The organism is Microbacterium sp. P5_E9 (assembly GCF_054049175.1).
Genome location: NZ_JBFUMV010000003.1, coordinates 226,928 through 341,762, shown reverse-complemented (window position 1 = coordinate 341,762; position 114,835 = coordinate 226,928). Strand labels below are relative to the sequence as shown.

The following is a 114,835-nucleotide window of genomic DNA, read 5'->3' as shown; positions in this document are numbered from 1 at the left end:
ATCGGGATGGTCGGCGGGATCTCGCTCTGGCGCACGGTCCCGGTGTTCTTCGCGTCGGTGATCGTCTGGGCGCTGCTCACCGGTGTCATCGAACTCGTCGCAGGGATCCGGGCGCGCCGTGCGCTGCGCTCGCAGGACGACCCCGAGCGCCGGTCCGAGGCGCGCGACGCGATCGCGGTCGGAGCCATCACGCTCGTCCTCGGCGTGGCGATGCTGTTCGTGCCGACCGGATACGCCCTGAACTACTACATCGAGGACGCCGGACAGGCGTTCACCCTCACCGGAATCACCATCGGCGTCGGTCTCTTCGGGGCCTACGCCGCCATCGTGGCCGTCTACCTGGCGATTGCGGCGTTCTCGCCGCGTACGCCGGCACTCGCCCCCGGGGCCTCCGTCGAGGGCGACACCGCATCAGATCGAGGAAGCGCCGCGTGACCGACGACAAACCCACCCGCCGCGACCTCATGAAGCCGATTCAGCTGCTGGGGCTGGCCTTCGGCGCCGCCCTGTTCACGGGCATCGTCACGCTGGTCTCGATGGGCTTCTTCCAGCAGCACACTGCGGCCCAGACCGGCAAGGCCGCGGTGGTCGCCGCCGTCGCCGCCGGCATCGCGTTCATCGCGGTGCTGCTGATCGTCTCGCTGCTCCTGCTGGCGGTCGACCCCGCCCAGGTGCGCAAGCAGATCGACCGCCCCGTTCTGCTCGACCCCGAGGAAGACGACGACAAGCCGAAACCGGATGCCGCGGCATCCGGTGACCCGAAAGCCTGACTCGGCCGCTTTCGCGGATCGCGGTTCAGTCCAGGCCGTCGACCAGGTCGGACGCGACCCCGATGTAGGTGGCCGGGGTGAGGGCCAGCAGCCGCGCCTTGGCGGCATCGCCGATCTCGAGCCCGCGGACGAACTCGGCCAGCTCCGCTGCCCCGACGCGCCGGCCCCGGGTGAGCTCCTTGAGCAGCGCGTATGGGTCGGCGATCGTGGACCGCCCGGCCGCGACCTCGGCGCGGACGACGGTCTGGATCGCCTCGCCGAGCACCTCCCAGTTGCCGTCGAGGTCGGCCAGGAGCACGTCCTCGGCCAGCGAGATCTCACGCAGGCCCCGCTGCAGGTTGTCCAGGGCGAGCAGCGAGTGCCCGAACGCCACGCCGATGTTGCGCTGCGTGGTGGAGTCGGTGAGGTCGCGCTGCAGCCGCGAGGTGACGAGGGTCTGCGAGAGCGTCGCGAGCAGTCCGCCCGCGATCTCGAGGTTCGCCTCGGCGTTCTCGAAGCGGATCGGGTTGATCTTGTGCGGCATCGTGGAGGAGCCGGTCGCACCGGCGACCGGGATCTGGGCGAAGTACCCCATCGAGATGTAGGTCCAGATGTCGGTGGCGAGGTTGTGCAGGATGCCGCCGGCATGCCGCACGCGGTCGTAGAGCTCCACCTGCCAGTCGTGCGATTCGATCTGGGTCGTGAGCGGGTTGAAGCCCAGTCCGAGCGACTCGATGAACTCGCGCGAGATCGTCGGCCACGCGGCATCCGGATCAGCGGCGAGATGCGCCGACCAGGTGCCGGTCGCACCCGAGAACTTCGCGAGGAAATCGGATGCCGCGATCTGCGACGCGACCCGCTCCAGGCGCCACGCGAAGACCGCGATCTCCTTGCCCATGGTGGTGGGGGTGGCCGGCTGTCCGTGCGTGCGCGAGAGCATCGCGGCGTGACGGTGGTCGACGGCGAGGGCGCTCAGGGCGTCGATCACCGCGTGCAGCTTGGGCAGCCACACGCCCACCACGGCACGCTGGACCGTCAGGGCGTAGGCCGTGGAGTTGATGTCCTCGCTCGTGCACGCGAAGTGGGTGAGTTCGGCGATGGAATCCAGGCCCAGCTCGGTGAGACGGTCGCGCACCAGGTACTCGACGGCCTTCACGTCGTGACGCGTGACCGCTTCCTTGGCGGCGAGCCAGTCGATCTCGTCCTGTCCGAAATCGCGGTACAGCGCGCGCAGTCGCGACTTCACGGTGTCGCGCAGGGGGGTCGTGCCGAACAGCGAGCGGTCGGTGAGCGCGAGCAGCCACTCGACCTCGACCTCGACCCTGGCGCGGTTCAGCCCGGCCTCGGAGAGGAATTCCGCGAGCGGTGCGACGGCCGCGCGATAGCGCCCGTCCAGCGGGCTGAGTGCCTGGCGATCGAAGAACTGCGGGGAGGAGGAGGTCACAGAAGGTCCGATCGGTGCGCGGCAGGCGGCGACGGGGTCGCCGGGCGGATCGCGGGTTCGAGCTGCCGGAAGAGCGCCCGGCTCGCGCTTTCGATCATAGCGAGGACCTCATCGAACATTCCCGGCCCGGCATAGTACGGGTCGGGCACATCGAGGCTGCGCGCGGTCTGGTCGAACGACATGAGCAGGGCGATCTTGTCGGTGTCGGCCTCGGTGCGCGCCCACCCCTTGAGGATGCGCTCGTGGCTGCGATCGAGCGCGACGACCAGGTCGCTGTGCGCGAAGTCGGCCGACGTGAACTGTCGCGCGCGATGCCGCGCACCGTCGTACCCTCGGCGCTCCAGCGCGTCGAGGGTGCGCTGATCGGCGCGTTCGCCTACATGCCAGTCCCCGGTGCCGGCGCTTGTCGAGCCGACGTGATCGCGCAGCCCGGCGAGATCCGCGAACTGTCGGAAGACGACATCCGCCATGGGCGAGCGGCAGATGTTGCCGGTGCAGACGAACACGACGCGGAAGGGATCCACGGTGGTCGCGGTCATTGGACCATTCTGGCCTCCCCCGGCCACCCTGACCAGGCGAGGAACCGTTCCTCCCCAGCCCGCGGCGCGTGAGACGGCATCCCGAGTCGACGGCGATCGCGGAATCCCGGGGCCCACCAGGGCGATGCTCGGCCGATGAACGGATGGATGACACGCAATTCGGCCGGCGTCCTCGCGGCCGCGGACGACCGGCTCGCGGCGGTGGTGGCGCGTGCCGAGCGCCTGGCGGACGAGACCGCCTGGGAGTGCGCAGCCGCGCGCGCCTACCGCGCCGAACTGGCCGACTGGGTGGCGCAGCTGCGTCACCTGCGCGCTGACGTCGAGGGTCTCGAGCGCGCCGCACGCGCAGCACTCGCGCTGGCGGCGGGAGCAGGGCGATGAGCACCGCAAGGATCGGATCGGATGCCTCGGCTCAGACCGACGGCGCCCAGGCGCCATCGCCAGGAGCCCTCGAGATACGCAGCGGTGGGCTCGTCGCGGTCGACACGGCCTCGCTCGAGGCGGCCGCAACGGCGCTGGACCAACTCCACACCGACATCGTCGCTGTCGTCGAGCTGCTGCGCACTGCCGCAGCGGAGCTGGCCGGCGTCATCCACCTTGTCGACGGGTTCGTCGTCTTTCGGGCGTGGATCCTGGCGGACCTCGCCTCCCGGCGGGCGCACACGCCGTCGGAGCTCGCCGGCGGGCTGCGCGCGTCGGCGGCGCTCTTCGACGTCGTAGAGCTGCAGGCTCAGCGCGCTGCCGCGGAGGCGGGCGGCGACACCGCGGCGGTGGCCCGCATCGACGGGCGGCTCGCGGCGATCGAGGCCGCGCGCCCTGGCACCCTCCTGGTCGCGGCCGGACGAGGGACGTGGCGCGACCTCACCTGGCCCGCCGGGGTCATCGCGCAGGTCGCCGGCCCCGCCGCGTGGCTCGGCCCGATCGCGGGAGCGACCGTGGCGGGCATGCTGTGGAGCTTCGCCCAGGGGGTGCGGACGACCGGAGTCACGAGAATCGCGCCGGATGCCCGGCTGAGCGGCACCGCCGAGCCGGTTCGCATCCGCGAAGTGCCGCTCGCGCCACCCCAGCCCGGGGGTGTGGTGCCGGGTGCGCGGCCGACTGCGGCTGTCGCGGCGCCGACCACCCTCGCGGGAGCCGCGGCCCGGATCCCCACCGGCGCCGCCGCCATCCGGGTCGAGCGGTACACCCTGCCGGATGGCACCCGGCAGTTCGCGGTCTACATCGCAGGCACGCGGTCAGGCGACTTCGGCGGCGAGCAGCCGTTCGATGCACTGTCCGACGTCCAGCTCGCCGCCGGCCAGCGGTCCTCGTCGTATGACGCGGTCCTCGAGGCGCTCGCCGACGCGGGCGCGCAGCCGGGCGACGTCGTCCACGCGATCGGCCACTCGCAGGGCGCGATGATCGGCGCGCACCTCGCGGTGGAGGGCGGCTACGACGTCCGGACGCTCGTGAGCCTCGGCTCCCCGGTCGATCCGGAGGTCGCAGGCGACACGCTCAGCGTCACGATCCGCCACTCCGACGACCCGATCGCCGCTCTGGCCGGCGGTGGCAGGTCGGAGACCGTGGGCGCCCCTGGCAGCTTCGTCGCCGAGCGCACCGCCGACCCTGCCCTCGGGGTGGACCTGCTGGCGCCCCACCACCTCACCGAGTACACCGAGACCGCGGCCATGCTCGACGCATCCGCCGACCCGCGCATGGACGCGGTGCGTGGTGTCTTCGCTGAGCTCGGCGACGCGGCATCCGTCGAGGTGACGGAGTACCGCGCCGAGCGGGTCAGTCCTTCCGCTGGGGGCGAAGGATGATGCCGAAGATGAAGTTGATGATCGCGATGACCATCGCGGCGACCACGCCCCACCAGAAGTCATCGACGCGCAGTCCCCAGCTCCACCAGTGGGTGATCCACGCGGTCAGCCACAGCAGGAAGCCGTTGATGAGGAGCGAGATGAGCCCCAGCGTCAGGATGTAGAGCGGCAGCGCGAGCAGCTTGATCACCGTGCCGATGAACGTGTTCACCAGAGCGAAGATCGCCGCCACGAGCAGCAGCGTCAGGACGTACTGCAGCGTGCCGCCGGGTGGGAATGCGACGACCGTCACGCCGAGCGCGGGAATGAGGGTCACGACCCAGATCGAGAACGCGTTGATGACCACGCGGATGAGGAAGCCCATAGTGCGGTCAGTCTGCCACGACCGGCGCGCGCGGCACAGGCTCCTGCCCGAGCCGATTCGGCGGGGCGATGACCTGCCGCCGCGGGAATATGACGTCCGTAGACTCTCAAGGTGACCGACGCTCCTGTTCGCATCCGCCCCGAGATCGCCGCGCTGCCGCCGTACAAGCAGGGCACGCAGGCCGGCCCCGGCGCTTTCAAGCTGTCGAGCAACGAGAACCCGTTCGACCCGCTCCCCGGAGTGCTCGACGCGGTTCACGATGCGGCATCCTTCAATCGATACCCGGATGCCGCGGCCACGCGCCTGCGCGAGCGCCTCGCCGCCCGGTTCGACGTCACGACGGAGTCCGTCCATGTCGGCGCCGGCAGCGTCTCGATCCTCGCGCAGCTGATCCTCGCCGCGGCCGGTCCCGGCGACGAGGTGCTGTACGCCTGGCGGTCCTTCGAGGCCTACCCCGGGCTCGTCCTGATCGCGGGCGCGACGCCCGTGCAGGTGCCGCTGCTCCCCGATGCGACCCACGACCTCGCCGCCATGGCGTCAGCGGTCACCGAGCGCACCCGGGTCGTGATCGTGTGCACCCCGAACAACCCGACCGGCACGATCGTCACCCAGGCGGCGTTCGATGCGTTCGTCGCGGCGGTTCCGAGCGACGTGCTGGTGATCCTCGACGAGGCGTACGTGGAGTTCGTGACCGACCCCGACGCGGTGGACGGCCGGCGTGTGCTGGCCGAAGGGGCGCACCCGAACGTCGTCGTGCTGCGCACGTTTTCGAAGGCGTTCGGGCTCGCAGGTCTCCGCGTCGGGTACGCGATCGGTCATCCGCGGATCCTCGACGCCGCCCGCACCACCGCGATCCCGCTCGCAGTCACGGCCCAGGCCGAGACCGCGGCGATCGCGAGTCTCGCCGAGGAGGCCGCGCTCCTCGAGCGCGTCGGCGTCATCGCGGCGCGGCGGGACGAGCTCGTCGCCGGGTTGCGCGCGCTCGGCTGGGCGGTGCCGCAGGCCCAGGGCAACTTCGTCTGGCTGCCCACCGGGGCCGAGACGCTCGCGATCGCCGAGCAGTTCACCGCCGCCGGCCTCGTGGTCCGCCCCTTCGCGGGAGACGGCATCCGAATCTCCGTCGGCGAGCCCGAGTCTGTGGAGAAGATCCTAGGGATCGCGGCATCCGTTGTCCGGACCCTCCCAGAAAGCCATCCAGCGCGAGGGATAGCGTAGAGCGGTGACCTCGATCGACGCATCGGTTCCACAACCCCACGCCCCTCTCGTCCGCGTTCTCGCGGCCGACGGCACGTTCGCGCCCACGGCCGCGGCGGAGCCCTATCTCGCGCTCATCGACGCGCTCCCCGACGCGGAGCTCGAGACGCTGTATCGCGACATGGTCGTGATCCGGGCCTTCGACCGTCAGGCGACGAACCTGCAGCGACAGGGGCAGCTCGCCCTTTGGCCGCCGAGCCTCGGCCAGGAGGCCGCGCAGGTCGGCTCGGCGCGCGCCGCCCGCCCGCAGGATCACTTCTTCCCGTCGTACCGCGAGCACGTCGTGGCCCGCATCCGCGGGGTCGACCCGGTCGACATCATCCGGCTCATGCGCGGCCTGACGCACGGCGGCTGGGACCCGTTCGACCCGAAGAACGGCAACGTGCACCTGTACACGCTGGTGCTCGGCGCGCAGACCCTCCACGCGACCGGCCTCGCCATGGGCCTCGTCTTCGACGGACGCTCCGGCACCGGCGATCCAGAACGCGACGAAGCGGTGATCGTCTACTACGGCGACGGCGCGACCAGCCAGGGCGACATCCATGAGGCCATGGTGTTCGCCGCGAGCTATCAGACCCCTGAGGTCTTCTTCCTGCAGAACAACGGGTGGGCGATCTCCGTGCCCGTCACGACCCAGTCGCGCTCCCCGCTGTATCTGCGTGGGCAGGGCTACGGGATGCCGAGCATCCAGGTCGACGGCAACGACGTGCTCGCCAGCTACGCCGTCACCAAGGTGGCACTGGACGAGGCCCGCGGCGGCGCCGGCCCGCGCGCGATCGAGGCGCTCACCTACCGGGTCGGCGCGCACACGACAAGCGATGACCCCACGAAGTACCGCACCTCCGCCGAGGAGGAGTCCTGGATCCGGCGCGATCCGATCCAGCGCATGCGCGCCTACCTCGAGGGTCGGGGAGCCGGCGCGACGTTCTTCGCCGACGTCGAGGACGAAGCGGCCGCGGTCGCAGATGACGCCCGCATACGGACCACCCAGCTCGGCGGCCTCGAGGCCGACTCGATGTTCGCCCACGTGTACTCCGAGCCGCACCCGCTGATCGCCGAGGAGCGGCGCTGGCTGGCCGACTACGAGTCATCCTTCGAGGAGGGCGCATCGTGACCGACACTTCGACAGGCTCAGTGACCGATGCCGCGCCAGTGACCGACACTTCGACAGGCTCAGTGACTGATGCCGCGCCAGTGACMGACGCCGGTTCGACCGGCATCGAGACCATGCCGCTCAGCCGCGCCCTCAACGCCGGCCTGCGCCGTGCGCTCGCAGACAGCGATCGTGTGCTCCTCATGGGTGAGGACATCGGCCCGCTCGGCGGCGTGTTCCGCATCACCGAGGGCCTCTCCGCCGAGTTCGGCCCGCGGCGCGTGCTCGACACCCCGCTGGCCGAATCGGGCATCGTCGGCACCGCCATCGGACTGGCCATGGCGGGGTTCCGTCCGGTGTGCGAGATCCAGTTCGACGGCTTCGTGTTCCCGGCGTTCGACCAGATCACGTCGCAGCTGGCGAAGCTCACCAACCGGCACGAGGGGTCGCTGCAGCTCCCGGTCGTCATCCGCATCCCGTACGGCGGGCACATCGGCGCGATCGAGCACCACCAGGAGAGCCCCGAGGCGTACTTCACCCACACTCCGGGCCTGCGGGTCGTGAGCCCTTCGACGCCGAATGACGCGTACTGGATGATCCAGGACGCGATCACCTCGAACGACCCGGTGATCTTCCTCGAGCCGAAGAGCCGCTACTGGCAGAAGGGCGAGGTCGACACGACCGCCCGCGCCCTGCCGCTGCACGCCTCACGGCTCGTGCGCCGCGGCACCGACGTCACGCTGGTCGGGCACGGCGCCATGGTCGGCACCCTGCTGCAGGCCGCCGCGCTCGCCGAGTCCGAGGGGACGAGCTGCGAGGTCATCGACCTGCGCTCGCTCTCGCCGATCGACTACGGCCCGATCCTCGACTCGGTGCGGCGCACCGGCCGCATGGTCTACGCGCAGGAGGCGCCCGGCTTCACGAGCCTCGGCTCGGAAGTCGCCGCGACCGTCATGGAGAAGGCCTTCTACGCACTCGAGGCGCCGGTCATGCGCGTGTCGGGCTTCGACGCGCCCTTCCCCCCGGCCAAGCTCGAAGGCACGTTCCTGCCGGATGCCGACCGGATCCTCGAGGCAGTCGATCGAGCCCTCGCGTACTGAGGCCTTCGTGGCCTTCGGAAAGGATGCCGAATGAGCACCCAGACCTTCCTCCTCCCCGACGTCGGTGAGGGATTGACCGAAGCCGAGATCGTCTCGTGGCGCGTGGCCCCCGGCGACGAGGTCTCCGTCAACGACGTGCTGGTCGAGATCGAGACGGCCAAGTCGCTCGTCGAGCTGCCGTCGCCGTTCGGCGGCAGAGTCGAGTCGCTGCTGGCCGCCGAAGGCGACACGGTCAACGTCGGCACGGCGATCATCACGATCGCCGCTGCACCGGGCGGATCGGCGGACGGGACGGATGCCTCTCCCCTCGTCATCGGACAGTCCGAGCACGGCCAGCCCGCCGCCGACGCCGAGCCTGGCGGCGCCGTTCTCGTCGGCTACGGCACTGCCGGACACGTCGAGTCGCGGCGTCGGCGTCCAGCGCAGCGGCCGGTCGCGGCATCCGTCGGCGTTGTCGCGAAGCCGCCCATCCGCAAACTCGCCCGTGATCTCGGCGTCGAGCTTGTCGACGTGGTGCCCAGCGGCACCGCGGGCGAAGTCACGCGCGAGGATGTCGTGCGGCACGCGTCGCAGGCGAGCGTGTTCCGCAACATCGAGACGCCGGAGTGGCCGGACGTCCGCGAAGAGACGATCGCGGTGTCGGAGCCGGCGGCGACCGTCGTCGCCCGGCCCGCCGCGCCGGCCACCGCGCCGTCGACCGATGTGCGCGAGGAGTCGATCCCGGTGCGCGGTGTGCGCAAGGCCGTCGCATCGGGCATGGTGCGCTCGGCGTACACCGCCCCGCACGTGTCGGTGTGGACCGACGTCGACGCGAGCCGCACGATGGAGCTCGTCCGCCGGCTCAAGGGCTCGACCGACTTCGCCGACGTCAAGGTGTCGCCGCTGCTGATCATGGCGCGCGCGGTCATCTGGGCCGTGCGCCGTACGCCGATGGTCAACGCCGCGTGGGTCGACACCGACGCTGGTGCCGAGATCCGCGTGCGCCACTACGTCAACCTCGGCATCGCCGCGGCGACTCCGCGCGGCCTCCTCGTCCCGAACATCAAGGACGCGCAGGATCTCAGCCTGCGCGACCTCGCGCGGGCGCTCGAGAAGCTCACGCTCACGGCGCGCGAAGGCAAGACGGCGCCCGCCGACCAGCACGGCGGCACCATCACGATCACCAACATCGGGGTGTTCGGAATGGATGCCGGCACCCCGATCATCAACCCCGGCGAGGCCGGGATCGTCGCCCTCGGGACGATCCGCCAGAAGCCGTGGGTCGTCGACGGCGAGGTGCGCCCTCGGTGGGTGACGACCGTGGCCGGGTCGTTCGATCACCGGGTGGTCGACGGCGACGGGATGTCGCGCTTCATCGCCGACGTCGCGTCGATCCTCGAAGAGCCCGCGCTGCTCCTCGACTGACCGGCGGGCAGCGGTCCCTGAGCTTGTCGAAGGGCCGCCGGACGCTTCGACAGGCTCAGCGACCGGCTGAGGCCTCAGCGTGGGGCGAGAAGCGACGCCGGCGCGAGTGAGCGCGGACGTCGCGTGAGCAGCAGCAGGATGATCGCGAAGACGCCGCCGAGCGTGCCCGCGACGATGTCGCTCATGGTGTCGCTCAGCCCGTGCTGGGATGTCGTGCCGATGATGATGTCGCTCGCGAACTCGCAGATCTCCCAGGCGGCGGCGAAGGCCATCGGCGTCAGCAGCGTCACGGTGAGCGAGAACCAGCGGGGCAGCGGCCACCCCGTCTGCTCCTCCGCCCGGCGGGCGATGAACAGTCCGAGCCATGCCAGCATGACGCCTGAGTAGAAGTGCACGATCACGTCCCACAGCGGGAAGTACCAGTAGACGTGCAGCGCGCTGCCGGCGAACGAGCCCGCCGCGATGAACGCCAGGTAGCTGACCTGGAGCGGCCACGGCATCGCGGTGCGGAAGACCAGCTCCACGAGCAGCGGCGCCCAGTACGCCAGGATCAGCAGGAACGTCAGCGGCAGCTCGACCTCGGCCCCGAGAGCCGCCAGTACCAGCGCCAGGGCGACCGACCCGACCTGAAACGGCAGGGCGAGCAGCGCCGAAGCGCGCAGGCGCGCGACGATCGGGGGAACCGCTGCCGTGGTCTTCGTGCTGCTCGTCATTCGTGCGCTCCCCCGCGGCCCGGGTGGCTCGCATCGTGCAGAGAATAGCGGCCATGGTCCCCGCAGATCGCATCGGTCCCGCGAAGTTGAGAACGATTATCACTAACGGTAGAGTTGCGGCATGCCTTCGCCCCGCCTGTCTGCCGCCGCGCTGGCCGCGGCATCCGCTCTCCTGCTCACCGGGTGCGCCAGCGGAGAGGCGGAGGGCACCGGAGACGACGGGCACATCGACGTGGTGGCATCGACGAATGTCTACGGGCAGCTGGTCGAGGAGATCGCGGGCGACCTGGTCGATGTGACGTCGATCATCACGTCGAACGCGCAGGACCCGCACTCGTTCGAGGCGAGCGCGCAGGACCAGCTCGCCGTCGCCGATGCCGACCTCGTCATCGAGAACGGCGGTGGCTACGACCCGTTCATCGATGGACTCATCGAGTCGTCGGGCACCGGCGCCACCGTCCTCACCGCGGTCGAGTTCTCCTCCGAGTGGACCGGCGGAAGCGCCCACGACGACAGTGCGGATGCCGACGAGCACGAGCACGTCGACGGCTTCAACGAGCACGTCTGGTACGACCCGACCGCGATGAGCGATCTCGTCGAGGCCATCGCCGCCGAGCTGAGCATCCTGAGCCCGGATGACGCGGCTGCCTTCACCTCCGCCGCTGACGCGCTCGCGGCCGAGATCGCCACGCTCGAGGCATCGCTCGACGACATCGAGGCCGCCCACGCAGGCGAAGACGTCTTCGTCAGCGAGCCGATCCCGTACTACCTGATCAAGGGCGCGGGCCTCACCGATGTCACCCCGCCGGCCTTCAGCGAGGCGGTCGAAGAGGGTCTGGATGTCGCGCCCGCCATCCTGCTCGAGTCGATCAAGCTCCTCGAAGGCGGCGACGTGCGCATCGTCTTCGTCAACGCGCAGACCGGCGGCGCCGAGACGACCCAGGTGATCGACGAGGCCTCAGCGAACGGCATCCCGGTCGTCGAGTTCACTGAGACGCTCCCAGAGGGCCAGACTTACCTCTCGTGGATGCAGGACAACATCGCGGCGATCCAGGAGGCTCTGGAGGAGTGACGAACGCCCTGCTGCGGATCGAAGACGCCTCCCTGCGCCGGGGCGAGCGCGAGCTCTGGTCGGGGCTCGACCTCACTGTCGAGCCCGGCGAGTTCATCGCGGTCCTCGGCCCGAGCGGCTCGGGAAAGACGACGCTCCTGCGCGCCATCCTCGGCCTCGAGCCGCTGTCATCCGGAACGATCACCGCGCTCGGCGCTCCCGTCCGCACCAGGGGAAACCGGCGGATCGGCTACGTTCCGCAGTCTCGGCCGCTGCCGCGCGATACGTCGCTGCGCGGGCGCGACCTCGTCTCGCTCGGCGTGGACGGACACAAGTGGGGCATCCCCTTCCCGCGGCGGGCTGATCGCGAGCGCGTGGAGGCCCTCGTCCGCTCGGTCGGCGCGGAGCGGTTCGCCGACCGCCCCGTCGGACTGCTCTCGGGGGGCGAGCAGCAGCGCCTGCGCATCGGCCAGGCGCTCGCCGATGACCCGCGCATCCTGCTGTGCGACGAGCCCCTCACGAGCCTCGACCTCGCCAACCAGCAGGCGGTGGTGGCGCTCATCGACAGTCACAGGCGCCAGACGGATGCCGCGGTCCTGTTCGTGACGCACGACATCAACCCGGTGCTGCGCAGCGTCGACCGCATCCTCTATCTCGCGGGCGGGCGCTTCATGCTCGGAAGGCCCGATGAGGTGCTCGACTCGCGCGTGCTGAGCGATCTCTACGGCGCCCCGGTCTACGTGCTCCGTGCCGGGGGACGCCTCGTGGTGGTGGGCGCGCCCGACGTCGAAGAGCCGCACCACCATCACGATGAGGACGACGACGACGCCGACGCGGGAGCGCACGCATGACCTGGGACGACATGTGGGAGGCCATGTTCGGAGGCCTTCCGGTCTATGGCGAGATCCTCGCCCTGGTATCGAACTCGGTGTGGGCGGGCGCCGTGCTGGGCCTCGTCGGCGGTCTGATCGGCGTGTTCATCATGCAGCGCGACATGGCATTCGCGGTGCACGGCATCAGCGAGCTCTCGTTCGCCGGCGCGGCGGCGGCACTGCTCTTCGGGTTCGACGTGGTGACGGGCTCACTCGTCGGCTCGGTCGTCGCCGCCCTGCTGATCGGATGGCTCGGCGCCCGTGCCCGTGACCGCAACTCGATCATCGGGGTGCTCATGCCGTTCGGCCTCGGCCTCGGCATCCTCTGCCTGTCCCTCTATGAGGGCCGTTCCTCGAGTCAGTTCAGTCTGTTGACGGGGCAGATCGTCTCCGTCCAGAACGATCAGCTCGGCCTCCTCATCGCGATGAGCGCCATCGCCCTCATCGCGCTCGTGCTCATGTGGCGCCCGCTGCGGTTCGACTCGCTCGATCCGGTCTCCGCCGCGGCCCGGGGCGTTCCGACGACCGCGGTGTCGATCGGGTTCCTGCTCGTCCTCGGGCTCATCGTCGCCGTCAGCGTGCACATCATCGGCGCACTCCTGGTGATGGCACTGCTCGTGACACCGGCGGCCGCCGCGATGCGCGTCGCCTCCGGCCCTGTGTCGGTGCCGGTGCTGTCGGCCCTGTTCGGCTTCACCGCGGCCGTCGGCGGCATCCTCCTCGCGATCGCCGGCACGCTGCCGGTGAGCCCCTACATCACCACGTTCTCTTTCCTCATCTACGTCGTCTGCCGTCTCATCGGCGCGCGCCGCGGACGGGTCGAGAAGGCGCGGCGGGAAGCATCCGCCCTCTCGCTCGATGCCGGGTCCGCTCATGCCGCTCCCGCGGGCCGCGCGTAGAATCGCGGCCATGGTCGAGCGCAACACGTGGCAGCGCGAGCGGGTGCGCGAAGCGCTCGCCGATGCGCCTGGGTTCGTCAGCGCGCAGAGCCTGCACGCCACCCTCCGCGATGAGAACACCGGTATCGGCCTGGCCACCGTGTACCGGGCGCTCGCCGGATTCGCAGCCAAGGGCGACGCCGACTCGCTGCAGAGTCCGGACGGCGAGAGTCTCTATCGCGCCTGCACGACGCGAGGTCACCACCACCACCTGATCTGCCGGTCCTGCGGGATCGCGGTCGAGATCGCGGCATCCGATGTCGAGCAGTGGGCGCGGCAGACCGCGGCCTCGCACGGCTTCACCGAGGCGGAGCACATCGTGGACATCTTCGGGCTCTGCGCCGCGTGCACGGCCGCGCGGGCGAGCGAGCGTGACGCGCGCTGAGTGCGCGCCCGGTGCGCCGCGGTGACCGGATCCCGCGACGCGGCCTCGGCGCCGCTGCGCCCCGCCACGCGGGACGACTTCGCGGGCCTGCCCGCCGAGGTCGCGCCGCGGCTCCTCGGCGCGCAGCTGCACACGACCGTCGACGACGCCGAAGTGGTCGTGCGGCTGACCGAGGTCGAGGCCTATCACGGGCTCGGCACCGGGGCGGTCGCCGACCCCGGCTCGCACGCGCGGATGGGTCCCACGGCGCGCAACGCGACGATGTGGGGGCAGCCAGGCCATCTCTACGTCTACCTCAGCCACGGCATCCACTCCTGCGTCAACGTCGTCTGCGGGCCCGAGGGCGTCGCGGGCGGAATCCTCCTGCGCGCCGGCGAGATCGTGGCGGGGACGGATGCCGCGCACCGGCGCCGCCCGGCGGCCCGGACCGATCGCGACCTGGCCAGGGGGCCCGGTCGTCTCGGCGACGCGATCGGGCTGCGGTATCCCGTGCACGACGGCATCGACGCGATCACCGGAGCGCCGTGGGCGGGCGCGGTCGCCCGCCTGTGGCTGCGCCGTGAGCCGATCGCCGAGGTCGCTGCGGGACCGCGGGTCGGTGTCGCGGGCGTGGCGGGGACCGCGGCGTTTCCGTGGCGGTTCTGGATCGCCGGCGACCCGACCGTCTCGCCCTTCCGGTGGGGACGAGACGCCGGCCCGCTCAGCGCAGGCTCGTCACCGCCGTGAAGGCGGCGCGGAACTGCTGCATCCGCCGCTCGTAGCGCGCGGCGATGAAGATGAGCAGGGCACCGCCGATCCCGAGCCATAGCCACCACGGAATGACCGTGTACTGGCTGGAGATCCAGGGCCAGAGCTGGGCGACCGCGTGCACGATCAGCACCGCCGAGCCGAGGAGCAGCGGCGCCTGCAGCCGCCAGATCGCACCGATCACGACGAGTGCGATGGCCACGATGCCGAGTGCGACGACCCGCCACAGACTCGTCACGGCCAGCCCGGACAGCAGGCTCGGTGATCCGAAGTCGTAGATCAGCGAGGGGAGGGTCAGCAGGGCGAGTCCGGGGCCGAGCGTCGGCCAGGTGCGGGTCTCCGGCCGGGTGCGCAGCGCATGGGCGCCGAGAACGATCATGCCGAGCGCCGGGGGGACGGTGACGAGTTCGACCGGACGCACGGCGTACAGGGTCAGCGCGAGGAGCCCGAAGGTGGCGGCGAGGACCGCTGCGGTCGGCGCCAGTGAGGGGCCCAGTCGTTCGCGCGAGAGCCAGCCGATGACTCCTACGACGGTGAGGGCGCTCATGGTCAGCACGGCCCGCAGCTCAGTCCCGCTCTCCCCGCCGAGGAGGATCACCTCAGCGCCCGCGAACAGGACGAGGGCCAGCGAGAAGGACCCGCTGACGACGTTCGCGACGGACCGGGAGGCCGTGGACCGCAGCGCCATGATGCCGATCGCGACGAGGATGCCGACGCCGGCGACCGCCCACAGATCCGCCTCGATGCCGGCGCGCGGCTCGGCTGCGACCAGCGCGAAGCGCCAGCCGATGGCGATCAGCGCGGCGATGAGCCCGCCGACCGCCAGCACGCCGCCGATCCCCGCCCACCGGTCCGAGCGCAGCAGGGCCGCACCCAGGACGCCGATCACGCCGCCGATGATGGCGGTCAGCGTGGCCTGGACGAGTCCGCCTTCGGACTGCACGAGCACGACACCGAGGACGAGCGCCGCCCCTGCCGCTGCAAGGGCGGTCGACGCGGAGGCGACGGGCGGGGTCTGGCTGCTCATCCACACGATCGCCGCGGCGACGAGAAGGGCGCCTGCGCCGGCGGCGAGCGCGGCGAATTCGCCCGACTCCACCTCGGGCGTGAGGAGCGCCCGCACACCCATCGCGAGCGCGCCGACGGACAGGAGCAGGGCGGAGGGCACCTTGAGTCCGGTGGCGTCGTCGATCGGTGCGACGACGCACCCGATCGCCGCGAGCAGGGCGCCGACGATGACGAGCCAGGTGCGCGGATCGTTCGGCACCGCGATGATGCTCGGTGCGATCGCCGTCGCGAGGCCGAGGAGCCACACGATCCGCTCCTCACCGGGCCATGCCTGACCGGCGCGCGCGCGCCGCCTCATGGCGAGGGTCGCGCCACCGAGCAGCGCTGCGGCCACCGGCAGGCTGACCAGTTCCACCGTGTCGGCGACGCCCGACGTCAGTGACCCGGCCGCCGCGACGACCGCGCCGGCGAGCGCGGTCCACCGCGTGGCCGCACCGAGCGGCACACGGTGCCACGCCGCGGCCGCGATGTGCAGGGCGCCGGTGATGGCGAGCGCGATGGCGACGACGAGCGGCTCGTCGAGCGAGGGGATGATCGCCAACGCGGCGAGCCCCAGCGCGATGGCCGGCACGCCGATGGCGAACCCGCCTTCGGCGGAGATCGAAGGAGTGACAGGTTCCGTCGCTGCCGTCCCGCTCGGCGCGGCCAGCACGGCCGCCACACCGGGCGGGTTCGCGGCCGGTGCGGCGATGCGCACGGGGGCGCCGCGCAGAAAGCCGAAGGCGGAGACGTAGGCGACCCCGACGAGAAGGAGCAGCCACGCCGTGCCCGCCGGTTCGGTGACTGCTCGCCCCACCGCGACCAGCGCGATCGAGACCAGCGCGACGATCGCCCCCATGAGCGCAGGGAACCGCACCCGGCGGGCGGGAGTCCAGGCGAGGGCGAGGGTGATGGCGGCGGCCACGACCGCGACGACGGTGCCGCGCACGGGCGACGGGACGGGGACGTCGGTCCAGGGGCGGAACACCGAGTCCTCGAGGGACACAAGGGCGGGAACCACGAGCCCGAGAACAAACGACAGGATGACCGCGATCGTCGCCTCGACCTGTCGCCGCAGCCACACCAGGGCGACCGCGAACAGGAGCAGTCCGACGGCCGGAGGCAGGACGTACGCTTCGATCTCGAACGTCGACGACGAGCCGTCGAGCCACAGCCAGAGCGCCAGGGTCGCCGCCGCGAACGCCGGCCAGGCGAACAGCCGACGAGGAGCCGCGGCCAGTGCGACACCGGTCGCGCGCCTCTCCGGAACGCGGCCGGATGCCTCGGTGACGGGACCTGCCCAGCCGCGGGTGATGGATGCCGCGGCGAATCCGAGCGCGGCCACCGCCAGGATGGCCCAGCGGAAGTCTGCCGGCACCAGCACGAGCGCGAAGGTCGCAGTGACGAGAGCGCCGAGGTCGGACGCACGCCGGACGAGCACTTCGTAAGCGGGCGGCACAGCGGGCGCGGAGGACACCACGGCCGCGGCATCCGTCGCAGTGTTCTCGACCACCGGGGTCTGCACCGCCGCGTCGTCGGCCGCCGGTTCGGTCGCATCGATCGCCGGAGCGGCACGATACGCGCGGGCCGGAGTGAGAGCGCCCAGCCAGACCACGACGGCCGCGGCACCTGCCGCGGCGAGTCCGCTCCAGCGCGGGTCGGACACGCTGAAGCTCTCCAGGACCGCGATCGCGGCGGATGCCGTGACGGGGGCGAGCAGCGCGGCAGCGCCGAGACCGGCGGCGCCGATTTCTGGTCCGACGTCGACGCGGGTCCGCCGCAGCGCGACCGCGCCGAGCAGGACCAGCAGCAGGGTCGAACGGGCGATGCCGGCGTAGGGCTCGCCGATCACCGTGGAGACGGACACGGCGGTGCTCGGCACGGTGAGGAGGGCGAAGAGCCCGATGATCTCGAGCAGGTAGGACGACACCGCCAGGGCGCGCCCGCTCGCCGCGTCGAGGCGGAGGAACGCCGCGCCGGCGAGCGTCGCGAGCGCGACCCACTGCAGCAGAACGAGCCCAGCGCGCGCGTCGACCACGACGCCGAACACCGGCGCGAGTGCCGACGGTGCGATCAGCGCCGACACGGCGGCGACCACGACGGGCGCCAGCGCGAGCAGCACAGCACCGATCGCCTGCGGTTTGAGGATGGCCCGGGCGATGATGGGCACCGCAATGGCCACCAGCACGCCGATCGCCCACAGCCACGGCATCGCGAACCCGCCGAGGTAGGCGGTGAGAGCCCCGATGGCGGCGGCGGCGCCCCAGCCGCCGGGGCGGCGTGCCCCGCGTGCGAGGGCAACGATCGCGACCGCGGCGACCACCACTCCCGTTCCTACGATCAGGATCGGGATGCCGGTGCCGACGACGCCGACGATCGCGATGACCGCGGCCCCGACCGGCAGGGCATCGCGCAGACCCGACCGACGCAGAGTGGGTGCGAAGAACAGCAGCACCGCGGTGACGACCGCGGCGATGGCCGCGTAGAGGTCCGCCAGCGGGTCGAACGCGATGGCGGGCGCCGTGAAGACCTCGGTATGCCATAGCGTCCATCCGGCGCCGATGGTGTGCTGCGCACGGAGGGCGGCGATCAGCACGATCGCAGCCACGCTGATTCCGGCGACGACTGCGGCGGCGATGCGGGCGGGGAGGATCCGCTGATCGCGCGGCTGCCAGCGGTCGAGCGCCACGGCGACGGGGACGGCGACGACGGTGCCGATCAGCAGGTTGTACGACGGGGTCATGCTCCACAGCGCGAACTGCCACCCGAGCGATGCGCCGATCGCGCCGGCGATCGCCTGAGCGATGCCCGCCAGTACGCGAGCGGCTGGCAGGGATTCGACCCCTTCGCGGGTGCGCAGCGTCACCGCATAGGCGACCCCGAGCACGATCACGACGCCCGCGATCGTGTACTGCAGCGCCAGCGACTCGAGGCCGGGGAAGAGCATGACGGCGCTGGCCAGGAGCGCTGCCATGCCGATCACGGCCAGAGCCGTGCGCTCCAGAACGGAGTCCGCACCGGATCGGGCGGCGGACAGCGGCGCCGGGAGTGCGTGTGCGAGCCCGGCGACCGCGGTGCCGAGGAACCCGACCGCGATGGCGCCGGTCGGCTCGAGCGGGACGAGCCCGGCCGCCAGCAGGCCGACGCCGGTCGGCAGGGCGAGCGTTGCCGCGAGGTCTGGACCCCGGAGCTTCGAGATCACAGCCCACAGGCGGCAGATGACGCCGATGGTGAGCGCTGCGGCGCCGGCGTAGACGGCCGGCTCCATCGCGCCGGCGCCGAAGAGGTCGTTCGCGCGCACCGCCCAGCCGTCGAGCCCGAGCAGGATGATGGCGATCGCGGCGATCGCCTCGGCCGTCGCCCGCAGCGAGAAGCGCCGCAGCACCGACGCCCCGATCATCGTGGCGAGCGTCACCCCGCCGATGATCAGCGACTTGACCCCGATGTCCGCGAGGTACCACGCGTACACGAGGAAGAAGATCGCCGCGACGCCGACGAGCGAGACGCCGACGATGAGCAGCAGCACCGGCACCGTGAGGCGCCGTCGGCGGTCGGGAGCGACTGACGCGGCAGGAGCGGAGAAAGCGGGTGGCGGCGGCTCGGTCGGCGCCGCCGGCGTGCCCGACACGGCCTCGGGGGAGGACGAAACCGACGTGTCCACCGCGACCGGGACCGAAGCGACGGCCACGGGCTCCGGGATGTCGATCACCGCGGCGGCACCGGCCGAAGCCACAGCCGGTGCGGAGGGATGCAGCTGTGCTTGCGGGGCATCCAACCGCTCACGCCACCACGCGGCCACGGGAACCGCGCCCGCCTCCGCCACCAGAGCGGCCCGCGCCACCTCTGCGGCCCGCGCGGCCTCGGCGGCGTGCGCCACCCGGATCTTGTCGATCAGCTGCTGTCGCTCGAGCTCAAGCAGGCGCATCTTCCGCCCGAGCTCGAGAACCTCGCTCGCCCGCGGATCCGCGAGCTCGAGGCCGCAGTGCGGGCACGTCGTCCTGACGAGCTGACTGAAGCACGAGGGACACAGCCTCGTGTCGGCGAGCACGTAAGGAAATCCCGGCCAGATCGCCGGCTCATCTGGATCTGCCACGATGCAACTCCCCAAAGTCGCGGTGACTCATGATGCCACCCCGCGATGCCGCCGTCGAGGATATCCACAGGCCGACTTTCGCCGCCCGACCGCTCGTCGCCGTCAGGGACGAGGCATCCGTCCGTGCTAAACTGACTGTTTGTCTGCGCGCACTCCTGCACGCAGTACGTGTTTCGTCTCACTTCGTGTGTCCAACGACCGGTGTTCCGGGCGTCGGCGACGTGTGTCTCGAGACGCAGACAAGGGATCTTGGGTGGGGCCGTCCGGCCTCACGGTATTAAGGAGACATCACTATGGCAGCAGTGTGCCAGGTGACTGGAGCAATTCCCGGCTTCGGTCACAGCATCTCGCACTCGCACCGCCGGACGAAGCGCCGCTTCGACCCGAACGTGCAGAAGAAGACCTACTACGTCGCCTCGCTCGGTCGTAAGGTCACCCTGAACGTGTCCGCAAAGGGCATCAAGGTGATCGACGTGCGCGGTATCGAGTCGGTTGTGAAGGACCTGATCGCGAAGGGTGTGAAGCTCTGATGGCCAAGAAGGCTCAGGACGTCCGTCCGATCATCAAGCTGCGTTCGACCGCCGGCACGGGGTACACCTACGTGACGCGCAAGAACCGCCGCAACAACCCCGACCGCATCGTGCTCAAGAAGTACGACCCGGTGATCCGCAAGCACGTCGAATTCCGAGAGGAGCGCTGATCCAATGGCTAAGAAGAGCAAGATCGCGCGCAACGAGCAGCGCAAGGTCGTCGTCGAGCGCTACGCCGCGAAGCGCGCCGAGCTGAAGAAGGCGCTCGTGTCGCCGGACTCCACCGACGAGCAGCGTGAAGCGGCCCGCATCGGCCTGCAGAAGCTGCCCAAGAACGCTTCGCCGGTTCGCCTGCGCAGCCGCGACGTCATCGACGGCCGCCCCCGCGGTGTCCTCACGAAGTTCGGCATCTCGCGTGTCCGCTTCCGTGACATGGCACACCGTGGCGAGCTGCCCGGCGTGACCAAGTCGAGCTGGTAAGCATCACGCTCGGTCCCTGAGCCTGTCGAAGGGCCGTGACCGCACAGCATCAGGAAGGCCCGGAGTCCGCATGGACTCCGGGCCTTCCGCTGTTGTGGCGCCTGTCAAGGGCCTGCCTCGCCGTCCCGTCCCCGGCCTACACTCGACCTGAGCCGAGGCAGGGGGGTTTCGGATGCCGTTGGATCCGTTCTTCGACGAGCGCCTGCGCGTGCACCGCAGGCACCTGATCGACAAGGCCGTCGGCGCGATGCGTGCGCGAGTGGCGACACTCGGGCGGTTCTGGCATGCGCCCGCCCTCCCGGCGCCGGCCGCGGCGACCAATGACACCGCACAGGCCGCGTCCCCAGCGGGCCTCAGCCCGAATGCTCGCGCCAGGGCGAAGTATCGCCGTGATGCCCTCGCGTGGGACCGCAGCGAATTCCGCACCGTCGGAGCCCCCGGCCCCGACGTCAGAACGGCGGAATACCACGTCGAGGTTCCGGGGCATCCCACCGTGCGGGTGCGCATCTACTATCCCGGCGAAGCTGGCGGTGCGCCCGTGCCGGCGGTGCTGGCCTTCTTCGGCGGCGCGTTCCGCATCGGGGGGATCGACTATCCGACGACGGATGCCGCCTACCGCCGCCGCACGGTCGACGCCCAGGTCGCGGTCGTCGCGGTGGACTATTCGCTCGCTCCGGAATATCGGTACCCGGTTCCCGTGGAGCAGGGATACGCGGCGCTCCTCTGGCTCTTCGAGAAGGCCGACGAGCTCGGCGTCGACCCTGAGCGCATCGGGGTCGCGGGCACCTCGGCGGGGGCCAACATCGCCGCTGCGGTGACCCTCGTCAATCAGGACCGCGCGCAGCTCCCGCTGCGGCTCCAGGTGCTCGAGGTGCCCGTCGTCGACCTCACCGGCGCTCACATCGACTACGCCGCGACGCGAGAACTCGGCATCCCTCGTCCCATCGCCCTGCGCGAACTCCGCTCGGTGGCGCGGACCTACCTCGGGAGCCTCGACCGCGGGCTCGAGCCGTACGCCTCGCCGGTGCGGGCCGCGTCGCATGCGGGGCTGCCACCCGCGGTCATCCTCACGGCCGAGTACGATCCGCTCCGCGGCGATGGCGATGCCTACGGCCATGCACTGCGCAGCGCCGGCGTCGACGCCAGCGTGGTGCGCTATCAGGGCGTGATCCACGACACCGCGATGTTCACCGGCGTTCTCCCCGCCGCCCGCCGCTGGCACACCGACGTCGTCGCGGCACTGCGCCGGCTGCACGGGGACTGACCGGCGCTGGTGTCGCAGGCTGACGGGAGAAGGCCCGGGGTCAGCTGACCCCGGGCCTCCCGGATCCCACCGCTGGAACCCCGGCCGAGACACCACTCGACCGTCGAGACACCACGCGGGGCCTGGAGTCTCGACGGCGAAGTGGTTTCTCGCCTGTTCGCGGAGGATGCGCCTACTTCTCGACCTTCTCCGTGGCGGGAGCCGCCACGTGGGTGGTCGCCCACTCGAGGGCGTAGTCCGCGATCTCCTCCCAGCCGTCCTGGCTGACCAGGCGGTGGGTGCGACCCGGGTACGTCTTGTAGTCGACGACCGCGGGGCTGCCCGTCTTCTGATACTTCTTCACGATCGCCTCGCCGATTGCCGGCGGCACGACGTGGTCGATCCCGCCGGTGATGATGAGGAGCGGTGCACGGTCGGCGCGGCTGTAGTCGACGTGGGTCACGCCGCCCTTCTCGTTGAGCACCGAAAGCACGCCTTCGAAGAAGACCCGGTTGTAGGAGTTGACGGCGAACTCCTCCCAGAGCTTGTCGGACTCGCTGCGGGGCAGGTCGTTGCCGAACGTGAAGTGGAAGTGGCGCTTCGACAGCGGCTTGGCGCCGTTCTTGCCGAAGGGGTTCGAGAGGATCGGTGTGCCGGTCCAGAGGGTCGACAGCGGGAGGGCGGTGACGCCGGCGGTCTGTCCGGGGGCGACGCCGACGTACGCGACGCCGAGGCCGCGGTCGGCGAGCATCTGCGTGATGACTCCGCCGAAGGAGTGCCCGATGATGATCGGCTTCTCGGGCAGGTCGTTGATGATGCGCTCGTAGTTGTCGGCGATCTGCTTGAGGCCGATCCCCTTCAGCGCCTCCGGGTTGTTCCGGATGTCTTCGACGGTGCGGTCGTCGATGCCAGGCCAGCCCGGGACGATGACCCGGTGGCCGGCGGCGCGGAAGCGGTCGGCCCAGGTGTCCCAGCTCTTGGGGGTCATCCAGAGGCCGTGGATGAGGACGATGGGGGTCTTGGTCGTGGTGGTCATTTCAATCTCCTGTGGGTGTGGCGTTGCGGTGGGTTCGGTGTTGCCGGTGAATCTCTCAGCCGGTCCTGCTKGGCTGATGTCTGCTACCATAGACCGAACGTTCTATCTACACAAGAGATTTCCCAAACATTCCCGAAAGATCTCGGAAATCCCTGATGGCACCGGTCCCACCCGCAGACGCGGCGGGTTCGAGTGGCACGATGGTCAGGGCAGGAGGCCCCCACATGAGCACCACCACGGACGCCAAGGTGTCCCGAATCTCCCCCGCGCGGCAGCGCCTGCTCGACGCCGCGACGGACCTCTTCTACCGCGAGGGCATCCACTCGGTGGGCGTCGACCGCATCATCGAGGCGGCCGGGGTCACGCGCGCGACGATGTACAAGCAGTTCGGCGGCAAGGAGGACCTCGTCGTGGAGTATCTCCGCGGTGAGGACGCACAGCTGCGGGCGCTCTTCGCTGCGGCCTCCGCAATGTCGGACGATCCGGCCGTGCTCCTCGACCTGACCATCGACGGGATCGCCGCCGATATCCGCGACCGGCACACGCGCGGGTGCCCCTTCATCAACGCCGCCGCGGAGTACGCCGACGACGGGGCTGTGCGCGATGTCATCGGCGGCCACCGCGCGTGGTTCCGCGGCACCCTCGAGCAGCTGGCCGAGGCGGCCGGGCTGTCGGAGCCCGACGAGGTCGCGGCATCCCTCGTCCTCCTCCGCGACGCGGCCCTCGTCGGCGGCTATCTCGACGGCGAGGACCGGGTCGCTCCGGCGTTCGCACGTACCGCCCGCGGCGTCATCGCATCCCACCGGTCCTGACCGGTTCGGGCGTCTAGGCCGGCCGGCCTTGGGCGGGCCTCAGGTAGACACCGCGAGAAACCACGAACCTGCCGAGACATCACGCGGGGCGTGGCTTCTCGGCCGGAATGTGGTTTCTCGGCCGGAATGTGGTGCCCCACCGGCACCCCACCCGGGCCCGCGGCCCCCGGCGTCGAACCCACGGATCGGCGCTGGAACCCACGGAAATCGGCGCCCTCGGCATGTGGGTTGGGTGTCCGACGTGTGGCCTCAACCCGCGTCACAGCCGTCACATAAGCCACATCTGCCCCCGACACGCCGGGAAGAACGTCGAAAAACCGCAGAAATCCGCGGTTTGCCCGGCGTTTTCGGTTACATTCGAGGCGGTCGATCCGACCAGCCGGGCGGCGCTCGTCACCCGGTCCGAGCAATGTAAGGCGGCCGTCGCGCCGCCTTGGAGGACACCACATGGCCGACAAGTCCATCACCAAGACCGAACTCGTCGCGAGCATCGCGAGCGCGACCGGACAGAGCCAGTCCGCCGTCTCGGGCGTGCTCGACTCCCTCTTCGCCACGGTCTCCGAGGCCGTCGCCAAGGGCAGCAAGGTCTCGATCCCGGGCTGGATCGCGTTCGAGCGCGTCGAGACCTCGGCCCGCACCGGCCGCAACCCGCAGACCGGCGAAGAGATCAAGATCCCCGCGGGCCAGCGCGTCAAGGTCACGGCCGGCTCGAAGCTGAAGGCCGCCGTCAAGTAGCCGACTGATCTGAGGAGGGGGATGCCGCGACTCGCGGCATCCCCCTCCTGCATGTGCGGCGGCCGCCGCGATCCCTCGCGCTGTCCAAACCGCCATCCGCGGCCGTTGCGTTCGGGCGCGTGAGGCGGTTTCGACAGCGCGAGCCGGAACTTCGAGCCCGGCGGGGCGTTTCGTCTCGCCTCGCTCGCTCAACGAGCGGGGGTGGCGCGGACCGGATCAGCCACAGGGCCCGCGCGCTTAGGGTTGATGGGTGATCCCGACGCCCGCACCGCACCGCGCTGCCGCGCCGCGGGGAGCCTCGGGCGGCGCGGGCAATCCCCGGGCCCTGCGCCTCGCCGGCCCCCTGATCCTCGTCGCCGCAGCGCTCGCCGCGCTGGTGTGGGGTCTCGCGTTCGGTGGGGGAGCGGCTCCGCTGGTCATCGGCGATCCCGGTCCGTTCGTGCGGTGGGGCCTTCCGGTCGCCCGGCTCGGCGTCAATCTCGCCGCCGCCGGAATGGTGGGGGCGCTCGTGACCGCCCTGTTCTCCCTGAAGGCGGGGGAGCGCGAGTTCGACACCGCGCTGGATGCGGCATCCGTCTCGGCCGCCGTGTTCACCCTCGCGGCCGCCGCGACCGGATTCCTGACGTTCCTCGACGCCTTCAACCCCGTGCTGGACGCCGGTCCGGAGTTCGGCGCCCAGCTCGGCCGGTTCCTGGTCGAGACCGAGCCCGGCCGCACCTGGCTGATTACGACCATCGCCGGCGCCGCCCTCACGATCCTGGCCTTCGCGGTGCGGTCCTGGACGGCGACCTTCTTCACCGCCCTGCTCGCGGTGGCGGCCCTCGTGCCGATGGGCACCCAGGGGCACTCGGGCACCGAGGCGAACCACACCGCGGCGATCATGGCCCTCGTGCTGCACATCATCGCGGCGGCCGTGTGGCTCGGCGGGCTGCTGCTCATGGTCATCATCCGGCCGATCGTCGATCGCCGCACGATGGCCGCGGCCATGGCACGCTACTCGAGCATCGCGCTCGCGGCATTCGTCGTCGTCGCGATCGCGGGCACGGCCCGTGCCGCCATCGGCGTCGGGACGTGGGCGGGGCTCGCCAGCCCGTACGGCGTCATCGTGCTGGTCAAGGTCGTGGCGCTGCTGTCCATCGGCGTCCTCGCGGCCTACTACCGTCGCCGCCAGATCCCGCGGATGAAGACGGATGATCTCGATACAGGCGCTGCGCGCCCACTCGATCCGGCGGCCTCATCCCGGCGCTTCTGGTCGCTGATCGCGCTCGAGCTGGCGTTCATGGGGCTCGCCAGCGGCGCCGCCGCGGCGCTCGGCCGCACACCGCCGCCGACGAACTCGGCGCTGCCCGAGATCCGCACCCCGTCGGAGATCCTCACCGGCGCCGCGCTGCCGCCCGAGCTGACGATCGACCGATGGTTCACCTCATGGAACTTCGATCTGCTCTGGGCCTTCGCCGCCGGATTCGGGATCTTCTTCTACCTCGCCGGCGTGTGGCGGCTGCGCCGCCGCGGTGACCGCTGGCCGCTGTACCGCACGGTGCTGTGGACGAGCGGGCTGCTCCTGCTGTTCTGGGTGACCTCGGGCTCGGTGAACGCGTACCAGGAGTACTTGTTCAGCATGCACATGGTCGGGCACATGCTGCTCTCGATGGCGATCCCGGTGCTGCTCGTCGCGGGGGCGCCAGTCACGCTGGCCGCCCGCGCGGTGCGCAAGCGCAAGGACGGCACCCGAGGCGGGCGGGAGTGGATCCTCTGGGCCGTGCACTCGCCGGTCGCGCGGGTGCTGACGCACCCGTTCGTGGCGGCCGGGCTCTTCATGGGCTCGCTCTGGATCTTCTACTACACCGACATCTTCCGCTGGACGCTGTACGACCACCTCGGGCACGAGTGGATGGTCGCGCACTTCCTGCTGACCGGGTACCTGTTCGCGCTCAGCCTGATCGGGATCGACCCGGTCGCCTACCGCCTGCCCTACCCCGGGCGGCTGCTCCTGCTGATCGGCATCATGGCGATGCACGCCTTCTTCGGCATCGCGATCATGATGCAGACCGGGCTCATGGTGTCGGAGTGGTTCGGCGCGATGGGCCGCACCTGGGGCGCCACCCCCCTGGAGGATCAGTACGTGGGCGGCGGCGTCGCCTGGTCGATCGGCGAGATCCCCACGCTCATCCTGGCGATCACGGTGGCGATCCAGTGGAGTCGCAGCGACGCGCGCGCAGAGCGCCGCAGCGACCGGCAGGCCGACCGGTCGGGCGACGCCGAGCTCGAGGCGTACAACGCGCACCTCGCCGAACTCGCCGAGCGCGAGGCCGGCCGGCACTGAGCGCGCGGGCGGAAGCCCGTCAGGGGTGAGTCGGCGTCAGATCACGCGGCGTCACGACCGGGGCGCGGCATCCGGATCCTCGTCCTGCGGCGCCTTCAGATCGGTGCGCAGGGTGCCGGTGATCTCGTCGACCGCGGCGCCCACCGTCGAGGCGAAGCGGTCAGGGGTGAACCGGTCGGTCAGCCCGTAGCTGCGCATGACGTCGAGCACCGGCGATTTCATCTCGGCGATGATCAGCCGGATGTCGTGGGCGATCAGGTAGTCGTCGAGCTCGATCAGCTCGTCGGCAGCCGTCGTGTCGATGTCGGTGATCGGCTCCGCCGCCAGGATGACGGTGTGGATGTCGGGGCCGGCGGCCTTGACGCTCGCGCGCACGAAGTCGTCGAAGACGGCGCCGTTGGCGAAGAACAGCGGGGCGTCGAACCGCACGATGACCACCCCCGGGATGCGCTCGCCCTCCGGCTCTCGCGACAGATCGTGGTAGCCGCGCAGGCCCGGCACGCGTCCGAGTTCGGCCTTGTAAGGCCGCCAGGACTGATTGATGAAGGCGAGCAGCGACAGGATGATCGTCACAATGATGCCCTCGAGCACGCCGAACACGATCACGCCGAGGAACGCGGCCAGCGAGAGGCCGGCATCCACCTTGTCCATGCGCCACAGCGCCCGGAGGCCGCGCAGGTCGATCAGGCCGACCGCCGCGCCCATGACGACCGCCGCCAGCACGGCCGAAGGGAGGAACTCGGTGAGCCCAGGGGCCAGCAGGATGAACCCCAGGATGAGTGCGGCGCCGACGACGCCGGTGAGCTGCGTGCGCGAGCCCGCCTGTTCGGCGACCGGGGTGCGCGACGACGACGCCGAGACCGGGAACCCGCCGAGGAGTCCGCCGGCGATGTTGGCGAGGCCGATGCCGGACATCTCCTGACTCCCGTCGACGCTCTCGCCGCGGCGGGCGGCGAAGGTGCGGGACAGCACGGCGCTGTCGGCGAAGGCGACGAGCGCGATCCCGGCCGCCGGGAGGGCCAGCGCACCGACGTCGGACCACTGCAGCCCCTCGAGTGCGGGCGCGGGAAGGCCCTGCGGCAGCGCGCCGACGACCGGAAGCGCGTCGGACAGCCCGAGGACCCCGGTGAGGACCATCGACAGGACGACGACGACCAGCACGCCCGGTATGGGGGACTTCACGCGCTTGAGCACGAAGATGACGATGAGCGAGCCCACGCCGAACGCGACAGCGAGCGGCTGGACCTCACCGCCGGCGATCGCGCGCGTGATCTCGACCACCTCCTGCCACATCCCCTCGGCGTCGATCGAGAAGCCGAGCAGCTTCGGGATCTGCGAGATGATCACGATCAGCGCGATGGCGTTGAGGTAGCCGACGCGGATCGGCTTGGACAGCAGGTCGGTGACGAACCCGAGGCGGAGGATGCCGCCGATCAGCAGCATCCCGCCCACCATGATCGCGAGGAGACCGGCGAGCGCCACCGCGCGCTCGCCGTCGCCGAGGGCCAGCGGGAGGATCGACGCGGCGATGATCGGGGCGAGCGACGAGTCCGGGCCGAGCACCAGGATGCGGGACGGCCCGAAGATCGCGTAGGCGACGAGCGGCACGATCGTGGCGTAGAGGCCGGTCTCCGGCGGCAGTCCGGCGACCTCGGCGTAGCCCATGCCCGCCGGGATGAGCAGCGCCGTCACGACGATGCCCGCTCGGACGTCAGGCCACAGCCACGCCCGGCGGTACTGCTGGGCCGTGCTCAGGCCGGGCAGCCACCGGCTGATCCCCTTCGACGTCATCTCAACCTCCGCTCCACATCATGGCGGATGCGCGGGGGAGGCAGCGTGCGCCGGACCCGGTGCGAAACGGTCCAGGCGGTGAAGCGGTGCGGAACAGTCAGCGCGGGTCGGTGCTGTCGACCACGATCGAGGCGCTGCCGTTGGGAAGAACCGTGATCGTGCCGGTCATGAGGAACGGCACGTCTTCGCTGACGTGGCGGATGGAGCCATCGAACAGCGATCGGATGTCGACCTCGATGTGCGCGGTCGCCTCGGTCTCGGGGATCTTCCAGCCCGCCCCATCCGGCGTGAGGGTCACCGTGGGCTGCTGCGCGATCGCCCAGACGGGTGGCGAGACGATGCGATCTTCGACCTGGTAGCCGAACGGGCACGCGGTGGGCAGCAGCACGTCCTGGGTGGCGCAGTCGGTGAGGAACTCCTCCACCCTGGACTGCACCACGGCGACGAACTTGTCGGTCGCGGCGGCCTGCACCTCGATCGGGGTCGCCTTCATCGGGCTGTCGGAGAGCACCGCGACCCCCGGCGAGGATGAGATGGCCGAATCGACCGACACCGAGTAGATCCCCGGTGAGAACGCGAGCAGGGCGAGCGAGGCGAGCGGGTCGGCGTCCACGCCGTCCGGCGAGACCTGCCGCTTGTCGACCTCGAACCCGTTCACCTGGAACGACATCGAGCCGCGCACGGTGAGGTCGATGACCGCGAGCGGGCTCGTCGCGAACCGCCAGGTCGGGGCGACCCCGATCATGCCATCGCGTTCCACCCGGAAGGTCGTCGTCCCCGGGTAGGGGCCGGCGGAGTAGGCAGCCGTGACCGAGGTGATCCCGTCCTCTCCGGTCGTCGCGGAGACGATATGGATGTCAGTCAGCGTCGCGAGGGCGGCGCGACGCAGCAGGGCATCGGATGCCTCTGCCGGCAGTCCGGCAGCCTCCAGCTCGGCGGAATCCAGCGCGACCCCTGGCATGGCGAGCGCATCGGCGGCGCCCCCCTCGGCGAGCGTGTCGAGGTACCGCTCCACGAAGGCGCTCGGGCTGTAGAACTGCTCGTACAGCACGGCCACCGCCGCGGTGACGGCGCCGACCAGCAGCACGCCGACGAGCGCGAGGAGCGTCAGATCGAGCGCGAGCCGAGGTCGCCGGCTTCGCGGGGCCGCGGCATCCGTCGGTCCTGCTGCCATGGCATCAGCCGACGCGGGACCCGCGTCAGGGCTCGCCGCGGGATCCGGGGGCGCGTCTCGCTCCCCCGGAGGATTGCCGATGACCCCCCGGTCCACAGGCACAGTCTAGAAACCCGCTCCTGAGTGTTCCCGCTATGTGACCGTTCGTGCCGGGCGGACGTGCACATGCTGGTTAGCATGAATCGGTGACCGCCCCGCCTCTCTCCGCCGAGCAGGAGGCGCTGTTCCGGCTCATCGAGGACACCCGCGAGCACGTCTTCGTCACCGGGCGCGCGGGGACGGGCAAGTCGACGCTGCTGCAGCACCTGGCCTGGAACACCTCCAAGCAGATCGCGGTGTGCGCTCCGACCGGCGTGGCCGCGCTGAACGTCGAGGGCCAGACGATCCACTCGCTCTTCCGTCTGCCGATCGGGCTGATCGCGAACGGCCAGATCGATCAGTCCGAGCCGGCGCGCAAGATCCTCAACGCCATCGACACTCTGGTCATCGATGAGATCTCGATGGTCAACGCCGACCTCATGGACGCGATCGACCGGTCGCTGCGCCAGGCGCGCGGGCGCCGCGCCGAGCCGTTCGGCGGCGTGCAGATCGTGATGTTCGGCGATCCGTACCAGCTGGCGCCCGTGCCGCCCCGCGGGGACGAGCTGCGCTACATCCGCGACCACTACCGGTCGTTCTGGTTCTTCGACGCGAAGGTCTGGACCGGACCGGATGCCGCGATCTCGGGTTCGCCGGCCCTCGACGGCTTCGCCGAGCTCGGACCCTTCGGCGCGCACCTCAACATCCGCGAGCTCGTCGACATCCACCGGCAGGCCGATCCCGCGTTCAAGGCGATGCTGAACGCCGTCCGGCACGGGCGGGTCACCGCCGAGATCGCCGGGATGCTCAACACGACGGGAGCCCGAACGCCGCCCGACCCGGTCGACGGCGAAGCGCCGATCATCACCCTCGCGACCCGCAACGACATCGTCAACTCGATCAACCGGCGGCACCTCGATGCGCTCACCGGCCGTTCGCAGACGGCCGTCGCCGAGATCTCCGGCGACTTCGGGCGGGGGGATGCCTCGTACCCGGCGGACGCCGAACTCCAGCTGAAGGTCGGCGCGCAGGTGATGTTCCTGCGCAACGACACCGCGTCGTACGGCGAACCGCCGCGCTGGGTGAACGGCACGATCGGCACGGTGACCCGGATCAGCGGCGGCACCGTGCGGGTCGACGTCGACGGGGAGGAGCACGAGGTGGAGCCGGCCGTGTGGGAGAGATTCCGCTACGCCTACGATCCTGGGTCGAAGTCGCTGAGCCGCGACATCGTCGCGGAGTTCACCCAGTTCCCGCTGCGGCTGGCCTGGGCCGTGACGATCCACAAGTCGCAGGGCAAGACCTACGAGCGGGCGATCGTCGATCTCGGCTCGGGCGCCTTCGCGCCCGGTCAGACGTATGTCGCGCTGTCGCGCCTGACCTCGCTCGACGGCCTGTATCTCTCCCGCCCGCTGCGCCCCTCCGACATCCGGGTGGATCCCGACGTGGAGCGCTTCATGGCCCGCCGGTAGCTTGCCCGGCTGGGTCAGGCGACCTGGGACTGCTTCGCGGCGGCGAGGTCTTCGAAGAGCTCTGTGTTGAAGCGGTAGGCGAGCAGCACCTCGTCGATCACGCGCGCCTGCTCCGCGGCATCCCACGGCGCGGCGTCGAGCTGCTCGCGGTAGTGCTCCTTGAACGCCTTGGGGTCGGCGATGTCGGCGAACAGGTAGAAGCCGATGCCGTTCGTCTCGAAGCCGAAGCGGCGGGCCATCAGGCGGCCGATGAACAGCCCGCCGGACAGGTCGCCGAGGTAGCGCGTGTAGTGGTGGGCGACGAAGCCGCCGGGCCAGGTCGCGCCGACCTGGGCGATGCGCTCGATGTAGCGCCGCGTGGTCGGCAGCGGCTGGATGCGGTCCCGCCAGTCCGGGCCGACGAGGAACTCGAGGTCGGCCGCCAGTGCGGGCAGGCGCGTGAGCCGGTCGGTGATGAACACCGACGCCACCGGGTCCCGCCGCATCCGCTCGGCCGTGGCTTCGAGCGCCTCGTAGATGAACCAGTGCTGAGCGACGAGGGCGATGTAGTCCTCGCGGGTGCCGTCCCCCTGGATGAGGTCGGCCATGAAGCCGGAGTGCTCACTCGAGGAATGCGCAGCGCCCGACCGCTCGCGGAGGGCGGTCGAGAAGGGGATGAGATCGCTCATACCTTCACCATAGCTCAAGGTAAGGGCAACCTAAATGAGAGAAGCCTATGAGTGTGGTCTCGGCTCGACGCCCAGCATCCGACACGCCTCGTCGTAGAGCGCCACGATCTCGCGACGGACCTGCGGCCGTTCGCTGATCGGTCCGCCCGGCCACGGCACGCGAACCTGCAGGAGGCTGCCATCGGGCAGTTCGGCGACCCATTCCCCTGCCTCGCCGTCGAACCCGGCCATCGTCGCGCCGACCGCATCCGCGCGCGGCCCGAAGGCGCGCACGATGAGCAGATTGTCACCCGTGTGATCGCCGTTCATATGTCCCAGCACCCCGGCGACGACGGCGTCATCGAATCGATACGTCACACGCCCACCCTAGGTGTCAAGGGCGGCGGGAGATCCGGGCGCGATGTGTTTGAATCTATGGACGATCATCGGGGGGTGATGGGTGAGGCACCGACGCCAGTTCACTCGCACAGTGCGAGCGATGGCGGGCGTGCTCGCTCTGACGCTCGCGCTCTCCGCGTGCGCCGCCGCCTCCCCGGCGGTCATCGACCTTCCCCCGCAGGTCGACGGCGGGCTCCCTGAGGACACGACGACTCAGCTGCAGGATGCCGTCACCTTCGCGATGAACGCCTCCGGGGCATCCGGTGCGATCGTCGGCGTCTGGGCACCGTGGAGCGGCTCCTGGGTGACCGGGCTCGGCACGCAGAACGTCGGCGGCGGCGACGTGAGCACGAAGATGCAGTTCCGCGCCGCGCGGGAGACTCGCCCGATGACGTGCGACGTGCTCTACGCCCTCGAAGCGAAGGGCACCGTCTCGGGCAGTGACAGCGTCACGGAGTACGTGGCCGGGGTTTCGGATCTCGACGAGATCACGCTCGACCAGCTCTGCGATGGAACGTCGGGCATCGGATCCTACACACCCGTGCTGCTGTCGCAGTGGCTCACGAACCCCAACCGGGAGTGGGACGCGCGCGAGCTCGCCAGCTATGGGCTCGGCCAGGAGCGTTCCGAGCCTGGCACCGCCTACACCGGCTCCGACGCCGGCTACCTGCTGCTCGGGCTCGCGCTCGAGCGCGCATCGGGGCAGACGGCGAGCCAGCTGCTCGACGAGTACGTGTTCCGGCCGCTCGCGCTGGACGCGACGATGCTGCCGACGGATGCCGCGGCGAAGCCGTCCGGCGAAGCTTCCGCACTCGCCGGGCACCACTCCCTGAGGGATGCCGCGGGAGTCATGAACTGCACCGAGCCGCTCGACATCACCAAGATCTCGTCGAGCATCGGATTCACCGACTCCGGAGTCGTCACCGACATCCACGACCTCGGCCGCTACGCGCAGGCGCTCGCCGCGGGTGCGCTCACTCCTCCCGCTGCGGACAGGTTCGCCGACCCGCTGCCCGCGTACAGTGGTGCGCCCTCCTGGTTCACTGCGGCAGGGGGCGCGTTGCAGGCGGGCACGCTGATCGGGCAGTCCGGCGCGGTGCCGGGGTACTCGACGGCCGCGTTCGCAGACCCGGAGACCGGGCTGACGGTCGCGGTCGTGCTGAACAATTCAGCCGGCGGCGAGGGGCCGGCGACGAATCTCGCGTGGGAGCTCGCGGCGATCGCCTCCAAGGCGGCCGCGGCCACCGGCGAGACCGCGCCGGAGGCTGGTCTGCCGTGGACTGCGCAGCAGTATCACGACGCGACCGCCGCCGCAGCGATCTGCCCCCAGCCTGCTCCGTGAACGGACGCACCGCCCAGACCCCCGCCATCCTCCTCGTCGTCGCGGGACTCGCGTGCCAGGAGGTCGGCGCCTCGATCGCTGTGCTCCTGTTCCCCGAGATGGGGCCGCTCGGCATCGTCATGCTGCGACTCGGGTTCTCGGCGATCCTGCTGCTGCTGATCGCGCGCCCGTCCCTGCGGGGCCATTCGCGGGACGGATGGATCGCGGTCCTCGCGTTCGGGGTCGTCCTCGCGGCGATGAACGGCCTCTTCTACCTCGCCCTGGAGCGCCTTCCGCTCGGCGTCACGGTCACGATCGAGGTGCTCGGGCCGCTGGTGCTCTCGATCGTCGCCGCGCGCCGGCGCTCTGCGTGGCTGTGGGCCGCCCTCGCCTTCGGCGGCGTGCTCGCCCTCGGCGGGGGCGGTTGGGAGCAGCTCGATCCGGTCGGAGTGCTCTTCGCCCTCGGCGCGGCCGCGAGCTGGGCGTTCTACATCCTCGCGTCGGCGCGGGTGGGCCGGGAGTTCCCCAAGCTCGACGGGCTCGCATTGGCGATGAGCGTCGGGGCGCTCATCGTACTGCCGTTCGGCATCGCCTCCGCCGGCGCCGCCCTGCTGCGCCCCGAGCTGCTCCTCTTCGGCGCGGCCGTCGCCGTGCTGTCGTCGACCATCCCCTACGCGTTCGAGCTCATCGCCCTGCGCCGTCTGCCTGCGTCGTCGTTCGCGATCCTGATGAGCCTGGCGCCGGCCACTGCCGCCATCGCGGGGTGGGTGCTGCTGGGCCAGACCCTGTCGTGGCTCGAGATCGTGGGCATCTCGCTCGTGATCGCGGCCAGCATCGGTGCGGTGCGCTCGTCGCAGCGCGCGGCGCGCTCCAGTGCAGAGCCGGTCGGATGACGGATGCCGCGGCATCCGGGTCCGAAACTCCTTGTCGGATACGACTAGGAGACGACACTTTCTCTGTCTGATCGGACAAAAAACCACGAATTGAACAACTTATCGTGAGGGAATGCGTTCCCCCGATGATGTCGCAACGTTCCTTGCCGCCCACTTCGCCCAGGCTGTCGCCGAGCGCGGCGTGCCCGGCGCCACGATCGCCGTCCTGAAGGACGGCGAGATCGTGGAAGCCGCCGCTGGCCTGCTCAGCACTGCCACGCGGGTCGAGGTGACCACCGACTCCGTCTTCCAGATCGGCTCGATCACGAAGGTCTGGACCACGACGCTCGTCATGCAGCTCGTCGACGACGGACTGCTCGACCTGGATGCCCCGATCCGCACCTACGTGCCGGAATTCCGGCTCGCCGACGATGCCGCCGCCGGCTCCATCACCGCCCGACAGCTGCTGAGCCACCAGGGCGGCTTCGAAGGGGACGTCTTCACCGACACGGGTCGTGGCGACGACGCCATCGAGAAGTACATCGATGCGATCGCGGGGCTCCCGCAGCTCTTCACTCCCGGCGAGCTGTTCTCGTACAACAACGCAGCCTTCAGCGTTCTCGGCCGGCTGGTCGAGGTGCTGCGCGAAGACACCTGGGAGAACCTCCTCGTCAGCCGCATCGCACAGCCGCTGGGGCTCACCCACGTCGCGCCGAGCGCCTACGAGGCGATCCTCTTCCGCGCCGCAGTCGGCCATCTCGGTGCCGGGGAGGATGGCGTCCAGATCCCGGCCCCGGTCTGGGCGCTCGCGAAGTCCAACGAACCGGCCGGCTCGATGCTCGCCATGCGGCCGCGCGACCTGATCGGATTCGCACAGATGCACCTCGGCGACGGCGTCGGCGCCAACGGCACGCGCGTACTGTCGGCGGAGTCCGCCCAGGCGATGCGCACGAACCACGTGGATCTGCCGCGACTGACCGGCATGGGCGACGCCTGGGGCCTGGGCTGGGAGATCATCCAGACCGCGACGCCCGTCGTGATCGGTCACGACGGCGGCACCATCGGCCAGTCGGCGTTCCTGCGCGTCGTGCCCGAGCTCGGCATCGCGGTCGCGATGCTCACGAACGGCGGCGACGTGATGGGGCTCTTCGATGATGTCGTCGCGCCGATTCTCAAGGAGGCGGCGGGTGTCACCTTGCACGGGCTGCCCGTGCCGCCCGCCGAGGCCGTGGCCGTGGACGCCGGGCCGCTCGTCGGCTTCTACTCGAACTCGACCATCGACCTGACCGTCTCGGTCGACGACGAGGGCCGCATCTGGGTCGACAGCAACCCCAAGGGCATCCTCGCCGAGATGGGCCAGACGCCCGAGCACACCGAGCTGGTCGGGTACAACGCCGACTCGCTCATCACCGCCGCCCCGGCGGTGCAGCAGATGCACGTCGTGTACTCGTTCCTCGGTGAGGACGAGTCCGGCCGGCGCAGGTACGTCCACTCCGGCCGCGCGGTCGCCCGCGCCGACTGACCACCCTCCCCACCGCACCACAGCAGCCGATCCCCCCGGATTCAGAAAAGAGACCTGCATGAAATCGTTCGCAAGGCCCGCTCTTGCCGTCCTGACCACCGCCGTCGCGGTCACCGCCCTCGCCGGCTGCTCCGGCGCGAGCGGCAGCTCATCGTCGAGTTCCGACTTCGTCGACGACGGCACCTTCACGTTCACGATGGTCGCCGACCCCGGCGCCCTCGACCCGCAGATGTCGGCGGTGAGCGCCCTCTTCCAGCTGAGCCAGTTCGCCTACGACAACCTCGTCAGCCTCGACAAGGACGGCGAGATCGGCGCGCAGCTCGCCAAGGACTGGACGGTCGACGGCGCGACCGTCACTCTGACCCTCAACGAGGGCGTGAAGTGCGCAGACGGCTCGGACTTCACCGCGCAGACCGCGGCCGACAACATCGCCTTCATCTCCGACCCCGCGAACCAGAGCCCATTCCTCCAGACGTACCTGCCCGCCGGCCTGACCGCGGAGGCCGACGGCGCCACCCTCACGATCACGCAGTCCGCGCCTGCGCCGTTCGTCCTGCAGAGCCTCGCGAACGTGCCGATGGTCTGCGACGCGGGCCTGAACGACCGCACCACCTTGGCAGCGGCGACCGACGGCACCGGTCCGTACACGCTCACCGAGGCCGTCCCCAACGACCACTACACCTACGAGATCAACCCCGACTACGCCTGGGGCCCGAGCGGCGCGACCACGAAGGAAGCCGGCCTGCCCAAGACCGTCGTCGCGAAGGTCATCCCGAACGAGACCACGGCGGCCAACCTGCTGCTGGCCGGCGACGTCAACGCCGCGCAGATTGTCGGACCGGATGCCGCGCGCCTCGACAGCGCCAAGCTCTTCTCGCAGACGATCGAGGCCCTGCTCGGCGAGCAGTGGTACAACCAGGGCGTCGGTCATGTCACGAGTGACCCCGCAGTCCGCATGGCGCTCACCCAGGCGGTCGACTTCGACGAGCTGCAGAAGGTGCTGACCTCCAACACCGGCCTGCCCGCAACGCGCCTCACCGTGATCCCGCCGTCGGCGTGCACGTACGACGCCGTGACCGGCAACCGTCCCGAGACGGATGTCGACGCCGCCAAGGCCGCGCTCGACGATGCCGGCTGGGTGGAGGGCGCCGACGGCATCCGTGAGAAGGACGGGCAGAAGCTCGCCGTCACCTTCATCTACGCCAACACCCTCGGCACGGGTGGCGCTGCGGCGGCCGAGCTCGCCACCGCCGCCTGGCAGGAGATCGGCGTGCAGGTCGACGCCGCTGAGAACGACTCGACGACCATCACCGGCGCCCTGTTCGGCACCGGAGCATGGGACATCGCGTGGGTCCCGGTCAACGTCAGCAACCCCGATCAGCTCACCGGCTTCCTTTCCGGCCCCGGTGTGCCTGACGGCGGCGGCAACTTCGCCTCGATCGCCAACGCCGACTACGAGGCGGGCGTCGCCGACGCCATGACGATGACCGGCACGGACGGCTGCGACACCTGGAAGGACGCCGAGGCGAACCTGTACCAGGCCGCTGACGTGGTCGCCTTCGCCAACAGCGCCATCAAGACCTTCGGCCAGAACGCCGAGTTCGAGATGGTCGGCCAGATCGTCCCGACCAGCATCCGCATGCTGGCAGCCCAGTAAGTACCGATCCTCCCCCCGCCCGGCGGGCGCATGCCCGCCGGGAGAAGGACCACGCCATCATGACGATCACAGCCGCCCCGCCCGTCGAGGAGGTGCGCCGAGCCCGCGACCACCGCTGGCCCCGGTTCATCCTCCGCCGGTCGGGGCGGCTCGTGGCGTCGCTGTGGGTGCTGCTGACGGCATCCTTCCTGATGATCCACGCGATGCCCGGTGACCCCGTCCGCGGCTCGCTCGGCCCGGCGGCTTCGCCGGAACTCGTCGCCGCACGCCGGGAGGCGCTCGGACTCGACAACCCGCTGCTCCAGCAGTACTGGGACTACTTCACCAGCGTCCTCACCGGCAACCTGGGCGTGTCGTTCGGCTCGAACCTGCCGGTCGCGCAGACCATCGCGCAGCGGCTGCCCGCCACGGCGAGCCTCGCCTTCCTCGCGTTCGCCCTCGCCATCGTCATCTCCATCCCGGTCGGCGTCGCCATCGCCGTGCGCACCCGCCGGGGGCGGGGCCGCGGCCTCGAACTGGGCTTCGCCTCCTCGAGCGTCTTCATCTCGGCGATCCCGGACTTCCTCCTCGGCGTCGCGCTGGTGTCGGTCTTCGGTGTCACCCTCGGCTGGTTCCCGATCGCCGGCCGCAGCGGCCCTGACTCGTACGTCCTGCCGGTGCTCGCCCTCGCCCTCGGCCCGGCTGCCGTGCTTGCCCGCATCGTCCGGGTCGAGATGCTCAACGTGCTCGACACGGACTTCGTGCGCACCGCCCGCGCCAAGCGCCTCCCGGCCTGGCGGATCTACCTCAGCCACGCGCTGCCCAACGCCACCACCGCGACCCTCACGCTCGCCGGCCTGCTCCTCGGCTCCCTCGTCATCGGCACGGTGCTCGTCGAGAACGTGTTCGCGTGGCCGGGTCTCGGCTCGACGATCGTGCAGGCGATCCAGACCAAGGACTACCCGCTCGTGCAGGGCACCGTCCTCGTCTACGGCGCGGGCGTCCTCGTGATCAACACGATCGTCGACGGCATCCTCGCGGGGCTCGATCCCCGCACGACGGTGGCGGAGTCCTGATGCGCCTGCTCGCCCGCACCGTGCGCACGCCGCTCGGACTCGCCGCGGTCATCCTCCTCGCCCTCGTGCTGGTGACCGCGATCTTCGCGCCGATCCTCTGGGGCGCCCAGGCGGCCGTCGTCGACACCGGCAACATCCTCGCCGGCCCGTCGGCCGAGCACCCGGTCGGCACCGACGCGCTCGGCCGCGACCTCTTGCTGCGGGTGCTCGTCGCCACGCGACTGTCGGTGGTGCTCGCGCTTATGGCCACCGTCGTCGCCGTGACCGCGGGTCTCATCCTCGGCGTCGCGCCGTGGCTCATGGGCAGGGCCGGCCGCAGCGTGACGTGGGTCGTCAGCGTCGCCGTCGCCTTCCCGGGCCTGCTGCTCGCCCTCTTCTTCGCGGTGATCTTCGGCACCGGCTGGGTCGGCGCGACCTGGGCGATCGGCCTCGCCGGGGCGCCGAGCTTCGCCCGGCTGTGCCAGACCCTCGTCGCCGGCGTCGCATCGCGCGACTTCGTCGCGGCCGCCCGCATCGGCGGCGTGGGCCGCGTGCGCGTGCTGTTCCGGCACGTGCTGCCGAACATCGGCGAGCCCCTCATCGTCAACGCGACGATCGGCGCCGGCGGCGCGTTGCTGGCGTTCGCCGGACTCTCGTTCATCGGCCTCGGTGTGCAGCCGCCCGAGTACGACTGGGGCCGGCTCATGATGGAGGGCCTCTCCGGCATCTACATCAACCCGCTCGCCGCCCTCGCGCCCGGCATCGCGATCGTCATCGCCGGGCTCGCCTTCAACCTCACCGGCGAAGCCGCCGCGCGCTCGCTCGGCATCGGATCGACCGGCATCGTCGCGAAGATCGCGCGCGTGCAGGCGAAGCCGCGTCCGGGCGACGTCGCGGGCGATGCGGTGGGCGACCTTTCGACAGGCTCAGGGACCGCGTGGGAGACGGATGCCGCGGCCCCGGCCGACGCTGTGCTCGACGTTCGCGACCTGCGGGTCGCCTTCCCCGGCGCCACCGGCCCGATCGAACCCGTCCGCGGGGTGTCGTTCTCGATGCGCCGCGGCGAGGTCGTCGGCATCGTCGGCGAGTCGGGGTCGGGCAAGTCGCTCACCGCGCTGGCGATCGCCCAGCTCATCGAGCACCCCGGCGTCGTCGACGCGGACCGCCTGACGTTCTGCGGCGAGGACCTCCTCTCCGGCGACCCGAAGCGCCATCGGAGCCTGCTCGGCACGTCGCTCGCGCTGGTCTTCCAGGACCCGATGACGAGCTTCAACCCGACCAAGAAGATGGGCGCGCAGCTCGCCGAGGTCGCCACCGAACACCACGGCATGACCCGCCGCGAGGCCGCGGATCGGGCCGTCGATCGGCTCGCGGCCGTGCAGATCAGCAACCCCGAGCAGCGGGCCAAGCAGTACCCGCACGAGTTCTCCGGCGGGATGCGCCAGCGTGCCATGATCGGCGCGGGGCTCATGGGCAAGCCGGCGCTCATCATCGCCGACGAGCCGACGACCGCCCTGGACGTGACAGTCCAGCAGCGCGTGCTCGACCTCCTCAAGAGCATCCGCGACGACGAGGATGTCGCCATCCTCCTCATCAGCCATGACGTGTCGGTGGTGGCGGAGATCTGCGACCGCGTGCTCGTCATGTACGCCGGACGCATCGTCGAAGAGCTCCCGGCCGACCGGCTGCGCGAGGCGCAGCATCCGTACACCCGTGCGCTCATGGCGGCCGTCCCGGACATGCAGACCGACCTGGCACGGCCGCTCGCCACCGTCGCCGGCCGTCCGGTCGATCCCGCGCACGTGCCGGCCGGCTGCGCGTTCGCGGCCCGGTGCCCGCTCGCCGACGCGCACTGCCGCGAAGTCGACCCGCGGCTCGCGCCGGCCGGTCCTGGTCGGGCAGCCTGCTGGCACGCGGGGGAGCCGATCGCCCTGACCCTGGCCCAACCCGCCCTCGACGTCGAGGAGGTGCTGCTGTGAGCGAGCTGCGCATCGAGAACGCCACCGTGCGCTTCGGCTCCGGCCGGTCGCAGACCCTCGCCGTCGACGACGTGAGCCTCACCGTGCCGAACGGCGAGGTGCTCGGACTCGTCGGCGAGTCCGGATCGGGCAAGTCGACCATCGCGCGCGCCGCCGTCGGACTCGTGCCCCTCGACAGCGGACGCATCCTGCTCGACGGCGAGCCGATCGATGTGCGGCACGGTCGCCGACCGCTGCAGATGGTCTTCCAGGACCCGTTCTCGTCGCTCGACCCGCGCATGACGATCGGGGCGAGCATCGCCGAGATCCTGCCGCGGGGCCTCACGCGCGCCCAGCGCAACGACGAGGTCGCGCGTCTGCTCGAGCTCGTGCACCTGGACGCGTCTCGCGCCAAGACCTACCCGGGCCAGATGTCGGGCGGCCAGCGTCAGCGCGTCGCGATCGCCCGTGCTCTCGCGGGGCGGCCGGAGGTGCTGATCGCCGACGAGATCACATCCGCCCTCGACGTGTCGATCCAGGGATCGATGCTCAATCTCGTGCGCGAACTGCAGGCCGAACTCGGCCTGTCGCTGCTGTTCATCTCGCACAACCTCGCCGTGGTCCGATACGTCGCCTCCCGCGTCGCGGTGATGCACCGCGGACGCATCGTCGAGGAAGGCCCCACCGCCGAAGTGCTCTCCAACCCCCGCGATCCCTACACCCAGCAGCTGCTGGCCGCCATCCCCGGTCAGCCGACCACCGATCTCCAACCCTCAAGGAGCGAACTGTGACCCGCAACATGCGCATCGAGGACGTGCTCGACCTCACGGTCCCGAGCCAGCCCAGCATCTCCCCGGACGGCACGCTCGTCGCCTACGTGCTCGGAGGCATCGACGCCGCCGCCGATAAGGCGATCAGCTCGATCTGGCTGACGGATGCCGCGGGCGCAGCCCGCCGCCTCACCCAGGGCACCACCGACACCGCGCCGGTGTTCTCTCCCGACGGCGGCACCCTCGCGTTCCTGCGCGACGGCCAGCTATGGACCCTCCCCGTCACGGGCGGCGAGCCCGTGCAGCGCACGCACCTCCCGCTCGGCGCGGGCGCGCCGGTGTGGAGCCCTGCCGGTGACCGCATCGTCTTCGCGGCGCCGGTCGACGGCGAGGCAGCGGCCGAGGAGAGCGACGCCGACCGCGCGAAGCGCGCCCAGGGCCCGATCGCGAGCGACGGCGTCAACTACCAGGCTGACGGCAGCGGGTTCCTCCGCGGCATCCGCGTGCAGCTGCACCTCGTCGACCTGGGGAGCGGCGCCGTTCGGCAGCTCACCGACGGCGACGAGCACGTCGCGAGCCCGTCGTGGGCCCCCGACGGCGACTTCATCGCCTACACGGTCAAGCCGGAGGGTGTCGACCACCTCACCTTCCGCATGGCCGTGCACGTGATCGACCCGGCCGACGCGGCAGCACCCGCGCGGATCGTCGCGTTCGCCGACGGCGTCGCCGCGACTGTCGCGTACGCCCCGGACGGCCGCCACCTCGTGGTCGTCGGCTGGGCCGGCGACCCCGAAGGCATCGCCCGCCTCTACCGCGTCGATCTCGCGACCGGCGAGGCGCGCGAGCTCGCGGCATCCCTCGACCGCAATGTCATGCCCGGCGCCCCCGCCTACCCCGGCGCCCTGCCGCAGGTCACCGCGAACGGAGACGTGCTCTTCGCCATCCGCGACCGCGGCTGCACGCACCTCTATGCGGTGCCGCTGGACGGCGGCGAGCCCCGGCACCTCCACGGCGGCGACGCCGAGGTCGTCAGCGGTCTCTCGGTCGCCGGCGACAAGGCCGCCATCGCCCTGTCGACCGCGACGTCGTTCGGCGAGATCGTGCTGCTCGACCTGGCCGCCGGCACGTCATCGGTCGTGACCGCGCACGGCGCGGCGCCCGAGGGTGTGGAGCTGTTCGTCCGCAAGTCGCGCGAGTTCGCGATCAGCGACGGCGTCCCGGTGCAGGGCTGGCTCCTGCGCGACCCCGCCGTGACCGGCCCAACCCCGCTGCTCGTCGACGTGCACGGCGGACCGCACAACGCCTGGAACGGCGCGGTCGACGAGATGCACGTCTTCCACCAGGAGCTCGCCGCTCGCGGCTGGACCGTCCTGACGATCAACCCCCGCGGCAGCGACGGGTACGGCGAGGAGTTCTTCCAGGCCGTCAACGGCAACTGGGGCCTGATCGACGCCAAGGACTTCCTCGAGCCCATCGACGCCCTGGTCGCAGAGGGCGCGGTCGACCCGAAGCGCCTCGCACTCACCGGCTACAGCTACGGCGGGTTCATGACCTGCTACCTCACCGGGCACGACGACCGCTTCGCCGTGGCCGTCGCCGGCGGCGTCGTGGCCGACATGACGAGCATGGGCGGCACCACCGACGACGCGCACCTGCTCAACGTCTTCGAGATCGGCGCCATGCCGTGGGACCCGGCCGACCGTGAGCGGCTCGCCGCGATGTCGCCCTACACGGCCGTCGACAAGGTCACCACCCCGACCCTCGTGCTGCACGGCGAGGCCGACGTCCGCTGCCCCGTCGGGCAGGCCGAGCAGTGGCACTACGCCCTCGCCGAGCGCGGCGTCCCGACGCGCCTCGTCGTCTACCCGGGTGCCAGCCACATCTTCCCGATCCTCGGCGTGCCGAGCCACCGGGTCGACTACGCCACGCGCGTCGTCGAATGGGTTGAGCAGTATGCGGGGGATGCCGCAGGCCCGCGCCCCGAGAAGATCGATGCCGCCCACTGGCAGCGCCGCCTCGCGGTGCTCGCCGAGCGGCACAAGGTGCCCGGCGCCCAGCTCGGGATCCTGCGGCTCGGTGGCCGTGAGGACGAGATCGTCACCGGCGCGTACGGCACTCTGAACAAGAACATCTCCACCGGCGCGCCCGCCACGAAGGACTCCGTCTTCCAGATCGGCTCGATCTCGAAGGTGTGGACGGCGACGGTCATCATGCGGCTCATCGACGAGGGGAAGCTGTCGCTCGACACGCTCGTGAAGGACGTCATCCCCGAGCTGAAGCTCAGCGAGGACGAGCTGACCGACGGCATCACGGTGTGGCACCTCCTCACCCACACGAGCGGTCTCGACGGGGATGTCTTCACCGACACCGGCCGCGGCGACGACTGCCTCGAGAAGTACGTCGCCGACCTCGCGACCGCCGGCATGAACCACCCGCTCGGTGCGACCTGGTCGTACTGCAACGCCGGCTACTCGGTGCTCGGCCACGTGATCGAGAAGGTCACCGGCAAGACGTGGGATGCCGCGATGGCCGAGCTGCTGTTCCAGCCCCTCGGACTCACGCACACCGTGACCCTTCCGGAGGAGGCGATCCTGTTCGGCGCCGCCGTCGGGCATGTCGACATGGGCGACGAGCAGGTGGTGACTCCGGCGTGGGGCCTCATGCGCTCGCTCGGCCCCGCCGGCCTCATCACCGCCCGCGCCGAGGATGTGCTCGCGTTCGCGCGCCTGCACATGGCCGGTGGCGTCACCGCCGACGGCACGCGCGTCCTCGCCGAGGAGACCGTCGCCGACATGCAGTCGTTCCACGCGGAGGTGCCCGATAAGCACGTGCTCGGCGACTCCTGGGGCCTGGGCTGGATCCGCTTCGACTGGAACGGCGCCCGGCTCTACGGCCACGACGGCAACACCATCGGACAGGCGGCGTTCCTGCGCATCCACCCCGAGACCGGCGTCGCGGTGACGCTGCTCACCAACGGCGGCAACACCCGCGACTTCTACGAGGACCTCTACCGTGAGATCTTCGCGGAGCTGTCGGGGATCGACATGAAGGCCCCCGTGAAGGTGCCCGAGCAGCCCATCGAGATCGACGTCACCCCGTTCGTCGGCACGTACGAGCGCGCCTCGGTGCGCATGGAGGTGTTCGTCGGCGACGAGGGACCCATGCTGCGCAGCACCGTGCTCGGCCCGCTCGCCGAGCTCGAGCCGCACCCCGTCGACGAGTACCCGCTCGTGGCACTCGATGAGGCCCTCTACGCGGTGCGCGCCCCCGGCACGCAGACGTGGATCACCGTGACCTTCTACTCGCTGCCCACGGGTGAGGCGTACCTGCACTTCGGTGCCCGCGCGACCCCCAAGGTGAGCGACAAGGTCGAGAACACCGCTCTGCTCGAATCCGCCGAGAAGGTCGCAGAGCCGGTATGAGCGAGACCCTCGCCGAGCTGCGCACCGAGACGATCGTCGCGCACATCGAACGCCTCGTCTCGGTAGAGTCGCCGTCCGCGGATGCCTGGGCGGTGGCCCGCTCAGCCCTCGAGGTCGCCGCACTCGGCGAGGAGCTGCTGGGTGTCGAGCCCGAACGCATCGTGATCGAGGGCGTGACGCACCTGCGCTGGCGCTTCGGTGCCACCACGCGTGTCGTGCTGGTCGCCCATCACGACACGGTGTGGCCGGTGGGCACGCTCGCGCGCCTGCCGTTCCGGGTGCGCGATGGGGTCCTGACCGGTCCGGGCTGCTTCGACATGAAGGCGGGCCTGGTCATGGCGCTCCACGCGATCGCGTCGCTGCCAGACCGCGACGGCGTGACGCTGCTCGTCACGGGTGACGAAGAGGTCGGCTCGACCACCTCCCGCGCACTCATCGAGGACACCGCCCGCGGCGCTCGCGGGGCACTCGTGCTCGAGGCATCCGCTCCTGGCGGCGCCCTCAAGATCGAACGCAAGGGCGTGTCGCTGTACGAGGTGGTCGTCACCGGGCGCGCCGCCCACGCCGGCCTCGAGCCCGAGCGCGGGGTCAACGCGACAATCGAGCTCGCCCACACCGTGCTGGCGATCACCGAACTCGCCGACCCTGAGCAGGGCACCACGGTGACCCCCACGGTGGCGTCGTCGGGCACGACGACCAACACGGTGCCGGCGTCCGCGTCGGTGTTCGTCGACGTGCGCGCCCGCACGGTCGCCGAGCAGCACCGGGTCGACGCGGCGCTGCGCGCGCTCGCCCCCGTCACGCCCGGTGCCGGCCTCGAGATCAAGGGCGGCCCGAACCGGCCGCCGCTCGAGGCCGCGGCATCCACCGAGCTGTTCGCTCGCGCGCAGGCGATCGCGGCGCGCGAGGGTCTTCCGGCGCTGGAGAGCGTCGCGGTCGGCGGTGGCAGCGACGGCAACTTCACCGCCGGCATCGGCGTGCCCACGCTCGACGGACTCGGCGCGGTGGGCGGTGGCGCCCACGCGGACGACGAGCACGTCCTGGTCGCGGAGCTCCTGCCCCGCACGCGCCTGGTGGCCGCCCTGGCCGCCGAACTGGCCGCCGTGGAAGAGGAGGGACGATCGTGACCGATCTGCTGTACGCCGACGACGTCGTCACGACCGCGATCGCCGCGGCCGAGGAGGCCGCCCTGGCCGCCGGCGTCACGCTGCGCGAACTGGCCGGCGTCGATGAGCAGGCGACGATGCTGCGGCTGCTGTCGGAGATCTGGGGGCGCAGCCCCGAGAACCCGCCCGTCCCGCCCGAGCTGCTGCGCGCCTTCACGAAGGCGGGCAATTACATCGTGGGCGCCTTCGCCGGCGACACCGTGGTCGGCGCGGCGATCGCCTTCCACTCGACCCCCGAACGGCATGCGCTGCACAGTCACATCGCCGGCGTCGCGCCAGGCCTCGCGGGTCGCTCGATCGGCTACGCCATGAAGCAGCACCAGCGCGGCTGGGCACTCGCCCGCGGCATCGACGTGATCGAGTGGACCTTCGATCCGCTCGTCTCGCGCAACGCCTACTTCAACTGCACCAAGCTGCGGGCGCTGCCGGTCGAGTACCTGACCAACTTCTACGGCGTGATGCCCGACGTCATCAACGGCGACGACGAGACCGACCGGCTGCTGGTGCGCTGGCAGCTACGGGACGAGGATGTCGCGGACGCGGCATCCGGTCGTCCCCCGGCGGTCGACCCCGGCGCCCCGGGCCATGTGAGCGTGCCGGTGCCCGCGGACGTCGAGCGCCTGCGCACCACCGACCCTGGTGAGGCGCGCGCCTGGCGACTCGGCGTGCGCTCCCGCCTGACCGCCCTGCTCGGGGACGGCGGGCGCGTCGTCGGGTTCGACCGCACCGCGGGGTACATCGTCCGCCTCGGAGAGGGGAGCGGCTCGTGAAGATCGAAGGCTTCGAACTGCGGCGGGTTTCGATGCCGCTGGTGTCGCCGTTCCGCACGTCGTTCTCGACGCAGACCTCCCGGGACATCCTGCTCGTGAAGGCGGTCACGGATGGCGCGGACGGCTGGGGCGAGTGCGTGACCCTCGGCGACCCGCTGTATTCGCCCGAGTACGCCGACGGCGCCGTCGACGTCATGAAGCGGTTCTTCATCCCGGCTCTCGCGGCGGCAGGCGTGGGGGGAGCGCCTGCCGTCGGCGAGATCCTGAAGCCCTTCAAGGGCCACCGCATGGCCAAGGCCGCGCTCGAGATGGCGATCCTCGATGCCGAGCTGCGCACCGAGGGCCGCTCCTTCGCCCGCGAGCTCGGTGGGGTGCACGACACCGTGCCGTGTGGCGTGTCGGTCGGCATCATGGACACCATTCCGCGGCTGCTCGACGCGGTCGGGGAGTACCTGGCCGAGGGATACGTGCGCATCAAGCTCAAGATCGAGCCCGGCTGGGATCTCGAGCCCGTGCGGGCCGTGCGCGAGCGCTTCGGCGACGACGTGCTGCTGCAGGTCGACGCGAACACGGCGTACACCCTGCGCGACGCGCGTCACCTGGCGAAGCTCGACGATTTCGACCTGCTCCTGATCGAGCAGCCCCTCGAGGAGGAGGACGTGCTCGGCCACGCGGACCTCGCCAAAATCGTCAAGACCCCGATCTGCCTGGACGAGTCGATCACGTCGGCCCAGACCGCCGCCGCCGCGATCCGCCTGGGTGCGACGAGCATCATCAACATCAAGCCGGGCCGGGTCGGCGGCTACCTCGAGGCGCGCCGCATCCACGATCTCGCCGTCGCGCACGGTGTGCCCGTGTGGTGCGGGGGCATGCTCGAGTCGGGCATCGGGCGCGCCGCGAACGTCGCGCTCGCGTCGCTCCCCGGCTTCACGCTGCCGGGCGACGTCTCGGCGAGCGGACGCTTCTACCAGACCGACATCACCGAGCCGTTCGTGATGCACGACGGCACGCTGACGGTGCCCACCGGGCCCGGTCTGGGTGTCGCGCCGCTGCCGGACGTGCTCGATGAGCTCACCACCAGTATCGAGTGGATCCCCGCCTGACCTATGCTCCCCCTCATGAGCACACGGCCGCGATCGAGTCTCGGGCGTGTGCTCGACGACCTCGGCGTGACCCTGCTCGAGGTGGTGCACGGCGATGTCGAGGGCGCTCTCGACATCGGCGGGGTGGTCATCCACGACCCCGCTGACGAGCCGGTCTACCCGGAGAGCGCACTCGTGCTGGCGGTGGGAGTGACGGATGCCGCGCACCTCGCCGCGCTGATCCTCGAGCTCGGCGCGCACAGTGCGGCGGCGGTCATCGTGCGCTCGCCGGTGACGCTGACCGACGCCGTGCGCAGCGCCTCCGACGCGCACGGCGTGGCGGTGCTCGGCCTGGCGCGCGGCGCGACCTGGACGCAGCTCGCTGCACTCCTGCGGTCGCTGCTGGCCGAAGACGACATCGGCGAGATCGAAGACGAATCGCTCGGCGGCATCCCGTCCGGCGACCTCTTCGCGGTCGCCAACGCGATCGCGTCGCTCCTGGATGCCCCAATCACGATCGAGGATCGGTCCTCGCGCGTGCTCGCCTTCTCGGGCCGCCAAGAGGAAGCGGACGCGTCGCGGGCGGAGACGATCATCGGCCGCCAGGTGCCGCAGCGCTACTCACGCGCGCTCACCGAACTCGGCATCTTCCGCGAGCTCTACCGCGACGATCGGCCAGTGGTGGTCGATCCCGTCCAGGTCGGCCAGGGAGTCAGCACCCAGCGCATCGCGATCGCCGTGCGAGCGGGCGACGAGGTGCTCGGGTCGATCTGGGCCGCCATGGACGGAGCACTCACGCCGGAGCGCACGGCGACGCTGCGGGATGCCGCGAAGCTCGTCGCACTGCATCTGCTGCGGGTGCGGGCCGGCGCCGACGTGCAGCGGCGCCTGCGGACCGAGCTCGTCAGCACCGCGCTCGAGGGCGGTGCCGGCGCACGGGATGCGCTCGGCCGGCTCGGGCTGGCCGGCCACGACCTCGTCGTCATCGCGGGCGCGCTCACGGGCGAGCCGGCCGGCGGCGGCCGCGACGATCAGCTCCTCATCGCCGACCGGGAGCGGTTCGCCGACGCGCTCGCCGTCCACCTCTCCGCCGTGCGCCCCGGGGCCGCCGTCGCGTTGATCGGCGATGTCGCGTATGGCATCCTTCCTGCGGCGCCGGGCACGCTCGATCGGGTGATCGCGATCGCCCAGGACTTCCTCGGCCGCGTCGGCTCCCGGCTTCCCGCCGTCATCGCCGTCGGCTCGATGGCGCACGACATCGCTTCCACCGCGCACTCCCGAGCGACCGCCGACCGCGTGCTGCGCGTCATCCGTCGCCGCGTGACGTCGCAGCTGGTGGCGTCGATGGCCGATGTGCAGACGGAATCGCTGCTGCTGGAGCTGCGCGACCTGACCGCGTCGCGCGGCGATGAGGCGACCGGACCGGTGGCCACCCTCCTCGCGTACGACGAGCGCCACGACGCGCACCTGCTCGAGACGCTCGAAGCCTGGCTCGACAGCTTCGGCGACGTCGCTTCGGCCGCGGCGGCGACCTTCGTGCACCCGAACACGCTGCGCTACCGGCTGCGGCGACTTGCCGAGGTGAGCGGACTCGAGCTCGCCGACCCGGAGCAGCGGTTCGCGGCCATGCTCGAACTGCGCATGCTCACCAGGCGCTGAGGCCGTCTCTCCGGATCAGTCGGATGCCGCGCGCCAGATCCAGTTGCGCCGCTCGTACAGCTCCACCAGGCCGATGTGGCGCATGTTGTGCAGCGACGGGTTGGGCTCTTCCGCTGTCTCGGCTCCGGTCTCGGCGGTGATCCAGGTGCAGCCCAGGGTTGCGGCATCCGCCACCCGCCTCGCCATGAGGGCCGTCTGGGCGCCGCGGCCGCGGTACTCCGGAAGCGTCGCGGCGCCGGAGAGCGACCCTATGCCGTTCGCGGCATAGAGGCACGCGGTCGCTGCGAGGGTGTCGCCGTCCCACGCGCCGTACATCTGGAACCCGGGGATGCCGACCTGCGAGGCGGACCAGTCGGGGAGGGCGCTGTCGGCTGGCATCTCGAAGACCTCGATCATGAGATCGGCGTAGCGACGGGCATCGGCGAGTTCGATCGGTGCAATGCGCAGGTCGGTCGCCGTCGCCGCGTGCACATCCTCGATCGGAGCCGCGAACTTCACCCACGCCTGGCCCGGCTTCGATCCGCGCGCCGCGAGGATTTCCTCCCACGGTCCGTCCGCCCGCGGGGCGATGTGCCACAGCAGGCTCTTCGCATCGGCGACGCGTGCGAAGGCGAGCACCTCGTCGACGATCGACTCGGTGACCGGTTCGGTGATGCCGAAGCCGACGGCGCGGCTCCAGAATCCGCCGGTCGGATCGTCGGCCATCACGGTGACGACCCCGCCGCCGATCCGGGTCGTGCTCATGCCGAGAGCGGCCTTGACCTCCGGCGTCGTGCCGGCGAAGGCGGCCTCCATGTAGGCGGCCTCGCCGAGCTCGGTGGCCCGCATTGCTTCACGATCGTCCACGCTGACGTCCTTCGCAGTGAGAATTCCTGGAAGCACAGTAGTGCGTCGCCTGGCAAGGCGGACAGTGCTTCGCACAGTAGGCTCTCCCGCTATGGCCCTCGGCGCGACGATGTACACCTTCACGGTGCAGCTGGCCGACGTCGACCGCGGCGTCTACGACGATTTCAACCTTCGGGTGGCGCGGCATCCGTCCGAAACCGACGCCTACATGGTCACCCGGCTGCTCGCGTACTGCCTCGAATACGAGGAGGGCATCGCGTTCAGCGAGGGCATCTCGTCCACCGCCGAGCCGGCGGTCGTGGTGCGCGACCGCACGGGACATCTGACCGCGTGGATCGAGGTGGGCGCACCGGATGCCGAGCGCCTGCACTACGGCAGCAAGCTCGCCGACCGCACCACGATCTACACGCACCGCGACCCTGCCAAGGTGCTCGCCCCGCTGGCGGGCAAGCGCATCCACCAGGCCGAGTCGATCACACTGCACAGCTTCGATGCCGGTTTCGTCGATGCGGTCGTCGACCTGCTCGACCGGCGCAACACCGCCACCCTCTCGGTCACCGAGCGCCAGGTCTATCTCGAGCTGAACGGCACGACACTGAGCACCGCCATCCACGACGAACCTATCCAGTAGCGGGGATCGGCTGCCGGTCCTAGCGGAGGATGTCGTCGGCGCCGAGCTGAAGAATCCGCCCGATGTCGCCGGCGCGCATGTCGCGCGCGCGCATCGGCTCAGCCACATCGGCGGGCGATTCGCGAAGCGCGATCTCGCGCTGCTTCCGTAGGGAGCGCCGCCTGACGGCGACCCAGAGCAGCTGGGCAAGGCTGACGACGACCAGCGCTCCCAGCACCCCGGCGAGGATCGCCGCCTGTGTCTGCGGGTCCATGTCAGTGAGGCTAACTCCGGGATGATCGCCGGGCAATGCGATGACCGACGCGGTGGCTCTGGGGTGGTCCGCGTGTGAGCATGGGGACATGGACTACACGCAGCTCGGCCGCACCGGGACTTCGGTCTCGCGGATCGTATTGGGCACGATGAACTTCGGCGATCGCACGTCAGAGGAGGACTCGTTCGCGATCTTGGACCGCGCCGTCGAGCTCGGTGTGAACTTCATCGACACGGCGAACGGGTACGGCGGCGCCGGTGGACGGGGCGCGACCGAGGAGATCATCGGGCGGTGGTTCGCTGCGCGGCCGGGGGTGCGGGATGACATCGTGCTCGCCACGAAGGTGCACTCGCCGATGGTCGACCCCACGGCGGACGGCGACGTCGTGAACGCCCGCGGCGCTTCCGCGTGGCAGGTGCGCCGCGAGGCGATCGGCTCGCTGAAGCGGCTGCAGACCGACCGGATCGACCTGTACCAGTTCCACCACATCGACCGCCACATCTCCTGGACGGAGCTGTGGCAGGCGATGGAAGTCCTGGTCGCCCGCGGCGAGGTCGTCTACACCGGCAGCTCCAACTTCGCGGCCTGGAACATCGCCCAGGCGAACGAGATCGCGCAGCAGCGGCACTTCCTCGGTCTGGTCAGTGAGCAGTCGCTGTACAACCTCGCCCAGCGATCGATCGAACTCGAGGTCATCCCGGCCGCGCAGAACTATGGTCTCGGCATCCTGCCCTGGTCTCCGCTCGGGGGAGGACTGCTGAGCGGCGGCTCGACCGACCCGAAGGCCCGCTCCGCCGGACTCACCTCCGCGCGGGCGAAGCGCCAGGACCAGCTGGACTCCTATGAGCGGTTCGCGGCGGAGCGCGGGTGGACCCCGTCGGCGCTCGGACTCGCGTGGCTGCTCCACCAGCCAGGGGTCACCGGACCGATTGTGGGGCCTCGGACGGTCGCGCAGCTGGAATCGGCCGTCTCGGCGCTCGACATCCATCTCAGCGCGGAGGATCTGAACGCGCTCGACGAGCTCTTCCCCGGTCCTGGCGGCCAGGCGCCGGAGGCCTACGCCTGGTAGCAGTTCCGCCTACGCCGCCCCGCACCGCGCTATCGGTGTCCGCCGCCCTTCCAGCGTGGGGTCGTGGTGCACGACCCCACGCTGGTCAGTTCAGGCGGATGCCGCACCCGGGGCACCGCAGGAACCGCTGGGGGTAGGAGATCTCCATCCCGCAACCGCGACACACGTAGGGCGCCCATCGGCGAGAGAGCACGCTCTTCTCGTTCATCGATTTCACCTCCTCTCGGACTGTCAGGTGTCGTGCAGGGCGGACATCAGGGTGCGCCCTGCACGACTTGGTCACCGCGCGCTGATCACGAGCAGGTCCCCCACTGGCAGCTGTGGCGCGAGACCGACCAGCCGTGGGCGATCGCCTCGTTGCACCACGGGCAGCGAGATCTTCCCGCCTTCACACATGCACATGTCATGACTTCACCCCCCTCCGTCCTCACGTCGATGTCGGCGCGCGTCCTGGGGGATCGCCTCGACATGACACACCAACCGATCCCGGAGCGGGTGGTAAGCGTGTGTCCGGGTGGCAGGACGAACACGGGATCGGTATCAGTGACGGGTCGGCAGAGGCGATGTCAGAAGCGAGAGGAGACGGCGTGGACACACTGAATGACGAGTTCCTGGCGGCGGCGGGACTCGAGGGGCTCGAGCCGCGCGTCAAGCGGAGCCTGCTGCACGCCGTCCGTGATGAGCTGGAGCTCCGGGTCGGCCGTCGCCTCAGCGCTGGCCTCGATGACGACGCACTGGAGGAGTTCTCGCGCATCATCGATCGGCGGCACGACGTCATCGAACGATGGATAGCCCTGCATCGCCCGGAGTTTCGTGAGCATGACGCCTACCTGCGCGTCGCGGCGACGCTCGGTGCGGACGCCGCCGCCGGGGAGGTCCTCGCCGAGTATGCGGCTACCGAATGGCTTGCCGTCAACCGTCCCGATTACCGCGAGATCGTGAAGGCAGAGGTCGAGGGACTGCGAGTCGAACTGAGCGCACGTGCGTGCAGCATCCTGGAGCGCACGTCCGCCCTCGCAGGCCCGCCGACGGGATCGGTTGACGCGGTGAAGCCCACGCACTGAGGAGGACACGACATGGAGACTGCCGAGCGAATGACGGTGCCGCAGCCGCGGGAACGGCGGGTCGTCGTGACGTCGCTGATCCGAGGCGGTCAGCCCGAGACCCGCTCGGCGCACGCCGAGCGGGCTCTGCTGCGCACGGTCGCAGAGTGGCAGCCCGGCGGCGGCCTCGACATCCGGCTTTCGTCGACCCGCTCCGGACGCGTCGCGGCGGAGTTCCGTCCGCTCGGCAGCGCGCCCGCCGACTGGGATGCCGATGTCGCCGGGGTGCTCACCGGCGTCGCGGCGATCTCACGACGTGCGACGCAGTCGCCGCAGGCCGCCGGTGTGACCCGGCTGGCCGAACTCGTGCGCGATCCCGCCCGTGCTCGCCTGAGCGACGACGACGCGCGCTCAGGCGAGTGGCACGGCCCCGCCGCTCCTCCGGTCGCGTGGCCGCTGCCCGCCCGCGACGCGTCAGTCGACATCCTCGGCGCCCTGCATTCCGTACCGGGTGCATTCGTCCGCGTGCTCGTCGCGCCACCTACGGCGATGGAGCGCGCGATGGTCTTCGACGAGACCGTCGCGACCTGGGATCGGCTCGCGCACCCCGATTTCGACGCCTATCTGGGATCGCCCGTGCTGATCCGCACCTTCGTCGGCATGCGCGACGACATCTCCGGCTTCGCGCGCTTTCGCGGTGTCGCGCGCGGATGGGGCACCGGTCTCGTGCTGCGGGATGCCGACGCCGGCGAGCGTGCGAGATTCGACACCCTCGATGTCGACGCCGTTGCGGGCCATGTCCGCCCCGAAGGCTGGGCGCTAGCCCTGCTGCGGCTTCCGGCGGCGGGCGAGCGACCGGCGAACGGCATACCGTCCCATTTCGCGCCGGCCGCAGAGCGTCCCCTCCAGCCGGTGCCCAAGCGCACTCCCCGGGCGGTCGTCCTCGGATCGGCGCGGACCGCGCTCGGAGGTCGTGTGGCGGTCACGCTCGAGCCGGGGGACCTGTGTCGGCACGCGTCGATCGAGGGTGCGAGCGGCTCCGGAAAGACCACCTTCCTGGCGACGCTGATCTCGCAGCTGTCTGCGCAGGGAATCGGCTGCACGCTAATCGAGCACCACGGGACGGGAGTTGACCAGGCGCTGAGGACGATGGATGCCGCGGTCGCCGATCGCGCGATCACCGTGCGCCACGGTGATCCGCAGGCCCCGGCTGTCCTGAATCTCTTCGACGAGGAGGACCCTGACGTGCGCGAGCAGATATTCGCCGAGTTCACCGAGCTCGTCCAGGCGATCTTCGATCCGCGCGGCGAGGGAATCGTCGGACCGCGATGGCGGCGGTGGTTCACACTGCTGTGCGACGGCGTCTCGGCCGCCTTCGGGCGTGAGGCGACGCTGCTGCACCTCCTTGCTGTCGCGTCTGAGCCGGCGCGCGCGCGAAAGCTGGCGATCGCCGTCGCGGCGACGGACCGCGATCTCGCGCACCGCATCGACACCGAGATCGGGTCGCTCAAGGGCGAGGAGGCGTCCAACCTCCCGGCATGGGCGGTCTCGAAGTTCCAGCCGATGGTCGGCCAGCGCGCGATGCGCGAGATTCTAGGGCGTCCCCGCGACTCCATCGATGTCACGCGGGTGATGGACGAGAGCCGCACACTCCTCGTCGACCTCGGTGGACCGAAGCTCGGGGTCGGCTCTGCGCGGATGCTCGGCGCGATCTGGCTACTCAAGCACTGGGTGGCAATGGGACGGCGCGCAGACCGCAGTCGGCCGCATGTGATGATCATCGACGAGGCGCACCTCCTGACCTTCGGGGCGCTGCCTGCGATGCTCGCCGAGGCGCGGAAGTTCGGCGTCGGCGTCTGGATCGCCGGACAGAGCAGCGAGGCTTACGCCCCCGCGCTGCAGTCGGCGATCGAGGCAAATGCGGGCTCGTTCTTCCATTTCCGGCTCGGACTGAACACGGCCGGTCGCGGGTCGGTGCGGCTTGGGGGGTGGCCCGCCCACGAGCTGCTGCGACTCCCCGACCTGCAGGCCGCCGCGACGCTGAGTCGAGCGGGAGTGACGAGCGAGCCCTTCCTGCTCAAGGTCACCCGTCCCCCCGAATCGCCGGCCGCCCTGCAGCGGGCGCAGGCTGTCGATGCCCGCTGCGCCGCGCGGTGGCGCGCCGCCTCCCTCGAGCCGGTTGTGACGGATGCCGCGGTCGACCGCGCGCTGGAGGCCCGTGTCGAGACCGGCCGGCCGCGGGCGCCGCGGCATCCCGCCCCGGACACATCGGCTGTGCGCGATTCGTCATCGTTCCTCGACGAGTGGCTCGCGCGTCAGGCCGGCCAGGATCGCGTGCCCGAAGTGCCGGCGCATGCAGATCCCGCCCCGGTCGACCGCTGGTGACCGGCACTACGATGGGAGGTCCCCACTCCGTCGGCCGAAGGTCTCATGTCTGCAGAACTCACCACCGCGGAGCGCCTGAAATTCACCCTGATGGCCGAGGGCGCATCGGTCACGGCCGCCGCGGATGCCGCGCTCAGCGACATCGTCGATGGAGGTCAGTGGTCTCCCGATGACTACGCGTCGACGCGGGGCCTCATCCTTCGGCTGGATGACGACGTCTGGGTGAACGTCCCGGTGGAGCGGTACAACGCGAACTTCGTGCCCGGCACATCGATGACGGTCGATCTCGGTCCCGACGGGTTCTTCGTCCACGGCCGTGGACTCGAGAGCAGGGCGGAGTTCTGGCCGCCGGCGAGCTTCCATTTCGACAAGGCCGCGAACGGGCGTCCCTACTGGAATTACGTCGTGACCCACGGCGATCGGTCGCGGCTGTCGCCGACCATCGGCTGCGCGATGGTGTGCGACTTCTGCAACATCCCCTTCGACGACACCTACGCGGGCGTCAAGCCCATGGCGCCGATGCTCGAAGCCCTCCAGGTCGCTCTCGCCGATGGACGTCAGCCCGGCCATCACATCCTCATCTCGGGCGGGACGCCAGGCCCGAAGCACATCCCCGGCCTGCAGCGCGTCTATGAGACCGTGCTGGAGTCGTTCGCCGGCATCCCCGTCGACATCATGATGGTTCCGCTGCCCGGCCTCTTCGACCTGCCGCGCCTCGATCGCCTGGGCGTGAACGAATTGTCGATCAACCTCGAGGTGTATGACGAGGACGTCGCGGCGAAAGTCATGCGCCACAAGCATCGGCAGGGTCGGCAGTACTACCTCGACTTCCTCGAGGAGGCCGCCGGCGCGCTTGGTGGCAACCGCGTCCGCTCCATGCTCATGGTGGGGATCGAGTCGAGCGAGACGACCCTCGACGGTGTCCGAGCCATCCTCGAGCGTGGCTGCGTGCCGGTGCTCAGCCCCTTCAAACCCGATCCGGCCACTCCGCTCGCGGCATCCCGCCCACCGACGGCAGAGGAGACGCTCGACGTCTATCTGCGGGCGCGGGACATCGCCGCAGAGCTTGGCGGCAGCCTCGGGCCGACCTGTCCCCCTTGCACGCACAACACGCTCAGCTTCGCGACGAAGGACGCCGACGGCGCGCGGTACGACCACGCCCTTCCGGTGCTGCATTCGGGTGTCTGACGCCGTCGCTCGTCGCTTCAACGGCATCGGCGATGTGACGGATGCCGAGATCGACGGCGTCCTCGCCCGTGCGGCCGAATTCGCAAACGGGACCTCGCCCACGCTGCGCCGCGGAATCCTGGGTCTCGCGTTCTTCGACACATCGCTGCGTACGCGGACGGGATTCGCTGCGGCGGCCCACCACCTCGGCCTCGATGTCGTGGAGGTCGACGGACGGCGCGAGTCCGCGGTGTCGATGCCCGAGAGCCTCACCGACACGGTCCGTGCGCTGAGCGGCTACGTCGACGCGCTCGTCGTGCGTGCGCCCCGGCCGTCGAACGAGCTCGCAGCGGCCGCCCGTGCCGACGTCTCATGGTTCAACGCCGGTGACGGCGGCGAGGCGGCCGAGCACCCCTCGCAGGCTCTCATCGATCTGTTCGCGCTCGAGCGTCTGGTGGGACCCGTTGCGCAGCTGCACATCGCCCTGTGCGGTGACCTGCGGATGCGCGCCGCCCGCAGCCTGCTGGCCCTGCTCGCGCGAAGGCCCCCGCGTGCGCTTTCGCTCGTGACGGATGCCGCGCTCGAGGACGGGTTCTCGCTGCCGGCAGCGCTGGGGGGTCGCGCCGTCCGGCGCCCGCGTGACGAGCTGGGGGACGTGTCAGCGCTGCTCGCGGTCGGGATTCCGCACGGTGCCGCGGACGAGCGTGTGCGAGGTGCCCTGCGGGTCGACACCTCGATGCTCGCAGGCCTCCCCGCCGACGCGATCGTGCTCTCGCCGATGCCGATCATCGACGAGATCTCGACACCCGCCCGCCGCGATCCGCGGATGCGGTACTTCGAGCAGAGCGACCTCGGGCTATTCGTGCGGATCGCTCTGCTCGAGCTACTGCTCCACCGGTCGAGGTGAGGACTTGCGGAGCGTTTCGACGGATTGGTAGTCGGCCTTCTTCGCGGCCTTCTTGACCGCTTCAAGGGGCACATCGAGGGCGACGAAGCCCTCTGCTCTCTGCGGCCGACTTTCGTCGTCGAGCGTGTGCGCGTTGATGACCCCCAGGTGAGGGCTGTTGACGAGGTCCACCTCGAATCCGTCCTTCTGCGCACTCGCGCTGAAGAGTTGCCAGACGACGCAGTTGTCGAGCGTGGCGCGACCCTTCAGAGGGGTCGAGAACCACACATTGTGGAGCTGGGAGTCGAATGCGTCGAGCTGGATGGGTGATTCGGCTTCGTGCTCTCCCACCGGCGGGCTGATGATGAGGCCACGGATCACCACGTCGCACAGCTCTATGCGTCCCGATGGCTGCTCGGCGAACTCGAGCGAGGTCCCGGCGACATGTCGCAGGGACACCACCCCATCATCATGGAATGTGCACTCCGCGAACATCAGGGAACTGAGCCGACCGCCGTACATGACCAGACCGCCTGGCTGAGCATCGAACGTCTCGAACTGGAACTGATCGCTCTGCGACTCCCGCATCCCCTTCTCCCCCTCCGCCGAGATGGGGCTCGCGGGCAGACCCGACGTCCAGGATCCGATGCGGCTCGTGACGACGTGGGTCTCGCGGTAGCGGTTGAGGGTCGTCGCGACAATCGTCGACTCGGCCAGCTTGTCCGCGCCGAAAGGACTCCGTTCTGGATCCCGCTCCGGTCCCACGATGAAGGAGGGCAGCAGCCGATCTCCAGGTCCCCGCCGCGGGGGAGGCGTCGCCGCCCCGCGGATCTCGCAGCGCGTGAACGAGACGCCGTCGAGCAGGCAGTTCACGAACGTGACACCCTCGAATTCGCAGTCGATGAAGGACGACTCCCGCAGATCGCAGTTGACCAGGATGACGCGGCGGAACTGCACGTTGCGCACGGTGCAGGAACGCCAGCGGAGATTCGTCAGGATGCGAAACGTCTCGTCCTTGCCGGCGACGACTCCACGCTCCGCGACGGCACCCGATCCGAACGATTCGCCGACCGCCGCGGTGAGGCGAGAGAGCGCCCTGGGCGCCCAATCGGTGCGGGAGCCGGCCCACTTGGCCAGCCCCACCCCGAAACCGTCGTGGATGAGCGACAGGATGGTCGTGCCGGCGTTCGGCGTCGCGGTGCGGATCAGGTCGGTCGTCGAGAGCCACTCCAGCGCGAAGAAGTATCGGCGCAGTTCCTCGACGAAGACGCTCAGCGGCGACAGCCCCAACATGGGACCTGCCGTGACGTCCTGGCTGTCCTCCTCCCCGAGCGGACTCGCGAGATCGTCGGGCACGAAGTGGGCGCGCGGAGCAGAGAGCCAGTCCACTGGATCGTCTTTGGGAGCCTCTCGTGGAGCGCCGTCAAGGGCGGCCGCGAAGTCGTCGACGCGCTTCGCGAAGGAATCGAAGATCGTGCCGGCGGTTGAGCCGGTCGTGAGTCCCGGATCGAGGTGAAGGGTCTTCAACTCTGCGGCGAGGACGAGCCTTGCGAGGTGGCGTCGGTCCTGATCGACCTTGTAGCCGCCGCTCGCGAGGTAGTCGGCGATGCGAGTGACGAGCTGGGCGGCACCGCTTGCCATGACGGCATCGCCCGCGGTCGCCGGATCGCCCAGCGCGCCTTCGAGGTAGATCTGCTCACTCTGCGCGAGGTGGTACTTGACGGCACGGGCCAGAGCATCCGCGAAGAGAGCGCGATCGCGCTCGAGATCATCGGCCTCGGACTCCGCGGCTGCGATATCACCGGCCGTCGCCCGCAGGCGCGCGTCTTCGACGTTCTTCAGTGTGACGGTGACCTTGTCGCTCTTGTACCAGAGCACGTAGAGAAGAGCCTGCAGATGCAGCAGCCCGACGCCCGACCACGATTGGCCGCCCTGCACCCGTGCCCACGCGTTCACGATCGCCGCGACCGCGCCCTCCTCGATGACGGGAGTGTCAGGATCCATGGCCGCATCGACCGCGCCCTCTTCGTCGACCAGGCCGTCAGCGTTCGGCGTGCTCGGCCGCCTGCCCGCGAGGATGATCCGCTCGATGGTCTCAGGATCGCTCAGCGAAAGCAGGTAGAAGTCCTCGCGAGCCCACGGACCCGCGCGCCAGTACCGCACGCGGTGCTCGTACTCAGAGCGCAGTGAGATGACGAACCGCACACGGTGCGTCGCGATGGCGTGCTCCACCCACCGCTGTACCTGCCCAGACAGTAGGGGCTGGTGGCGGATCAGCTCTTCGAACTGGTCGAGGATGATGACGGCAGTCTCCCCATACCGCTTGTCGAGTTCCGCGAGGAAACCCGCGCCCGGCGGGATGTCGGCGGGCAGGCTCAGCTTCGATGCGATGAAGGCCTCGGTCGACTCCAGGGAGCCTCCGAACTTGCCGTCGACGCCGGACCACTTGTCGCAGTAGAGGACGAGTGTCCCGTGCCGGGCGAGCTGCGGTCGCACGCCCACCGACAGGAAGGAGGACTTGCCGCTACCGGACTCGCCGCTGAGCACGACAAGACGGCGCTGGCGGAGGATGTCGGTGAAGCGCTCGACATCAGCACGGCGACCGATCAGCTGCCGTCGCCAGCGCAGCGGATCGCGCATCGCGCGCGTGCCCGGCCAGAAGCACCCGTCCTCGAAGGCCCGGAGGCTCTTCCGCCACTGCTGGATCGTCGCGCTCAATCCGGGAGCTCCTCGTCGTCATGTGTGGGCGCAGGCGTCGGCCGGAGCGCTTCCAGAGCATCTATCGACGCGCGCCATCGCTTTGCGAAACCATCCAGGTCTGCCATGACGGAAAGGTGCCGCGCGTCGACCGCATCCAAGTCGTGCCAGAAGAACAGCTCGCGGTAGCTCGTCTGCGACTTCTCGTTGATCAGCACGCCCGCCCGGTAGCCCGCACCCGGTCGCGGCTCTCCGGCGGAGTGCTCGGTCGACTGCGTCGGGCTGAGCCGATTCAGCACTTGGGGCGCCATCACCCTGAAGCGGACGCCGCTGTCTTCGAGCTGGGTGCCGAGAAGCATCCAGAAGCGCTGCGGACCACGTGTCGAACGGTTTCCGCTCAACTGCGGTGGCAGTCCGGTCAACGCGAGGTCGGCGGCCGCCTGCTGGATGGCTGTGTACTCGTCGAGCACAAGCGCGTGGTGGAACGCCGATGTCATCGCGGTCTTGCGGAGTTCGTCGGACTGAGGGACATCCATCAAGGGCGAGCCGGTGAGTCGCACGATGACCGGGATCGTGCCAGACAGGATCTGGCGTGCCGGGTCCGACTCATCTTCGAGTGACGCTCGACTGAGCAGCGACCAGGTCGCAGGCGACATCAGCGCGGACGGCAATTCGGGACCGAAATCGCCACTCTTGGGGGGTGTGATCTTCGCCCATACCCAGCGCAGCGAGGCTGTCTGCGGGGTAGCCCGTCGGTCGGCCGCGAACGTCGGAAGGACGATGATGAACGGAACGCTCTTGTGCCAGAGTGCCATCTCGAGTTCGAGGTCGAATGAGCTGATGAAGCACGCCGGAAGTGGTGCTTCGTGATCGCCACTGGGGAGGGAGGATCGCGAGGCCGCCTGGTCGCGCACGATTTCCGCTACGAGGTTGTAGAAGCCGAGGCGCCCTGACTTCTGCTCGTTCACGCCGGCTGACACCCGTTCGCGCCAGGACCGCTTGGTCACGCTCTCGATCCGGTCATGCACCCAGGTGTGCGGGCTGAAAACAGAGCGGACAGCCGGTCGCGGGGAGGGGTGGTCTGCGGGCAGGTCGTTCTGCTCTCGGAAGACGCGCTCGTCGTCGAATGCTTGGAAGAGCATCAGCTCCGCCCAGCCCAAGTAGACGGTGCTGCCCGCGGTCACGAAGTACCACGCGAATGCGGTCAGCAGCTCGACGTGCGTGCGGCGAATGGCAGGCGCGGTCTGTCTGATTGATTCCTTGACCGCGGACACGAGGCGCTTGAGCGCCCGAAGGTTGGGGGCCTGAGGATCAGCTGCCGGCGACAGGAGCCCAAGCACGTGGTCAAGCGGCTCACGGAGCTCTGCTTCGATCCGCGCTCCCGACCAGGAGTCCAGATCTGCCACGACGAGCTCGCGGTCGGCGCGCCCGATGATATGGGGGGACGAGTCGAGCGCCGCCGTGTACAGCCTGCTTGCGAGGGTGGCGGCGAGCACCACCCTCGCGGGAAGTTTCCAATCCGCCGGGGTGCGAACCGGAAGAGCAGAGAGCAGCGCAGCGGGACCCAGCTTTTCGGTCACGAGTCGTGAGAAGAAGTCGAGGGCGATTTCGCTGAGCGCCAGACCGGGGTACTTCTCGTCGATGTCCTTCAGGGCAACTCGGACCTGCTCCAGCACCGCACCCTCTGGCGACGGGGGCACCTCATCGGTGACGACCCCGCGCACGGCCTCATCACGAAACGACTCGTTGACGTCATCATCGCTGAACGAGAGGCATCCTGTCCCCAGAACGAACGTCGCCCATGGGACCTGCTGGGCTGCCCGCAGCCACGTGCGCCGGGCGGGTTCCTCCTCGTTCGCTTCCGGGATGCCGTCGCCCGCGCGCTGTGCGATGTGGAAGAGCCGTTCGGCTGCATCGCCGTTGGGATCGAGATCGTCCAGGTAGTCCTGCCACGCGAGGTAATGGCGCGAGTGACCTTTGCCTGACTGGAACCAGAACGGGTCCCCACTGTGTTGAAGCTGGGTGAATGCCGTCGCGAAATCGATCATGCGGGTAGCTCTTCCGGCTCGAAGGTCCGTACACCGCCGGAGAGGGCGGTGCTTAGTGATGAGAACTGATCCCGCAGCTCATACCCGGTGTCGGTGACGCGCGAGCGCGTGGTCCAGCGCGCCACGGCCGCGGCGTGGGCGACGGTGAGTCCCTCCGGGGGCAGGAGCTCAACGATCCCGCGCGAATCCGTCGCCCGCAGCTGGTCACCGAAGGTGCGCAGGTCCAGGTCGGCTGTGTCCTCCCCGCCCCAGTGGACGACGATGTGCGCGAGGTCGGGCGTCTCAGCGACGAGTTCGCGCAGCGGCCGCCGGACCTTCGGTGGTTCGAGCTTGAGCCACGCGGCGAGGTGCTCGAGCATGAGGCACGCCTCGCCGGCCTCGATCGAGAGCCGGCACGAGGCGTGCGTCGAACCTTGGAATCGCGGGTTCACCTCGGTGAAGAGGGCCTTGCCCTCGTGGACCAGGAAGTCGACGCCGAAAGAGCCGAGGTACCCGTTGCGGTGCAGCCATCTGCCGATCCGCGTGGTGGAGTCCTCGATCTGATCGATCGTCGACACGTCGATGTCGCGGGTGCGTCCGAAGTCGTTGCCGCAGTATCCGAACTCCCGCGTCACAAGGCCCCGGATGCCGATCAACTGCACCGAGGGGTGGTGTACCGTGACCTCGCCATTGCGCCAGACGGTGGCTCCGACGTTCACCGGTAGGGCGCCTTCGATGAACCGCGAGACGCTCACGAACGCCTCCGGCACATCGGGCCAATAGTCGCGCAGGTCGCCGCCCTCGGGTACCCGCACGAGACCTTCGCCCCCCGATGTCCGGCTACGACGGAGCATGAGCTGCCCGGCGGTGGCGAAGGTCGTGGCGCTGAGCTGCTCCTCGTCGGCGACATAGTGCCACGGGATGTGCGGGACGCCTTCGGCGGCTATGGACGTCTCGACCCATGGCTTGTGCTCGAAGGCCGACTGGTGCGCCCCGAACATCCCGAGGTTGAGACAGTCGTCGCGCCGTGCGAAAGAGATTGCGGACAGGAACTGCGACGGGCGATAGGGCACCAGGGCGCTTTCGCCCGCGAGTGCGCGCAGCAGGTCGCGGCGGAACTCGCGGGTGGCCTCGGTATCCAGATGCTCGTCGATGTCCCAGGTCTCGGGGTCGATACGCACGCCGGTGAGGTCCTCGTAGGCCGTCGCGCGCACCGACTCGCGCCGTGAGTACCGCGACATGATCGAGAACGCGCCGCGCAGCTGCGGTACGTCGACGAGGGGCTCGACATCGTCGCCGCGCAGCCCGGCCCAGACGAGGCTGCGTCCCTTGAGGCGCGCGTCGACCTCGCGCAGCAATGTCGTGCGATCCATGTTCCTCAGCCTAGGAGTCACTGACAGCTGCCCCGACGGAAGCTGACGGAGACAGCTCGCGCACAAGCACCCGGACCTCGCCGTCGTCGCTCGTCACGAGAAGCAGTTCGGGCGTCGCCGCGGACACCTGCCGAACGAGCCCGATGCCGATCACCACGCCAGGCGCGTCGTCGACCGAGCGGCGGGACCATTTGGCGTCCCCGCGGTCCTGGGTCGCAAGGACCACCTTGCGCTGCGCCGTCAAGACGGCGGCGCACCATCCCCTGACTCCCTGCACCATGTCGAGCGCGAGCGCGCGGGGAGTGCGGCCGAATGCCTCGGCCGCACTCCCCGTGAGCGGCGCTTCTGCTCGGGCGATGGTCGGCTGGGGAAGCGTGTCGAGGGCCGCAAGGGCAGGGGTCTCGGCGAGCAGGATGGGCGCTCCCCATCCGTTCGGCGAGAGCACGATTCGCCACGTGTCGGTCGTGGTCGCCACCAGGATGCGGAACTTCGTCCCGTGGAGCACGGAGACCGCGAGCACTCGCGCATTCTGGCCCTGAAGAGTCGCTGGCAGGGGCACCGCCTTGGATGAGGCGAGCTGCTCGAACCAGCCCGGTCGTTTGAGTTCGAGGTCGCGGCCGCGGGGGATGATCCAGGCCGCATCGATCGCATCGTCGCGGAGCGCGACAGCGGCGCGTGCGTCTGCAGCGACAGCGAGGGAAGTGCCGTCCTCGACGACGTCGAGATCATCCGCAGCGCTGTCGTACGCTTCGAGCCGGCCGTCGGCGGTCCCGAGCTGCCAGAGCTCTGCACCGACCCGGATGACACCATTCGGCTGGATCACATGCCGGATCGGGTTCGCTACGGCGACCGGGTTCGTCGCCGGCTGCTCCGGTGGCCACACCCGCGTGTCTGCACCGAGCTTGAGAAAGAGCTGGGGAAGGCCCCGATCAGCGGTATCGAGTGCTCCGCGCGCATGGGCGAAGGCTTCCTCGACGGGGACCCGGAGGAGCAGCCGATCGTAGAACGCGCGGAAGAACTGCGCCGCGGTCTTGTTCGTCACGACATTGCGCATCGCGACGACAGCCGTGACTCTGGTCCCCTGGAACACGTTCTGGGCGATCGACCACTGGTCTGGGAAGTCCGTGCCGCACGCGGCGAGGACGAGTAGCCGCACGTGGAGGCCGTCGGCCAGCTCGCGAAGATCCCGTGTCCCCAGTTCGACCCGATTCGACTCGCTGGGCTCGGAGTCCGTGAACACCCAGAGACCCGAACGGTTGGCATCTGAGTGCCCTGTGAAGTGCAGGACGTCAAAGACGGGGGCATCAACGGCACCGGCGATTTCGAGCAGAGATTCCTTGGCGGGGTCGAGCGGCTTCCACATAGAAGGATGGAACCCTTCCACAAGCCCACGGAGGGCCTGGTGTGCGTCGTCCATCTCATGCTCCGTGAGGGCGTTGATGTGGCCGAGCGTCGGGACGATCCCACTTCGGATCGGACGCCCTGGGTCGACACCACTCCGAACGATCGCGACGGCGTCGAGGTCCCACTCCGCGCAGAGGGCACCCTCCCAGGGCACGCCGGCAAGAGACGGGTCGGAGTTCAGGTCGAGCACGATCCGGAGCGGGTTCCTGCCCAGGCCCCGTCCCCGATTGAGGATCCCTCGCAGAACTGCCAGGTCGGCCCCCTGCCCGCGGTGTTCGCCACCTTCTCCGAGAAGCATCGTGATGATGCGCTGGCGATCCTCGGGCGGAACGGACCTGCCCGCGCCGAGTTGCATGGATTGCAGTCTGGTGAACGCGTTTCTTTCGATAGCTGTGTCTGGGCCGGACCACGTCCGTCCGCGATGCGTCACTGAGTTCGCCACGTACCAACGAGTCCCTGCCGAGCGGTCGAGGCGCAGGGTGAATCGCAGATCATCGAATTGAGGGGACGTAACAGGCGCCAGGCGAGAATCGTCAGGCATGGGTCTCCTCGTCTGCAGGGGTGTCGAGCACGAGCAGGAGCGTGCTGACGAGGGGTCGCTGCGGGCCGGTAAGGTCGCTGACATCGTTCCACGCGGCCCGCCCGATGTGCTCGCTCGCACCGCGCACGCGCGACTGGACGTCGGCCACCAGTGCGGCGTATGCCGGTTCTGCTGATCGCCGGTGGACCTCTCTCTCGGCGTGCTGGAAGGCAGCGAGCGCGTTACCGGCGGCACGGGCAGGGTGCACCGAGAGCCAACGGTCGACGGATGCTCGGTGCCGAGGGGCGTCCCCCAGGGTGAGGGCGGCGCGGGCGAGCTGATCACGCGCCCATCCGTCGACGAGGTGGCGTGTTGCGTCGACCTCGCCGCTGCGCAGCCGCGCGACGGCGTGGGACATCGGGACTTCCGCCGCTCGCACGCCGACTGCGGCGATCGAGGAGTCGGGATCGACGTCGATCCTCGCCTTCAGCATGCCACCTGCGACATCGGCGTCGGCTTCGAAGGTTCTTCCGTGCTGATCGATGACGAAGAACATGAGCGGGGTCGACGGCGCGGCCATCCGCAGGGCGGCCGTTACCTTCACCCACGGCTTTGCTTCCGGCCGGGTCGCGTGAAGCTCACTCCTCTCCGGCCCATCCCACGGGAACACACGAGGGGGGACGATGGCGAGGTCGACCCGCGCCGTCAGCAGCTGCGACAGCGGCGCCCCGAGATAGTTGGACCCGCCGGCGGCGTCGATCTCGGTACCGATCACGACCTGGAGGCCGTGCGCTCGCGCACGCAACCGCCGCTCAAGCTCGAACTCCCTGCTCAGTTCCGCGAACTCGGGGTGTGCCTGTGCAGCGAGGACCACAGCGCCCGCGACATCCTCGAAGGCCACGCGGGAGATGGCGTGCGAGCGCTCGTAACCCGCGTCGGTCAGACGCCCCGTGCCGAGCAGTTCGTGGGCGACCTCTGCCAGCCGAAGGCGCACGGCATCTTCGGCGAGGATTTCGCCGGCAAGAAGCTCGTCGCCGGCCTCGAGGTGCCCGAAGGCCACGTCCAGCGCCGCGGCTTCCTCGTCGATCGGGTACGGCATCCACTCGAGGAGGCGTCGAGCCGACTCGAGGCGCGATTCGCCGGACGTGCCAGGGAATCTCCAGGAGCGAGAGGCGAGATCGGGAGCATTCACGGCGCGCGCACGAGCAGGCGCACGACTTTCCTCCCCCAGACTCACAGCCGCCTCGCTCCCCGTCATCCCCGTGTCCACAATGCTAGTGACGACATCACAGCCGACGGTCGTCACCGAAGGAAGGCGACACGGCCGGAGCGGAGCGACCCAATCGTTCGATACCGCGTCGCGGCGATGGCGAGGTACCCCGCGAGCACCTCCCGGCCGCCGGCGCCGACCACACGTGGACTGAGGATCGGCCGAAGGAGTTCGGGAGTCGGGTCGCGCTCGATGTCCGCCGGCTCGCGATCGAGCAGGAGCACATCGCTGAGTCGGTCGGCGCTGACGACGGCTGCCGACTCGACGCCGACGAGGCCGGAGAGGCGGAAGCTGATGATGAGATCTGCGATCAGCGTCGGCTCCGAGCGTCCCGCATTGAGGCGAGCGGCGATCGCGAGCGCCTCGGCATAGGAGGTGCGCGCCTGGCCAGCCCACCATCGACGACGGTTGTCGCCGTCTCGCACGTCGAACCGCGCCGCATCGCGGACGATCGCCGCCGGGACGATCAGGTCGAGGGCGTCGTGAAGCGTGTCGTCTGCAGCATCCGGATCGAAGGCGAGCAGGCACGCCCGATTGTGATCGACCGTCGCGTGCTCGAGCGCCCGCCCAGCCAGCCGGTAGTGCAACGAAGCCTCGCGCAGTGACTCGCCGGCGGCATGCCTCTCATCCAACAGCGCTAGTGCGATGCCGAGATTCGCTGCGCAGCGCGCCGTCTCGGCATCCCGCCCGACGAGCCTGTCGAGGACGGCGCGGGCCTCGCCGAGGAGGCGGGCGCCTTCACGCGTGTAGCGGACGCTGCGTTCGAGGAGGTGATCGATCGCGAGGTTCATGAGTGCGTTCGCCCGCTCGGCGCCGCCCCACTGCTCACCATCGAATCCGCTGGCGGCATCGAGGAGGGCGAGCGCCTCTGCGTGCTCCTCGGCGGCTCGTCGTCGCTCGCCGCGCACCCGATGGAGCGTGCCGTGGGTGTCGTGGTAGCGGGCCCAGTCGCGGGCGGATCGGAGCCCTCTCAGGCCAGCCAGGAGACCGCGCGCCTCACGGAGCGCGGTCTCCGCAGCATCGTATCGACCGCGGGCGATCTCGAGAACCGCGAGGTCCAGAAGGATGAGGGCGCGCAGCCGCGGGCCGGTTCCGGCGCCGCCCGCGAGCGCGTCCCGGAATTCCGCTTCGGCCTCGGCGAAGCGCCCCAAGGCGAGAAGCGCCTGCGCACGACGGCGCTTGTGGACGGCGCGCCCTGGCTCGCCGCTGTCGTCGGCGCGCAGGTTGGCCGCGTCGTCATAGGCGGCGAGCGCCTCAGCGAATCGGCCCGCGGTTGACTCCATGGCCCCGCGCACATCGAGGAGACGCGCACGAGCGGCCGGCGGCAGGGTGGAGTCTTCGCGCTCGAGATCGTCGAGCAGGCGCGCGGCTTCCACGTTCCCCGGAGCGGCCGCCTGAGTCAGAACATCCGCGAGATCGATCGTCATCGTGACCCGATCCGCGTCATCGGGTGTCGATCGGGCGGCGCCTCGCATGCCTGCCTCAGCGTCGGACAGGCGACCCGCTTCACGTGCAAGATGCGCGGCGTCGAAAAGCGCACGTGCTCGAGCGACGTGCGCGTCGACGCAGTCGATGTCCCCAAGAACCGTGCGAGCCTCGGTAAGGCGACGACGCGCGAGCCGGTAGTCGCCTTCGCGCGCCGCCCGCACCCCGGCTTGGCGCGCAACGGTCGACTCCGCGATTCGCGCGGCCACGTCGCTCGAATGCCCCAAACCCGCCTCCCCCCACAACAGGCTAGTGCCGCAGTAGACTCCTGCTCCGATGGGTGACGACAGCGGCGACGGGCAACAATCCTCCGGCTTTCGCGCCATCGGGACACTGATGGGCATCGACGCAGGCGACCGCTCCTATTGGTCGTGGGAGTGGAGCGACGGACACGAGCCCGGTTCTGCTGTCATCCCCGCCGATGCGCTCGCCGGCGCACTGAGTCGGCTCGACGAGGCGCTGCCCGGCTACTCCGAAGCCGAAGCCATCGCCGACGCCGAGATGATCCGGGCGGCGAGCCGGGAGTGGCAGACGATCGGGCTGCGCGCCTTCGTCGACATCGAAGACGAGCGCAGGCCCGGCGCGATCCACCGGCTGCGCTCGACCGCGATGGCGCATCGCTGTGTCACCGGTGCCCTTGCGGAACCGGATCGGGAGCAGCAGCTCGCCGATGACCTCGGAGCGACTCTCCTGCCGCGGCCCCTGCTTGAGCGGCTTGCCGGGTTCGACCGCGATGAGGTTCTGGTTCGGGTGCTGCCCGCGGCGTCCTGCATCCGCGTCCCGTGGGAGCTGCTGTCGATCGGTGACCTCGTGCGGCCCGAGAAGCGCCTCATCGATATCGCGAATGTCGAGATGATGGCTCCGCTGCTATCGCGTGACGGCGACCCGGCGATTGCGCATCCGTCCTGGGCTGCCGCGAAGGCATCCTCGCGGCGTCCGCTCTATGTGATCGACCCGGTGACATCCAGCGGCCACGTGCTCCCGAAGGCTGCGGTTGCCTGGGGGTCGGAGATCAGGCTCGATGGGTCGCTCCGCGGCGAGCGGGTCAGCCGCAGTTGGCTGTCCACGCAGCTGCTCGGCGAGCCGCGACCGTCTCGGCTCTTCTTCGTCGGCCACGTCGTGCCCGGCGAGGGGACCGCAGCGACGACGGGGCTGCTGCTGTCCCCGATCGACGACGACTCGTTCGACCCCGCACCCGCCGCCGCCGCTCGCACACGGTCTCTGACGGCGCAGGATCTGCTGGTCGGTACGTCCACGGCACCGCTCGATACCGAGCCCGACACCGTTCCAGACGCCGCGGTTGTGGATGGCAGAGTACGACGACTTCTGGGTGCACACCTCTGGCCGATGCCTCCTCGCGTCGCCCTCATCGCCTGCCAGAGCGGCACTGATCTCGGACACGTCGAGCCGTTCGGACTGGTCACGGCGATGCTCGAACTCGGCGCCGAACTCGTGACGGCAACACGCTGGCCGCTTCTCACCGATGCCGTTTTCGAGGTGGACGATGCCGCACCGATGCAGCACACGCCCTTCGAGGATCTCGCGCATGCAGTGGATGAATTCCACGCCGATTCTGATCCCGTGCGCAGACTGAACCGCTGGCAGCGGGAGCGGCTCGAGCAGTGGAGAACGGAGCCGGTGTGGGGGAACTCGCCGTTGACCTGGGCTGCGGTGACGAACCACCATGCGCCGGATCGAACGGAGCGCGGGGAGCAGCCGAAGCAGATCCCCTAGAGTGACCGAGATGGGGCCGCCTCGCGGCGAAGGGGGACGCGATGCCTAGCGGGCGCAGGATCGTCGTCACGGTGTGGGCGACGCTTCCCGAGGAGGTGCTGCTCGGGCCGCTTTCGAATGCCAAGGAAAGAACCCCGCTGCGAAGAGCCGCCCTGCCGATCTTGCGCGAGCTCTTCCGTGGATCCGCCTATCCGGCCGCCGATGTCTATTCTCTGGGGTCCCAATACGAAGGCACGGATGTCGACATCATCCGGGCGCGCATCCTTGACGCTGCGGCGGACATCGCGCTGCTCTCGCGCTTCCTCCGTCGTGTCGTCGAAGACCTCGGTTCCCGGGGACTGCCGACGGGGACCGACCCGGTCTTCACTGCGGCGATCGCTGCGTTCTTCACGCGCTCGGATCGGACGGACATGGACATCATCGCCACCGCCCGTGCGCTCGGCGACGTGTTCGCAGCAGCGCGGGAGTCGGATGCGCGCGACGAGGTCATCGATGTCACGGGGCTGCGCGAGGCATTCGACGACCCGGCGAACCTGGAGCTGTTCGAGACGTGGCTGGACGACTCCCTCGAGTACACGCAATCGCCCGCCCTTGCGGCCCGCGAGGAATACGAACGTCACATCCACGTCTTCCTCGATGCCGTGGGTTTCGAAAAGCGCTCGCCCATCATCCACGAGCCGCATGGCCGCGAGGCGTGGGCGACGGCGATCTCCGTCGATGCGCCCGACCCCGGTTCCGCCCCGTTGTCCGCGACCGACCCCCCTGCCCGTCCGGTTGTCTTCCATCCGCTTCGCCTCGGAGCGATGCGGCCGCTTCCCCTCGACCGTTCCATCTTCGAACGACTGTGGTCAACGGCGAAGAGTGCGAGTGGCCAGCCATGGCGAGCCGAGCTTCCCCGCCTGCGTGACCTGATCGAGCAGGAGATCGCGGGCGTGGGACGGCCTTTCGGTCTTGCGTACCCGACGGCGCGCGCCGGCCTCCTTGCCGGGATGCGGACGTACCGGTCGACCCTCCCGACCGCGTTCCTGCTTTCGGCCGCGGACTACCGGCGCCACATGTCGCAGCTGCCCGCGTCCGCGCGGTTCACGACGGGCGCAATCCGATCGTTCCTGGGTTCTTTGCGCACCTCTCCTCATGAAGCGTGGAACGCGCTCAGCCCTCGGGCGCAGGACGAACTGCTGGCCATCGAGATCCTGCTGGTTCCTCCGCTCTGGGACGCGCTGCACAACGCGCAATACCGGTCGGGGCATCTCTCCGACCCTCAGACCGTCTGGGGTCTGATCGGCGGAGAGATGCAGTCGATGGTGCGCACGATCCGGCAGCGCCACAAGCGCGGAACTGGAGAGCGCCCGCACGTGGCCGCGTCCGGGGCGACCGCGGCGGCATCCGATCCGCCTGACGAGACATCGACGATCGAGCGCGATGAACGCGTGCGTCTCACCATGGAGCACTATGCGCGCTCACGCTCGCATGATGCGCTCAAGGATCTGATGAATGACCTTCGTGCGGCACTCTCGAGCGCCGACGGGACGCAGCGCGCGCAGGTTCGCAGGAATTGGGATGCCGCAGCCGACGAAATCCGCCGCGGCGAGTCCACCGTGACCCGCCGGGTCGACGGACGCGAGGTGTCGATCGGCGCGGAGGCGGCCGCCACATGGGACGACCTGCTGGAGTACCTGGATGATCACTTCCGGCTCTGAGCCGCGGCATCGCGGCGTGGTATCGGTTGGGGATCTTGGTGTGCGCGAGCGATCGCGCGGAAGGGACAGTTTCCGATGAAGGACAACGGTGGCCATGTGGTCACTATCAGCATCGCGGGTGACACAGTGCGTGTGGAGCCCGCTGGGAGGGCTAACGGGGTCTTCGCCTCGGCGCTCGACCTGCCAGGGGGGTATGTGGTGTTCGATGCCCGCGACCCTGCGGCGCTTCCGTATGCGGTCATCGACCACGATGCTGCGGCCAGGCCGTGGCTGGTGCGGCTCTTCGGCGTTGCTGTCGCTGACGTCGTCGCTAGGTGCTCGTCGATCGATGACACGGAGGAATCCGGGGAGCAGGCAGTCGTCTCGACGGATCCGGCGCCGGAGGGTGAGATCCTCGCCCGCATCGCGTTCGGGCAATGGCTGTGGCGCTACTGGCCTCTGTCGCCCGATGTCAGTCCGATCGATCCCCAGCTGCTGCGCATCGAATTGGCGGCACTGGCCTGGCAGATCGAGGCGATCGCAGGCGGGTCGCATCTCGCCGGAGCTCTTCTTCAGGGTCAACTCKGCGTGCTCCGCGACGGGGCCGCAGCGCTCGCTGAGGGAGGCGGCTCAAGGTCCGCCGATGACGCCCTCCGTGGAGCGCTCGACGCGGTGCTCGTGGGCGAGGCCGGCATCGTGGCGGGCGCGACCGAGGAAGAGCTGGACGCGCTGGACGAGATCGTCACGCGCGGCGCTGTCCTGACCCCTGAAACCTCCGGTGGGACCGACGCTGGGGCGCTCGCCAGCTGGGTTGCGGAGCGCGCCGATGTCTTTGCACGCCTCGCTGACCGCGGTCTCAACAGGGCCTCCCTCGCGCTTGCCGCAAGCGCGGATCCGGGCAGCACTGGGCAGATTCGCGAGAGTGTCGATTGGACGCAGGTGCCACCACGTGTGCTCGATTGGGCGGACGACACGGTGGCCATGGACGTCGAGGCGACGGACGGGCGGGTGCTGGTCACGGTACGAGTCGCCGCCACGCCCGACGACAGCGGCGCCGTCCTCTTCGCGAGGATCTACCGCGCTGTCGACTCGCCGGGTGGCGACCTTCCCATCGCGGTGATGCCGCTGACGCGTGACGACGGCGGATATGTCGGTTCCACGAGGGTGGCCGGGGCCGCCGAAGCGCTCGTCGTCGATGTCTACGCCGCGGAGTCCGTACTTCGGCCGCGTCTGACGGGGGCTGCCCGGCGAGGCGCGAGGCGTGAGCGTGCCGAGGCGCGCGACCTGATCCGCAGTCGGGACGCGGGCGGCGGTGCCACAGGCCCGGGCCGCCGATTCGCGGCGGAGGGGTCGCTGTCTTGACCGAGCGGACGCCCGACGGCTCACCCGACCGGCAAGAGACGCACGTCCTCTTCGACACCGAGAACCTGTTCTGGGGGTTCCGGTCTGCACCGCATCCCGTTGAAAGTAAACGAAGACAACAACGGAACAGACTCCGCCATTTCGTGCCGGAACTCGACCCGGATGTGTCCCGATCCCTCGGAGGAGTCGTCGCCAAGGATGTCGTGGATTGGCTCGATGCGACCTTCGTCCGGCGAACCGGCGAGAGCTTCGGAAAGTTCCCCGACCAAGGCGTGGTGCACACGATGAGGGTCTTGCGTGAGCGCGGTTTCACCCTGACGAATGTTCCCACGGGCCCGGACCAAGCGGAGATCGCCCTGAACAATCGCTCCGACAAGCTGGTCGCACAGTTCGGCAGGGGACACATGACGCTCGGAGGCGAAGACCATAAGGTCCTCGACCATGCCTTCGATCGGAACGAGTCGAACCCCGGCGCCTGGGTGTACCACGTAGTGGTGCCGGACGAGACGACCGACCAGATTCCGAAGCTCGCGCCGGACGGCCAATACAAGGGAATCTTCCCGTGGACGTCGCTGAAGGCGATCAGACGTTCCCGACTCGACCTCCGCCGCACTGACGAGGCCGAGCGGCGGCGGCACCGCACCTTCGTCTCGCGGCACTTTCACCAGCGTTTCGCTGAGATCACCCCTTTGCCTGCCAAACGCCTCGTCTCGACAGTCCTTGCGATCGCTTCGTTGGGTCCGGATCCGGCGCCGAGCCCCGACGATGGGGACTGGGCGATCTCGAAGCTCGCGCAGGCTCTCGAAGGGGGCGGTCTCACGCGCGAAGCTGTCAACGCTCTTCTGCTCTGGTCTCTCGAGCATGCTGATGTCGTCACCCGGGATGCTCCAGACCGTTCACGGGAGCTCCTCGTCCGCGCCGCGATCGCGGTCGCCGTCGACGGTTGGATCAATCATGAGGCTGCCGACGTGATTCGCGTGTACGCCTCTCGCAACGCGCCGGAGCTGCTCACACCCTTCGAGCGCGCGATCGCGGAGCTGCTGCTACCCCACTCGTGAGTGGACCTCGGGATCGGTTGTTCGGTGGAGAAACCGCCGCTCGACCGAGGAGGACCCCATGAGCGCACCGTCCACCGAATCAGCCCGCAAGACGCTGCCCGTCCCCGACGACGCGACGCGCGCGGACGGACCGGAGATCCACCTTCCGAACCCGCCGCAGGGCGATCCGGTCCGATCGAGCGGCCGATCGCAGCAGGATGCCGAGCAGCACGCCATCCGCGATGTGTCGACGCACGCCGTCGACGCCGAAGCGGTCGCCGCGGGCCTCGGTCCGTTGGGGTTCGACTTCCTGCGCGACGCGGAAGGAATCGTCGAGTCGGTCGGAGCGCTTCAAGACACAGAGGAGGCGAAAGCCGCCGGTGATGTCCTCATCGAGCTTGCGCGCCAGGGGCAGGGGATCACCCCGCGCAAGGACGTGGTCGCCGCAACCCAGTCCGGAGTCGAGGAGCAGCTCGGCATTGCCCTGACGGAGTGCGAGGACTCGGTCACGGATCACCGCACCACCCTCGACGTTCTCAGCGGGACGGCGACCCGATCCGACGGCCGACGCTACCCTGGTCGGCCGATCGCACCGGGGGCGGCCCACATCGGCTGGGCGATCGTCTGGGCGCGGTTCATCGAACTCCTCCCCTTCCTCGTCCCGCTCGCGATCGAGAGCATCGTCGTGTACTCGAACATGCGCGCCTACCTGCGCACGGACGATGCCGACGTGTTCTCGCCCGCTGCGATCGCGGCATCGACAGTCGCGGTGATCACGATGCTCCCCTTCCTCATCGGGCGAGGTCTCAACGTCGCCGCCCATGGTGGGACGCTCGCCCGCTGGCAGCGCATCGGGATGGCTGTCGGTGCGGGATTCTGGGTCGCCGCCGCAGTGCTTCTCGCGACCATACGCGTGACGATCGACCGGGCGGCGGCCGTGGCAAAGGCCGAGGACGCGGCTCGGGGCTCCTTCCAGGGGGATGCGGCCCCGTCGGTCGCCGTCGATCCGAACACGGTCTTCGAGCCTGTCGTTCCGTTCCTGTTCTGGGTCGTCGTCTTCCTCGGACTCGGTTGCATGCTCGTGCTGTGGGAGCTCCTGATGCACAATCCGGCCCGCGTCGAGGAGCTCGAGGCACGTCGCGACCGTCGGGCATGCGAAGAGCGGGTCATCCGGCTCACGTCCTTGAAGGCGGCCATCGACGGAACCGTCGCTCTGCGTGAGGGCGCTCTCGAGCACTCGCTCGCCATGTGGGGCAGCGAGCTCGGGGCCATTGACGCCCGTTCCGGGCGAGACAAGCAGGTGTACCGCGCCGCGCTGCGCAACGCGAGCGGCGATCCGCGCATGACGCTTGCTCTCGAGATGCGCGACGAGTCGATCGCGTCCGCGGCTGGGGGTGATGCGGCATGACGCTCTGGCGCTGGTTCTTCCGTCGCAGGCCGACAGGCGGGTCGACATGCCGCCATTGCGGGTTGCTCCTCGCCGTCTGCGCGCGCTGCTCGGGGGCCTGGCGGGCGGCGGGGTGCGACTGCGGCATCGGAGTGACCTGCCCCGACTGCGGCCCCCACTGGGCGTGACATGATCCCACGCGGCTCTCCGCCGCGTGGGATCAGTTGTTCCGTCAGAACCCCGCTCGGAAGGAGCCCCTCATGTCCCGATCCCCTCGCCCCCACCGCCTCGCGGCGGCCCTCGCGGTCGTCGGCGCGGTCGTCGGTCTCACCGCCTGCGCCAGCCAGCCCGCAGGCGCGGTCGATGATGTCGTCGTCGTCGTCGGAGCTCACATGGGCGCCCCGGCACTCCAGGCCGAGCTGCTCGCCCAGGCTCTCTCCCTCCTCGACGCAGAGGGCGACCGGCTCACGGTTGTCGTCGGCGACGGTAGCCCTTTCGTGGCGATCGACTACACGATCCCAGCACTCCCGGGCAACTCGATCGACCGCAGCGAGTGGCTCGAGAAGCTGCGCGACGATGCGACGGGCGCCATCCTGGAGGAGGTGGCCGCCACGGACGAGGTCGACCTCGCTGAGGCGATCGCACTCGCCGCCGAGGCGTTCCGCCCCGAGGCGGCGCACACGCTCACCGTCCTCGACCCGGGGCTCCCGTCGATGGGCGACCTGAGCCTGCTCGAGGGGCGGCTCTACGCCGAGCCAACGGACCTCGTCACGGTCGTTGAGCAGCACGGCGGGCTGCCTGATCTATCGTCGGTTCGGATTCGGATGCCGCGCCTCGGGATCGTCGCCGATCCGCAGGAGCCGCTCACCGAGGACGCGCGCACCGCGCTTTCCGCAATCTGGACCGAGTACTTCGCGCGAGCGGGGGCCACTGACGTCGAGCTCGAGCCCGTCAACATGACGGCGCAGCCGCAGTCGCACGGCGACCTGCCCTTCGTCACGCCGGTTCCCATCGAGCGGCCGCTGCCGCCGCCTCCCTCCGCGTGCTCGCAGCAGCTGGCGGACACCACCATCGGCTTCGCCGCCGGCAGCGCGGAGCTCACCGACGTTGCTGCGACCACCCGCTCGATCGACGGCCTCGTGGCAGAACTCGCCTCGTGCCCCGGAAACTGGATCGTCGAGGGTTCCGCGAGCTCGGAGGGCGGCGATGCGGGCTTCAACGAGGCTCTCTCGCTCGCTCGGGCCGAAAGAATCCGGGCAATGGTCGCAGACGCAGCCCAGATCGACTCCGCGGCGATCGAGGTGCGCGGGTGGGGCGTCTCATGGCCCTGCCGGGTTCCGGATATCGATGCATCCGGGCACCTCATCCTCAACGCCGCCGTCCGCAACAGGGCGGTCGTGGTGAGCAAAGGTGAGCCGGGGGAGTGCTGACGTGGGATCGGTTGCTCACCACGAGGACGTCCAGAACCGAAGGAGGAACGTCATGACTCGTAGAAGCCCCGTCGTCACGATCGGCGCAGGTGAGTTCACCGCCACCTGCCCGGTCCCGCGCGATCACATCGGTCTGTTCGAGGGACTCGCGCTCAGCGTTCGCGGCCGCTGGGACGCGCGCGGCACCCAGGGTGTCCCGGACGAGGCGCACACCCACACGCTGCACGGTGTGCAGGCACGCCACCGCAAGCGCGAGGCAGAGGCGGTGCGGCTCATCGACGGTGCGCTGTCGGCGGTGGACTCCCAGGTCGCCGTCACGCGGGCGGCGCTCCAGGCACCGATCCCCGAGGGTGTCCGCGAACCTACCCAGGATGAACTGCGCGGCCTTCCGCGTGCACAGCGCATGGAGTGGGCAGAGCGCGTTCGCGTAGCGCGGGCCGCGGCGGCGCGCGATGCCGCGGCAGCTGAGCGCCGAATCGCGGCGCAGACCCGGCGGGAGCAGCTCCTCTCCGCGCGCTCGGCGCTGGTCGTGGAGGGTGCGGACGTTCGTCGGCAGTGGCGAGAGGCCTATGAGATGCGCGCCGCCCGTTACACGCGCGCGCGATTCGGGCGCCGCGGAGCTCGAATGACTGCGACGCCTGCGATCGCGCCGTACGGTCCGGTTGATCCGCCGACGGCCGAACGTGCGGGTGAGTGACGGGAGTCGCGGCGGCGATTCACACCGGTACATTCGGGTCATGAGCATCGCCGAGCCGGGGTCGGTCTCCACTGTCGTGATCGAGACGATTCTCGCGCGGAGGAGCGTGCGCGAAGGGTTCGCTCCTCGCGCCATCGACAGGGACGATCTCGAGAAGATCCTGGCATGCGGGCTCGCCGCGCCATCCTCGAAGAACGCACGGCCCTGGCGGTTCCACGTGATCGAGAGTGCCGCCCTCCGGAACATGATCGCGGATGCCGCGACCCGTGCGATCGGCATCGACGAGTATGTTCCCCACGACCCGCGCACCGGCCGACCGCAGGAGCACTGGAGTTCGACCGTGCTCGAGTCCGCCGAGGTACTGCGGGTGGCGCCGACGGCCATCGCGATCGAGAACCGAGGAGTGTTCAGCGGCGGTCGCCGCACCCTCGCCGCCGCCTCGCATCAGGCGCTCGTGGCCTCCCTCACCGCGTATGGGCTCGAGACGATGGGCATCGGCACTGCGCTGGAGAACATCTGGATCGCGGCGAGCGCCCTCGGCGTCGGGGCAGCCTTCCTGGGGGACCTTGCGATCGCCGAAGAGTCTGCGAGGGAACTGCTAGGGCTAGAGGGTGACCTGATGGGAATCGTCGCGCTCGGGTATGCGACGCCGCCGCCGTACCCTCGCCGGGAGCCGCCCAAGCAGACCCAGGTCGACGACCCCGTCGTTTGGCACTGAGTCGCTAGGGTCGGCGCATGACCTCACCTCAGGAACTGTACGAATCCGTTGCCGACCTCGCCCCCAGTGTTGATCCCGCTCGAGCCCTCTCGATCGCCGTTGCCGCCTGGGATGAAATGAAGGCGCGTGCCGCCGACCCCCACGACGCCGAAACCTGCCGCCTGCTCGCGCTGGCCGCAATCGACTTGCCGGAGCCCGACTTCGCGCTCGCGGAGATCTGGCGCACCCGGGCGCTCACCCGGTTCGCCTTGACCGGCTGGCACGAGGGTGTCGGGGTCCTGCAGATGTCGCGCGCGTTCATCGCGCTCGCGCGGGCGAACGACGACTACGCGCGCGGTCGCACCCTGGACCTCATCGAAGGCGCGAGCGAGACGCTCGTCATCATGGAAGAACTGGCGCTGTTCGTCCGATCCGCGCCGAGTGGCATCACGGTCGGCCCGCAGTCGCCAAGTACGTCCCTCCTCGCCCGGATGCTCCACGAGAAGGGCGGCTTCTTCCTCTTGACGTTGCGCCGGTTGACCGACGCTCGCGAGAGCTACGACCGGGCGATCGCCGTCTCCGTCGAGGCCGGCAGCCTGCGCGGCGAGACCAAGTCACGCATGGGGGCCGCCCTCGTGGACTGTTTCCAGGGCGACCGCGACCGAGCCATCCAGAGCACCGAAGACGGCGTCGCCGTGTCCGCCGATGCCGGCTTCCCAGATCTAGTCGCAATCGGCAAGCACAACCTGGCCGCCATGCGACGTGGAGAGATGGGGCTGCGCCCATACGAGTTCCTCTGAGAGCGACAGCTTGGCTCGAGGGTGGAATTCGTCATTCTTTACAAACGTAATAGACTTACGTGTGTCAAGAAAGGCTCCCGTTGAACATCTCACCTGACCCGCGAGCGCTGCGTTCGCGCGCGTCCCTCCTGGATGCCGCACGCCAGCTCGTGGACGCGCGCGACATCTCTTCGATCTCGATCACGGATGTCTGCACCCTTGCCGGGGTCAGCCGTCCGACCTTCTACCAGCACTTCGGCGACATCGCCACGCTGGTCCAGGCTGCCGCGATCGAACGCCTCGAGCAGGTCTTCGATGCGACCGCCGCAGTCGCCACGCCCGCTGAACCGACGGTCATGCTGACGAACGGGGTGCGCCGCCTCATGCAGGGGCTCGCCGAGCACGCGCCGTTCTACCGACGGGTGCTCGAGGAGACGAGCGTGCTGGCCGTTCAGACGCTCGTGATCGACTTCGTCGCGGCCCGCCTCCTGACGTTCGTGGAGCGCTCGGGCGCCGCTGACCCCGAGCAGATCCGCTCCCGCGTGCGCCTCCTCGCGGCTGGCGCCGCCTGGCTGGTCATGGAGCAGTTGGGTGACCGGCGCGACCCGGACGGCCTGGAATCCGCGGCGTCCCGCATCGCGCAGCAGCTCGCGGCGTCGATGGTCGAAGGCGGGCGGTCATGAAGAAGGCCCGCACCGCAGTCGTGCTGTCCGGCATCGCGCTGATCCCGCTCATCTACGCCGGCTCGCTCATCTGGTCGAACCAGGACCCGCTCCACCACCTGGACCAGATCCCCGCGGCCATCGTCAACGAGGATGTGCCCGCGACATCGCCTGCGACCTCGGATGACGGACAGTCGCAGGAGGTCGATCTCGGCGGTGATCTTGTGGACACGCTCACCGCCGATGACAAGAATACCGACTTCGCGTGGGAGGAGCTCGACGCGGATGCCGCCGCGAAGCGGCTGGCGTCCGGCGACGTCCTCGCGGTGCTGACCGTTCCCAGCGACTTCTCCGCGGACGCCGTGTCGGTCGCCGGCGACGAGCCCACCGCGGCGAGGCTCACCATCCGCACCAACGACGCCGCCAACCAGATCGTCGGCAACATCGCGTCGACCGTCGGTGCGCGGGTCACGGCCGCCCTGTCGACCTCGGTGTCGTCGACCTACCTGGACTCCATCTACCTGGGCTTCAGCGACATCCACTCCCAGATCGGAGACGCGGCTGCGGGAGCGGCCGAGCTGTCCGCGGGAGTTGACGATGCGTCGACCGGCGCCACTCGGCTCGCCGACGGGCTGACCGACCTCGCGGGCGGCAGTTCGCGGGTGAGCGCGGGCGCCTCGAGCCTCCAGTCCGGCGCGACAAGCGCGGCGGGTGCTGGCGCACAGGTCGCCACGGGCGCAGCCGGCATCGCCACTGGCACCGCCGCGGCGCTCGACGGCGCTCGCTCCCTGCAGTCCGGCGCCGCCGCGCTCAGTGCAGCGACGACGGGTGTCGCGTCCGGCGCTGCCGCCGTCAACGACGGCCTGCAGGCCCTGGCTGCGGGCTACTCGAGCATGACCGACGCACAGCGCCTTGCCGCGATCAGCCAGCTCGCGGCATCCTCCGGCGCTCTTTCGGCCGGCGCCACCGGCGTCCAGGGCGGCGCCACCACGCTCGCGACGGCGACCGGCCGGCTCGTCGGCAGCGCCGATGCCGGCACCGGTCTTGCGACGCTCGACGCGAAGTCGCACGAACTCGCCTCCGGCGCCGAAGGTCTGGCGACCGGGCTCGGCACGCTCAGTGCCGGTGCGACCGATCTCGCAACGGGAGCGTCAGCCGTCTCCGACGGAGCAGCGGATGCCTCGGCCGGCGCCGCAGCGCTCGCCTCGGGGCTCGCGCAGCTGCAGACCGGGTCCGCGAGCCTCGCCGATGGCCTGGGGTCGGGGGCGCAGGCGATCCCGACCTACACCGCCGCCCAAGCTGACACGTTGAGCGCCGTGGCCGCCGACCCCGTCGAACTGGACGCGCAGCGGTCGAACGAGGTGCCCGCCACCGGCTACGCGCTGGCGCCGTACTTCATGACACTGGCGCTCTGGGTGGGCGCACTCGCCTTCTATCTGATGTTCCCTGTGCTCAGGCAGAAGCTGCTGGCCCGAAACCTGCCTGCCTGGCGGATCGCGCTCGGCAGCTACCTGCCGGGTGCGCTCATGGCCGTGACGCAGAGCCTGCTGGTCGTCGTGATGGTCCGGTTCGGCGTGGGCATCGAGCCGGCGAACCTCGCCGGCCTCGCCGGGATCGTCCTGCTGACGAGCCTGACGTTCGTCGCGATCAACCAGGCGCTGATCGCCCTGATGGGCCCGGTCGGCCGTTTCGTCGCCCTGGTGCTGATCGTGTTCCAGCTGGCCTCTGCCGGCGCGACCTACCCGATCCAGACGACGCCCGACCTCTTCCAGACCGTCCACTCCTGGCTGCCCTTCACCTACGCCGTCCAGGCCTTCCGGTCGCTGATCGCGGGCGGCTCCATCGGAGTCTGGCCGGCTGTCGGCGTCCTCAGCACGTGGCTGCTCGCCGCGCTCGCGGTGACGACCGTGGCGGCAGGGCGCGCCCGCCGGCGGGTGACAAGTGCCGCGTCGGGGCCTGTCGCACTCACCGACGACGACGTCGCCGGCGTGGCGCCGGTTCCCGCCCCGCCCGTGGCGGCACGCCGGCTCGCGGTCAGCTGAGCAGCAGGTAGCCCGCGCCGACGACCGTGAACACGATCACCAGCCGCTCGAACAGCGCCTGGTTGAGGCGATGGGCGAACCAGAGGCCGAAGAGAGCGCCTCCGACCACGGCCGGCACGAGCACGAGGTCGAGTAGCAGGCCGGGTCCGGTGATCAGACCGAGGCCGATCGAGAACGGCACCTTGGTGAGGTTCACGAGCGCGAAGAACCATGCCGCGGTGCCGAGGAACTCCTTGACCGAGAAGCGCGACGCCAGGAAGTACATCGACATGACGGGCCCTGCGGCATTCGCCACCATGGTCGTGAAGCCGCCCAGCGCGCCATAGGTCGCCGCGGCGACCCGATGCGATCCGCCATCCGCGACGGTGCGTCCCATCCGTCGCCGAATCAGGGTGACGGCGATGACCGCCAGCAGGATCACCCCGATGACCTTGCGCACCCAGGTGTCGTCGGCGAACGCCAGGAAGACCACGCCGAGCAGGAGCCCCACCACCACCGCGGGTGCCAGCCGAAGCAGCGCCCGCCAGTTCACGTGCCGTCGGTAGGCGGTGATCGCGAAAGCGTCGGCCACGATCAGCAGGATGAGCAGAGCGCCGGTGGACTGCTTGGCCGGCAGGATCGCCGCGAAGATCGCCACGGCCAGTGTGTTCGCGCCCGGAACGGCGGTCTTGGAGACTCCGACCGAGATGGCCGCCACGGCGAGCAGGAGCCATGCCCACCACGCGAGCTCGGGCATCTCAGGGAAGGGCATAGGGTCCTGAGGGCTCACCGGAGAAGTGGTGCACGCGCACGAAAGACAATTCAGCTCCTTGATTGGTGGCCGATGGCGATCAATACAGGATGTCATCGTCTGGCGGAGACGCGCTCGGCGCGGCAGGCTCGGATCATGGACACACCGGAGTGGATTCAGCATCGCGGGCTTGTCGCCTGGGTGGAAGAGATGGTCGAACTGTGCACGCCGACGGCGGTGCACTGGTGCGACGGCTCGGATGCCGAGTACGACGCGCTCTGCGAGCAGCTCGTCGAGGCAGGCACCTTCATCCGACTGGACCCGGTGAAGCGGCCGCGCAGCTTCCTGGCGCGCAGTGATGCGAGCGATGTGGCCCGGGTGGAGGAGCGCACGTTCATCTGCGCGCGCAGCGAAGAGGACGCCGGTCCGACGAACAACTGGATGGATCCGAAGGCGATGATGTGGATTCTCCGTGGCCTGTTCGCCGGGTCGATGGCGGGCCGCACCATGTACGTGGTCCCGTTCAGCATGGGACCGCTCGGGTCGCCCATCGCCCAGCTGGGCGTGCAGATCACCGACTCGCCGTACGCGGTGGTGAGCATGAAGATCATGACCCGGATGGGTCGTGCGGCCGCGGAGGTGCTCGGTGCGGACGGCGAGTTCGTGCCGTGCATGCACAGCGTCGGTGCACCGCTGGCCGAGGGTGAGCAGGATGTCGCCTGGCCGTGCAACCCGACCGAGAAGTACATCGTGCACTTCCCGGAGACACTGGAGATCTGGTCGTACGGGTCCGGCTACGGCGGAAACGCGCTGCTGGGCAAGAAGTGCCTGGCCCTGCGGATCGCGTCCACGATGGCCCGCGACGACGGGTGGCTCGCCGAGCACATGCTCATCCTGGGCGTGACCGATCCGCAGGGGGAGAAGACGTATGTCGCGGCGGCGTTCCCGAGCGCGTGCGGCAAGACGAACTTCGCGATGCTCGTACCGCCGCCGGCGTTCGCCGACAAGGGCTGGAAGGTGACCACGGTCGGCGACGATATTGCGTGGATCAAGCCAGGTGAGGACGGCAGCCTGGTGGCGATCAATCCAGAGGCGGGCTACTTCGGGGTTGCGCCCGGTACGTCGTATGCGACGAACCCGAACGGGATGGAATCGATCCGCTCCGACACGATCTTCACGAACGTCGCCCTCACCGACGACGGAGACGTCTGGTGGGAGGGGTTGGACGGCCCGAAGCCGGCGCACGCGATCGACTGGCAGGGGAACGACTGGACTCCGGATGCCGGGACGAAGGCGGCGCACCCGAACTCCCGGTTCACGTCCCCGGCGTCATTGAACCCGGCGCTGGACGAGTCGTGGGACGACCCGCAGGGCGTGCCGATCCGAGCATTCGTGTTCGGCGGCCGTCGCGCCGGCACCATCCCCCTCGTCGCGCAGAGCTTCAACTGGGCGTTCGGGGTCTACATGGCAGCGACGATGGGCTCCGAGACCACCGCCGCCGCGTTCGGCGAGCAGGGCGTGGTGCGCCGGGACCCGTTCGCAATGCTGCCGTTCTCCGGCTACCACATGGGCGACTACATCAACCATTGGCTCGCACTGGGCCGGAACGTCCGCAACGCTCCCCGCATCTTCCAGGTGAACTGGTTCCGGCGCGACGAGGACGGGCGCTTCCTCTGGCCCGGGTTCGGCGAGAACATGCGGGTGCTGGAATGGATCGTCGCCCGCTCCCGCGGTCGCGCGCTCGCCATCGAGAGTCCGCTGGGGTGGGTGCCGCGCTATGAGGACCTCAGCTGGGATGGCCTCGACTTCTCCCAGGAAGACTTCTTCGCCTGCATGGCCATCAACCGCCGCGACTGGACCGCCGAGCTTCTGGACGTCGAAGAGCTCTTCATGAAGCTCTACAACCGCCTGCCCAAGGAGATGGAGATGATCCGCTCCCTGACCACCAGCGCGCTCTGGCGCTCACCGAAGCAGTGGGAGATGAACGCCGACCCCACCTGACCGGCATGCATTCCCTGCCCGACTGCTTGATCGGCCGCGGGTGTCGCTGGATATGACGCATGGACCGGCAGGGACGACGCCGCCTGCCGGTCCAGCGGGTCAGACCAATGCGCGCAGGCCGTCGACGAGCGGCGTGGTGGGTCGACCGATGATGCGGGCAAGGGTGCCGTCGCTGTGGGCGAGTGCACCATTGCGGATGCCGGAGTCCAGCGCGGTGACGAAGCCGATCGTCCCGCCATCGAGCCCGGCCGCTTCGAGGGCGGCGGCGTGTTCCGTCGACGACAGCGACTGGTAGTCGACCGGACGGCCGGTGACTTCGGCGATCGCGTCGGCCAGTTCCTGGTAGCTCCAGGCGACGTCGCCGCCCAGCTCGTAGATCTCGCCGATGTGCCCTTCGCTGAGCAGAACCGCGGCGGCGGCATCCGCGTAATCAGTGCGACTCGCCGATGCGACCCGACCATCCCCAACGCTCGCGGCGACCACGCCGGTCTCGCCCGCACGAGTCAGGTCGGCGGCGTAGTTCTCGGTGTACCAGTTGTTCCGCAGGATCACCGCGGGCAGCCCCGACAGAGCGATCGCCTCCTCGGTGGCCTTGTGCTCGGGCGCGAGCACGAGGTCGCTCGTCGTCGCCTTGGGAGCGCTGGTGTAGACGAACTTCGAGACCCCGGCTGCGACAGCGGCATCGATGACCGACTGGTGCTGCGCGGCGCGTCGCCCGACCTCCGAGCCGGAGATGAGCAGCATCGCGTCGACGCCGTCGAGCGCAGCGGCGATGCTCGCGGGGTCGGCGTAGTCGAGCGCGACCACGGTGACGCCGCGCGAGGCGAGGTCGGCAGCTTTGGCAGTGTCGCGGGCGCCGGCGACGATGCTGCGCGGTTCAGCGCCGCGCGTGAGGAGGCTGTCGATGACGAGGCGGCCGAGCTGACCGGTGGCGCCGGTGACGAGGATGGTCATAGGTGGATCCCTTCGTGGTTGGACACGGGGGACAACAGCGGGTAGGCATCATCGCCTTCCCGATGGGCGGTACCCACTTTCAGGTAAGGTACCCACATGTCAGTAAGTTTTGCGGAAATCAAGGGCTCATCCACTGACGCGTTCACCGAAGGATGCAGCACGCGTGTCGTGCTCGATCACATCATGAGCAAGTGGGGCGTGCTCGTGCTGTCGTCGCTGTCCGACGGGACAAGGCGGTGGGGCGGGCTCCGCCGCGACGTTGACGGCATCAGTGAGAAGATGCTCGCCTCGACCCTCAAGACGCTGTGCGCGGACGGCCTCGTCCATCGGGAGTCGTTTCCGGCGGTGCCGCCCAAAGTCGAGTACAGCCTCACGCCCCTCGGTCGCGATCTGATGGAAAGGATGCTGCCGCTCGTGGAGTGGGTCGCCGTCAACGCCGACCGGATGATCGGCGCCGAAGCGGACCCCCCGCGTTCTTCAGGCAGCGCCGGCGACGCAGCGTCTGCGCAACGCGCTGGGGTGTGAGTCCCGCGGAATTCCGCGGTTTTGTGGAGGGGATGACGGGAATCGAACCCGCGCTATCAGCTTGGGAAGCTGAAGTTCTGCCATTGAACTACATCCCCGGCAGGCCTTTCGGCGCCCGGCAAGCATAACAAACCGACGCGAGCGGATGCCCCGCACCGCGCGCCGCGGCATCCGGAGCCCATAGGCTGAACGCGTGCTGCTCTCCGATCGTGACATCCGTGGCGAGGTCGCTGCGCGGCGGATCGGGCTCGAGCCCTGGGACCCGGGGATGGTGCAGCCGTCGAGCGTCGACGTGCGGCTCGACCGGTACTTCCGGCTGTTCGACAACCACAAGTACCCCTTCATCGATCCAGCCGTCGACCAGCCCGATCTGACGCATCTCATCGAGGTCGCGCCGGACGAGCCGTTCATCCTGCACCCCGGCGAATTCGCGCTCGGCTCGACGTTCGAACTCGTCTCGCTGCCCGATGACATCGCCGCGCGGCTGGAGGGCAAGTCGTCGCTCGGCCGGCTCGGCCTGCTGACGCACTCGACAGCAGGCTTCATCGATCCCGGCTTCTCGGGGCACGTCACGCTCGAGCTGTCGAATGTCGCGACATTGCCGATCAAGCTCTGGCCAGGGATGAAGATCGGCCAGCTCTGCTTCTTCCGGCTATCTTCCCCCGCCGAGGCGCCCTACGGCTCAGGCCCCTACGGCAACCGGTATCAGGGTCAGCGGGGGCCGACGGCGTCCCGCTCGGCGCAGAACTTCCACCGCACCGACGTCGGCATCTCAGACGCGGGGTCGCTCGGGCACTGACCCCTCGCGTCAGGCCTCGACGTCAGGCGCTCGCGGCGGTCGCCGGCGCTGCCACGCGTCGAGGATGTGCCGACGCATCGCCTGCTCGGCCGCGTCGGGATCGCCGGCGGCGATCGCGTCGTAGACCGCCTCGTGCTCGCCGAGGGTGATTTCGAGCTGGGTGCGCAGTGAATAACGGGTGCTCGCCAGCGCCTGGGCGAAGAGCGTCTTCACGATCGAATCCGCGAGCCGATTCTTCGCCATCTGACCCACGATGGAGTGGAAGACCACGTCCGCCTTGCCGAATTCCGCATGATCCTTGATCGTCTCGCGCATGAGCTGAAGGGCCGCGCCGAGGCGCTCGATGTCTTCGGGCGCGGGCTGGGTCGCGGCATCCCGTGCTGTCACCGCCTCGAGGGCGGCCCGCACGACGCTCAGATCGTCGAGCGTGCCGAGCGTTGCGTCGTTCGCGACGAGAGCAGCGAGCACGGTCTCGTCGACCATCTTCCACGAGGTGACGGGAGCCACCTGGGTCCCGCGGCCCTGGGCCACCGTCACGAGCCCCTTCTCCTCGACGCGCTTGACGGATTCGCGGATGACCGTGCGGCTGACGGCGAACTGCTCGCACAGCACGGACTCGGGTGGAAGCGTCGCCCCCGGCGGCAGGTCGCCGCGGACGATCGCATCGACGAGCTCGGCGACGACCGTGACGCCGAGGCGGGGCGCCTTCTCGCGTGAGGAGATGGTCGGCACGCCCTGCCGATCGGGAATCATGGCGACAGCCTATCCATCGGGTTCTCCCTCGATCGCCTCATCGGATCATTGCTAATACATCATACGTGTGATGTAATAACAACCGCCCGACATCTGTCGTCAGTGACGCCGATCAGTAAGGATGCGCTATGTCACAGCAATCGTCCGCTTTCCGCCCCGCCATACGGGCACTCTCGGTGGTGGCAGCCACCACCGTCGGCCTCTTGGCATTCAGCGCCTGCTCCGGCAGCGACGGGGGCGGTGACAGCGCAGCCGACAGCGAGTACGGCTTCACGACCGCCGAACAGGTGAAGGACAGCCCCATCACCGTGTGGGTGGATGCCGCGCGCGAGCCGGCCGTCACGGCTTTCAAGAAGGCCAACCCCGACGTCCCGATCGAGTTCGAGACCTACGACGGCAACGCCGGAGGCTCGGGGTCGTTCCAGAGCAAGATCACCCTCATGGACCAGGCCGGCGACGGCTGGCCGGACGTCGTCTTCTCGACTCAGCAGAATGACGCGATCTGGGCATCGAAGGACACGACGAACGGCGAGCAGGGTTTTGCGGCACCCCTGAACAAGGGCTTCCTCGACCAGGACTTCCTCGACGGCTTCATCCCGGGCGCGAACGGCATCACGACCATCGACGGCACGCAGTACGGGCTTCGCAACGACCTTGCGCAGACCGTCTTCTATTACAACCAGTCGCTGTTCGATGAGTTCGGCTACGACGTCCCGACCACGTGGGAGGAGTACGGCGAACTCGGCGACAAACTCGCCGCCGAGCACCCCGGCTACATCCTCGGCAGCATGGGGGACTCGTTCATGACGTACGTCTACTACGGCGGATCCGAGTCGCCGGTGTTCCAGTCGCCTGAGGCTGACGTGTTCCACTCCGACACCTCGGATGAGAACGCAGTGAACATCTCGAAGATCATCGACGGGATGCTGGCGAACGGCACGCTGGTTCAGGACAGCTTCTTCAGCGCAGACTTCAACTCGAAGTACGCCGACAAGCTCGTCGGCGTCCCCGGGCCTGTCTGGTACACGGGCGCGATCTTCCAGGGCGGCCTCGCGGTTCCGGCCGGCCAGATCGGCGTCAGCGCCCCGCTCAAGTGGGACGGCGGAGACGTCGCCGCGGGCAACGTCGGCGGTGGCGTCTGGTACGCCTCCAGCCACTCCAAGAACCTCGCCGCGGTCAAGACCTTCCTCGAGTTCGTGACCAGCTCCGACGAGTTCCAGGTCGAGCTGTCGTCGGGCTACCCGGCATACGCCTCGGCCGCAGAAGGCTGGCTCGCCAAGCAGGCCGAGACCGGCTACTTCGTCAACGACGACTTCGAGCAGGTCATGACGGATGCCGCCGGCTCGGTGTGGGACGGCTGGAACGTCACGAGCTGGAGCCCCGAGACCGCGTGGGCGAAGGTCGTCATCCCGGCGATCGCCAAGGGCGACACCATCGAGTCCCTCCTGCCGGCATGGCAGAAGGAGCTCGAGAACGAAGCGACCGTGAACGGCTACACGGTCAAGTAAGTGACCGACACTGTCACCCTTGTCACGGCCTCCGGCGCCGGCCCTCGTGGCCGGCGCCGGGGCGCCCTGGCGCCGCGCAGAGCGGCCGGGCGCCACCAGGCGCGCTACGGCTATCTCTTCGTGTCCGGGTACACCCTCTTCCTCCTGGCGTTCGGGATCTTCCCCACGCTGTACGCGGTCTACCTCTCCTTCACGAAGAACGGCCAGTTCGCCGGGATCGACAACTTCGTCAAGGTCATCGGCGACTACCGCTTCCTCCCCGCCGTCGGGCACGTCGCGCTCTATGTGTTCTTCTGGCTGATCAGCCTCCTCGTGCTGGTCACGATCCTCGCGCTGGTGGTGCACGCGGTGCGCGTGCGCTGGCTGAGCAGCGCATCGCGCTTCCTCTTCTACATCCCCGGCGCGATCGCCGGCGCCTCGAGCGTGCTGCTGTGGCTGTTCGTCCTCGACCCGACCGTGAGCCCGGTCTCCGGCATCCTCCATGCGATGGGGTTCGAGAAGCTCGTCAACGTCGTGGCGGTCGAGAATCTCCCCGTCGTCTTCACCGTGATCGCCTTCTGGGCCGGAGCGGGCGGCTGGATCGTCATCATGTACGGCGCGCTCAACAACGTGCCGGGTGAAGTGATGGAGGCGGCCCGCATCGACGGGGCAGGCGCGGTGAAGACCGCGTGGTACATCCAGCTGCCGATGCTCACCAAGTGGATCAGCTACATGGCGATCATGTCGCTCGCCGCCGGAGTGCAGCTGTTCGTCGAGCCCAAGGTGCTCTCGCAGGCGACGAAGGGCGTCGTTCCCGAGGACTACTCGCTGAACCAGCTGGCCTATCTCTACGCCTTCCGGCAGGGCGACTTCTCGGGCTCCGCCGCGATCTCGCTCATGCTCCTCGTCGTGGCGCTGGGTCTGTCCACCGTCTTCATCTTCCGCGGAAGGCTGTTCGAAAGTGACTGATACCGCCGTCCGTCGCGCCCGACCGGGCCTCACGCCCGGGCAGTGGGTGTCCCGAGTACTCGTCGTCGCCCTGCTCGTCGTGTTCGCGCTGTTCTTCCTCGTGCCGATCATCTGGCTCGTCCTCGCGCCGACCAAGAGCAACGACCAGCTGCTGCTGAACGGACCGTTCTCCTTCGGCTCGTTCGATCAGCTGGTCGCCAACTGGAACGAGCTGTTCGCGTTCGGCAGCGGGGTGTTCACCGTCTGGCTCGGCAACTCGGTGGTCTACTCGTTCTCGGCTCTCGCCTTGACGCTGCTCATCAGCATCCCGGCCGGATACGCGCTCGCGCTGGTCCAGTTCAAGGGCCGGCGCCTGCTGCTGGTGACCACCCTCATCGTGATGCTCATTCCGAACACGGCGCTGGTGCTGCCGATCTTCCTCGAGCTGAGCGCGGTGCGCCTCATCGGCAACCCGCTGGCCGTCATCCTCCCGTTCTCGTTCTTCCCGTTCGGCGTGTACCTCACGTACATCTACTTCTCGACGGCGGTGTCGCGCGACCTGCTCAACGCCGCACGCATCGATGGCGCGGGCGAGCTGCGGGTCTTCACGAAGATCGCGATGCCGCTCGCCACGCCGGTGATCGCCCTGGTCGGCTTCTTCAGCTTCGTGGGCAACTGGAACAACTACTTCCTGCCGTTCCTGGTCGTCGGCGGCACGAAGATCCCCGTCCAGGTGGGTCTCGCGAACCTGCTGTCGAATGTGCCGGCGTTCAACCCCACGACCACGTCGAGCATCGTCATCCAGCTGCCCACGCTCGCCCTCGCGACCCTGCTGTCGGTGGCGCCGATCCTGATCATCTTCCTCTTCGCCCAGCGATTCCTCGTGGAGGGCATGACTGCCGGGGGGACCAAGGAATGAAGATCACCGGGTACCGCACACTGTCGACTCGGCACCAGTGGCGTCGAGCGGTCGGCGATGTCAACGGACACATCGAGGATGCCGTCACCGAGGTGCCGATCCTCATCATCGAGACCGACGAAGGGGTCGAGGGTGTCGGCATCGGGTCGCACGCCGACCTCGACCGGCTGTTTCCGGCGATCCTCGGCGAGGACCCGCGGGCCGTCTCGGCACTGTTCGATCGGATGCTCGCCGCGGTCTTCAAGTCGGGTCATGCCGGAGCCACCTACGGCGGGGTCGCGACGATCGACGCCGCGCTCTGGGACATCAAGGCCAAGCTCGCCGGCGAGCCGCTGTGGCGACTGCTCGGCGGCCGCGATCGATTCGTGCCGGCCTACGCGTCGGGGCTCGACATCGCGCTGAGCGACGAGGAGATCGCCACGTTCTACGGCGCATTCGCCGACCGCGGCTACGTCGCGGGCAAGCTCAAGGGCGGACTGGATCCGGATGCCGACCTCCGGCGCCTGCGCATCCTCGAGGAGGTGCTCGCCCGCAACACGTCGCGGCCCGGGCTCATGCTCGACGCGAACGAGTCGTGGCAGGTCAAGCAGGCCGTGCGCTACGTGAGTGCGCTCGAGGAGCACGTCGACCTGCTGTGGGTGGAGGAGCCGCTGCGCCGCTGGGACGCGGTGGGGCACGCCCGGCTGAGCGCCGGCATCCGCACCGCCGTCGCCACCGGCGAGAACCTCACCGGGGTCGATCAGTTCCGCCCCCTGTTCGATGCCGGCGCGCCCGACATCGTGCAGGCAGGCGCGGTCTGGGGCGTGACGCACATGCTGCGGCTCGCCACCGTCGCGGCCGCGCGCGACCTGCCGATCAGCCCGGTCGGCTACAACGCCAACCCCGCGGTGGCTGCGGCGATGACGGCCGTGCCGAACCACCTCACCACCGAGGTGCAGGCGCTCGACTTCGCACCAGGCGTGATCGTGGACCACGAGTTCGCCGACGGCGGCATCGTGATCGGCGACGAGCCAGGCGGCGGCATCCGCATCGACGAAGCCGCGATCTCAACGGCCGCCACGGCGGACGGATGGCGCAGCCCCGCCGGCCCGCACCACCGCCCGCAGCGTGCCGGCCTGCGGGTCGTGCTCGACGGTGTGGAGCGCTGATGGAGCTGCGGCCCGGCCTGCACCGGATTCAGGCGCCACTCGGCGAGCGCTTCGTCGCGCTGTACCTCTTCGTCGGCACCGAGTCGGCGCTGCTCGTCGACACCGGCATCCGCGAATCGATCACCGAGACGTTCCTGCCCTACCTCGAGAGCGCCGGCATCGACCCGGCGATCGTCCGATGGGCGGTGAACACGCACTGCGACTTCGATCACACCGGCGGCAACGGCGCCCTCAAGGCCGCCCTGCCGCACGTGCAGATCATGGCGCACCGTCTCGACCAGGGGCTCACCGAGGACGTGCAGCGTCTCATCGACGAGCGGTACGGCGAGTTCCGCGACACGGACGGCTTCGACGACCCGCCGGAGACGACCGCGTACCTCCGGTCGGTGACCGATCTCGTGCCTGTGGATGTCGCGCTCGCAGGTGGCGAGGAGTTCGATCTGGGCGGGCGATCGGTGCGCGTGCTGCACGTTCCCGGCCACTCGCCCGGACATGTCGCGGTGTTCGATCCCGCGAACCGCGCGGTCGCGATCGGCGATGCGACGCTCGGCACGACAGTGCGGTTCGCGGACGGCCGCGCCGCCTTCCCGCCGACGTACCGGGATGTCGGGCCGTACCTCGCCTCGATCGAGGCGTTCCGCTCCCTCGACGTCGATCTGGTGCTCACCGCCCACTATCCGATCTACGAGGGACCGGCCGCGGCCGAGTTCCTCGACGAGAGCGAGCGCTACACGCACGAGATCGACGAGGTGCTGACGGACCTGCTCGCGCACGCCGACAGCGGGCTCACGACCCTCGAACTCGTCCGGGCCGCCGGTGCGCGGCTCGGCCCGTGGGCTCCTGGCGCGCTCGACTATGCCGTCTTCCCGGTGACCGGCAACCTCGAGCGGATGCGCGACGCGGGCGCGGTGCGTGAAGACGTGGGACGCCGCGGACGGCGCCGCTGGAGCAGGGTGGCCACCGCGTGAGTCGCGTGCGGATCGGTGCCGTCGGCGCCGGGTGGTGGGCGACGAGCAACCACTTCCCGATCCTCGCGGGGCGAGCGGATGTCGAGCTCGTCGGCGTGTGCGGCAAGGGGCCGTCGCTCGATGTGGTGCAGCGGCAGTTCGGCTTCGGCATGGCGACCGATGACTACGACGAGCTGCTCGACCAGAACCTCGATGCGGTCATCATCACGACACCGCACGACCTGCACTACGACAACGCGGTCGCCGCCATCGAGCGGGGTCTGCACGTTCAGGTCGAGAAGCCGACGACCCTCGAGCCGCGCGCGGCATGGGACCTCGTCGAACGGGTGGAGCGCAAGGGCGTGCACTTCCTCGTGCCTTACGGCTGGAACTACAAGGACTTCACGGTGCACGCGCACCGGCTGCTCGCCGACGGTCTGATCGGCGACATCCAGCACGTCCTCTGCCACATGGCATCGCCGACCCGTGGGCTGTTCGCCGGCGACCCGGCCGACATCATGCAGCTGTGGGACTCCGAGACGGGTTCGGCGCCTGACGTCTCCACGTGGCAGTCCCCCGCCCGCGGCGGCGGGTACGCGCATGGCCAGATCACCCACTCCAGCGCCCTGCTGTTCTTCCTCACCGGACTGCGGGCCGCGACCGTGGCCGGGCGGGTGTCGCTCGGCGGCGCTGCCGTCGACCTCTTCGACGCGGGGGTCATCACGTTCGAGGGCGGCGCGCTCGGCGCGCTCTCCGGCGCCGCAACACTTCCCGACGGCGAGCCGTACCAGGTCGACATCCGCCTGTTCGGCACCGAAGGCGTGCTCATGCTCGACACCGAACGCGAGCGCATGTGGCTGCACCGCTACGACGGCGTGCGCGAGGAGCTCGCGATCGAGCCCGGCGCCGGCGCTTACGAGTGCATCGCGCCGCCGAACCGCTTCATCGACCTGATCACCGGCGCCAGCGACGAGAACAACTCCGACGCGCGGGTGGCCGCCCGTTCCGTCGAGCTGATCGACGCCCTGCTGCGCTCGTCGGCGCAGGGCGGCGCGACCGTCGCCATCACCCCCGACCCGAAGGACATCCCGTGACCGACACTCCCGCAGTGCTGAGCGGCTACCGCGTGCTCGACTGCTCCATTGCGATGGCAGGACCCTTCGCGGCCCAGCGCCTCGGCGACCTCGGCGCCGACGTGATCAAGATCGAGCCGACCGCCGGCGAATGGCAGCGCTTCGCCGCCGCAGGTGGGGCGGCGGGCAACGAGATCAACGTGTCGTTCCTCTCGCTGAACCGCAACAAGCGCTCGGTCGCCCTCGACCTGAAGAGCGTCGAGGGCAAGGCGGCGCTGCGCACCCTGGTGGCCACCGCCGACGTCTTCCTGCAGAACTACCGGCCCGGCGTGGCTGCGAGGCTCGGCGTGGACTACGAGTCGCTCCGCGCGATCAACCCGAAGATCGTCTACGTCTCGATCTCGGGCTACGGCGAAGACGGCCCCTACCGCGACCGGCCCGGCCAGGACCTGCTCGTGCAGGCCATGTCGGGTGCGATGCTCTCGCACGGCCGCGCCGGCGACGCGCCGGCCCCTGCCGGGCAGTACCTGGCCGATGCCGTCACCGCGTCGACCGCATTCGAGGGCGTGCTCGCGGCGCTGCTGCACCGGGAGCGCACCGGCGAGGGCCAGCTGGTGACGGTGAACATGCTGGACGCCGTCACAACCCTGCAGATGCAGGAGCTCTCGGTGTTCACGGTCGGCGGCAAACCCCAGCAGCGGAGCGAGGAGCCGCACGCCCACGTGTACATCCGCGCGCCATATGGGGTCTTCCGCACGAGCGACGGCTTCCTCGCGCTCGCGTTCGCCGACCCCGAGCAACTCGGTCGTCTCATCGGAGAGCCCGCCTTCGAGGGCTGGGCGGCCGAAGTCGAGGGATGGACCAAGCGCGACGAGCTGTCATCGCTCGTGCAGGCAAAGCTGCTGGAGCGGCCGACCGAGCACTGGCTCGAGACGCTGGGCGGCGCCGGGATGTGGGTCGGACCGGTCTACGGGTACGAAGAGCTCGTCGCCGACCCGCAGATCATCCACAACGGCACGTTCGTCGAGTACGACCACCCGACCGAGGGGCACGTGAAGACCCCCGGCTTCCCGTACCGCTTCAGCAGAACGCCTCCTCGGGTCGAGCGTGGTGCCCCGCTCGTCGGAGAGCACACGCGCGAGGTGCTCGCCGAAGCGGGATATGCGCCCGCCGACATAGATGGCTTGATCGCCAGTGGTGCGGCGGCAGCCCCGGCCGCGATCGGGGTGGCGAAGTGAGCGACGAAGGGGTGCTGTTGGAGGTCGAGGGCGCGGTGGCGCTCGTCACCATCGACCGACCCGCGAAGCTCAACTCGGTCACTCAGGAGATGTCGGACCGCCTGGTCGAGGTGATCGAGGCGCTCAACGACGACGATGCCGTCCGTGTCGTGATCCTGACCGGTGCGGGGGAGCGCGCGTTCTGCGCGGGCAGCGACATCCGCACGCTTGACAAGTACGCGACCCCGTGGGACTTCCGCAACCGCACCGACTACTGCGACGCCATTCGCGCGTGCCGCAAGCCCGTGATCGCGGCGGTGAACGGCTACGCGTTCGGCGGAGGCCTGGAGACGGCGCTGAGCTGCGACATCCGTCTCTCCTCATCGACCGCCACCTTCGCCGCCCCCGAGATCACCCTCGGCTGGATCGGAGGGGGCGGGATGTCGGCATTCCTCGCCGCGTCGATCGGCCCGAGCAATGCTGCCGTGATGCTCATGACCGGCCAGCCCATCGATGCCGCGACGGCGCTCCGCTGGGGACTGGTGAGCGAGGTCGTCGAGCCCGATGACCTGCTGATTCGGGCCCGCGCGCTCGCCGAGGTGATCGCAAGCCGGCCGCCGATCGCCGCCGAAACAGCCAAGGCCAACCTGCACGCTGCGGCGAACATGCCGCAGGAGGCCGCGATCCGCTACGAGCGCGACCTGCAGACGGTGACGTTCGCGACCGAGGATGCCCACGAAGGTCGCGCGGCGTTCGCCGAGAAGCGGCCCGGCGTCTTCCACCGCCGTTGACCATGCTTCGCGACCTTCCCGAGATGAGGAGCGCATGACGCGCCTGCACACCACCGACACCGACTCCCTGCTCCCCGAAGACGGCACGACCGGCGTGCTCGTCGGCCGGGCGTGGGATCCCGCCGTGGGCGGCCCGAGCGTCGTCGCCATCCGCGCCGAGGGCGTGGTGGATCTGAGCGCGAGCTTCGCCACCATGCGCGCGGTGACCGAGACGCCAGAGCCGGCGGCGGCGGTGGCCGCGGCATCCGGTCCCCTGCTCGGATCGCTCGATGAACTGCTCGCGAACACCGCACCCGACACGCGCGATCTCGGGCGGCCGTGGCTGCTCTCGCCCATCGATCTGCAGGTGGTCAAGGCCGCGGGCGTGACGTTCCCCATCTCGATGCTGGAGCGGATCATCGAGGAGCGCGCACGCGGAGAGATGGATGCCGCGCTCGGCATACGCGCCGAGATCACCGAGGCGCTCGGGGGCGAACTGGACACCCTCGTGCCCGGGTCGCCCGAAGCCGCGCGGGTCAAGGCGGCGCTGATCGAGCGAGGACTGTGGAGCCAGTACCTCGAGGTCGGCATCGGGCCCGACGCCGAGGTCTTCACGAAGGCGCCCGTGCTGGCGTCGGTCGGCACCGCCGTCGACGTCGGCGTGCACTCGTCGTCGCAGTGGAACAACCCCGAGCCGGAGATCGTGCTCGTCGTCTCGTCGCGCGGCGAAGTGGTCGGCGCGGCGCTCGGCAACGACGTCAATCTGCGCGACATCGAGGGCCGCTCGGCGCTGCTGCTCCCCAAGGCCAAGGACAACAACGGCTCGGCGGCCATCGGACCGTTCCTGCGGCTGTTCGACGCCTCGTACGGGATCGAGGATGTGCGCACGGCGGTCGTGACCCTCACGGTGGAGGGTGCCGATGGCTTCTCGATGGTGGGGGAGAGCCCGCTCTCGGCCATCGCGCGGGATCCGCTCGACATCGTCGCCCAGGTCATCGGCGATCATCATCAGTACCCGGACGGTTTCGTGCTGTTCCTCGGGACGCTCTTCGCACCGGTGGACGACCGCGACGAGCCAGGCCGGGGGTTCACCCATCACATCGACGACATCGTGCGGATCGCCGAACCCCGCCTCGGCGCCCTCACCAACCGGGTGCGGTTCAGCGAGCAGATCGAGCCGTGGACGTTCGGCATCGCCGCGCTGTTCGAGAATCTCGCGAAGCGGAGCCTGCTCCCATGACGCTGACGACCACCGATCCGCGCACGGGTGAGACGCGCGCCACCGACATCGAGGCCTCCACCGACGCGGATGTCGCTGCCATCGTCGGCGCGGCGGCCGCGGCGTTCGACGACCTGCGTTGGACGAGCCGCGCGTGGCGGTCAGGGCTCCTGGAGACCCTGGCCACGGCCCTCGAAGATCATCGCGACGAGCTCGTGGCGATCGCGGATCGGGAGACCGGACTCGGCGTCGCGCGCCTGACGGGCGAGGTCGGCCGCTCGGCCTTCCAGTTCCGGCTGTTCGCCGAAGCCCTGCGCGACGGCGGCTACCTCGAGGCCACCATCGATCACGCCGGCGACACTCCGATCGGACCGGGGCCGGACCTCCGGCGCATGCTGATCCCGATCGGGCCCATCGCCGTGTTCGGCTCGAGCAACTTCCCCTTCGCGTTCTCCGTTGCAGGCGGCGACACCGCCTCAGCGCTCGCCGCCGGAAACGCGGTGGTCGTCAAGGCTCATGGCTCACACCCCGAGACCTCCGCAGCCACCCATGCGGCCCTGTCCGCCGCGGCGCAGACCTACGGCGCGCCCGACGGCGCGCTCGGCATCGTCTTCGGCACCGGCGCGGGCCGCGCACTCGTCGCCGACGCACGCATCGCCGCGGTGGGCTTCACCGGATCCCTCGACGGCGGGCGCGCTCTGCTCGCGATCATCGAGCAGCGGCCCGAGCCGATTCCGTTCTACGGCGAGCTCAGCAGCCTGAACCCGCTGGTCGTGACGCCCGGTGCCGCGCGGGAGCGGGGCGATGCGATCGCCGAGGCGCTCTTCGGGTCCTTCACCCTCGGCTCGGGCCAGTTCTGCACCAAGCCGGGCGTCGCGTTCGTGCCGTACGGCGATGGAGACGCCATCGTCGCCGGGCTGGCGCAGCGGGCTGCCGCCGCGCCGCCTCAGGTGCTCCTCAACGCGCGGATCGGCGCATCGTTCGGAGAGATCCGGGCTCGGCTCGTCGAACACGGCCGCGCCAGGGTGATCGGGCTGGGCGAGGACGACGGGGCACAGGGATTCCGCGCGTCGCCCACGGTGCTGGAGATCGATGCGGCGGATGTCACCCCTGAGGTGACCGAAGAGGCCTTCGGTCCGCTCATCGTCGTGGCGCGCTACCGGGACGTCGCCGATGTCCTGCGCGCCCTCGATGCCGTGCCCGACTCGCTGACCGCGACGATCCATTCCCAGCCCGGCGAAGCCGTGCTGACCGATGAACTCGTCCGTGAGCTCGTCCCCCGTGCCGGCCGCATCGTCTTCAACGGCTATCCCACGGGCGTGCGCGTGGCGTGGGCTCAGCACCACGGCGGCACCTGGCCATCGACGAACTCGCAGCACACCTCGGTGGGCGTGAGCGCCATCCGCCGGTTCCTGCGCCCGGTCGCCTACCAGGATGCGCCTGCGCACGCGCTGCCCGAAGAGCTCCGCGACGGCGCGAGCGACATCCCTCGCCGCATCGCCGGCGTGCTGACGCTGCCATCCGCCTAGCCACTCACCCGCACAGAGGGAAACGACACGGTGACTACAGTCCTCCGAGGCATCACGTGGGAGCACGCCCGCGGCTACGGCAGCGTGGCGGCCGCGGCCACGGCCTACCGCACTGTCGCGCCCGACGTCGAGGTCCGCTGGGACCAGCGCTCGCTCCAGGCGTTCGCCGATCAGCCGCTCGAATCCCTCGTCGAGGAGTACGACCTGCTGGTCATCGACCATCCGCACATCCCGTTCGCGGCCGAGAACGGTCTGTTCGCACGCCTCGACGGTGCCGGGCACGATGACGAACTCGCCGTGCTGGCGAAGCAGTCCGTGGGCGCATCTCATGCGACGTACGCGCATGCGGGTGGCCAATGGGGGCTGGCGACGGATGCCGCGGCCCAGGTCGCGGCCTATCGCGCGGATCTGCTGCCCGAGCCGCCCCGCGATTGGGCGGGCGTACTGGCACTCGCTGCGCAGGGGCGCGTGCTGTGGCCGCACAAGCCCGTCGACTCGTTTTCGAGCCTCGTGACGGTCGCGTCCGGCAATGGCGAGGAGCCGATGCGCACGCCCGGCGCCTTCCTCAGCGCCGATGGACTCGCCGAGGCGATGGAGACGCTGCGCCGGCTGGCCGCGCTCGTCCCCGCCGAGAACAGCACGTGGAATCCGATCCAGACGGCGGATGCGCTGAGCTCGGGTGACCGGTTCGCCTACGCGCCCCTGCTGTACGGCTACAACAATTACAGCCGCGCCGGCTTCCGGTCGCATCGCCTCACCTACACCGACATCCCGTCCTCGCGCGAGGGCGTGCGCGGCTCCATTCTCGGCGGCGCCGGCATCGCGGTCTCGGCGTTGACGAAGCATCCCGACCAGGCGATCGCCCACGCCTTCTGGCTCGACTCGGCAGGGGTGCAGCAGGGTGTCTACTACGACGGGGGAGGTCAGCCCGGCAACGCCGTGGCATGGGACAGCGACCGCACCAACGCCGACTCACTCGACTTCTTCCGCGGCACGCGGGCAACGCTCGAGGGTGCGTACGTACGGCCGAGGTTCGTCCACTACATCGAGCTGCAGAACGCGCTCTCGGAATTCGTGACCGATGCACTGCTCGGCCGTCTCACCGACGACCAGCTGCGTGCGCGCCTCGACGAAGGCGTCGAGGAGTGGCTGGTCGATCCACGCGCCGGCGCAGGCGCGGCGGAGAGTGGCGGGCTCTGAGAGGGCTTGCTCAGACGCCGGTGACGAGGTTGAGTGACGTGTCACCGCAGGCGAGCAGCGTTGCGCCCGTAGGCAGCGCGCGCGGTTGCGTGCGGCCGGCGCGGTGGTCTGCCAGCGCGTCGGCGAGTCCGTCGAGGCGCAGCAGCGACCCCGGCTCGCGCCGGGCATCGGTCGAGGTCACGACCCGCCCGGAGGCATTGACGATCGTCGCCGCGCCGCCGCTCGAGCGCAGCACCGGCAGCAGTTCATGCTCGAGGCGGTCGACCAGGGCATCGATGCCGACGACCCCGATCATGCGCCCCTCGTGCATGACCGGCGTCGTGATCGTGACGGCGTAGTCGTCGGTGCAGACATAGTCGACGTACGGGCCGGTGAGGTGGCGTGCGGTGGTGCGGGCCGGCACGCGCCACCATTCGAGCGCGGTGTAGTCGCGGAACTGCTCGTGCGCGGGGTCGTCGATGGTCGCGAGCCGGCGGGGCGCATCCTGTCCCTGCAGCCACCACGCCAGATGCCACTCGGCGTCGGCGAGCGCCCCCGGTGCGGCGACGAATCCGGCCCCGGTGATCAGCTCATCTGCTTCGAGCGCGGGCACGGCGAAGGACTCGACGACGGGGTCGATGAATCCCGCGGTCAGCGGCTCGCCCGCAGACAACTGAGCCGCGAGCGCGTCGCGCCAGCCGTCGATCGTGGCGAAGAGGGCATCGAAGGTGTCGGCGACCGAGGTGGCCACGCCGATCGCAGAGGTGCTGATCGTGATGCTCATTCGGATTCCTTTCGGCGGGAGACGGATGCCGCGTCGGCGACGATCAGAGCGGCTCTTTCCAGTCGCGCCCGTTCGTCGATGAGCCACTCGAACGCACCGGTCACGTGGGCTATGGTCTCCCGGCGAGCAGTGTCGGGGTCGACGTCGCGGATCGCCCGGATCACGTGGAGCCGCGCCGATCTGCTGCGGTCACGGTACTCCTGCTCGCGCAGGCAGAGCCAGAGCAGCGGCCCGGCCTCGCCCTGCAGCCGGATCTCCTCGTGCACAAGCCGCGGGGATTGACTGATCGCGGCGACCTCGAGCTGGAAGCGACTGACCGCGCGTCGCGCACCTCCGGCGGTCGTGAGGTCGGCCTGCTCGTCGATGGCCACCAGGGCCTCGAGGTCGTCCTCGGTCGCACGGTCCGCGGCGCCTTCGGCCGCGGTGCCGGCGATGGCGCCCACGTGGAGGGTGAGATCGCGCAGCTCGATGCGGCTGTGCCCCCGAAGCCGGGACTCCAGCATCCGTCCCGCGCTCTCGCGGTCGTAGGTGACGAAGCTGCCGCCGTCGCGGCCGCGCCGGGTGCGCACCAGGCCCTTGTCGCGCATGCCCTCGAGCGCCTCGCGCGCGGTGACGAGTGCGACGCCGAGACTGCGGGAGAGGTCGGACTCGCTGGGCAGACGTTCGCCGTCGCGCAGAACTCCGCTGACGATCGCGTCGGTCAGCCGCTGCTCGACCAGCTCGGCCCGGCCGGTGCCATCCAGGGGCGCGAACACGACGGCGCGCGCGGCGTCGACTCGTCCTGTCGCGTGCGGCATGGCGGATCTCTCCCAGATGCGGAGCGATCGGGAAGGTCCTCCTCCCCAACCGTGACACGACCGTAACACGGTCGCCACCCTTTTGACATATGGATCCATATGATTAAATTTGCTTCGACAATCGAAGGAGATCGTCTATGAACGACCTGCAGCCTGCCATCCGGCTGAACGGCCTCACCAAAGAGTTCGGAGCGGTGACCGCCGTCGACCACGTCGACCTCGAGATCGCTGCCGGCGAGTTCTTCTCCATGCTCGGACCGTCCGGGTCGGGCAAGACCACGGTGCTGCGCCTCATCGCCGGTTTCGAGCAGCCGAGCGCCGGAACCATCGAGCTCTTCGGCCAGGACGTGACCAAGAAGGCCCCGTTCGATCGCGACGTCAACACGGTCTTCCAGGACTATGCGCTCTTCCCGCACATGTCCGTGCTCGACAACGTCGCGTACGGACTGCGCGTCCGGGGCGTCGGACGCGCAGAACGCCGCGAGCGGGCGATGAAGGCTCTCGAGGCCGTGCGACTCGAGCAGATGGCCGCGCGCAAGCCTTCGCAGCTGTCCGGCGGTCAGCGTCAGCGCGTCGCCCTCGCCCGCGCGACCGTCGTGCAGCCCAAGGTGCTGCTGCTGGACGAGCCGCTCGGCGCCCTCGACCTCAAGCTCCGCGAGCAGATGCAGGTGGAGCTCAAGCAGATCCAGCGCGACCTCGGCATCACGTTCATCTTCGTCACACACGACCAGGAGGAGGCGCTGACACTCTCCGATCGGGTTGCCGTCTTCCACGATGGCCGCATCGAGCAGCTCGGGACGCCGAGGGATCTCTACGAGCGGCCGGCGTCGCGCTTCGTGGCCGACTTCGTGGGGACCTCCAACCTGTTCGACCTCGATCGCTCCACCTCGCTGATCGGACGCGCGGGAGAGCACTCGATCCGCCCGGAGAAGCTGACGCTCGGCAGTCAGCCGGCGACCGGCGCGGGCGAGCGCTCGGCTCCGGGCACCCTCGTGGAATCGATCTACCTCGGCAGCGGCATCCGTCGTGTCATCGATCTCGATGCGGGTATGCGCGTGACGGTGCTCGAGCCCAACGACCGGGCTCGCGACGCCGACGAGGAGCGCGGCAATCGCGTGCACGTCACCTGGCACGACGCGGATGTCGTGCCGCTCGTCGTTCCGCCCGGCATGTGAGCCGGCACCGATCCGCGGGCCACGGCCCGGGAAGCACAGCACCACAGCACACCGAGAGAGGAAGCACACCATGATGCGACTGACACGCGGGGCGCGATATGCCGCGACCGCACTGGCGATCGGCTCGATCGCCATCCTGGCCGGCTGCGGCACGTCAGGCGGTGGCAGCGCAGCCCCGTCAGAGGAGGCCGACGAGCTCGGCGAGATGGAAGGTCAGGTCTCGATCATCGCCTGGCCCGGCTACGTCGAAGACGGCAGCAACGACCCCGCCGTCGACTGGGTGACCGGGTTCGAGGAGAAGACCGGATGCATGGTCACCTCGAAGTCGTACGGCACCTCGGACGAGGCGGTCAGCCTGATGAAGACCGGCGAGTACGATGTCGTGGCGGCCTCGGGCGACGCGACCCTCCGCCTCATCGCCGCGGGCGACGTCGCCCCGGTGAACACCGACCTCATCCCCAGCTACGCGGGCGTCTACGACTTCCTCAAGGAGCAGGCCTGGAACTCGGTCGACGGCCAGTCCTACGGCGTTCCGCACGGCTATGGCGCCAACCTCCTGATGTACAACACGGAGATCGTGACCCCGGCGCCGACGTCGTGGGAGGTCGTGTTCGAGGGAGCGGGTGACTACAGCGGCAACATCACCGCGTACGACTCGCCGATCTACATCGCCGATGCCGCGGTGTACCTCATGGCGCACCAGCCGGACCTCGGGATCGAGAACCCCTACGCGCTGGACGAGGAGCAGTTCCAGGCTGCGGTCGACCTGCTGAAGGCGCAGCGCCCGCACGTCGGCGAGTACTGGTCGGACTACCTCAAGGAGATCCAGGCCTTCCAGACCGGCGACTCGGTCGCCGGCACCACATGGCAGGTCATCCAGAACGTCCTCGCCGGCGAAGGCGCGACCACCGATGTGGTCCTGCCCGAAGAGGGCGCGACCGGCTGGTCGGACACGTGGATGATCGCATCGCAGGCGAAGAACCCCAACTGCGCTTACGCGTGGCTGGACTGGATCGCCAGCCCCGAGGTCAACGCTCAGGCGACCGCGTACTTCGGTGAGGCGCCGTCCAGCGACGCCGCCTGCGATTACCGCGACGACTGCGAGGCCTACCACGCCGGCGACGCGGAGTACGCGTCCCAGATCTGGTACTGGACCACGCCGATCGCCGACTGCGTCGACGGTCGCACCGACGTCGAGTGCGTCGACTACTCCAAGTGGACCGAAGCCTGGGCCGAGATCAAGGGCTGACGCCCGACCGACAGCCGGGGGCGGCTCCGCAGCCGCCCCCGGCTCACACCGAGGAAGACGATGACCGACTCGATCCACCTGTCCCCGCCGACGAGGGCGGTGCCGGTGCCGCGCGTGACGCCGAACCGGCGCGCGTCGGCGTGGCTGAGCACACACCCGCGCGCCCGACTCGGGCTGCTGTTGAGTGCGCCGCTGTTCTGGCTGGGCGTCGTGTACATCGTCGCGCTCCTGCTGCTGCTGATCACGGCGTTCTGGAAGGTCGACAGCTTCACCGGTGAGATCGTCACGGACTGGACGCTCGACAACATCATCACGGTGCTCACCGGCGCGCTCTACCAGACGGTGACCCTGCGCACCGTGGGCATCGCCCTGGCCGTGACGCTCATTGACGTCGTCGTCGCCCTGCCGATCGCCTTCTTCATGGCCAAAGTGGCCACGCCTCGCGTCCAGCGTCTGCTGGTGATCGCGGTGCTGATGCCACTGTGGGCGAGCTATCTCGTAAAGGCCTATGCGTGGCGGTCGGTGCTCTCTCAGGACGGCATCCTGGAGTGGGTTCTCGCGCCGTTCGGCCTGCATACGCCCGGGTACGGACTGACCGCGGCGATCATCACGCTGGCGTACCTGTGGCTGCCGTACGTGATCCTGCCCATCTACGCCGGACTCGAGCGTGTGCCCGATTCACTGCTCGAGGCATCCGCGGATCTCGGTGGCAGGAGCTGGCGCACGCTGGGTCTCGTAGTGCTCCCGCTGGCGATGCCCGCGATCATTGCGGGCACGATCTTCGCCTTCTCGCTGACACTCGGCGACTACATCACCGTGAACATCGTCGGCGGCACGACCCAGATGCTCGGCAACCTGGTCTACACGAACGTGGGTGCCGCGAACAACCTGCCGCTCGCGGCCGCGATCGCGCTCATCCCGATCGTCATCATCTTCGGCTACCTGGCCCTCGTGCGACGCACGGGCGCCCTGGACAATCTCTAGGAGACCCCGATGCGACTCGGAAAGTCCGCCCGCGTCACGCTCGGGATCGTCACGGTCCTGATCCTGGTGGTCGTCTACGTGCCGCTGTTCGTCGTGCTCGTGAACTCGTTCTCGACGTCGACGTCGCTCGCCTGGCCCCCGCCGGGCTTCACGCTCGAGTGGTGGGTCAAGACCTTCCAGTCCGCCGGCGCGGTCGGGGCAGTGCTCACAAGCGTTCAGATCGCGATCGTCGCGACGCTCATATCGATCGTGCTCGGCACACTTCTGTCACTCGCCCTGCAGCGGTTCGACTTCTTCGGCCGCAGCGCGGTGAACCTTCTCGTGATCCTGCCGATCGCACTCCCCGGCATCATCACGGGCATCGCGCTGAACAACTTCTTCCGCACGATCATGGGCATTCCGCTGTCGATCTGGACGGTGGTCATCGCGCACGCGACCTTCTGCATCGTCACGGTCTTCAACAATGCGATCGCGCGTCTGCGGCGCATGGGCATCAACCTCGAAGAGGCCTCCGCCGACCTCGGCGCGGGCGTCTGGACGACCTTCCGGCTGGTGACGTTCCCGCAGCTGCGGTCGGCGATCCTGGCCGGGTCCCTGCTCGCGTTCGCGCTGAGCTTCGACGAGATCATCGTGACGACCTTCACCGCGGGCTCGGGCGTGACGACGCTGCCGATCTTCATCCTCAACAACATGTTCCGGCCCAACCAGGCGCCGATCGTCTCGGTCATCGCCGTGGTGATGGTCGTCGTCTCGATCGTGCCCATCTACCTCGCGCAGCGGCTGTCGGGGTCGGAGCAGACGAGGCGCTGAACTGCCCGAGCACCCTCCGGACGCACCGATGCCCCCCGCTTGACGGAGCGGGGGGCATCGGAACTGCAGGTCAGTTGTTGAAGACGTCCTTGACGTCGTCGCCGACCTTCTTCGCCTGGGCGTTGGCCTGGTCGACCTTGCCCTGGGCTTCGAGGCGCTCGTTGTCGGTCGCGTCGCCGATCTCTTCCTTGACCTTGCCGGTCGCCTTTTCGGCGGTGTGCTTGATGTCGTCTCCGATACCCATGTGCATCTCCTTTTCCTAGGGGTGGCGTATCGCCACCGGGTTATGGTCCCGCTCGTCTCGAGGCATCCGTCAGGTTCCGCGGCGGATATAGCGGAACAGCCAGGCGATGATCGCGACGACCACCAGGACGATTCCGATCCAGAGGAGGAACTTGGCTGCCTCGACGAAGAGGCCCAGCAGAAGCAGGACGACTCCGACGATGAGCAGGATGACTGCGAGTCCGGTCATGGTTCTAGCGTCGTCCGGATCAGGAAAACGGTCGATGGGGTTGACACGGCGCCGTTTATTGGTCTTCAATCCGCCCGGCTAAGAGGTGGGATCAGTGGGCGGTGCGCACGCCGACCAGATCGTGCACGAGCACCGCGGCAGCGCGCGCACCCTGGCCGGCGGCGACGATGAGCTGCTGCGGACCCGGGGCCGCGGCATCCCCCGCCGCATACAGGCCGGGCACCGAGGTGCGCCCGGAGGCGTCCACGACGAGGTGGCCGTCTCCATCGCGGTCTGCGTCGAGCCCGGAGAGGAAGTCGAGTGCCGGATGCCAGAGCGGCCGGACGAATCCGCCGTCGATCGGCACCCGGGTGCCGTCCGTCAGGCGCAGCGCCGACACGGCGCCGCGATCGCCTTCGAGGTCGTCAATCGCTCGGCGCTCGACGATGATTCCGGATGCCGCGAGCTCGGCCTCCTCGGCCGCGTCGATGATGTCGGCGCCGTTGGTGAAGACCGTGAGCCGATCGGTCCACCGGGCGATGAGCCGGGCGCGCGCGGCGAGGTCGGGGGTCTCGCCGATCAGGGCGAGGGGGCGATCCTGCAGCTCCCAGGCGTCGCACGCAGCGCAGCTGAACATGCTCATGCCGTAGAACGCGCGCAGGCTCGGGATGGCGGGCAGGGTTTCGCGCAGCCCGGTCGCGACGATCACCGAGCGGGCGGCGATCGCCGACGGGGCGCCCGCCTTGCGCCCGCTGAGGCCGACCATGAATCGCATGCCGCTGGAGGCATCCATCGGATGCAGGGCACTGGCGGCAGTGCGCTCGAGCACGCGCACCCCCGGATAGGCGGCCAGTTCAGCGCGGGCGAGCTTGCGCAGTTCGAGGGGGGACACCCCGTCGCGGGTCAGGAATCCGTGAGAACGCAGCGTAGCGGCATTGCGCGGCCGCCCCGCGTCGACGACGACCACGCTGGTTCGCGAGCGCCCCAGGTTCAGCGCCGCGGACAGCCCTGCCGGGCCACCGCCCAGCACGACGACGTCGGCCGCGTCCGCCGCGCTCATCCCGTCGAATGCCGATTCGGGCATGGTCGTCAGGCCTGTGGGGGCAGTGCGGCGATGATCGGGTGGTCGGTGTGGATCACGCCGACCTTCGCAGCCCCACCGGGGGATCCGACCTCGTCGAAGAACTCGACGTTCGCCTTGTAGTAGTCCGACCACTCCTCGGGGAGGTCGTCTTCGTAGTAGATCGCCTCCATCGGGCACACTGGTTCGCAGGCGCCGCAGTCCACGCACTCGTCCGGATGGATGTACAAGCTCCGGTCACCCTCGTAGATGCAGTCCACCGGGCACTCGTCGATGCACGCGCGGTCCTTCACGTCCACACACGGCAGGGCGATCACATACGTCACGACCCGATCAGCGCTCCGGCGCGCGAGACCTGCACCTGCTCGTCGCGGGCGACGACCTTGACGCGCTCGCGCGCGTGCCGGTGCGTCTGCCCGAGCTCGCGCTCGTAGGCGTCCAAGGCCAGCCAGCCGTCCCAGGTCGTGTACGCGACGTCGCGCTCCGCGAGCAGTTCGAGGACGTCGTCGGTCACGCTCGGGGAGGTGAGCACTCCGGCCTGGGCATCGGCGACCAGGTGGGCGATCGTCTCCATCGCGTCGCTCTTGGTGTGGCCGATGAGGCCGACGGGTCCCCGCTTGATCCAGCCGGTCGCGTACAGCCCCGGGACGGGAGCGGTCGAGGCCGGATCGATCACCCGGCCTTCGACGTTCGGGACGACCCCTGCCGCATCGTCGAATGGTGCGTCGAGCACCGGGCTGCCGTAGTAGCCGACCGCCCGGTACACGGCCTGCACCGGGATGTCTCGGAACTCGCCGGTGCCCGCCACGCCGCCTTCGACCGGCACGGTGCGCTCGAAGCGCAGGCCCTCGACGCGGTCTGTGCCGAGCGCCGCGACCGGCGCGTGGTGGAAATGCAGGTGCAGGCGTCGGCTCGCACCGGTGGCCGGGCGGGACCGCCAGCCATCGAGGATGCGGAGCATGACCTTGAGCTGATTCGTGGTGGCGCTCGAGGCGTCGACGTGGGCGAAGTCCTCGTCGGCGAGCACGATGTCGACGTCGGCGAGCTCGCCGAGCTCGCGCAGCTCGATCGGACTGAACTTGATGTCGCCGGGGCCGCGGCGCCCGAAGACGTGGACGTCGGTGACGACGGATGCCTCGAGCCCGGCGAGCACGTTGTCGGGGATCTCGGTGGGGCGGAGGTCCACGGCGTGCTTGGCCAATACGCGTGCGACGTCGAGTGCGACATTGCCGTTGCCGATGACCGCCACCTCGGCGGCATCGAGCGGCCAGTCGCGTGCGACGTCGGGGTGCCCGTCGTACCAGGAGACGAAGTCGGCAGCCCCGTGCGATCCGGGCAGGTCGATGCCGGGGATGTCGAGCGCGGCGTCGCGGATGGCGCCGGTGGCGAGGATCACGGCGTCGTACCGMTCGCGCAGGTCGTCGAGGGCGATGTCGCGGCCCACCTCGACGTTGCCGATGAAGCGGATCGTGCCGGCAGCGAGCATCTCGTGGAGCGACGTCACGATGCCCTTGATGCGCGGGTGATCGGGCGCGACCCCGTACCGGATGAGCCCGTAGGGGGCCGGGAGCGACTCGAACAGGTCGATGGCGACGCCGCCGCCGCCGGCGGCCACGGTGTTCGCGAGGATGTTGCCGGCGTAGATGCCGGCGGGTCCGGCGCCGACGATCGCGACGCGGAGGGGCTGGAGGGCCGGGGAGTTCTCGGTCACAGCGAAGGCCTTTCGTTCGGGTGGTTGTTCGGTGGTCGATTCGGGGGCTACGCGTTGCGTGGCCCGGCCGTGTTCGACTGCGGAACGGAGGACGATGCGGAGAGCTCCGCGGGCGCATAGGGACTGAGCGAGACGACGTCGCCGACGACCACGACAGCGGGCGAGCGCACCGATCGCAGCGCCGCCTGCGTCGCGATCGTGCCGAGGGTGCCGACGGTGACGCGCTGGTGCGGGCCATAGCCGTCTTCGATGATTGCCACCGGGCAGTCCGCGCCGCGCTCGCCGCGGGCGAGGGTGATGGCGGAGTTCGCGAGCGTGCCGATGCCCATGAGGATCACGACGGTGTGGTCGCGCCCACCAGAGAGCTGCGCGATCTGATCGTGGCCGCTGACGACGGTGAAGGTGGCGGCGAGGCCGCGATGGGTGAGCGGGATGCCGGCGATCGCTGGTACTGAGACGGCACTGGTGATGCCGGGCACCACGTCGACGTGCACGCCGGCGGCCTGGCAGAAGGCGAGCTCCTCGCCGCCGCGGCCGAAGATGTACGGGTCGCCGCCTTTGAGCCGCACCACGTTCTTGCCAGCCTGGGCGAGCTGCACGAGCAGGGCGTTGATCGCGTCCTGCGGCACGGCGTGGTGGCCGGGGAGCTTGCCGACGTCCACGACCTCGGCGTCGAGATCGAGGCCATCCAGGACGCTCCGCGCACCGAGCCGGTCGGCGACGATGACGTCGGCGTTCTGCAGGGCGCGGAGTCCCCGCACGGTGAGCAGATCGGGGTCGCCGGGGCCGGCGCCGACGAGCGTGACGAGACCCGCGTTCATCGGGCACCCCCGGACTGCAGGAGACCCCGGCCACGCAGCATCCGTCGCTCCAGAGGACCGAAGAAGACGAGCTCGATGAAGACGCCGATCGTGAGGATCACCAGGATCGTGCCGAGCACACCGGGAAGATCGGCGAGCGTGCGCGACTGGTCGAGCATGGAGCCGAGACCGAAGCCGATCGTGCCGCCCGTCGCGATGATCTCAGCGGCCATCAGCGACCGCCACGAGAACGCCCAGCCCTGCTTGAGGCCGGCGAGGTACCCGGGGAGGGCCGCGGGAAGGATCACGAGGGTGGCGAGCTGGAAGCGACCGGCGCCGAGCACCGTGCCGACCCGACGCAGCTGCGGAGGCACCTGGTCGATGCCGGCGATGAGGCCGTTGACGATCGACGGGATCGCGCCCATCAGGATGACGAAGTAGACCGTGGCATCGGAGAGGCCGAACCAGAGGATCGCAGCCGGCACCCACGCGACCGAGGGCAGCACCTGCAGTCCCGAGATGATCGGGCCCATCGCCCGGCGGAGCGGCTTCACCTCGGCCAACAGCAGCCCGAGCGGCGTGCCCACGGCGATGGCGATGAGGAATCCGATGATGCCGCGCTCGAGGCTCGTGGTGATCGCGATCTGAAGCCGGCCGGATTCCCACGCGTCGCCGAGGGCGAGGGCGACGTCCACCGGGCTGGGCGCGAGGTCCGGCCGCGGGTGGGCGATCATCACGTACAGCTGCCAGACGAGGATCAGCACGCCGACGAAGATCAGCGGGGGCAGGACGCTCGTCGTGAAGGTATGCCACCGGCTGCGCGGACGCTCCGGGTCGGTCTGCAGGCGGTCGAGTCCTGCTTCGAGGCTGCGGAAGTCGTCCGCCGAGGGGAGGCGATCGGATGCCGGGTCCGCAAGCGCGGCGATGTCACGCGGCATTTCGGCGGATCTCCTTGCGCAGCTTGTCGGTGATCTCCACCGAAAGGGCGGCGACCTCGGGGGATTCGATGCGGCGGCCCACGGTCTGGGTGATGCGCCACTCCTCGGCGACGCGGCCGGGGCGGCTGGAGAGGAGCACGACCCGCTGGCCGAGCCGGGCGGCTTCGCGCACGTTGTGCGTGACGAACACGATCGTGCGTCCGGTCGCCCGCCAGACGCGCTCGAGCTCCTCGTGCAAGAGGTCGCGGGTGATCGCATCGAGCGCGGCGAACGGCTCATCCATCAGCAGCACCGGCCGGTCCTGAGCGAGCGCGCGGGCGAGGGCGACACGCTGGCGCATGCCGCCGGAGAGCTCGTGCGGACGCTTGTCCGCGGCATCCGCGAGATTGACGGTGTCCAGCAGCGCGAGCGCCTTCTCGCGGCGTTCGCGCCGGGGCACCCCGCGCAGGTGCAGCGCCAGCTCGACATTGCGGCGGGCGCTCAGCCAGGGCATGAGCGCCGACTCCTGGAACATCACGGCAGATCCGGCGCCCGGGGTGTCGATGTGTCCTGCGGTCGGCTTGTCGAGGCCGGCGATGAGGTTGAGCAGCGTCGACTTGCCGCAGCCGGAGGCGCCGAGCAGGCAGACGAACTCGCCGGCCGCGATGTCGAGGTCGATGCCGTCGAGCACGAGCGGCCCGCCGCCGAACCGCTTGGTGACGCCTTCGATCCGGATCGCCACGGGTGCCGGCGGACCGGGCTGACGCAGCGACGCGCTCTCGTCGAAGCTCGGGCCCAGCAGGTTCGGCACGCCCGCTTCCGGCGCCACCGAAGCGGTGGTGCCGGAAGCAGGAGCGGATGCCGCGGTCATGAGTGTCAGTCCTTGCCCAGGCCGGCCGCCGAGACCGTCTCGCCGCCGTCGGCCTTGAGCAGTCCGTTGAGGAGGCGCAGGTCGAACAGCCCGTCGATCGAGCCGTCCTTCTGCGTTCCGGCCTTGAGGCCGTTCTCGACGAGCGTCGGGAACGTCTCGGCGTGCGGGTCGACCGAGAAGGCGACGTGCTCGAGCGCTCGGGCGATGACCTCGTCGGCGAGCGGCTTGCCGGTCTCGGCCTCGATGGCGCTGTTGATCACGCCGCCCGCTTCGTCGGGGTGGTCGGTGATCCACTGCACGGACGCGATGTGGCCCTGCAAGAGCTGCTTGACGACGTCGGCGTGGTCCTTGAGGAAGTCCGCGCGCACGAGCAGCACCGTCGTCGGGAACGCGCCGTCGTCCCAGAGGTCGGCCTCGTCGACGAGCACATGAGCGCCGGCGTCGAGGATCAGCCGCGAGACCCACGGCTCCGGCAGCCAGGCGCCGTCGAGGCCGCCCTGCTGGAAGAGCGTGAGCGTCTGGGCGTTCTCGGTGGGCGTGATGTGCACGTCACCGCCGCCGGTGGTGTCGGTCTGGTAGCCCTCGTCGTCGAGCCACACCCGCAGCGCGACGTCCTGCGTGTTGCCGAGCTGGGGCGAGGCGAGCGTCGTGCCGGCCAGGTCGGCGGCCGAGTCGATGCCGTCGCGCACCACGAGCGCGGCACCGCCGGTGGCGGCTCCGGCGATGATCCGTGCGGAGGCGCCGGCGGACTGGATGAAGGTGTTGATCGACGGGTTCGGGCCGATGTAGGTCGCGTCGATCGCTCCGGCCGACAGCGCTTCGATCGCGGCGGGGCCGGCGTTGAAGACCTGGGTCGTGAGCTTCACGTCGCCCAGGGCGTCCTGGAAGAGGCCCTCCTGCAGTCCGACCAGTGCGGGCGCGTGCGTGACGTTGGCGAAGTAGCCGAGGCGCAGCTCGGTCGCCGAAGGCCCGTCGTCGGAGACGCTCGCAGGTTCGGCGGTCGCGGTGGCGCAGCCGGTCATCATGGCGGCCACGAGTCCTAGGGTCGTGATCGTCGTCGCAATGCGGGTCTTGTTCACTGTTTCGCCTCCTTCGATGGGCGGTTCGGTTGGGGTGGTGCGCGCGCGGCTGATCAGCCGTGCGTGATGCCGGCGGCGAGGGTGGCGCCGTCGGACGGATGGATGACCAGGAACGATCCCCCGGCGCGGGTGACGCCGTAGGGCTCGATCGGAAGGTCGGCGGCAAGGCGCAGGCGCGCACGGCCGATGTCGTTGACCTCCAGGGTGGAGGCGGGCTCGTGGGCGAGCGTGTCGAGGTCGCGCCGATCGACGATCTCGGCGACGATCGCCTGCACCGTGAGCGTGCCGTGCTTGACGAGCACGCGGGCGCCCGCGGTGAGCGGCCGGCTGTCGAGCTGGAACAGTTCCGCATCGAGGTCGCGGGCGCCGGCCGGCAGGGTGCCCGCGGCGACGATGACGGCGCCGCGCGCGGCATCCACGTCGTCGGCGAATTGGAGCGCGATCGCCTGCGGGGCGATGGCCTCGGTGGCCTCGACGCCGGCGATGGCGATCCCGGTGACGGTGGTGCGGATGCCGGTCGGGAAGACCTGCACCTCATCGCCGATCCGCACGGTGCCGGACGACACGCGGCCGGCGACCGCGCGGTAGTCGCGGTAGCGCTCCGCGAGCGCCGGGTCGGCGGCGAGGTCGGGGGCGAGGCCGCCCTGCGGCCGCAGCACCGATTGCACAGGCAGGCGGAAAGCGTCGTACGCGCCCTGGAGCTCGTCCGCCGCGGGCAGCGCCTCGAGCAGTTCGAGCAGGGCGGGGCCGTCGTACCAGGGCATGTTGGCCGAGCGGTCGACGATGTTGTCGCCCTGGAGCGCGGAGACGGGCAGCACGTGCACGTCGTCGATGCCGAGTTCGCGCGTGACGGCGCGCACGGCCTCGGCGACCGGGGTGTAGGCCTCCTCGGCGAAGCCGAGCAGGTCGATCTTGTTGACGGCGACGATGACGTGCGGCACCCGCAGCAGGGCGACGACGGCCAGGTGCCGGCGGGTCTGCTCGAGCACGCCCTTGCGCCCGTCGATCAGCACGACGACGGCATCTGCCGTGGTCGCGCCGGTGACCATGTTGCGCGTGTACTGCACGTGCCCGGGGCAGTCGGCGAGGATGAACGACCGCGCGCCGGTGGAGAAGTAGCGGTACGCGACGTCGATCGTGATGCCCTGCTCCCGCTCGGCGCGCAGGCCGTCGGTGAGGAGGGCGAAGTCGAAGTCCCCGTGCGCGAACCCGCGCTCCGCGGAGGTGCGGGCGACCTGCTCGAGCTGGTCGGCGAGGATCGCCTTCGAGTCGTGCAGCAGGCGGCCGACGAGCGTCGACTTGCCGTCATCGACCGAGCCGGCAGTGGCGAAGCGGAAGAGCGTGCCCTGCGCGAGTGCCGTACCCATCAGAAGTACCCGTCCTTCTTGCGGTCCTCCATGGCGGCCTCGGACAGGCGGTCGTCGGCCCGGGTCGCGCCGCGCTCGGTCAGCGTCGTCTGGGCGACCTCGGCGACGATCGATGCCAGGTCCGAGGCATCCGATTCCACCGCTCCGGTGCAGCTCATGTCGCCGACCGTGCGGTAGCGCACGAGGCGACGCTCGGTCTGCTCGCCGCGGTCGGCGGGGGAGGACTCGCCCACCGCCCGCCACATGCCGTCGCGGCGGAAGACCTCGCGCTCGTGCGCGAAGTAGAGGGGCGGCAGCGCGATGCCCTCGCGCTCGATGTAGCGCCAGACGTCGAGCTCGGTCCAGTTCGAGATCGGGAACGCCCGCACGTGCTGTCCCGGCGTGTGCCGGCCGTTGTAGAGGCTCCACAGCTCGGGGCGCTGGTTGCGCGGATCCCACTGGCCGAACTCAT

103 protein-coding genes and 1 tRNA gene (2 of these 104 cut by a window edge) are annotated in these 114,835 nt (G+C 69.8%); 69 read left to right on the top strand and 35 right to left on the bottom strand.

The window, feature by feature from the left end; all coding sequences use genetic code 11:
• Positions 1 to 435 carry the 3' portion of an acyl-CoA synthetase gene (locus tag ACXJ3V_RS07805; RefSeq protein WP_457099712.1) on the top strand. It extends 243 nt beyond the left edge of the window, so only the last 435 of its 678 coding nucleotides appear in the window; its start codon lies off the left edge, out of view; its stop codon occupies positions 433 to 435.
• On the top strand, positions 432 to 770 hold the full coding sequence (locus ACXJ3V_RS07800) for an amino acid transporter (protein ID WP_457099711.1): 339 nt from the start codon (positions 432 to 434) through the stop codon (positions 768 to 770). Before ACXJ3V_RS07805 ends, ACXJ3V_RS07800 begins: the two co-directional genes overlap by 4 nt.
• Positions 771 to 795: 25 nt before the next feature.
• Here the strand turns inward: ACXJ3V_RS07800 and purB are convergent, their stop codons facing one another.
• Positions 796 to 2,193 (bottom strand): adenylosuccinate lyase, encoded by a 1,398-nt coding sequence (gene purB / locus ACXJ3V_RS07795; protein ID WP_457099710.1) that lies wholly within the window; start codon positions 2,191 to 2,193, stop codon positions 796 to 798.
• Positions 2,190 to 2,732: a low molecular weight protein-tyrosine-phosphatase gene (locus ACXJ3V_RS07790; RefSeq protein ID WP_457099709.1), complete on the bottom strand. Its 543-nt coding sequence runs from the start codon at positions 2,730 to 2,732 to the stop codon at positions 2,190 to 2,192. Before ACXJ3V_RS07790 ends, purB begins: the two co-directional genes overlap by 4 nt.
• A gap of 147 nt (positions 2,733 to 2,879) precedes the next feature.
• Between ACXJ3V_RS07790 and ACXJ3V_RS07785 the strand changes: the two genes are divergently transcribed.
• Positions 2,880 to 3,113, top strand: a complete 234-nt coding sequence (locus ACXJ3V_RS07785) for a hypothetical protein (RefSeq protein WP_457099708.1) — start codon at positions 2,880 to 2,882, stop codon at positions 3,111 to 3,113.
• Entirely contained in the window at positions 3,110 to 4,534 is a 1,425-nt protein-coding gene (locus ACXJ3V_RS07780; RefSeq protein ID WP_457099707.1) for a hypothetical protein, read from the top strand. Before ACXJ3V_RS07785 ends, ACXJ3V_RS07780 begins: the two co-directional genes overlap by 4 nt.
• On the opposite strand, the gene ACXJ3V_RS07775 is transcribed toward ACXJ3V_RS07780, so the two are convergent.
• On the bottom strand, positions 4,506 to 4,898 hold the full coding sequence (locus tag ACXJ3V_RS07775) for a phage holin family protein (protein ID WP_457099706.1): 393 nt from the start codon (positions 4,896 to 4,898) through the stop codon (positions 4,506 to 4,508). The two genes, ACXJ3V_RS07780 and ACXJ3V_RS07775, sit on opposite strands and share 29 nt — an antisense overlap.
• A gap of 111 nt (positions 4,899 to 5,009) precedes the next feature.
• On the opposite strand from ACXJ3V_RS07775, the gene ACXJ3V_RS07770 reads away from it, so the two are divergent.
• From ACXJ3V_RS07770 to ACXJ3V_RS07755, 4 genes are all read left to right on the top strand, one after another.
• The gene (locus ACXJ3V_RS07770) at positions 5,010 to 6,113 is read left to right on the top strand and encodes a histidinol-phosphate transaminase (RefSeq protein WP_457099705.1); all 1,104 of its coding nucleotides are present in this window, start codon (positions 5,010 to 5,012) and stop codon (positions 6,111 to 6,113) included.
• 4 nt (positions 6,114 to 6,117) lie between these two features.
• On the top strand, positions 6,118 to 7,266 hold the full coding sequence (locus ACXJ3V_RS07765) for a thiamine pyrophosphate-dependent enzyme (protein WP_457099704.1): 1,149 nt from the start codon (positions 6,118 to 6,120) through the stop codon (positions 7,264 to 7,266).
• A 113-nt stretch (positions 7,267 to 7,379) separates the two neighbouring features.
• On the top strand, positions 7,380 to 8,345 hold the full coding sequence (locus ACXJ3V_RS07760; protein ID WP_457099747.1) for an alpha-ketoacid dehydrogenase subunit beta: 966 nt from the start codon (positions 7,380 to 7,382) through the stop codon (positions 8,343 to 8,345).
• Between the two features lie 30 nt (positions 8,346 to 8,375).
• Positions 8,376 to 9,749 (top strand): dihydrolipoamide acetyltransferase family protein, encoded by a 1,374-nt coding sequence (locus ACXJ3V_RS07755; RefSeq protein WP_457099703.1) that lies wholly within the window; start codon positions 8,376 to 8,378, stop codon positions 9,747 to 9,749.
• A gap of 74 nt (positions 9,750 to 9,823) precedes the next feature.
• Here the strand turns inward: ACXJ3V_RS07755 and ACXJ3V_RS07750 are convergent, their stop codons facing one another.
• The gene (locus ACXJ3V_RS07750) at positions 9,824 to 10,462 is read right to left on the bottom strand and encodes a hypothetical protein (RefSeq protein WP_457099702.1); all 639 of its coding nucleotides are present in this window, start codon (positions 10,460 to 10,462) and stop codon (positions 9,824 to 9,826) included.
• Positions 10,463 to 10,583: 121 nt separating this feature from the next.
• On the opposite strand from ACXJ3V_RS07750, the gene ACXJ3V_RS07745 reads away from it, so the two are divergent.
• The 5 genes from ACXJ3V_RS07745 to ACXJ3V_RS07725 are packed head-to-tail and all read left to right on the top strand — an operon-like array spanning position 10,584 to position 14,434.
• Entirely contained in the window at positions 10,584 to 11,534 is a 951-nt protein-coding gene (locus ACXJ3V_RS07745) for a metal ABC transporter solute-binding protein, Zn/Mn family (RefSeq protein WP_457099701.1), read from the top strand.
• Positions 11,531 to 12,364: a metal ABC transporter ATP-binding protein gene (locus ACXJ3V_RS07740; protein WP_457099700.1), complete on the top strand. Its 834-nt coding sequence runs from the start codon at positions 11,531 to 11,533 to the stop codon at positions 12,362 to 12,364. Before ACXJ3V_RS07745 ends, ACXJ3V_RS07740 begins: the two co-directional genes overlap by 4 nt.
• A complete protein-coding gene (locus ACXJ3V_RS07735) occupies positions 12,361 to 13,284 on the top strand; it encodes a metal ABC transporter permease (RefSeq protein ID WP_457099699.1) in 924 nt (307 codons plus the stop codon). The genes ACXJ3V_RS07740 and ACXJ3V_RS07735 overlap by 4 nt, the downstream gene beginning before the upstream one ends.
• 10 nt (positions 13,285 to 13,294) lie before the next feature.
• A complete protein-coding gene (locus ACXJ3V_RS07730; protein ID WP_457099698.1) occupies positions 13,295 to 13,708 on the top strand; it encodes a Fur family transcriptional regulator in 414 nt (137 codons plus the stop codon).
• Positions 13,709 to 13,729: 21 nt separating this feature from the next.
• Positions 13,730 to 14,434 carry a DNA-3-methyladenine glycosylase gene (locus ACXJ3V_RS07725; RefSeq protein ID WP_457099697.1) on the top strand — a complete coding sequence of 235 codons (705 nt, stop codon included), beginning with the start codon at positions 13,730 to 13,732 and terminating at the stop codon, positions 14,432 to 14,434.
• Here ACXJ3V_RS07725 and ACXJ3V_RS07720 read toward each other — a convergent pair.
• Positions 14,409 to 19,595, bottom strand: coding sequence for an SCO7613 C-terminal domain-containing membrane protein (locus tag ACXJ3V_RS07720; protein WP_457099696.1), 5,187 nt, complete (start codon positions 19,593 to 19,595; stop codon positions 14,409 to 14,411). The genes ACXJ3V_RS07725 and ACXJ3V_RS07720 overlap by 26 nt on opposite strands.
• Positions 19,596 to 19,888: 293 nt before the next feature.
• Between ACXJ3V_RS07720 and rpmB the strand changes: the two genes are divergently transcribed.
• From rpmB to ACXJ3V_RS07700, 4 genes are all read left to right on the top strand, one after another.
• Positions 19,889 to 20,125, top strand: coding sequence for a 50S ribosomal protein L28 (gene rpmB, locus ACXJ3V_RS07715; RefSeq protein WP_457099695.1), 237 nt, complete (start codon positions 19,889 to 19,891; stop codon positions 20,123 to 20,125).
• Positions 20,125 to 20,295, top strand: a complete 171-nt coding sequence (gene rpmG, locus ACXJ3V_RS07710; RefSeq protein WP_005051772.1) for a 50S ribosomal protein L33 — start codon at positions 20,125 to 20,127, stop codon at positions 20,293 to 20,295. Before rpmB ends, rpmG begins: the two co-directional genes overlap by 1 nt.
• Before the next feature lie 4 nt (positions 20,296 to 20,299).
• Entirely contained in the window at positions 20,300 to 20,605 is a 306-nt protein-coding gene (gene rpsN / locus ACXJ3V_RS07705) for a 30S ribosomal protein S14 (RefSeq protein WP_457099694.1), read from the top strand.
• 172 nt (positions 20,606 to 20,777) lie between these two features.
• Entirely contained in the window at positions 20,778 to 21,869 is a 1,092-nt protein-coding gene (locus ACXJ3V_RS07700) for an alpha/beta hydrolase (protein ID WP_457099693.1), read from the top strand.
• A 172-nt stretch (positions 21,870 to 22,041) separates the two neighbouring features.
• On the opposite strand, the gene ACXJ3V_RS07695 is transcribed toward ACXJ3V_RS07700, so the two are convergent.
• Positions 22,042 to 22,884: an alpha/beta hydrolase gene (locus tag ACXJ3V_RS07695; RefSeq protein WP_457099692.1), complete on the bottom strand. Its 843-nt coding sequence runs from the start codon at positions 22,882 to 22,884 to the stop codon at positions 22,042 to 22,044.
• 224 nt (positions 22,885 to 23,108) lie between these two features.
• Here ACXJ3V_RS07695 and ACXJ3V_RS07690 point away from each other — a divergent pair, with 224 nt between their 5' ends.
• From ACXJ3V_RS07690 to ACXJ3V_RS07680, 3 genes are all read left to right on the top strand, one after another.
• Positions 23,109 to 23,696, top strand: a complete 588-nt coding sequence (locus tag ACXJ3V_RS07690; RefSeq protein ID WP_457099691.1) for a TetR/AcrR family transcriptional regulator — start codon at positions 23,109 to 23,111, stop codon at positions 23,694 to 23,696.
• A 447-nt stretch (positions 23,697 to 24,143) separates the two neighbouring features.
• The gene (locus ACXJ3V_RS07685) at positions 24,144 to 24,431 is read left to right on the top strand and encodes an HU family DNA-binding protein (protein WP_457099690.1); all 288 of its coding nucleotides are present in this window, start codon (positions 24,144 to 24,146) and stop codon (positions 24,429 to 24,431) included.
• A gap of 343 nt (positions 24,432 to 24,774) precedes the next feature.
• On the top strand, positions 24,775 to 26,754 hold the full coding sequence (locus ACXJ3V_RS07680; protein ID WP_457099746.1) for a cytochrome c oxidase assembly protein: 1,980 nt from the start codon (positions 24,775 to 24,777) through the stop codon (positions 26,752 to 26,754).
• A 51-nt stretch (positions 26,755 to 26,805) separates the two neighbouring features.
• Here ACXJ3V_RS07680 and ACXJ3V_RS07675 read toward each other — a convergent pair whose 3' ends face one another.
• Together ACXJ3V_RS07675 and ACXJ3V_RS07670 are read right to left on the bottom strand one after the other, a co-directional pair.
• Positions 26,806 to 28,545, bottom strand: coding sequence for a SulP family inorganic anion transporter (locus ACXJ3V_RS07675; RefSeq protein WP_457099689.1), 1,740 nt, complete (start codon positions 28,543 to 28,545; stop codon positions 26,806 to 26,808).
• A 97-nt stretch (positions 28,546 to 28,642) separates the two neighbouring features.
• Positions 28,643 to 29,719, bottom strand: a complete 1,077-nt coding sequence (locus tag ACXJ3V_RS07670; RefSeq protein WP_457099688.1) for a hypothetical protein — start codon at positions 29,717 to 29,719, stop codon at positions 28,643 to 28,645.
• A gap of 185 nt (positions 29,720 to 29,904) precedes the next feature.
• On the opposite strand from ACXJ3V_RS07670, the gene ACXJ3V_RS07665 reads away from it, so the two are divergent.
• Positions 29,905 to 31,269 carry an ATP-dependent DNA helicase gene (locus ACXJ3V_RS07665; RefSeq protein ID WP_457099687.1) on the top strand — a complete coding sequence of 455 codons (1,365 nt, stop codon included), beginning with the start codon at positions 29,905 to 29,907 and terminating at the stop codon, positions 31,267 to 31,269.
• Positions 31,270 to 31,283: 14 nt separating this feature from the next.
• Here ACXJ3V_RS07665 and ACXJ3V_RS07660 read toward each other — a convergent pair whose 3' ends face one another.
• Entirely contained in the window at positions 31,284 to 31,937 is a 654-nt protein-coding gene (locus ACXJ3V_RS07660) for a biliverdin-producing heme oxygenase (protein ID WP_457099686.1), read from the bottom strand.
• 45 nt (positions 31,938 to 31,982) lie between these two features.
• Positions 31,983 to 32,294 (bottom strand): DUF2470 domain-containing protein, encoded by a 312-nt coding sequence (locus ACXJ3V_RS07655; RefSeq protein WP_457099685.1) that lies wholly within the window; start codon positions 32,292 to 32,294, stop codon positions 31,983 to 31,985.
• A 121-nt stretch (positions 32,295 to 32,415) separates the two neighbouring features.
• Between ACXJ3V_RS07655 and ACXJ3V_RS07650 the strand changes: the two genes are divergently transcribed.
• The 12 genes from ACXJ3V_RS07650 to ACXJ3V_RS07595 all read left to right on the top strand — a co-directional run bounded on the left by ACXJ3V_RS07650 (position 32,416) and on the right by ACXJ3V_RS07595 (position 49,548).
• Positions 32,416 to 33,657 (top strand): serine hydrolase domain-containing protein, encoded by a 1,242-nt coding sequence (locus ACXJ3V_RS07650; RefSeq protein WP_457099684.1) that lies wholly within the window; start codon positions 32,416 to 32,418, stop codon positions 33,655 to 33,657.
• Positions 33,654 to 34,529: an EamA family transporter gene (locus ACXJ3V_RS07645; protein WP_457099683.1), complete on the top strand. Its 876-nt coding sequence runs from the start codon at positions 33,654 to 33,656 to the stop codon at positions 34,527 to 34,529. Before ACXJ3V_RS07650 ends, ACXJ3V_RS07645 begins: the two co-directional genes overlap by 4 nt.
• A gap of 112 nt (positions 34,530 to 34,641) precedes the next feature.
• Complete coding sequence (locus ACXJ3V_RS07640) at positions 34,642 to 36,030, top strand: serine hydrolase domain-containing protein (protein WP_457099682.1); 1,389 nt, start codon at positions 34,642 to 34,644, stop codon at positions 36,028 to 36,030.
• Between the two features lie 58 nt (positions 36,031 to 36,088).
• Positions 36,089 to 37,687 carry an ABC transporter substrate-binding protein gene (locus ACXJ3V_RS07635; RefSeq protein WP_457099681.1) on the top strand — a complete coding sequence of 533 codons (1,599 nt, stop codon included), beginning with the start codon at positions 36,089 to 36,091 and terminating at the stop codon, positions 37,685 to 37,687.
• A 59-nt stretch (positions 37,688 to 37,746) separates the two neighbouring features.
• Positions 37,747 to 38,742: an ABC transporter permease gene (locus tag ACXJ3V_RS07630; protein ID WP_457099680.1), complete on the top strand. Its 996-nt coding sequence runs from the start codon at positions 37,747 to 37,749 to the stop codon at positions 38,740 to 38,742.
• A complete protein-coding gene (locus ACXJ3V_RS07625; protein ID WP_457099679.1) occupies positions 38,742 to 40,700 on the top strand; it encodes a dipeptide/oligopeptide/nickel ABC transporter permease/ATP-binding protein in 1,959 nt (652 codons plus the stop codon). The genes ACXJ3V_RS07630 and ACXJ3V_RS07625 overlap by 1 nt, the downstream gene beginning before the upstream one ends.
• On the top strand, positions 40,697 to 41,470 hold the full coding sequence (locus ACXJ3V_RS07620; RefSeq protein WP_457099678.1) for an ABC transporter ATP-binding protein: 774 nt from the start codon (positions 40,697 to 40,699) through the stop codon (positions 41,468 to 41,470). Before ACXJ3V_RS07625 ends, ACXJ3V_RS07620 begins: the two co-directional genes overlap by 4 nt.
• A complete protein-coding gene (locus tag ACXJ3V_RS07615; protein ID WP_457099677.1) occupies positions 41,467 to 44,871 on the top strand; it encodes a serine hydrolase in 3,405 nt (1,134 codons plus the stop codon). Before ACXJ3V_RS07620 ends, ACXJ3V_RS07615 begins: the two co-directional genes overlap by 4 nt.
• A complete protein-coding gene (locus ACXJ3V_RS07610; protein WP_457099676.1) occupies positions 44,868 to 45,998 on the top strand; it encodes a M20 family metallopeptidase in 1,131 nt (376 codons plus the stop codon). Before ACXJ3V_RS07615 ends, ACXJ3V_RS07610 begins: the two co-directional genes overlap by 4 nt.
• Positions 45,995 to 46,807, top strand: a complete 813-nt coding sequence (locus tag ACXJ3V_RS07605; RefSeq protein ID WP_457099675.1) for a GNAT family N-acetyltransferase — start codon at positions 45,995 to 45,997, stop codon at positions 46,805 to 46,807. The genes ACXJ3V_RS07610 and ACXJ3V_RS07605 overlap by 4 nt, the downstream gene beginning before the upstream one ends.
• Entirely contained in the window at positions 46,804 to 47,910 is a 1,107-nt protein-coding gene (gene menC / locus ACXJ3V_RS07600) for an o-succinylbenzoate synthase (protein WP_457099674.1), read from the top strand. Before ACXJ3V_RS07605 ends, menC begins: the two co-directional genes overlap by 4 nt.
• 15 nt (positions 47,911 to 47,925) lie before the next feature.
• Positions 47,926 to 49,548 (top strand): PucR family transcriptional regulator, encoded by a 1,623-nt coding sequence (locus ACXJ3V_RS07595; protein ID WP_457099673.1) that lies wholly within the window; start codon positions 47,926 to 47,928, stop codon positions 49,546 to 49,548.
• Positions 49,549 to 49,563: 15 nt separating this feature from the next.
• Here the strand turns inward: ACXJ3V_RS07595 and ACXJ3V_RS07590 are convergent, their stop codons facing one another.
• Positions 49,564 to 50,394: a GNAT family N-acetyltransferase gene (locus ACXJ3V_RS07590; protein WP_457099672.1), complete on the bottom strand. Its 831-nt coding sequence runs from the start codon at positions 50,392 to 50,394 to the stop codon at positions 49,564 to 49,566.
• A gap of 91 nt (positions 50,395 to 50,485) precedes the next feature.
• Between ACXJ3V_RS07590 and ACXJ3V_RS07585 the strand changes: the two genes are divergently transcribed.
• Complete coding sequence (locus tag ACXJ3V_RS07585) at positions 50,486 to 51,025, top strand: YaeQ family protein (protein WP_457099671.1); 540 nt, start codon at positions 50,486 to 50,488, stop codon at positions 51,023 to 51,025.
• Positions 51,026 to 51,044: 19 nt separating this feature from the next.
• Here ACXJ3V_RS07585 and ACXJ3V_RS07580 read toward each other — a convergent pair whose 3' ends face one another.
• Complete coding sequence (locus tag ACXJ3V_RS07580) at positions 51,045 to 51,278, bottom strand: hypothetical protein (protein WP_457099670.1); 234 nt, start codon at positions 51,276 to 51,278, stop codon at positions 51,045 to 51,047.
• An 88-nt stretch (positions 51,279 to 51,366) separates the two neighbouring features.
• On the opposite strand from ACXJ3V_RS07580, the gene ACXJ3V_RS07575 reads away from it, so the two are divergent.
• From ACXJ3V_RS07575 to ACXJ3V_RS07555, 5 genes are all read left to right on the top strand, one after another.
• Positions 51,367 to 52,347, top strand: a complete 981-nt coding sequence (locus ACXJ3V_RS07575) for an aldo/keto reductase (RefSeq protein ID WP_457099669.1) — start codon at positions 51,367 to 51,369, stop codon at positions 52,345 to 52,347.
• 587 nt (positions 52,348 to 52,934) lie between these two features.
• On the top strand, positions 52,935 to 53,411 hold the full coding sequence (locus tag ACXJ3V_RS07570) for a DUF5663 domain-containing protein (RefSeq protein WP_457099668.1): 477 nt from the start codon (positions 52,935 to 52,937) through the stop codon (positions 53,409 to 53,411).
• A gap of 12 nt (positions 53,412 to 53,423) precedes the next feature.
• On the top strand, positions 53,424 to 55,775 hold the full coding sequence (locus ACXJ3V_RS07565) for a hypothetical protein (RefSeq protein ID WP_457099667.1): 2,352 nt from the start codon (positions 53,424 to 53,426) through the stop codon (positions 55,773 to 55,775).
• A gap of 45 nt (positions 55,776 to 55,820) precedes the next feature.
• Positions 55,821 to 56,963: a radical SAM protein gene (locus ACXJ3V_RS07560; protein WP_457099666.1), complete on the top strand. Its 1,143-nt coding sequence runs from the start codon at positions 55,821 to 55,823 to the stop codon at positions 56,961 to 56,963.
• Positions 56,956 to 57,849, top strand: coding sequence for a hypothetical protein (locus ACXJ3V_RS07555; RefSeq protein ID WP_457099665.1), 894 nt, complete (start codon positions 56,956 to 56,958; stop codon positions 57,847 to 57,849). Before ACXJ3V_RS07560 ends, ACXJ3V_RS07555 begins: the two co-directional genes overlap by 8 nt.
• On the opposite strand, the gene ACXJ3V_RS07550 is transcribed toward ACXJ3V_RS07555, so the two are convergent.
• Genes ACXJ3V_RS07550 through ACXJ3V_RS07535 form a run of 4 tightly spaced genes read right to left on the bottom strand, consistent with a single transcriptional unit; the run spans position 57,826 to position 65,288 of the window.
• Positions 57,826 to 60,546 carry an nSTAND1 domain-containing NTPase gene (locus ACXJ3V_RS07550; RefSeq protein WP_457099664.1) on the bottom strand — a complete coding sequence of 907 codons (2,721 nt, stop codon included), beginning with the start codon at positions 60,544 to 60,546 and terminating at the stop codon, positions 57,826 to 57,828. The two genes, ACXJ3V_RS07555 and ACXJ3V_RS07550, sit on opposite strands and share 24 nt — an antisense overlap.
• On the bottom strand, positions 60,543 to 62,573 hold the full coding sequence (locus tag ACXJ3V_RS07545; protein ID WP_457099663.1) for a hypothetical protein: 2,031 nt from the start codon (positions 62,571 to 62,573) through the stop codon (positions 60,543 to 60,545). Before ACXJ3V_RS07545 ends, ACXJ3V_RS07550 begins: the two co-directional genes overlap by 4 nt.
• On the bottom strand, positions 62,570 to 63,925 hold the full coding sequence (locus ACXJ3V_RS07540; protein ID WP_457099662.1) for an ATP-grasp domain-containing protein: 1,356 nt from the start codon (positions 63,923 to 63,925) through the stop codon (positions 62,570 to 62,572). The genes ACXJ3V_RS07545 and ACXJ3V_RS07540 overlap by 4 nt, the downstream gene beginning before the upstream one ends.
• Positions 63,926 to 63,935: 10 nt before the next feature.
• Entirely contained in the window at positions 63,936 to 65,288 is a 1,353-nt protein-coding gene (locus tag ACXJ3V_RS07535; RefSeq protein ID WP_457099745.1) for a CHAT domain-containing protein, read from the bottom strand.
• Here ACXJ3V_RS07535 and ACXJ3V_RS07530 point away from each other — a divergent pair.
• Positions 65,205 to 65,762: a hypothetical protein gene (locus ACXJ3V_RS07530; protein ID WP_457099748.1), complete on the top strand. Its 558-nt coding sequence runs from the start codon at positions 65,205 to 65,207 to the stop codon at positions 65,760 to 65,762. The genes ACXJ3V_RS07535 and ACXJ3V_RS07530 overlap by 84 nt on opposite strands.
• A gap of 100 nt (positions 65,763 to 65,862) precedes the next feature.
• On the opposite strand, the gene ACXJ3V_RS07525 is transcribed toward ACXJ3V_RS07530, so the two are convergent.
• On the bottom strand, positions 65,863 to 66,948 hold the full coding sequence (locus tag ACXJ3V_RS07525) for a hypothetical protein (RefSeq protein WP_457099661.1): 1,086 nt from the start codon (positions 66,946 to 66,948) through the stop codon (positions 65,863 to 65,865).
• Positions 66,949 to 67,151: 203 nt separating this feature from the next.
• On the bottom strand, positions 67,152 to 68,813 hold the full coding sequence (locus ACXJ3V_RS07520; RefSeq protein WP_457099660.1) for a hypothetical protein: 1,662 nt from the start codon (positions 68,811 to 68,813) through the stop codon (positions 67,152 to 67,154).
• A gap of 67 nt (positions 68,814 to 68,880) precedes the next feature.
• Here ACXJ3V_RS07520 and ACXJ3V_RS07515 point away from each other — a divergent pair, with 67 nt between their 5' ends.
• The 11 genes from ACXJ3V_RS07515 to ACXJ3V_RS07465 all read left to right on the top strand — a co-directional run bounded on the left by ACXJ3V_RS07515 (position 68,881) and on the right by ACXJ3V_RS07465 (position 82,110).
• Complete coding sequence (locus tag ACXJ3V_RS07515; protein ID WP_457099659.1) at positions 68,881 to 70,338, top strand: hypothetical protein; 1,458 nt, start codon at positions 68,881 to 68,883, stop codon at positions 70,336 to 70,338.
• Positions 70,339 to 70,379: 41 nt separating this feature from the next.
• Complete coding sequence (locus tag ACXJ3V_RS07510; RefSeq protein ID WP_457099658.1) at positions 70,380 to 72,038, top strand: hypothetical protein; 1,659 nt, start codon at positions 70,380 to 70,382, stop codon at positions 72,036 to 72,038.
• Between the two features lie 96 nt (positions 72,039 to 72,134).
• Positions 72,135 to 73,379, top strand: coding sequence for a hypothetical protein (locus ACXJ3V_RS07505; protein ID WP_457099657.1), 1,245 nt, complete (start codon positions 72,135 to 72,137; stop codon positions 73,377 to 73,379).
• A gap of 143 nt (positions 73,380 to 73,522) precedes the next feature.
• Complete coding sequence (locus tag ACXJ3V_RS07500) at positions 73,523 to 74,437, top strand: hypothetical protein (protein WP_457099656.1); 915 nt, start codon at positions 73,523 to 73,525, stop codon at positions 74,435 to 74,437.
• Positions 74,438 to 74,495: 58 nt separating this feature from the next.
• On the top strand, positions 74,496 to 75,824 hold the full coding sequence (locus tag ACXJ3V_RS07495; protein WP_457099655.1) for a hypothetical protein: 1,329 nt from the start codon (positions 74,496 to 74,498) through the stop codon (positions 75,822 to 75,824).
• A 239-nt stretch (positions 75,825 to 76,063) separates the two neighbouring features.
• On the top strand, positions 76,064 to 77,233 hold the full coding sequence (locus tag ACXJ3V_RS07490) for a hypothetical protein (RefSeq protein WP_457099654.1): 1,170 nt from the start codon (positions 76,064 to 76,066) through the stop codon (positions 77,231 to 77,233).
• A gap of 52 nt (positions 77,234 to 77,285) precedes the next feature.
• Positions 77,286 to 77,930, top strand: a complete 645-nt coding sequence (locus ACXJ3V_RS07485; RefSeq protein ID WP_457099653.1) for a hypothetical protein — start codon at positions 77,286 to 77,288, stop codon at positions 77,928 to 77,930.
• Positions 77,931 to 77,970: 40 nt separating this feature from the next.
• A complete protein-coding gene (locus tag ACXJ3V_RS07480; RefSeq protein ID WP_457099652.1) occupies positions 77,971 to 78,648 on the top strand; it encodes a nitroreductase family protein in 678 nt (225 codons plus the stop codon).
• A gap of 17 nt (positions 78,649 to 78,665) precedes the next feature.
• Positions 78,666 to 79,427: a hypothetical protein gene (locus ACXJ3V_RS07475; RefSeq protein ID WP_457099651.1), complete on the top strand. Its 762-nt coding sequence runs from the start codon at positions 78,666 to 78,668 to the stop codon at positions 79,425 to 79,427.
• A gap of 80 nt (positions 79,428 to 79,507) precedes the next feature.
• Positions 79,508 to 80,089 (top strand): TetR/AcrR family transcriptional regulator, encoded by a 582-nt coding sequence (locus tag ACXJ3V_RS07470; RefSeq protein ID WP_457099650.1) that lies wholly within the window; start codon positions 79,508 to 79,510, stop codon positions 80,087 to 80,089.
• Positions 80,086 to 82,110, top strand: coding sequence for a YhgE/Pip family protein (locus ACXJ3V_RS07465; protein WP_457099649.1), 2,025 nt, complete (start codon positions 80,086 to 80,088; stop codon positions 82,108 to 82,110). The genes ACXJ3V_RS07470 and ACXJ3V_RS07465 overlap by 4 nt, the downstream gene beginning before the upstream one ends.
• Here the strand turns inward: ACXJ3V_RS07465 and ACXJ3V_RS07460 are convergent.
• Positions 82,103 to 82,861 carry a sulfite exporter TauE/SafE family protein gene (locus ACXJ3V_RS07460; protein ID WP_457099648.1) on the bottom strand — a complete coding sequence of 253 codons (759 nt, stop codon included), beginning with the start codon at positions 82,859 to 82,861 and terminating at the stop codon, positions 82,103 to 82,105. The two genes, ACXJ3V_RS07465 and ACXJ3V_RS07460, sit on opposite strands and share 8 nt — an antisense overlap.
• 72 nt (positions 82,862 to 82,933) lie before the next feature.
• Here ACXJ3V_RS07460 and ACXJ3V_RS07455 point away from each other — a divergent pair, with 72 nt between their 5' ends.
• The gene (locus ACXJ3V_RS07455; protein ID WP_457099647.1) at positions 82,934 to 84,841 is read left to right on the top strand and encodes a phosphoenolpyruvate carboxykinase (GTP); all 1,908 of its coding nucleotides are present in this window, start codon (positions 82,934 to 82,936) and stop codon (positions 84,839 to 84,841) included.
• Positions 84,842 to 84,940: 99 nt separating this feature from the next.
• On the opposite strand, the gene ACXJ3V_RS07450 is transcribed toward ACXJ3V_RS07455, so the two are convergent.
• A complete protein-coding gene (locus ACXJ3V_RS07450) occupies positions 84,941 to 85,795 on the bottom strand; it encodes an SDR family oxidoreductase (RefSeq protein WP_457099646.1) in 855 nt (284 codons plus the stop codon).
• Between the two features lie 96 nt (positions 85,796 to 85,891).
• On the opposite strand from ACXJ3V_RS07450, the gene ACXJ3V_RS07445 reads away from it, so the two are divergent.
• Complete coding sequence (locus tag ACXJ3V_RS07445) at positions 85,892 to 86,320, top strand: winged helix-turn-helix transcriptional regulator (RefSeq protein WP_457099645.1); 429 nt, start codon at positions 85,892 to 85,894, stop codon at positions 86,318 to 86,320.
• Between the two features lie 24 nt (positions 86,321 to 86,344).
• On the opposite strand, the gene ACXJ3V_RS07440 is transcribed toward ACXJ3V_RS07445, so the two are convergent.
• Positions 86,345 to 86,418: transfer RNA gene (locus ACXJ3V_RS07440), tRNA-Gly, on the bottom strand.
• Positions 86,419 to 86,513: 95 nt separating this feature from the next.
• Between ACXJ3V_RS07440 and dcd the strand changes: the two genes are divergently transcribed.
• A complete protein-coding gene (dcd, locus tag ACXJ3V_RS07435) occupies positions 86,514 to 87,119 on the top strand; it encodes a dCTP deaminase (protein WP_457099644.1) in 606 nt (201 codons plus the stop codon).
• 9 nt (positions 87,120 to 87,128) lie between these two features.
• On the opposite strand, the gene ACXJ3V_RS07430 is transcribed toward dcd, so the two are convergent.
• A complete protein-coding gene (locus tag ACXJ3V_RS07430) occupies positions 87,129 to 87,872 on the bottom strand; it encodes a FadR/GntR family transcriptional regulator (protein WP_457099643.1) in 744 nt (247 codons plus the stop codon).
• A 128-nt stretch (positions 87,873 to 88,000) separates the two neighbouring features.
• Here ACXJ3V_RS07430 and ACXJ3V_RS07425 point away from each other — a divergent pair, with 128 nt between their 5' ends.
• Genes ACXJ3V_RS07425 through ACXJ3V_RS07375 form a run of 11 tightly spaced genes read left to right on the top strand, consistent with a single transcriptional unit; the run spans position 88,001 to position 100,329 of the window.
• A complete protein-coding gene (locus tag ACXJ3V_RS07425; RefSeq protein ID WP_457099642.1) occupies positions 88,001 to 89,380 on the top strand; it encodes an ABC transporter substrate-binding protein in 1,380 nt (459 codons plus the stop codon).
• Positions 89,381 to 90,328 carry a carbohydrate ABC transporter permease gene (locus ACXJ3V_RS07420; RefSeq protein ID WP_457099641.1) on the top strand — a complete coding sequence of 316 codons (948 nt, stop codon included), beginning with the start codon at positions 89,381 to 89,383 and terminating at the stop codon, positions 90,326 to 90,328.
• Positions 90,321 to 91,226, top strand: a complete 906-nt coding sequence (locus ACXJ3V_RS07415) for a carbohydrate ABC transporter permease (protein ID WP_457099640.1) — start codon at positions 90,321 to 90,323, stop codon at positions 91,224 to 91,226. Before ACXJ3V_RS07420 ends, ACXJ3V_RS07415 begins: the two co-directional genes overlap by 8 nt.
• Complete coding sequence (locus tag ACXJ3V_RS07410; RefSeq protein WP_457099639.1) at positions 91,223 to 92,374, top strand: mandelate racemase/muconate lactonizing enzyme family protein; 1,152 nt, start codon at positions 91,223 to 91,225, stop codon at positions 92,372 to 92,374. Before ACXJ3V_RS07415 ends, ACXJ3V_RS07410 begins: the two co-directional genes overlap by 4 nt.
• Positions 92,374 to 93,342, top strand: a complete 969-nt coding sequence (locus ACXJ3V_RS07405; protein ID WP_457099638.1) for an MBL fold metallo-hydrolase — start codon at positions 92,374 to 92,376, stop codon at positions 93,340 to 93,342. The genes ACXJ3V_RS07410 and ACXJ3V_RS07405 overlap by 1 nt, the downstream gene beginning before the upstream one ends.
• Positions 93,339 to 94,415, top strand: a complete 1,077-nt coding sequence (locus ACXJ3V_RS07400; RefSeq protein ID WP_457099637.1) for a Gfo/Idh/MocA family protein — start codon at positions 93,339 to 93,341, stop codon at positions 94,413 to 94,415. Before ACXJ3V_RS07405 ends, ACXJ3V_RS07400 begins: the two co-directional genes overlap by 4 nt.
• Positions 94,412 to 95,632 carry a CaiB/BaiF CoA transferase family protein gene (locus tag ACXJ3V_RS07395; RefSeq protein WP_457099636.1) on the top strand — a complete coding sequence of 407 codons (1,221 nt, stop codon included), beginning with the start codon at positions 94,412 to 94,414 and terminating at the stop codon, positions 95,630 to 95,632. The genes ACXJ3V_RS07400 and ACXJ3V_RS07395 overlap by 4 nt, the downstream gene beginning before the upstream one ends.
• Positions 95,629 to 96,402: an enoyl-CoA hydratase/isomerase family protein gene (locus ACXJ3V_RS07390; protein WP_457099635.1), complete on the top strand. Its 774-nt coding sequence runs from the start codon at positions 95,629 to 95,631 to the stop codon at positions 96,400 to 96,402. The genes ACXJ3V_RS07395 and ACXJ3V_RS07390 overlap by 4 nt, the downstream gene beginning before the upstream one ends.
• A gap of 34 nt (positions 96,403 to 96,436) precedes the next feature.
• A complete protein-coding gene (locus ACXJ3V_RS07385; protein WP_457099634.1) occupies positions 96,437 to 97,621 on the top strand; it encodes a fumarylacetoacetate hydrolase family protein in 1,185 nt (394 codons plus the stop codon).
• Entirely contained in the window at positions 97,618 to 99,129 is a 1,512-nt protein-coding gene (locus ACXJ3V_RS07380) for an aldehyde dehydrogenase (NADP(+)) (RefSeq protein ID WP_457099633.1), read from the top strand. Before ACXJ3V_RS07385 ends, ACXJ3V_RS07380 begins: the two co-directional genes overlap by 4 nt.
• 30 nt (positions 99,130 to 99,159) lie before the next feature.
• Positions 99,160 to 100,329 (top strand): extracellular solute-binding protein, encoded by a 1,170-nt coding sequence (locus tag ACXJ3V_RS07375; RefSeq protein ID WP_457099632.1) that lies wholly within the window; start codon positions 99,160 to 99,162, stop codon positions 100,327 to 100,329.
• A 10-nt stretch (positions 100,330 to 100,339) separates the two neighbouring features.
• Here ACXJ3V_RS07375 and ACXJ3V_RS07370 read toward each other — a convergent pair whose 3' ends face one another.
• Together ACXJ3V_RS07370 and ACXJ3V_RS07365 are read right to left on the bottom strand one after the other, a co-directional pair.
• Positions 100,340 to 101,092, bottom strand: coding sequence for a PDC sensor domain-containing protein (locus ACXJ3V_RS07370; protein WP_457099631.1), 753 nt, complete (start codon positions 101,090 to 101,092; stop codon positions 100,340 to 100,342).
• A complete protein-coding gene (locus ACXJ3V_RS07365) occupies positions 101,089 to 101,889 on the bottom strand; it encodes a FadR/GntR family transcriptional regulator (protein WP_457099630.1) in 801 nt (266 codons plus the stop codon). The genes ACXJ3V_RS07370 and ACXJ3V_RS07365 overlap by 4 nt, the downstream gene beginning before the upstream one ends.
• A gap of 137 nt (positions 101,890 to 102,026) precedes the next feature.
• On the opposite strand from ACXJ3V_RS07365, the gene ACXJ3V_RS07360 reads away from it, so the two are divergent.
• The 4 genes from ACXJ3V_RS07360 (at position 102,027) to ACXJ3V_RS07345 (ending at position 106,107) form a co-directional block, all read left to right on the top strand.
• Complete coding sequence (locus ACXJ3V_RS07360; protein WP_457099629.1) at positions 102,027 to 103,064, top strand: ABC transporter ATP-binding protein; 1,038 nt, start codon at positions 102,027 to 102,029, stop codon at positions 103,062 to 103,064.
• A gap of 70 nt (positions 103,065 to 103,134) precedes the next feature.
• A complete protein-coding gene (locus ACXJ3V_RS07355; RefSeq protein ID WP_457099628.1) occupies positions 103,135 to 104,313 on the top strand; it encodes an ABC transporter substrate-binding protein in 1,179 nt (392 codons plus the stop codon).
• Between the two features lie 60 nt (positions 104,314 to 104,373).
• A complete protein-coding gene (locus ACXJ3V_RS07350) occupies positions 104,374 to 105,297 on the top strand; it encodes an ABC transporter permease (RefSeq protein ID WP_457099627.1) in 924 nt (307 codons plus the stop codon).
• A gap of 9 nt (positions 105,298 to 105,306) precedes the next feature.
• On the top strand, positions 105,307 to 106,107 hold the full coding sequence (locus ACXJ3V_RS07345; RefSeq protein ID WP_457099626.1) for an ABC transporter permease: 801 nt from the start codon (positions 105,307 to 105,309) through the stop codon (positions 106,105 to 106,107).
• 70 nt (positions 106,108 to 106,177) lie between these two features.
• On the opposite strand, the gene ACXJ3V_RS07340 is transcribed toward ACXJ3V_RS07345, so the two are convergent.
• From ACXJ3V_RS07340 to cysD, 11 genes are all read right to left on the bottom strand, one after another.
• Positions 106,178 to 106,351 (bottom strand): CsbD family protein, encoded by a 174-nt coding sequence (locus tag ACXJ3V_RS07340; RefSeq protein WP_457099625.1) that lies wholly within the window; start codon positions 106,349 to 106,351, stop codon positions 106,178 to 106,180.
• A gap of 69 nt (positions 106,352 to 106,420) precedes the next feature.
• A complete protein-coding gene (locus tag ACXJ3V_RS07335) occupies positions 106,421 to 106,579 on the bottom strand; it encodes a hypothetical protein (protein WP_457099624.1) in 159 nt (52 codons plus the stop codon).
• Positions 106,580 to 106,670: 91 nt separating this feature from the next.
• Positions 106,671 to 107,642, bottom strand: a complete 972-nt coding sequence (locus ACXJ3V_RS07330) for an NAD(P)/FAD-dependent oxidoreductase (protein WP_457099623.1) — start codon at positions 107,640 to 107,642, stop codon at positions 106,671 to 106,673.
• Between the two features lie 5 nt (positions 107,643 to 107,647).
• On the bottom strand, positions 107,648 to 107,965 hold the full coding sequence (fdxA, locus tag ACXJ3V_RS07325) for a ferredoxin (protein WP_457099622.1): 318 nt from the start codon (positions 107,963 to 107,965) through the stop codon (positions 107,648 to 107,650).
• Positions 107,962 to 109,350, bottom strand: coding sequence for an FAD-dependent oxidoreductase (locus ACXJ3V_RS07320; protein ID WP_457099621.1), 1,389 nt, complete (start codon positions 109,348 to 109,350; stop codon positions 107,962 to 107,964). Before ACXJ3V_RS07320 ends, fdxA begins: the two co-directional genes overlap by 4 nt.
• A gap of 47 nt (positions 109,351 to 109,397) precedes the next feature.
• A complete protein-coding gene (gene cobA, locus ACXJ3V_RS07315) occupies positions 109,398 to 110,171 on the bottom strand; it encodes a uroporphyrinogen-III C-methyltransferase (protein WP_457099620.1) in 774 nt (257 codons plus the stop codon).
• Positions 110,168 to 111,088: an ABC transporter permease gene (locus ACXJ3V_RS07310; protein WP_457099619.1), complete on the bottom strand. Its 921-nt coding sequence runs from the start codon at positions 111,086 to 111,088 to the stop codon at positions 110,168 to 110,170. Before ACXJ3V_RS07310 ends, cobA begins: the two co-directional genes overlap by 4 nt.
• Positions 111,078 to 111,809: an ABC transporter ATP-binding protein gene (locus tag ACXJ3V_RS07305; RefSeq protein WP_457099744.1), complete on the bottom strand. Its 732-nt coding sequence runs from the start codon at positions 111,807 to 111,809 to the stop codon at positions 111,078 to 111,080. Before ACXJ3V_RS07305 ends, ACXJ3V_RS07310 begins: the two co-directional genes overlap by 11 nt.
• 134 nt (positions 111,810 to 111,943) lie before the next feature.
• Entirely contained in the window at positions 111,944 to 113,017 is a 1,074-nt protein-coding gene (locus tag ACXJ3V_RS07300) for an ABC transporter substrate-binding protein (protein ID WP_457099618.1), read from the bottom strand.
• Between the two features lie 53 nt (positions 113,018 to 113,070).
• Positions 113,071 to 114,384, bottom strand: a complete 1,314-nt coding sequence (locus ACXJ3V_RS07295; protein ID WP_457099617.1) for a sulfate adenylyltransferase subunit 1 — start codon at positions 114,382 to 114,384, stop codon at positions 113,071 to 113,073.
• Positions 114,384 to 114,835 carry the 3' portion of a sulfate adenylyltransferase subunit CysD gene (cysD, locus tag ACXJ3V_RS07290; protein ID WP_457099616.1) on the bottom strand. Its footprint extends 544 nt past the window's final position, so the window shows 452 of its 996 coding nt (coding positions 545–996); the start codon falls outside the window, past its right edge; it ends in the stop codon at positions 114,384 to 114,386. Before cysD ends, ACXJ3V_RS07295 begins: the two co-directional genes overlap by 1 nt.

Coding starts and splice junctions, on each gene's coding strand:
- ACXJ3V_RS07430 (WP_457099643.1), bottom strand. CDS start 87,872: ATGATTCCCGATCGGCAGGGCGTGCCGACCATCTCCTCACGCGAGAAG.
- ACXJ3V_RS07380 (WP_457099633.1), top strand. CDS start 97,618: ATGACGCTGACGACCACCGATCCGCGCACGGGTGAGACGCGCGCCACC.
- cobA (WP_457099620.1), bottom strand. CDS start 110,171: ATGAACGCGGGTCTCGTCACGCTCGTCGGCGCCGGCCCCGGCGACCCC.
- ACXJ3V_RS07535 (WP_457099745.1), bottom strand. CDS start 65,288: ATGTGGAAGCCGCTCGACCCCGCCAAGGAATCTCTGCTCGAAATCGCC.
- ACXJ3V_RS07365 (WP_457099630.1), bottom strand. CDS start 101,889: ATGCCGCACGCGACAGGACGAGTCGACGCCGCGCGCGCCGTCGTGTTC.
- ACXJ3V_RS07495 (WP_457099655.1), top strand. CDS start 74,496: ATGAGCGCACCGTCCACCGAATCAGCCCGCAAGACGCTGCCCGTCCCC.
- ACXJ3V_RS07660 (WP_457099686.1), bottom strand. CDS start 31,937: ATGAGCGATCTCATCCCCTTCTCGACCGCCCTCCGCGAGCGGTCGGGC.
- ACXJ3V_RS07340 (WP_457099625.1), bottom strand. CDS start 106,351: ATGGGTATCGGAGACGACATCAAGCACACCGCCGAAAAGGCGACCGGC.
- ACXJ3V_RS07750 (WP_457099702.1), bottom strand. CDS start 10,462: ATGACGAGCAGCACGAAGACCACGGCAGCGGTTCCCCCGATCGTCGCG.
- ACXJ3V_RS07450 (WP_457099646.1), bottom strand. CDS start 85,795: ATGACCATCCTCGTCACCGGCGCCACCGGTCAGCTCGGCCGCCTCGTC.
- ACXJ3V_RS07525 (WP_457099661.1), bottom strand. CDS start 66,948: ATGCCGTACCCGATCGACGAGGAAGCCGCGGCGCTGGACGTGGCCTTC.
- ACXJ3V_RS07460 (WP_457099648.1), bottom strand. CDS start 82,861: ATGCCCTTCCCTGAGATGCCCGAGCTCGCGTGGTGGGCATGGCTCCTG.
- ACXJ3V_RS07780 (WP_457099707.1), top strand. CDS start 3,110: ATGAGCACCGCAAGGATCGGATCGGATGCCTCGGCTCAGACCGACGGC.
- ACXJ3V_RS07465 (WP_457099649.1), top strand. CDS start 80,086: ATGAAGAAGGCCCGCACCGCAGTCGTGCTGTCCGGCATCGCGCTGATC.
- ACXJ3V_RS07575 (WP_457099669.1), top strand. CDS start 51,367: ATGGACTACACGCAGCTCGGCCGCACCGGGACTTCGGTCTCGCGGATC.
- ACXJ3V_RS07735 (WP_457099699.1), top strand. CDS start 12,361: ATGACCTGGGACGACATGTGGGAGGCCATGTTCGGAGGCCTTCCGGTC.
- ACXJ3V_RS07560 (WP_457099666.1), top strand. CDS start 55,821: ATGTCTGCAGAACTCACCACCGCGGAGCGCCTGAAATTCACCCTGATG.
- ACXJ3V_RS07755 (WP_457099703.1), top strand. CDS start 8,376: ATGAGCACCCAGACCTTCCTCCTCCCCGACGTCGGTGAGGGATTGACC.
- ACXJ3V_RS07685 (WP_457099690.1), top strand. CDS start 24,144: ATGGCCGACAAGTCCATCACCAAGACCGAACTCGTCGCGAGCATCGCG.
- ACXJ3V_RS07510 (WP_457099658.1), top strand. CDS start 70,380: ATGCCTAGCGGGCGCAGGATCGTCGTCACGGTGTGGGCGACGCTTCCC.
- ACXJ3V_RS07595 (WP_457099673.1), top strand. CDS start 47,926: ATGAGCACACGGCCGCGATCGAGTCTCGGGCGTGTGCTCGACGACCTC.
- ACXJ3V_RS07345 (WP_457099626.1), top strand. CDS start 105,307: ATGCGACTCGGAAAGTCCGCCCGCGTCACGCTCGGGATCGTCACGGTC.
- rpsN (WP_457099694.1), top strand. CDS start 20,300: ATGGCTAAGAAGAGCAAGATCGCGCGCAACGAGCAGCGCAAGGTCGTC.
- ACXJ3V_RS07650 (WP_457099684.1), top strand. CDS start 32,416: ATGGCGGGCGTGCTCGCTCTGACGCTCGCGCTCTCCGCGTGCGCCGCC.
- ACXJ3V_RS07625 (WP_457099679.1), top strand. CDS start 38,742: ATGCGCCTGCTCGCCCGCACCGTGCGCACGCCGCTCGGACTCGCCGCG.
- ACXJ3V_RS07580 (WP_457099670.1), bottom strand. CDS start 51,278: ATGGACCCGCAGACACAGGCGGCGATCCTCGCCGGGGTGCTGGGAGCG.
- ACXJ3V_RS07485 (WP_457099653.1), top strand. CDS start 77,286: ATGACTCGTAGAAGCCCCGTCGTCACGATCGGCGCAGGTGAGTTCACC.
- ACXJ3V_RS07675 (WP_457099689.1), bottom strand. CDS start 28,545: ATGACGTCGAAGGGGATCAGCCGGTGGCTGCCCGGCCTGAGCACGGCC.
- ACXJ3V_RS07480 (WP_457099652.1), top strand. CDS start 77,971: ATGAGCATCGCCGAGCCGGGGTCGGTCTCCACTGTCGTGATCGAGACG.
- ACXJ3V_RS07445 (WP_457099645.1), top strand. CDS start 85,892: ATGTCAGTAAGTTTTGCGGAAATCAAGGGCTCATCCACTGACGCGTTC.
- ACXJ3V_RS07700 (WP_457099693.1), top strand. CDS start 20,778: ATGCCGTTGGATCCGTTCTTCGACGAGCGCCTGCGCGTGCACCGCAGG.
- ACXJ3V_RS07405 (WP_457099638.1), top strand. CDS start 92,374: ATGGAGCTGCGGCCCGGCCTGCACCGGATTCAGGCGCCACTCGGCGAG.
- ACXJ3V_RS07585 (WP_457099671.1), top strand. CDS start 50,486: ATGGCCCTCGGCGCGACGATGTACACCTTCACGGTGCAGCTGGCCGAC.
- ACXJ3V_RS07670 (WP_457099688.1), bottom strand. CDS start 29,719: ATGGCAGCAGGACCGACGGATGCCGCGGCCCCGCGAAGCCGGCGACCT.
- ACXJ3V_RS07370 (WP_457099631.1), bottom strand. CDS start 101,092: ATGAGCATCACGATCAGCACCTCTGCGATCGGCGTGGCCACCTCGGTC.
- ACXJ3V_RS07540 (WP_457099662.1), bottom strand. CDS start 63,925: ATGGATCGCACGACATTGCTGCGCGAGGTCGACGCGCGCCTCAAGGGA.
- ACXJ3V_RS07695 (WP_457099692.1), bottom strand. CDS start 22,884: ATGACCACCACGACCAAGACCCCCATCGTCCTCATCCACGGCCTCTGG.
- ACXJ3V_RS07360 (WP_457099629.1), top strand. CDS start 102,027: ATGAACGACCTGCAGCCTGCCATCCGGCTGAACGGCCTCACCAAAGAG.
- ACXJ3V_RS07610 (WP_457099676.1), top strand. CDS start 44,868: ATGAGCGAGACCCTCGCCGAGCTGCGCACCGAGACGATCGTCGCGCAC.
- ACXJ3V_RS07355 (WP_457099628.1), top strand. CDS start 103,135: ATGATGCGACTGACACGCGGGGCGCGATATGCCGCGACCGCACTGGCG.
- ACXJ3V_RS07310 (WP_457099619.1), bottom strand. CDS start 111,088: ATGCCGCGTGACATCGCCGCGCTTGCGGACCCGGCATCCGATCGCCTC.
- ACXJ3V_RS07730 (WP_457099698.1), top strand. CDS start 13,295: ATGGTCGAGCGCAACACGTGGCAGCGCGAGCGGGTGCGCGAAGCGCTC.
- ACXJ3V_RS07455 (WP_457099647.1), top strand. CDS start 82,934: ATGGCGATCAATACAGGATGTCATCGTCTGGCGGAGACGCGCTCGGCG.
- ACXJ3V_RS07640 (WP_457099682.1), top strand. CDS start 34,642: ATGCGTTCCCCCGATGATGTCGCAACGTTCCTTGCCGCCCACTTCGCC.
- ACXJ3V_RS07690 (WP_457099691.1), top strand. CDS start 23,109: ATGAGCACCACCACGGACGCCAAGGTGTCCCGAATCTCCCCCGCGCGG.
- ACXJ3V_RS07475 (WP_457099651.1), top strand. CDS start 78,666: ATGACCTCACCTCAGGAACTGTACGAATCCGTTGCCGACCTCGCCCCC.
- ACXJ3V_RS07330 (WP_457099623.1), bottom strand. CDS start 107,642: ATGCCCGAATCGGCATTCGACGGGATGAGCGCGGCGGACGCGGCCGAC.
- ACXJ3V_RS07335 (WP_457099624.1), bottom strand. CDS start 106,579: ATGACCGGACTCGCAGTCATCCTGCTCATCGTCGGAGTCGTCCTGCTT.
- ACXJ3V_RS07630 (WP_457099680.1), top strand. CDS start 37,747: ATGACGATCACAGCCGCCCCGCCCGTCGAGGAGGTGCGCCGAGCCCGC.
- ACXJ3V_RS07295 (WP_457099617.1), bottom strand. CDS start 114,384: ATGGGTACGGCACTCGCGCAGGGCACGCTCTTCCGCTTCGCCACTGCC.
- ACXJ3V_RS07775 (WP_457099706.1), bottom strand. CDS start 4,898: ATGGGCTTCCTCATCCGCGTGGTCATCAACGCGTTCTCGATCTGGGTC.
- ACXJ3V_RS07410 (WP_457099639.1), top strand. CDS start 91,223: ATGAAGATCACCGGGTACCGCACACTGTCGACTCGGCACCAGTGGCGT.
- ACXJ3V_RS07790 (WP_457099709.1), bottom strand. CDS start 2,732: ATGACCGCGACCACCGTGGATCCCTTCCGCGTCGTGTTCGTCTGCACC.
- ACXJ3V_RS07745 (WP_457099701.1), top strand. CDS start 10,584: ATGCCTTCGCCCCGCCTGTCTGCCGCCGCGCTGGCCGCGGCATCCGCT.
- rpmB (WP_457099695.1), top strand. CDS start 19,889: ATGGCAGCAGTGTGCCAGGTGACTGGAGCAATTCCCGGCTTCGGTCAC.
- ACXJ3V_RS07760 (WP_457099747.1), top strand. CDS start 7,380: ATGCCGCTCAGCCGCGCCCTCAACGCCGGCCTGCGCCGTGCGCTCGCA.
- ACXJ3V_RS07545 (WP_457099663.1), bottom strand. CDS start 62,573: ATGATCGATTTCGCGACGGCATTCACCCAGCTTCAACACAGTGGGGAC.
- ACXJ3V_RS07350 (WP_457099627.1), top strand. CDS start 104,374: ATGACCGACTCGATCCACCTGTCCCCGCCGACGAGGGCGGTGCCGGTG.
- ACXJ3V_RS07385 (WP_457099634.1), top strand. CDS start 96,437: ATGACGCGCCTGCACACCACCGACACCGACTCCCTGCTCCCCGAAGAC.
- rpmG (WP_005051772.1), top strand. CDS start 20,125: ATGGCCAAGAAGGCTCAGGACGTCCGTCCGATCATCAAGCTGCGTTCG.
- ACXJ3V_RS07490 (WP_457099654.1), top strand. CDS start 76,064: ATGTCCCGATCCCCTCGCCCCCACCGCCTCGCGGCGGCCCTCGCGGTC.
- ACXJ3V_RS07565 (WP_457099667.1), top strand. CDS start 53,424: ATGGAGACTGCCGAGCGAATGACGGTGCCGCAGCCGCGGGAACGGCGG.
- ACXJ3V_RS07515 (WP_457099659.1), top strand. CDS start 68,881: ATGGGTGACGACAGCGGCGACGGGCAACAATCCTCCGGCTTTCGCGCC.
- ACXJ3V_RS07635 (WP_457099681.1), top strand. CDS start 36,089: ATGAAATCGTTCGCAAGGCCCGCTCTTGCCGTCCTGACCACCGCCGTC.
- ACXJ3V_RS07785 (WP_457099708.1), top strand. CDS start 2,880: ATGACACGCAATTCGGCCGGCGTCCTCGCGGCCGCGGACGACCGGCTC.
- ACXJ3V_RS07425 (WP_457099642.1), top strand. CDS start 88,001: ATGTCACAGCAATCGTCCGCTTTCCGCCCCGCCATACGGGCACTCTCG.